111 protein-coding genes, 3 tRNA genes and 1 pseudogene (1 of these 115 running past the window's edge) are annotated in these 115,073 nt (G+C 59.9%); 63 read left to right on the top strand and 52 right to left on the bottom strand.

Annotated features, from left to right (window positions below; translation table 11 throughout):
• The 14 genes from Q0859_RS04010 to Q0859_RS03945 form a co-directional block, all read left to right on the top strand.
• On the top strand, positions 1–1,188 hold the 3' portion of the coding sequence (locus tag Q0859_RS04010) for a deoxyribodipyrimidine photo-lyase (RefSeq protein WP_299147790.1). 231 nt of this gene lie to the left of the window's left edge; the window shows 1,188 of its 1,419 coding nt (coding positions 232–1,419); its start codon lies beyond the left edge, outside the window; it ends in the stop codon at positions 1,186–1,188.
• A gap of 76 nt (positions 1,189–1,264) precedes the next feature.
• Positions 1,265–2,473 (top strand): cyclopropane-fatty-acyl-phospholipid synthase family protein, encoded by a 1,209-nt coding sequence (locus tag Q0859_RS04005; protein ID WP_299147788.1) that lies wholly within the window; start codon positions 1,265–1,267, stop codon positions 2,471–2,473.
• Between the two features lie 18 nt (positions 2,474–2,491).
• Complete coding sequence (locus tag Q0859_RS04000; RefSeq protein ID WP_299147786.1) at positions 2,492–2,932, top strand: TrgA family protein; 441 nt, start codon at positions 2,492–2,494, stop codon at positions 2,930–2,932.
• 4 nt (positions 2,933–2,936) lie between these two features.
• Positions 2,937–4,049, top strand: coding sequence for an NUDIX domain-containing protein (locus tag Q0859_RS03995; RefSeq protein WP_299147784.1), 1,113 nt, complete (start codon positions 2,937–2,939; stop codon positions 4,047–4,049).
• Positions 4,050–4,116: 67 nt separating this feature from the next.
• Positions 4,117–5,151 carry a cysteine synthase A gene (locus Q0859_RS03990; RefSeq protein ID WP_299147781.1) on the top strand — a complete coding sequence of 345 codons (1,035 nt, stop codon included), beginning with the start codon at positions 4,117–4,119 and terminating at the stop codon, positions 5,149–5,151.
• Positions 5,151–7,550, top strand: coding sequence for a DUF3772 domain-containing protein (locus Q0859_RS03985; RefSeq protein ID WP_299147778.1), 2,400 nt, complete (start codon positions 5,151–5,153; stop codon positions 7,548–7,550). The genes Q0859_RS03990 and Q0859_RS03985 overlap by 1 nt, the downstream gene beginning before the upstream one ends.
• Entirely contained in the window at positions 7,547–8,266 is a 720-nt protein-coding gene (locus tag Q0859_RS03980; RefSeq protein ID WP_299147775.1) for an alanyl-tRNA editing protein, read from the top strand. The genes Q0859_RS03985 and Q0859_RS03980 overlap by 4 nt, the downstream gene beginning before the upstream one ends.
• 71 nt (positions 8,267–8,337) lie before the next feature.
• Positions 8,338–8,427 (top strand) — tRNA-Ser (locus Q0859_RS03975).
• Between the two features lie 326 nt (positions 8,428–8,753).
• The gene (gene hisD / locus Q0859_RS03970) at positions 8,754–10,061 is read left to right on the top strand and encodes a histidinol dehydrogenase (RefSeq protein ID WP_299147772.1); all 1,308 of its coding nucleotides are present in this window, start codon (positions 8,754–8,756) and stop codon (positions 10,059–10,061) included.
• Between the two features lie 30 nt (positions 10,062–10,091).
• On the top strand, positions 10,092–11,072 hold the full coding sequence (locus Q0859_RS03965) for an alcohol dehydrogenase catalytic domain-containing protein (protein WP_299147769.1): 981 nt from the start codon (positions 10,092–10,094) through the stop codon (positions 11,070–11,072).
• Positions 11,073–11,118: 46 nt separating this feature from the next.
• The gene (gene comD, locus Q0859_RS03960; protein ID WP_299147766.1) at positions 11,119–11,625 is read left to right on the top strand and encodes a sulfopyruvate decarboxylase subunit alpha; all 507 of its coding nucleotides are present in this window, start codon (positions 11,119–11,121) and stop codon (positions 11,623–11,625) included.
• Positions 11,622–12,176 (top strand): sulfopyruvate decarboxylase subunit beta, encoded by a 555-nt coding sequence (comE, locus tag Q0859_RS03955; RefSeq protein WP_299147763.1) that lies wholly within the window; start codon positions 11,622–11,624, stop codon positions 12,174–12,176. The genes comD and comE overlap by 4 nt, the downstream gene beginning before the upstream one ends.
• 215 nt (positions 12,177–12,391) lie before the next feature.
• Positions 12,392–13,402, top strand: a complete 1,011-nt coding sequence (locus Q0859_RS03950; protein ID WP_299147761.1) for a chemotaxis protein CheB — start codon at positions 12,392–12,394, stop codon at positions 13,400–13,402.
• A 131-nt stretch (positions 13,403–13,533) separates the two neighbouring features.
• Positions 13,534–13,914 carry a chemotaxis protein CheD gene (locus Q0859_RS03945; protein ID WP_299147759.1) on the top strand — a complete coding sequence of 127 codons (381 nt, stop codon included), beginning with the start codon at positions 13,534–13,536 and terminating at the stop codon, positions 13,912–13,914.
• 51 nt (positions 13,915–13,965) lie between these two features.
• Here the strand turns inward: Q0859_RS03945 and Q0859_RS03940 are convergent, their stop codons facing one another.
• The 10 genes from Q0859_RS03940 to Q0859_RS03895 form a co-directional block, all read right to left on the bottom strand.
• Positions 13,966–14,271, bottom strand: coding sequence for a hypothetical protein (locus tag Q0859_RS03940; protein WP_299147756.1), 306 nt, complete (start codon positions 14,269–14,271; stop codon positions 13,966–13,968).
• A 35-nt stretch (positions 14,272–14,306) separates the two neighbouring features.
• Complete coding sequence (locus Q0859_RS03935; protein WP_299147754.1) at positions 14,307–14,693, bottom strand: response regulator; 387 nt, start codon at positions 14,691–14,693, stop codon at positions 14,307–14,309.
• A 22-nt stretch (positions 14,694–14,715) separates the two neighbouring features.
• Positions 14,716–15,567: a protein-glutamate O-methyltransferase gene (locus Q0859_RS03930; protein WP_299147752.1), complete on the bottom strand. Its 852-nt coding sequence runs from the start codon at positions 15,565–15,567 to the stop codon at positions 14,716–14,718.
• A complete protein-coding gene (locus tag Q0859_RS03925) occupies positions 15,567–16,025 on the bottom strand; it encodes a chemotaxis protein CheW (protein ID WP_299147750.1) in 459 nt (152 codons plus the stop codon). Before Q0859_RS03925 ends, Q0859_RS03930 begins: the two co-directional genes overlap by 1 nt.
• Position 16,026: 1 nt before the next feature.
• On the bottom strand, positions 16,027–18,120 hold the full coding sequence (locus Q0859_RS03920) for a chemotaxis protein CheA (protein ID WP_299148895.1): 2,094 nt from the start codon (positions 18,118–18,120) through the stop codon (positions 16,027–16,029).
• A 15-nt stretch (positions 18,121–18,135) separates the two neighbouring features.
• On the bottom strand, positions 18,136–18,501 hold the full coding sequence (locus Q0859_RS03915) for a response regulator (protein ID WP_299147748.1): 366 nt from the start codon (positions 18,499–18,501) through the stop codon (positions 18,136–18,138).
• Entirely contained in the window at positions 18,498–18,776 is a 279-nt protein-coding gene (locus Q0859_RS03910) for an STAS domain-containing protein (protein WP_299147746.1), read from the bottom strand. The genes Q0859_RS03915 and Q0859_RS03910 overlap by 4 nt, the downstream gene beginning before the upstream one ends.
• Positions 18,777–18,940: 164 nt before the next feature.
• Positions 18,941–20,020 (bottom strand): methyltetrahydrofolate cobalamin methyltransferase, encoded by a 1,080-nt coding sequence (locus Q0859_RS03905; protein WP_299147744.1) that lies wholly within the window; start codon positions 20,018–20,020, stop codon positions 18,941–18,943.
• Positions 20,021–20,035: 15 nt separating this feature from the next.
• Positions 20,036–20,962: a methylenetetrahydrofolate reductase gene (locus tag Q0859_RS03900; protein ID WP_299147742.1), complete on the bottom strand. Its 927-nt coding sequence runs from the start codon at positions 20,960–20,962 to the stop codon at positions 20,036–20,038.
• 29 nt (positions 20,963–20,991) lie between these two features.
• Complete coding sequence (locus Q0859_RS03895) at positions 20,992–21,288, bottom strand: virulence factor (protein ID WP_299147740.1); 297 nt, start codon at positions 21,286–21,288, stop codon at positions 20,992–20,994.
• A 273-nt stretch (positions 21,289–21,561) separates the two neighbouring features.
• On the opposite strand from Q0859_RS03895, the gene Q0859_RS03890 reads away from it, so the two are divergent.
• Together Q0859_RS03890 and Q0859_RS03885 are read left to right on the top strand one after the other, a co-directional pair.
• A complete protein-coding gene (locus Q0859_RS03890) occupies positions 21,562–22,686 on the top strand; it encodes a Ppx/GppA phosphatase family protein (protein WP_299147738.1) in 1,125 nt (374 codons plus the stop codon).
• Positions 22,687–22,746: 60 nt separating this feature from the next.
• Positions 22,747–23,478 carry an RlmE family RNA methyltransferase gene (locus Q0859_RS03885; protein WP_299147736.1) on the top strand — a complete coding sequence of 244 codons (732 nt, stop codon included), beginning with the start codon at positions 22,747–22,749 and terminating at the stop codon, positions 23,476–23,478.
• Between the two features lie 24 nt (positions 23,479–23,502).
• On the opposite strand, the gene Q0859_RS03880 is transcribed toward Q0859_RS03885, so the two are convergent.
• The 3 genes from Q0859_RS03880 to Q0859_RS03870 all read right to left on the bottom strand — a co-directional run bounded on the left by Q0859_RS03880 (position 23,503) and on the right by Q0859_RS03870 (position 24,973).
• Positions 23,503–23,706 (bottom strand): hypothetical protein, encoded by a 204-nt coding sequence (locus Q0859_RS03880; RefSeq protein WP_299147734.1) that lies wholly within the window; start codon positions 23,704–23,706, stop codon positions 23,503–23,505.
• Positions 23,707–23,736: 30 nt separating this feature from the next.
• On the bottom strand, positions 23,737–23,889 hold the full coding sequence (locus Q0859_RS03875) for a hypothetical protein (protein ID WP_299147732.1): 153 nt from the start codon (positions 23,887–23,889) through the stop codon (positions 23,737–23,739).
• A 79-nt stretch (positions 23,890–23,968) separates the two neighbouring features.
• The gene (locus Q0859_RS03870) at positions 23,969–24,973 is read right to left on the bottom strand and encodes a GlxA family transcriptional regulator (protein WP_299147730.1); all 1,005 of its coding nucleotides are present in this window, start codon (positions 24,971–24,973) and stop codon (positions 23,969–23,971) included.
• A 188-nt stretch (positions 24,974–25,161) separates the two neighbouring features.
• On the opposite strand from Q0859_RS03870, the gene Q0859_RS03865 reads away from it, so the two are divergent.
• Positions 25,162–26,535, top strand: coding sequence for a class II 3-deoxy-7-phosphoheptulonate synthase (locus tag Q0859_RS03865; protein WP_299147727.1), 1,374 nt, complete (start codon positions 25,162–25,164; stop codon positions 26,533–26,535).
• 75 nt (positions 26,536–26,610) lie between these two features.
• Here Q0859_RS03865 and Q0859_RS03860 read toward each other — a convergent pair whose 3' ends face one another.
• The gene (locus tag Q0859_RS03860) at positions 26,611–27,312 is read right to left on the bottom strand and encodes a PAS domain-containing protein (protein ID WP_299147726.1); all 702 of its coding nucleotides are present in this window, start codon (positions 27,310–27,312) and stop codon (positions 26,611–26,613) included.
• Positions 27,313–27,507: 195 nt separating this feature from the next.
• Here Q0859_RS03860 and Q0859_RS03855 point away from each other — a divergent pair, with 195 nt between their 5' ends.
• The 14 genes from Q0859_RS03855 (at position 27,508) to Q0859_RS03790 (ending at position 40,965) form a co-directional block, all read left to right on the top strand.
• Complete coding sequence (locus Q0859_RS03855; RefSeq protein ID WP_299147724.1) at positions 27,508–28,422, top strand: YicC/YloC family endoribonuclease; 915 nt, start codon at positions 27,508–27,510, stop codon at positions 28,420–28,422.
• A 4-nt stretch (positions 28,423–28,426) separates the two neighbouring features.
• Positions 28,427–29,074 carry a guanylate kinase gene (gene gmk, locus Q0859_RS03850; protein ID WP_299147721.1) on the top strand — a complete coding sequence of 216 codons (648 nt, stop codon included), beginning with the start codon at positions 28,427–28,429 and terminating at the stop codon, positions 29,072–29,074.
• On the top strand, positions 29,071–29,598 hold the full coding sequence (locus Q0859_RS03845; protein ID WP_299147720.1) for a gamma carbonic anhydrase family protein: 528 nt from the start codon (positions 29,071–29,073) through the stop codon (positions 29,596–29,598). Before gmk ends, Q0859_RS03845 begins: the two co-directional genes overlap by 4 nt.
• Positions 29,598–29,921 carry a hypothetical protein gene (locus Q0859_RS03840; protein ID WP_299147717.1) on the top strand — a complete coding sequence of 108 codons (324 nt, stop codon included), beginning with the start codon at positions 29,598–29,600 and terminating at the stop codon, positions 29,919–29,921. The genes Q0859_RS03845 and Q0859_RS03840 overlap by 1 nt, the downstream gene beginning before the upstream one ends.
• Positions 29,918–31,105, top strand: a complete 1,188-nt coding sequence (locus Q0859_RS03835; RefSeq protein ID WP_299147714.1) for an aminotransferase class I/II-fold pyridoxal phosphate-dependent enzyme — start codon at positions 29,918–29,920, stop codon at positions 31,103–31,105. The genes Q0859_RS03840 and Q0859_RS03835 overlap by 4 nt, the downstream gene beginning before the upstream one ends.
• Positions 31,106–31,119: 14 nt before the next feature.
• Positions 31,120–32,172 carry an ATP-binding protein gene (locus Q0859_RS03830; protein WP_299148893.1) on the top strand — a complete coding sequence of 351 codons (1,053 nt, stop codon included), beginning with the start codon at positions 31,120–31,122 and terminating at the stop codon, positions 32,170–32,172.
• A 139-nt stretch (positions 32,173–32,311) separates the two neighbouring features.
• Complete coding sequence (locus tag Q0859_RS03825) at positions 32,312–33,352, top strand: substrate-binding domain-containing protein (RefSeq protein WP_299147712.1); 1,041 nt, start codon at positions 32,312–32,314, stop codon at positions 33,350–33,352.
• Positions 33,353–33,451: 99 nt separating this feature from the next.
• A complete protein-coding gene (gene pstC, locus Q0859_RS03820; RefSeq protein ID WP_299147710.1) occupies positions 33,452–34,915 on the top strand; it encodes a phosphate ABC transporter permease subunit PstC in 1,464 nt (487 codons plus the stop codon).
• Positions 34,915–36,237, top strand: a complete 1,323-nt coding sequence (pstA, locus tag Q0859_RS03815; protein WP_299147708.1) for a phosphate ABC transporter permease PstA — start codon at positions 34,915–34,917, stop codon at positions 36,235–36,237. Before pstC ends, pstA begins: the two co-directional genes overlap by 1 nt.
• 11 nt (positions 36,238–36,248) lie before the next feature.
• A complete protein-coding gene (gene pstB, locus Q0859_RS03810) occupies positions 36,249–37,046 on the top strand; it encodes a phosphate ABC transporter ATP-binding protein PstB (RefSeq protein WP_299147706.1) in 798 nt (265 codons plus the stop codon).
• Between the two features lie 12 nt (positions 37,047–37,058).
• On the top strand, positions 37,059–37,760 hold the full coding sequence (phoU, locus tag Q0859_RS03805; RefSeq protein WP_299147704.1) for a phosphate signaling complex protein PhoU: 702 nt from the start codon (positions 37,059–37,061) through the stop codon (positions 37,758–37,760).
• Between the two features lie 12 nt (positions 37,761–37,772).
• A complete protein-coding gene (gene phoB, locus Q0859_RS03800) occupies positions 37,773–38,462 on the top strand; it encodes a phosphate regulon transcriptional regulator PhoB (protein ID WP_299147702.1) in 690 nt (229 codons plus the stop codon).
• Positions 38,463–38,632: 170 nt separating this feature from the next.
• On the top strand, positions 38,633–39,967 hold the full coding sequence (locus Q0859_RS03795) for a UDP-glucose/GDP-mannose dehydrogenase family protein (RefSeq protein WP_299147700.1): 1,335 nt from the start codon (positions 38,633–38,635) through the stop codon (positions 39,965–39,967).
• A complete protein-coding gene (locus Q0859_RS03790) occupies positions 39,964–40,965 on the top strand; it encodes a GDP-mannose 4,6-dehydratase (RefSeq protein WP_299147699.1) in 1,002 nt (333 codons plus the stop codon). The genes Q0859_RS03795 and Q0859_RS03790 overlap by 4 nt, the downstream gene beginning before the upstream one ends.
• 34 nt (positions 40,966–40,999) lie before the next feature.
• Here Q0859_RS03790 and Q0859_RS03785 read toward each other — a convergent pair whose 3' ends face one another.
• The 4 genes from Q0859_RS03785 to Q0859_RS03770 are packed head-to-tail and all read right to left on the bottom strand — an operon-like array spanning position 41,000 to position 44,420.
• Entirely contained in the window at positions 41,000–42,187 is a 1,188-nt protein-coding gene (locus tag Q0859_RS03785) for a DegT/DnrJ/EryC1/StrS aminotransferase family protein (RefSeq protein ID WP_299147697.1), read from the bottom strand.
• A gap of 21 nt (positions 42,188–42,208) precedes the next feature.
• Positions 42,209–42,916, bottom strand: coding sequence for a PIG-L deacetylase family protein (locus tag Q0859_RS03780; RefSeq protein ID WP_299147694.1), 708 nt, complete (start codon positions 42,914–42,916; stop codon positions 42,209–42,211).
• On the bottom strand, positions 42,913–43,824 hold the full coding sequence (locus tag Q0859_RS03775) for a formyltransferase family protein (protein ID WP_299147692.1): 912 nt from the start codon (positions 43,822–43,824) through the stop codon (positions 42,913–42,915). Before Q0859_RS03775 ends, Q0859_RS03780 begins: the two co-directional genes overlap by 4 nt.
• On the bottom strand, positions 43,821–44,420 hold the full coding sequence (locus tag Q0859_RS03770) for a sugar transferase (RefSeq protein WP_299147689.1): 600 nt from the start codon (positions 44,418–44,420) through the stop codon (positions 43,821–43,823). Before Q0859_RS03770 ends, Q0859_RS03775 begins: the two co-directional genes overlap by 4 nt.
• 886 nt (positions 44,421–45,306) lie before the next feature.
• On the opposite strand from Q0859_RS03770, the gene Q0859_RS03765 reads away from it, so the two are divergent.
• From Q0859_RS03765 to Q0859_RS03695, 15 genes are all read left to right on the top strand, one after another.
• On the top strand, positions 45,307–47,472 hold the full coding sequence (locus Q0859_RS03765) for a nucleoside-diphosphate sugar epimerase/dehydratase (protein ID WP_299147687.1): 2,166 nt from the start codon (positions 45,307–45,309) through the stop codon (positions 47,470–47,472).
• Between the two features lie 50 nt (positions 47,473–47,522).
• Entirely contained in the window at positions 47,523–48,758 is a 1,236-nt protein-coding gene (locus Q0859_RS03760; RefSeq protein ID WP_299147684.1) for a glycosyltransferase family 4 protein, read from the top strand.
• Entirely contained in the window at positions 48,755–49,210 is a 456-nt protein-coding gene (locus Q0859_RS03755; RefSeq protein ID WP_299147682.1) for a GtrA family protein, read from the top strand. Before Q0859_RS03760 ends, Q0859_RS03755 begins: the two co-directional genes overlap by 4 nt.
• Positions 49,203–50,840 (top strand): hypothetical protein, encoded by a 1,638-nt coding sequence (locus Q0859_RS03750; RefSeq protein ID WP_299147679.1) that lies wholly within the window; start codon positions 49,203–49,205, stop codon positions 50,838–50,840. The genes Q0859_RS03755 and Q0859_RS03750 overlap by 8 nt, the downstream gene beginning before the upstream one ends.
• A gap of 94 nt (positions 50,841–50,934) precedes the next feature.
• Positions 50,935–51,741 (top strand): glucose-1-phosphate cytidylyltransferase, encoded by an 807-nt coding sequence (gene rfbF / locus Q0859_RS03745; protein ID WP_299147676.1) that lies wholly within the window; start codon positions 50,935–50,937, stop codon positions 51,739–51,741.
• Positions 51,742–51,752: 11 nt separating this feature from the next.
• On the top strand, positions 51,753–52,976 hold the full coding sequence (gene rfbG, locus Q0859_RS03740; RefSeq protein WP_299147671.1) for a CDP-glucose 4,6-dehydratase: 1,224 nt from the start codon (positions 51,753–51,755) through the stop codon (positions 52,974–52,976).
• The gene (locus tag Q0859_RS03735) at positions 52,973–54,190 is read left to right on the top strand and encodes an aminotransferase class I/II-fold pyridoxal phosphate-dependent enzyme (RefSeq protein ID WP_299147668.1); all 1,218 of its coding nucleotides are present in this window, start codon (positions 52,973–52,975) and stop codon (positions 54,188–54,190) included. Before rfbG ends, Q0859_RS03735 begins: the two co-directional genes overlap by 4 nt.
• Positions 54,191–54,215: 25 nt before the next feature.
• A complete protein-coding gene (locus Q0859_RS03730) occupies positions 54,216–55,127 on the top strand; it encodes a class I SAM-dependent methyltransferase (RefSeq protein ID WP_299147666.1) in 912 nt (303 codons plus the stop codon).
• Positions 55,128–55,187: 60 nt separating this feature from the next.
• Entirely contained in the window at positions 55,188–56,444 is a 1,257-nt protein-coding gene (locus tag Q0859_RS03725; protein ID WP_299147664.1) for a class I SAM-dependent methyltransferase, read from the top strand.
• A gap of 12 nt (positions 56,445–56,456) precedes the next feature.
• On the top strand, positions 56,457–57,434 hold the full coding sequence (locus tag Q0859_RS03720) for an NAD(P)-dependent oxidoreductase (RefSeq protein ID WP_299147661.1): 978 nt from the start codon (positions 56,457–56,459) through the stop codon (positions 57,432–57,434).
• Positions 57,431–58,426, top strand: a complete 996-nt coding sequence (locus Q0859_RS03715) for a glycosyltransferase family 2 protein (RefSeq protein WP_299147658.1) — start codon at positions 57,431–57,433, stop codon at positions 58,424–58,426. The genes Q0859_RS03720 and Q0859_RS03715 overlap by 4 nt, the downstream gene beginning before the upstream one ends.
• 5 nt (positions 58,427–58,431) lie before the next feature.
• Entirely contained in the window at positions 58,432–59,571 is a 1,140-nt protein-coding gene (locus Q0859_RS03710; protein WP_299147654.1) for a glycosyltransferase, read from the top strand.
• Positions 59,572–59,580: 9 nt separating this feature from the next.
• On the top strand, positions 59,581–60,774 hold the full coding sequence (locus Q0859_RS03705) for a glycosyltransferase (RefSeq protein WP_299147652.1): 1,194 nt from the start codon (positions 59,581–59,583) through the stop codon (positions 60,772–60,774).
• Between the two features lies 1 nt (position 60,775).
• Positions 60,776–62,695 carry an AAA family ATPase gene (locus Q0859_RS03700; RefSeq protein WP_299147649.1) on the top strand — a complete coding sequence of 640 codons (1,920 nt, stop codon included), beginning with the start codon at positions 60,776–60,778 and terminating at the stop codon, positions 62,693–62,695.
• A complete protein-coding gene (locus Q0859_RS03695; protein WP_299147643.1) occupies positions 62,667–64,085 on the top strand; it encodes a hypothetical protein in 1,419 nt (472 codons plus the stop codon). Before Q0859_RS03700 ends, Q0859_RS03695 begins: the two co-directional genes overlap by 29 nt.
• A 6-nt stretch (positions 64,086–64,091) precedes the next feature.
• Here the strand turns inward: Q0859_RS03695 and Q0859_RS03690 are convergent, their stop codons facing one another.
• Genes Q0859_RS03690 through Q0859_RS03680 form a run of 3 tightly spaced genes read right to left on the bottom strand, consistent with a single transcriptional unit; the run spans position 64,092 to position 67,639 of the window.
• Positions 64,092–65,414 carry a nucleotide sugar dehydrogenase gene (locus Q0859_RS03690; RefSeq protein ID WP_299147641.1) on the bottom strand — a complete coding sequence of 441 codons (1,323 nt, stop codon included), beginning with the start codon at positions 65,412–65,414 and terminating at the stop codon, positions 64,092–64,094.
• A complete protein-coding gene (locus tag Q0859_RS03685; protein WP_299147639.1) occupies positions 65,415–66,662 on the bottom strand; it encodes a glycosyltransferase family 4 protein in 1,248 nt (415 codons plus the stop codon).
• Entirely contained in the window at positions 66,662–67,639 is a 978-nt protein-coding gene (locus tag Q0859_RS03680) for a polysaccharide deacetylase family protein (protein ID WP_299147636.1), read from the bottom strand. Before Q0859_RS03680 ends, Q0859_RS03685 begins: the two co-directional genes overlap by 1 nt.
• Positions 67,640–67,803: 164 nt before the next feature.
• Between Q0859_RS03680 and Q0859_RS03675 the strand changes: the two genes are divergently transcribed.
• The 9 genes and pseudogenes from Q0859_RS03675 to Q0859_RS03635 all read left to right on the top strand — a co-directional run.
• On the top strand, positions 67,804–69,252 hold the full coding sequence (locus Q0859_RS03675) for an FAD-dependent oxidoreductase (RefSeq protein WP_299147634.1): 1,449 nt from the start codon (positions 67,804–67,806) through the stop codon (positions 69,250–69,252).
• 4 nt (positions 69,253–69,256) lie between these two features.
• Complete coding sequence (locus Q0859_RS03670) at positions 69,257–70,255, top strand: ATP-grasp domain-containing protein (protein WP_299147632.1); 999 nt, start codon at positions 69,257–69,259, stop codon at positions 70,253–70,255.
• Positions 70,256–70,264: 9 nt separating this feature from the next.
• Entirely contained in the window at positions 70,265–70,924 is a 660-nt protein-coding gene (locus Q0859_RS03665; protein ID WP_299147630.1) for an HAD family hydrolase, read from the top strand.
• A gap of 282 nt (positions 70,925–71,206) precedes the next feature.
• Complete coding sequence (locus Q0859_RS03660; protein ID WP_299147628.1) at positions 71,207–72,535, top strand: oligosaccharide flippase family protein; 1,329 nt, start codon at positions 71,207–71,209, stop codon at positions 72,533–72,535.
• Positions 72,532–73,800: a hypothetical protein gene (locus tag Q0859_RS03655; protein ID WP_299147626.1), complete on the top strand. Its 1,269-nt coding sequence runs from the start codon at positions 72,532–72,534 to the stop codon at positions 73,798–73,800. The genes Q0859_RS03660 and Q0859_RS03655 overlap by 4 nt, the downstream gene beginning before the upstream one ends.
• Positions 73,801–73,939: 139 nt before the next feature.
• Positions 73,940–75,172, top strand: coding sequence for a polysaccharide biosynthesis/export family protein (locus tag Q0859_RS03650; protein ID WP_299147624.1), 1,233 nt, complete (start codon positions 73,940–73,942; stop codon positions 75,170–75,172).
• 17 nt (positions 75,173–75,189) lie between these two features.
• On the top strand, positions 75,190–76,377 hold the full coding sequence (locus tag Q0859_RS03645) for a glycosyltransferase family 4 protein (protein ID WP_299147622.1): 1,188 nt from the start codon (positions 75,190–75,192) through the stop codon (positions 76,375–76,377).
• Positions 76,378–76,386: 9 nt separating this feature from the next.
• Positions 76,387–77,223: a sulfotransferase gene (locus tag Q0859_RS03640; protein ID WP_299147620.1), complete on the top strand. Its 837-nt coding sequence runs from the start codon at positions 76,387–76,389 to the stop codon at positions 77,221–77,223.
• Positions 77,224–77,368: 145 nt separating this feature from the next.
• Positions 77,369–77,512, top strand: a pseudogene (locus Q0859_RS03635) (helix-turn-helix domain-containing protein); the annotation flags it as partial.
• 325 nt (positions 77,513–77,837) lie between these two features.
• On the opposite strand, the gene Q0859_RS03630 reads toward Q0859_RS03635, so the two are convergent.
• The 6 genes from Q0859_RS03630 to Q0859_RS03605 all read right to left on the bottom strand — a co-directional run bounded on the left by Q0859_RS03630 (position 77,838) and on the right by Q0859_RS03605 (position 83,355).
• Positions 77,838–78,248 (bottom strand): universal stress protein, encoded by a 411-nt coding sequence (locus Q0859_RS03630; RefSeq protein WP_299147618.1) that lies wholly within the window; start codon positions 78,246–78,248, stop codon positions 77,838–77,840.
• Positions 78,249–79,103, bottom strand: a complete 855-nt coding sequence (gene proC / locus Q0859_RS03625) for a pyrroline-5-carboxylate reductase (RefSeq protein ID WP_299147616.1) — start codon at positions 79,101–79,103, stop codon at positions 78,249–78,251.
• 74 nt (positions 79,104–79,177) lie between these two features.
• Entirely contained in the window at positions 79,178–80,506 is a 1,329-nt protein-coding gene (locus Q0859_RS03620; RefSeq protein WP_299147614.1) for a TRAP transporter large permease subunit, read from the bottom strand.
• A gap of 3 nt (positions 80,507–80,509) precedes the next feature.
• Positions 80,510–81,028 (bottom strand): TRAP transporter small permease, encoded by a 519-nt coding sequence (locus Q0859_RS03615; protein ID WP_299147613.1) that lies wholly within the window; start codon positions 81,026–81,028, stop codon positions 80,510–80,512.
• Positions 81,029–81,082: 54 nt separating this feature from the next.
• Complete coding sequence (locus Q0859_RS03610; RefSeq protein WP_299147611.1) at positions 81,083–82,063, bottom strand: TRAP transporter substrate-binding protein; 981 nt, start codon at positions 82,061–82,063, stop codon at positions 81,083–81,085.
• A gap of 44 nt (positions 82,064–82,107) precedes the next feature.
• Positions 82,108–83,355, bottom strand: a complete 1,248-nt coding sequence (locus tag Q0859_RS03605) for an FAD-binding oxidoreductase (RefSeq protein ID WP_299147608.1) — start codon at positions 83,353–83,355, stop codon at positions 82,108–82,110.
• 140 nt (positions 83,356–83,495) lie between these two features.
• Here Q0859_RS03605 and Q0859_RS03600 point away from each other — a divergent pair, with 140 nt between their 5' ends.
• Genes Q0859_RS03600 through Q0859_RS03590 form a run of 3 tightly spaced genes read left to right on the top strand, consistent with a single transcriptional unit; the run spans position 83,496 to position 85,247 of the window.
• The gene (locus tag Q0859_RS03600) at positions 83,496–84,158 is read left to right on the top strand and encodes a GntR family transcriptional regulator (protein WP_299147606.1); all 663 of its coding nucleotides are present in this window, start codon (positions 83,496–83,498) and stop codon (positions 84,156–84,158) included.
• Between the two features lie 27 nt (positions 84,159–84,185).
• A complete protein-coding gene (locus tag Q0859_RS03595; RefSeq protein WP_299147604.1) occupies positions 84,186–84,941 on the top strand; it encodes an aspartate/glutamate racemase family protein in 756 nt (251 codons plus the stop codon).
• A 48-nt stretch (positions 84,942–84,989) separates the two neighbouring features.
• Positions 84,990–85,247: a hypothetical protein gene (locus Q0859_RS03590; protein ID WP_299147602.1), complete on the top strand. Its 258-nt coding sequence runs from the start codon at positions 84,990–84,992 to the stop codon at positions 85,245–85,247.
• Positions 85,248–86,034: 787 nt separating this feature from the next.
• On the opposite strand, the gene Q0859_RS03585 is transcribed toward Q0859_RS03590, so the two are convergent.
• From Q0859_RS03585 to Q0859_RS03495, 19 genes are all read right to left on the bottom strand, one after another.
• On the bottom strand, positions 86,035–87,768 hold the full coding sequence (locus Q0859_RS03585) for a thiamine pyrophosphate-binding protein (RefSeq protein ID WP_299147600.1): 1,734 nt from the start codon (positions 87,766–87,768) through the stop codon (positions 86,035–86,037).
• Between the two features lie 507 nt (positions 87,769–88,275).
• Entirely contained in the window at positions 88,276–89,214 is a 939-nt protein-coding gene (locus tag Q0859_RS03580; protein WP_299147599.1) for a 3-keto-5-aminohexanoate cleavage protein, read from the bottom strand.
• 4 nt (positions 89,215–89,218) lie between these two features.
• Positions 89,219–90,139 carry an SMP-30/gluconolactonase/LRE family protein gene (locus tag Q0859_RS03575; RefSeq protein WP_299147597.1) on the bottom strand — a complete coding sequence of 307 codons (921 nt, stop codon included), beginning with the start codon at positions 90,137–90,139 and terminating at the stop codon, positions 89,219–89,221.
• A gap of 35 nt (positions 90,140–90,174) precedes the next feature.
• A complete protein-coding gene (locus Q0859_RS03570) occupies positions 90,175–91,245 on the bottom strand; it encodes an alcohol dehydrogenase catalytic domain-containing protein (RefSeq protein WP_299147595.1) in 1,071 nt (356 codons plus the stop codon).
• A gap of 11 nt (positions 91,246–91,256) precedes the next feature.
• A complete protein-coding gene (locus tag Q0859_RS03565) occupies positions 91,257–94,052 on the bottom strand; it encodes a molybdopterin-dependent oxidoreductase (RefSeq protein ID WP_299147593.1) in 2,796 nt (931 codons plus the stop codon).
• Positions 94,045–94,911 (bottom strand): xanthine dehydrogenase family protein subunit M, encoded by an 867-nt coding sequence (locus Q0859_RS03560; protein ID WP_299147591.1) that lies wholly within the window; start codon positions 94,909–94,911, stop codon positions 94,045–94,047. Before Q0859_RS03560 ends, Q0859_RS03565 begins: the two co-directional genes overlap by 8 nt.
• A gap of 19 nt (positions 94,912–94,930) precedes the next feature.
• Positions 94,931–95,611 (bottom strand): MBL fold metallo-hydrolase, encoded by a 681-nt coding sequence (locus Q0859_RS03555; RefSeq protein ID WP_299147589.1) that lies wholly within the window; start codon positions 95,609–95,611, stop codon positions 94,931–94,933.
• 87 nt (positions 95,612–95,698) lie between these two features.
• On the bottom strand, positions 95,699–96,958 hold the full coding sequence (locus Q0859_RS03550; RefSeq protein WP_299147588.1) for an ABC transporter substrate-binding protein: 1,260 nt from the start codon (positions 96,956–96,958) through the stop codon (positions 95,699–95,701).
• A 35-nt stretch (positions 96,959–96,993) separates the two neighbouring features.
• On the bottom strand, positions 96,994–97,686 hold the full coding sequence (locus Q0859_RS03545; RefSeq protein WP_299147586.1) for an ABC transporter ATP-binding protein: 693 nt from the start codon (positions 97,684–97,686) through the stop codon (positions 96,994–96,996).
• Positions 97,687–97,689: 3 nt separating this feature from the next.
• A complete protein-coding gene (locus Q0859_RS03540; protein ID WP_299147584.1) occupies positions 97,690–98,436 on the bottom strand; it encodes an ATP-binding cassette domain-containing protein in 747 nt (248 codons plus the stop codon).
• Positions 98,437–98,439: 3 nt separating this feature from the next.
• Positions 98,440–99,372: a branched-chain amino acid ABC transporter permease gene (locus tag Q0859_RS03535; RefSeq protein ID WP_299147582.1), complete on the bottom strand. Its 933-nt coding sequence runs from the start codon at positions 99,370–99,372 to the stop codon at positions 98,440–98,442.
• Positions 99,372–100,223 (bottom strand): branched-chain amino acid ABC transporter permease, encoded by an 852-nt coding sequence (locus tag Q0859_RS03530; protein ID WP_299147570.1) that lies wholly within the window; start codon positions 100,221–100,223, stop codon positions 99,372–99,374. Before Q0859_RS03530 ends, Q0859_RS03535 begins: the two co-directional genes overlap by 1 nt.
• Before the next feature lie 66 nt (positions 100,224–100,289).
• Positions 100,290–100,763, bottom strand: coding sequence for a nuclear transport factor 2 family protein (locus Q0859_RS03525; protein ID WP_299147568.1), 474 nt, complete (start codon positions 100,761–100,763; stop codon positions 100,290–100,292).
• Between the two features lie 92 nt (positions 100,764–100,855).
• Positions 100,856–101,671: a PEP/pyruvate-binding domain-containing protein gene (locus Q0859_RS03520; RefSeq protein WP_299147566.1), complete on the bottom strand. Its 816-nt coding sequence runs from the start codon at positions 101,669–101,671 to the stop codon at positions 100,856–100,858.
• On the bottom strand, positions 101,664–102,374 hold the full coding sequence (locus Q0859_RS03515) for a cyclase family protein (protein ID WP_299147564.1): 711 nt from the start codon (positions 102,372–102,374) through the stop codon (positions 101,664–101,666). Before Q0859_RS03515 ends, Q0859_RS03520 begins: the two co-directional genes overlap by 8 nt.
• A gap of 49 nt (positions 102,375–102,423) precedes the next feature.
• Positions 102,424–104,154, bottom strand: coding sequence for a PEP-utilizing enzyme (locus tag Q0859_RS03510; protein WP_299147562.1), 1,731 nt, complete (start codon positions 104,152–104,154; stop codon positions 102,424–102,426).
• A gap of 378 nt (positions 104,155–104,532) precedes the next feature.
• Positions 104,533–105,219, bottom strand: a complete 687-nt coding sequence (locus Q0859_RS03505; RefSeq protein ID WP_299147560.1) for a phosphoglycerate mutase family protein — start codon at positions 105,217–105,219, stop codon at positions 104,533–104,535.
• 45 nt (positions 105,220–105,264) lie between these two features.
• Positions 105,265–105,984 (bottom strand): GntR family transcriptional regulator, encoded by a 720-nt coding sequence (locus Q0859_RS03500; protein ID WP_299147559.1) that lies wholly within the window; start codon positions 105,982–105,984, stop codon positions 105,265–105,267.
• 375 nt (positions 105,985–106,359) lie between these two features.
• Entirely contained in the window at positions 106,360–106,764 is a 405-nt protein-coding gene (locus tag Q0859_RS03495; protein ID WP_299147557.1) for a SufE family protein, read from the bottom strand.
• 133 nt (positions 106,765–106,897) lie between these two features.
• On the opposite strand from Q0859_RS03495, the gene Q0859_RS03490 reads away from it, so the two are divergent.
• Positions 106,898–107,437, top strand: coding sequence for a hypothetical protein (locus Q0859_RS03490; protein ID WP_299147555.1), 540 nt, complete (start codon positions 106,898–106,900; stop codon positions 107,435–107,437).
• Between the two features lies 1 nt (position 107,438).
• Here Q0859_RS03490 and rnd read toward each other — a convergent pair whose 3' ends face one another.
• From rnd to purM, 3 genes are all read right to left on the bottom strand, one after another.
• Complete coding sequence (gene rnd / locus Q0859_RS03485) at positions 107,439–108,602, bottom strand: ribonuclease D (RefSeq protein ID WP_299147553.1); 1,164 nt, start codon at positions 108,600–108,602, stop codon at positions 107,439–107,441.
• Positions 108,603–108,670: 68 nt separating this feature from the next.
• The gene (purN, locus tag Q0859_RS03480; protein ID WP_299147550.1) at positions 108,671–109,261 is read right to left on the bottom strand and encodes a phosphoribosylglycinamide formyltransferase; all 591 of its coding nucleotides are present in this window, start codon (positions 109,259–109,261) and stop codon (positions 108,671–108,673) included.
• Positions 109,258–110,304, bottom strand: coding sequence for a phosphoribosylformylglycinamidine cyclo-ligase (gene purM, locus Q0859_RS03475; protein WP_299147548.1), 1,047 nt, complete (start codon positions 110,302–110,304; stop codon positions 109,258–109,260). The genes purN and purM overlap by 4 nt, the downstream gene beginning before the upstream one ends.
• A gap of 194 nt (positions 110,305–110,498) precedes the next feature.
• Here purM and Q0859_RS03470 point away from each other — a divergent pair, with 194 nt between their 5' ends.
• Positions 110,499–111,590, top strand: coding sequence for a porin (locus tag Q0859_RS03470; protein ID WP_299147545.1), 1,092 nt, complete (start codon positions 110,499–110,501; stop codon positions 111,588–111,590).
• Between the two features lie 45 nt (positions 111,591–111,635).
• Positions 111,636–111,712 (top strand) — tRNA-Ile (locus Q0859_RS03465).
• Between the two features lie 13 nt (positions 111,713–111,725).
• On the opposite strand, the gene Q0859_RS03460 is transcribed toward Q0859_RS03465, so the two are convergent.
• Together Q0859_RS03460 and Q0859_RS03455 are read right to left on the bottom strand one after the other, a co-directional pair.
• Positions 111,726–112,172: a DUF4442 domain-containing protein gene (locus tag Q0859_RS03460; protein ID WP_299147543.1), complete on the bottom strand. Its 447-nt coding sequence runs from the start codon at positions 112,170–112,172 to the stop codon at positions 111,726–111,728.
• Positions 112,173–112,253: 81 nt separating this feature from the next.
• The gene (locus tag Q0859_RS03455) at positions 112,254–113,573 is read right to left on the bottom strand and encodes an ATP-binding protein (protein WP_299147540.1); all 1,320 of its coding nucleotides are present in this window, start codon (positions 113,571–113,573) and stop codon (positions 112,254–112,256) included.
• A gap of 66 nt (positions 113,574–113,639) precedes the next feature.
• Between Q0859_RS03455 and Q0859_RS03450 the strand changes: the two genes are divergently transcribed.
• Both Q0859_RS03450 and Q0859_RS03445 read left to right on the top strand, forming a co-directional pair.
• Positions 113,640–114,560 carry an MBL fold metallo-hydrolase gene (locus Q0859_RS03450; protein WP_299147538.1) on the top strand — a complete coding sequence of 307 codons (921 nt, stop codon included), beginning with the start codon at positions 113,640–113,642 and terminating at the stop codon, positions 114,558–114,560.
• Between the two features lie 71 nt (positions 114,561–114,631).
• A tRNA-Asn gene (locus Q0859_RS03445) sits at positions 114,632–114,706 on the top strand.
• A 126-nt stretch (positions 114,707–114,832) separates the two neighbouring features.
• On the opposite strand, the gene Q0859_RS03440 is transcribed toward Q0859_RS03445, so the two are convergent.
• The coding region (locus tag Q0859_RS03440; RefSeq protein WP_299147535.1) for a hypothetical protein at positions 114,833–115,073 on the bottom strand (241 nt) is incomplete at its 5' end.

The following is a 115,073-nucleotide window of genomic DNA, read 5'->3' as shown; positions in this document are numbered from 1 at the left end:
GCACTTGCGGTGTTGCAGGCGCTGATCAAGGAGACCGGGGCAGGGGCCGTCTACTGGACGCGCCAATATGACCCCTTTGCGATCAGCCGCGATACGGATGTGAAATCGACCCTCAAGGATCAGGACATTGACGCACGCAGCTTTGGCGGCCACCTGATGTTTGAACCCTGGACAACCGAGACGAAAACGGGCGGCTTCTACAAAGTCTATACGCCCTTTTGGAATGCAGTGAAGGGGCGGGATGTGGATGCGCCCCTGTCGACACCGGGCAGTATCCCCGCCCCTGACACATGGCCCGACAGCGAAGCAATAGACGACTGGGCCCTCGGCACGGCCATGAACCGTGGTGCAAATGTGGTGCGCCCGTTTGTGCAACTGGGCGAACAGGCCGCACAGTCCCGCCTTGGGGTCTTTATCGCGTCCAAAGTTGCGGGCTACGTGGAGGGGCGCGATATTCCGGGGCAGGACCGGACCTCCAACCTGTCCGAAAATCTGGCCCTTGGGGAAATCAGCCCGCACCAGTGCTGGCATGCGGGGATGCGCGCTCGTGAGGAGGGCAAGGACGGTGCCGAAACCTTCCTCAAAGAGTTGGTGTGGCGCGAGTTTGCCTATCATCTGATGCACCACACCCCGCTCATCCTCGATCAGAACTGGAAAGAGGATTGGGACGCGTTCCCATGGAATAACGACGCATGCACGGCCGAGGTTTGGGCATGGAAAAAGGGGCGCACCGGCATCCGATTTGTCGATGCGGCCATGCGCGAGATGTATGTGACCGGGCGGATGCACAACCGGGGCCGTATGATCGTGGCAAGTTACCTGACCAAACACCTGATGACCCATTGGCGGATCGGGCAGGCATGGTTTGACGACTGCCTGATCGACTGGGATCCGGCCAGCAACGCGATGGGCTGGCAGTGGTCGGCGGGATCAGGGCCCGATGCGACACCGTATTTCCGGGTGTTCAACCCCGTCACGCAGCTGGATAAATTCGACAAAAACCGGGACTATGTCAGCCGTTGGATCGCCGAGGGGCGCAGCAACAAACACGATGATGCGCTCAAATTCTTTGACGCCATCCCGCGGCGTTGGGCGATGACACCCGATGACGCCTATCCCGATCCGATCGTACCGGCGGATCAGGGGCGCAAACGGGCGCTAAGTGCCTATGAGAACCGGAAATTCTGATGACAAACACGTGCGCATGGTTGCGCGCAGTCAAGTGTCAAGCTAGCGTGACACGATATGCGAACGGGGGAGTTGCATGATCCTGACAACCACCGATGGCCAAAGCGGTCTGCCGCGCTATTTCGCGCGCGTTTTTGCGATGTCGCAAGGGATGAACACCGGTCGAATCGACTTTGTGCTGCCCGATGGCCGTCAATTCCGTGCCGAAGGGGCAAGACCCGGCCCGGTGGCCGAAGTACACATCCACAACGATGACTTATTTGCTCGCCTGATCCGCGAAGGTGATCTTGGGTTTTGTGACGCCTATCTGGACGAGTGGTGGACGACCCCCGATTTGCAGGCTTTCATGGACCTTGTGCACGCGGATAACGAGAACATCTACGATGGCTTTCCGGGTATGGGTCTGGTGCGCCAGTTCGAGAAATTCCGGTTCTGGCTCCAGCGCAATCATCGTGATCAGGCGCGTAAGAACATCAGCTATCACTATGATCTGGGCAATGATTTCTACGGGCTGTGGCTGGACGACACCATGACCTATTCCAGCGCCCTGTTTGAAACGGGGCAGGAAAGCCACGAGGCCGCTCAGATCGCCAAATATGCCAGCATGGTTGATCAGATGGGCGCACAGCCCGGCGATCATATCCTTGAGATCGGCTGTGGCTGGGGCGGGTTTGCGGAATATGCCGCACGCGAGCGCGGGCTGAAGGTGACGGGGCTGACCATCAGCGAAGAGCAGTTCAAGTACGCCCAACAGCGCATTGAAAAGGCAGGCCTTTCTGATCTGGTTGATTTCAAGTTGCAGGACTATCGCGACGAAACCGGCACCTATGACGGGATCGCCTCTATCGAGATGTTCGAGGCGGTGGGCGAAAAATACTGGCCCGTCTATTTCGAGACGGTTAAGGCGCGATTGAAACCCGGCAAGAACGCCACGCTTCAGATCATTACGGTGCAGGATCGGCGCTGGAAAGTGTACAAGCGGGGCGTGGATTTCATCCAGAAATACATCTTTCCCGGTGGCATGCTGCCCAGTCCCACGGTGCTGCGCGAACAGATCGCGCGCGCAGGGCTTGGGGTCGAACGCTCGGTCGAGTTCGGCCAAAGCTACAACATTTCGCTACGCCGCTGGCACGAAACATTCAACGACAAGTGGGATCAGATCGCCGAAATGGGCTTTGATGATCGATTCCGCCGGATGTGGAATTTTTACCTGACCTCTTGCGCGGCGACCTTTGAAAGTGCCAACTGCGACGTGACACAGATCACAATCAAGCGGCCCGGATAAAGATGAAAGTTCACTGTCATGCCTAGCGCAGCCAAATTGGTGGCCGCTTTGGGATTGGCGATCCTGGCGTTCATCGTGTCGGGTATGATCCCCCCATTGTTTGAAGAGGACAAAAACTTTGGCATCTTCGTCTATGTCAACGTGGTCGTCGGCATACTTGTCGGTTGGATCGTGATCGGGCGGCGCGCGGGACGGGGCATGATCTCGGCCGTGAACGTGGGCCTGACGGGCCCCGTCGTGTTGGTGTTCTGGGCGCTGTTCATCCAGTCCTGCAACGAGATGGTCCGCATCGCGATGCGCAACCGCTATGATGGCGCGTTCGAGGCCTTGATTTCCATCTTTGAAATCGGGGCGGAGTGGGCCTTGCTGATGATGACCATCCCGATCTGGACCACGCTGTTGGTGGGGGGCGTGTTGACCGGGATCGCCGCCGAACATGCCTCGCGGCACTGGCGATAACCTGATGAAATCCATATTCTTTTACGGCACGTTGCGCCATGTGCCGCTGCTGGAATGCGTGATGGGTCGGGTGGCGGGCGACCTTGATATCAAGCCGGATGTGTTGCCCGGCCATCGGATCATGGCGGCGGTTGACGGGCCTTACCCGTTGCTGTCCGTTGATCCCGACAGCGACGCTACGGGCGTTCTTGTGCGCGGACTGACGGCGGACGATATTGCCCGGCTCGATTACTACGAGGCCGGGTTTGCCTATGATCTGCAACGCCTGACCCTTCAGTCCGGCGCGGCGGCGGATGTCTATGTGCCGCTGCACCATATGGCGTCGGACGGGCCGTGGGATATCGTGGGCTGGCAACAGGACTGGGCCGAGATGAGCGTCGCTGCCGCCGAGGAGGTCATGGGCAGTTTTGGCCATGTCAGCGCGCAAGAGATCGCCCGCCGCTTTCCCCGCATCCGCGCGCGCGCCTGGAGCCGGGTATTGGCGCAATCGGGTCACCACAGCCCCGACACCTTGCGCGGCAAGGTCGAGATCGTCGAGCGCACGCGCGCCTATTCCGACTTTTTCGCGCTGGACGAGATCAGGATGCGCCACGAGACCTTTGACGGGGTGATGTCGCCGGTTCTGACGCGCGCGGTGTTTGTTGCGTTTGATGCTGCCCTTGTGCTGCCCTATGATCCGGTACGCGACCGGGTGCTGCTGGTTGAGCAGGTCCGGCTTGGGCCTATCGGGCGCCATGATCCGGCCTGTTGGCAGCTTGAGCCGATCGCAGGCATGGTCGATCCTGGCGAACAGCCCCCACAGGCCGCGCGCCGTGAAGCGGCGGAGGAGGCGGGGCTGGTGCTCGACCACATGGAAACGGTTGGCGCGGGCTATGCCTCGCCTGGGTCCGCCACGGATTTCTTTCACACATTTGTCGGCATCTGCGATCTGCCGGATGATGTTGCGGGCATTGGCGGCGCAGAAGCGGAGGGCGAAAACATCCGCTCGCATCTGGTTTCATTCGATACGCTGATGGGCATGGCCGAGACGGGGCAGATCGGCAACGTGCCCCTGACCATGCTGATCTACTGGCTCGCGCATCACCGAAACCGACTGCGCGCGCGCCGCCGCCCCTGACCCCGTTTTGCTTGAGGTCGCCTGACGCCCTCGCTACACCTGAACCAACTGAAAAAGGAACGCTGTCATGCGCTATGCCCCGGATCTGGCTGCGGCCGTTGGAAACACTCCCCTGATCAAGCTGCGCCGCGCCAGCGAAGAGACGGGCTGCACCATTCTGGGCAAGGCCGAGTTTATGAACCCCGGCCAGTCGGTCAAGGACCGCGCCGCCTTGTCGATTATTCAGGACGCGGTGGCCTCAGGCGCGTTGCGTCCGGGTGGTACGATTGTCGAGGGCACCGCCGGGAACACAGGGATCGGTCTGGCGCTCGTCGGGGCCTCCATGGGTTTCAAGACGGTGATCGTGATCCCCGAAACCCAGAGCCAGGAAAAGAAGGACATGCTGCGCCTGGCAGGGGCGGAATTGATCCAGGTGCCCGCCGCACCTTATCGAAATATCAATAACTTCATCAAATACTCGGGCCGTTTGGCCGAAAAACTTGCTGAAACCGAACCAAACGGTGCAATCTGGGCCAACCAGTTCGACAACACCGCCAACCGCCGCGCCCATATCGAAACCACGGGCCCCGAGATTTGGGAACAGACGGGCGGCAAGGTTGACGGGTTCATCTGTGCCGTGGGATCGGGTGGAACCTTGGCAGGCGTGGCCGAAGTCCTGCAACCCAAGGGCGTCAAGATTGGCCTGGCGGACCCGGACGGGGCAGGGCTTTACAGCTATTTCACCACCGGAGAGATCGCGACCGAGGGCAGCTCGATCGCTGAAGGCATCGGACAGGTCCGCATCACCAAGAACATTGAAGGGCTGACACCTGACTTCAACTACAATGTGTCCGATGCCGAGGCACTGCCCATCGTGTTCGACCTTTTGCAGCACGAAGGCCTGTGTCTGGGGGCGTCCTCGGGGGTCAACGTGGCCGGAGCGATCCGGCTGGCGCGCGATCTGGGTCCGGGACATACCATCGTGACGATCCTGTGCGATTTCGGCACGCGCTATCAATCCAAGCTGTTCAACCCCGACTTCCTGCGAGAGAAGGGATTGCCTGTGCCCGAATGGCTGGATCAGGGAGCCTCGTCGATTCCCGGCGTGTTTGAGGACGTTTGATGTCGCGACATTTCATGGTGCGCCTGTGTGCGGCGTTGTTTTTTGGGCTGTGGGCCGTCCAGGCGCTGGCGCAATCGGACACCCCCGACTACGAGGCGTGGCGCGAAGTTGCCCCGCGCGCTGAAGCGGCTGTTGAAGCGGCGCAGGCGTCGGATGCGGCGTTGAGCGAACTGCGCTCGGAAGTGGCGATGTGGCGCCAACAGTTTCAAACCCAACTCAGCGCCAATGACAGCCGCCTGCAAACGCTGCGCGAACAAATCGTCTCACTTGGTCCCGCACCCGAGGAAGGGGCCGAGGAAGCCACCCAGATCGCGGCCCGCCGCGCCGAACTCAATGCGCAGCTTGAGCGGCTGAGCACCCCCCGCCGCACCGCCGAAGAAGCCTTTAGCCGGGCCAATGGGGTCATCGCCGAAATCGATGACATCCTGCGCCAACGCCAGACCGAAGAACTTTTGAACATGGGCCCCTGGCCGGTGAACCCCGTTCATTGGGATGATGCGATCCGCCACCTGGGCGAAAGCGTAGCCGCCATCGTCGGTGGGGTCACACAAGCGTGGAAAAACCCGTCGCGCCGATCGAATGCGCGGGACAACCTGCCGCTTGTGATCATCTTTCTGGTTGTTGGCCTTGTTTTGCTGGCGCGGTCACGCCATTGGTCCGAGCTGTTGGCGGTGCGCATCCAGCGGGGCGATCACCGCTCGGGCGCGGGGATTGCCGGGTTTGTCGTCTCCTTGGGGCAGATCATTCTGCCGATGCTGGGCTTGTTTGCAATCGTGCGCGCCATTGGGGCCACCCAGTTGTTTGGCCAACGTGGTCAATTGCTGCTCGACACACTCGAACCGATTGGGCTGACGCTGTTTTACGCGTTTTGGCTGGCCAGCCGCATTTTCCCACGCAGCGATGCGGTGCCCACGCCTTTGCAGCTGCCACCTGAACGGCGGGTCGAGGGGGGCGTCTATACCTGTATCCTGGGGGGCGTATTCGGTCTGTTCATCCTTTTGGATGTTTTTGCGGACTTTGACCGCTATGATCTTGCGGTTGCGGCGGTTCTGAAATTCCCGCTGATCCTTGTGGCCGGGCTGTTGCTGGCCCGGATGGGCTGGTTGCTGCGACGCCCGCTGAGAGAGCCAGCCGACGAGATTTCCAACGAACGGCAGTTTTCGGCGCGTTTCCTTGGAGTGCTGGGCCAGAGCGTCATTGCAATTGGTATCCTGGCCCCGATCCTGGCTGCGTTCGGATACGGGACAGCGGCCCAGTTCCTGACCTTTCCGACTATCCTGACCTTGGCGTTGATCGGAACCGTGGCCTTGTTGCAGGGCGTCGTGCGGGACGTTTATGCGGCGGTGCGACCGGGCGAGGGGGCGCGTGACAGCCTGATCCCCACCCTGGCCAGCTTTGTGCTGGTGCTGGTGTCCCTGCCGCTGCTTGCGCTGATCTGGGGCGCGCGGGTGACCGATCTGACCGAAGTGTGGACGCGGGTGCGCGGTGGCCTGACAATTGGGGACATGACGATCTCACCGGGCAGCTTTTTCACGCTGATCATCGTGTTTGTGCTGGGGTATCTGCTGACACGGGCGGTGCAGGGCGCGATGCGCACCTCGGTGCTGCCCAAGACCAAGATCGATCCCGGCGGGCAGACGGCTATCATTTCGGGTCTTGGCTATGTGGGTATCTTTCTGGCCGCCCTCATTTCGATCACGGCGGCGGGCATTGATTTGTCGAGCCTTGCGATTGTGGCTGGTGCCCTGTCCGTCGGCATCGGCTTTGGTCTGCAAACGGTGGTGTCGAATTTCGTGTCCGGGATCATCCTGCTGATCGAACGACCCATTGCCGAAGGGGACTGGATCGAGGTTGGTGGCCAGATGGGATATGTCCGCTCGATCTCTGTCCGTTCGACCCGGATCGAGACCTTTGATCGAACGGATGTCATCGTACCCAACGCCGATCTCATCTCGGGGACGGTCACGAACTATACCCGTGGCAATACCATCGGACGGGTGATCGTGCCCGTCGGTGTCGCCTATGGCACTGACACCCGTCGCGTCGAACGCATCCTCAAGGAAATCGCCGATGCCCATCCCATGGCGCTGGCCAACCCGGCCCCGCAGGCCTTGTTCATGGGCTTTGGGGCGGACAGTCTGGATTTTGAAATCCGGATGATCCTGCGCGATGTGAACTGGACGCTGGCCGTCAAGAACGAGGTCAACCACCAGATCGCCGCCCGCTTCATAGAAGAGGATATCGAAATCCCGTTCGCCCAACGCGATGTGTGGCTGCGCAACCCCGAAACACTGCAACCGCGGGATGCGCGCACCTCTCAACCCGCACCGCCCGTGACAGAGCCGGAAATCATTCAGCCCGCCGACGGCGATATGGACCCGGACGGAGACGCACGATGACCGACATGCTGTTCCGACAGGATGCCTATCAGCGCGAGGCCACTGCCACTGTTGTGGCCCACACGACCGAGGGTGGCATCGTTCTGGATCAAAGTATCTTTTACCCCACAGGTGGCGGCCAACCCGGTGACAGCGGTGCACTGCGGTGGGACGGGGCCGACATGGGTATCGCCACAACCATCAAGGGCGACGGCGAGGCCATCATATTGGTGCCGTCCGAACCACGCGCCTTGCCCCCGGTCGGGGCCGAGGTTGAACAGGTGCTGGACTGGGACCGCCGCTTTGGTCACATGCGGGTGCACAGCGCGCTGCACCTGTTATCCGTCGCTTTGCCTTTTGGGGTGACGGGCGGGTCCATCGGGGCCACCCGCGGGCGGCTCGATTTCGATATGGAACACGCCCCCGAGGACCGCGACGGCCTCGAAGAGATGTTGAACGGACACGTCACCGCCGATCTGCGGGTCAGCGAAGACTGGATCACGGGGGCCGACCTTGATGCGAACCCCGGCATGGTCAAAACCCTGTCCGTGCAACCCCCGCGCAATGCCGGGCGCATCCGTCTGGTGCGGATCGGGGACGGCGACGACATGATCGACCTGCAACCTTGCGGCGGCACCCATGTGGCCCGCACCGGCGAGATCGGCGCACTGCGCATCGGCAAGATCGAAAAGAAGGGCCGGATGAACCGCCGCATCTATCTGCATCTGGACAGCTGACGTCACGGTGCGGTTTTCTTTCATCTTGCGGCTTGCATTTTACCACGACAATTGGATAGAGACGCCTCAACGGACAGGTGGCCGAGTGGTCGAAGGCGCACGCCTGGAAAGTGTGTAGGCGGGAGACCGTCTCCAGGGTTCGAATCCCTGTCTGTCCGCCATCTTCTTTCTTGCGGTATGCCATCCGGAAACTTGAGCGCGGTGGCTTGCGTTCGAACCTTATCTGAACCACTTCGCCACGTCCTTACTTTGGATGTCACAGCGTTTGATCGGCACTGTCGCTGGTAAGAAGTTGTGTATTATTGAGACGAAATGAGCCAATAATGCATCCACATTTCAAAAATATGAAAATCACATCGACTGTTTTCAAAGCCGATCTTCCCGTGCTGCATGTCACTTGCGCGCGGGACACCTCCGCGCGTACCTAGGGTCACGCGTAGGGCCGATTTGGCCTATGCCCCCGTACACTTTAGGGATTTGATCATCTATGGCACGCCAATACCTCAAGAAAGCAACTCTTACCGCCCAATCCGGTGCGTCCGATGTAAGCGAAATTGTCACCGGCATTCTTTCGGATATCGAAAAGGGCGGTGATGCGGCGGCGCTGGACTATGCGGCAAAGTTTGATCGCTATGAGGGTGCCGTCGTGCTGAGCGCGGCCGAGATCGAAGCTGCGTGCGCGCAAGTGTCCGACAAGTTGAAGGCCGACATCCGGTTTGCCCATGAGAACGTGCGCACCTTTGCCCAAGCCCAGAAAAGCACCGTTGCCAATTTCGAGGTCGAGGTTGTGCCGGGTCTGATCGCAGGTCAAAAGGCGATCCCGGTGGATGCGGCAGGGTGTTATGTGCCCGGTGGACGCTACAGCCATATCGCGTCGGCCATTATGACGGTGACCACCGCCAAAGTGGCGGGCTGCAAGCACATCACGGCGTGCTCGCCCCCGCGCCCCGGCGTCGGCGTGGCCCCGGCCATAATCTATGCGGCCCATATCTGCGGTGCGGACAAGATCTTGGCGATGGGCGGCGTGCAGGGTGTTGCGGCGATGACCTTCGGGCTGTTCGGACTGCCAAAGGCGAACATCCTTGTCGGACCCGGCAACCAGTTCGTGGCCGAAGCCAAGCGTATCCTGTTTGGGCGTGTGGGCATCGATATGATCGCGGGCCCCACGGACAGCCTTGTTCTGGCGGACAAGACGGCGGATCCGCTGATCGTGGCAACGGATTTGGTGTCTCAGGCCGAACATGGATACAACTCGCCCGTCTGGTTGGTCACCGATGATCAGGCCCTGGCCGAAACCGTCATGGACATGGTGCCCGGCCTGATCGACGATCTGCCCGAATTGAACCGCGAGAATGCCTTTGCCGCCTGGCGCGACTATGCCGAGGTGATTGTGTGCGCCGACCGCGAAGAGATGGCGGCCTGTTCGGATGACTACGCCCCTGAACACCTCACCGTGCAGGCCGATGATCTGGACTGGTGGCTGGACCGGCTGACCTGCTATGGCTCGCTGTTTCTGGGCGAAGAGACGACCGTGTCCTATGGGGACAAGGCGTCTGGCACCAACCACGTGTTGCCCACCTCCGGGGCTGCGGGCTATACTGGCGGTCTGTCGGTGCATAAATACATGAAGATCGTCACATGGCAGCGCGCCACGCGCGAAGGGTCCAAACCTGTGGCGGAAGCCACCGCGCGCATCTCGCGCCTTGAAGGGATGGAAGGGCACGCCCGTGCGGCAGATGTGCGGCTGGCGAAATACTTTCCCGGCGAAAACTTTGATTTGTCCGCCGATGAGTAAGCGTGCTGAACCCGGTGGAGCGGTCAAGCGATGAAGGCGCTGGTTTATCAGGGCGTGGAAACGCTTGGCTATGTGGATGTTGCCGATGCGGTTGCTGCTCCGGGGCAAGAGCTTGTGCGGGTCATGGCGTCGGGCATCTGCGGCTCGGACATGCACGCCTATCTTGGCCATGATGCGCGCCGACCTGCGCCACTGATCCTCGGGCATGAGGCCGCAGGCGTGATCGAAGGTGGCGCGCGCAATGGCGAACGGGTCACGATCAATCCGCTGGTCAATTGCGGGACATGTCCGGCCTGTCGCTCGGGTCGCGAGAACCTGTGCCCTGAGCGTATGATCATCTCGATGCCGCCGCGCGAAGGTGCGTTTGCGCAATTCGTTGCGATGCGCCCGGACAATCTGGTGACGGTGCCGGACGGCATCGATCTGGACAAGGCGGCTTTGGCCGAACCGCTGGCTGTCAGCTGGCATGCGGCGCGATTGGGGCTTGAGACACTGCATCCCGGTGCCACCGGCCGCGCGCTGGTGCTTGGGGGTGGGGCGATTGGGCTGGCGGCATCGCTTGCGCTCAAGGCGCAGGGGCTTGTGGATGTCACAATCGCCGAACCCAACGCGGCGCGGCGTGACTTTCTGACAAATTGCTGCGGGGAAAATGCGGTGCCCGCGGGCGAGGGGGCCTATGGCCTTGTGATTGACGCGGTTGGTTATGCCGCGACGCGCTCCACAGCATCGGCGTTATGTGAACCGGGGGGGGTGATCCTGCATATCGGGCTTGGTGAGGACCTTGGCGGGCTGGATATCCGGCGCATGACCTTGCAGGAAATCACCTTTATCGGCACCTATACCTACACTGCACAGGATTTTCGCGACACGGCAGCGGCCATCTTTGACGGACGGCTCGGCGCGCTGGATTGGACAGAAAAGCGCGATCTGTCCCAAGGGGCCAAGGCCTTTGCCGACTTGCGCGCAGGCCGGGTTGCGGCCCCCAAAATCGTCCTGCATCCGTGGCCCTGACAACCGTGGTCATATCTTTTTCAATCAAACCGGAGACGCCCAAAAGATGAGTATAGACAAGAAGATCACGGACGATCTGGTCGCCAATGGCGTCTCGTTCGTGACCACCGTGCCGTGCAAGCAACTGGCCGGGGTCATTGACGAGATCGAGGCGCGCGACGAGATTTTCCACATCCCCTCCAACAAGGAAGACGAGGGCATGGGCCTGTGCGCAGGGGCCTGGATGGGCGGCAAGCGCCCCGCCATCATCATGCAGAACACTGCCATCGGGGTCACGATCAACACGCTGGCCACGCTGATCCAGTATTACCGGATGCCGCTGCCCATGCTGATCTCCTATCGCGGAGAACTGCGCGAACCTGTCGCCTGCCAGGTCGAGATGGCCGTGCACACCAAGGCGCTGCTGGCACAGATGAACATCCCCACCTATCACTTCCACAAACAGTCCGACGTGGACGAGCTGGATATGATCCTGAAATACACATTCATGTGCAACAAACCCGTGGCGATCCTGACGGACGCCAATTTCTGGGGAGGCTATGGCGACCAATGATCCGTTCTGAAATCCTGCGCGAGATCGCGCCCATCCTTCGCGACCATCTGGTCGTGTGTAACATCGGTCTGCCCAGCCAGGAGCTGCACATGATCGATGACCAGCCCACGAATTTCTACATGCTCGGGACGATGGGGTTGTCCTCTTCCATCGGTCTGGGGCTTGCCCTGGCCCAGGACAAGACCGTTATCTCTATCGATGGGGACGGGTCGGTGCTGACCAATCTGGGGACCTTACCGACCATCGCCAACAATGTGGCCGACAATTACATCCTGATGATCATCGACAACGGCTCTTATGGTTCAACCGGCGATCAACCGACCTATGCGGGCAAGAAGACCAAGCTTGAAGCGGTTGCGGCGGCCTGTGGCTGCGAGAACGTGGTGACCTGCAAGGACGTGGACACCGGGGCGACCTTGCAAGCTGCACTCCACAGTAAGAAGATGACCGTGATCGTGGTGAAATGCGACAGCGGCAACATCAAGCTGCCGGTCATCACGATGGATCCGGTGGTGATCAAGGATCGGTTTATGAAGGCCGTGCAAGCCTGACGATCAGGGTCAACCGCCGCCGTGTGGTTGACCCTTGCAATTAAGGCGACCTTCACACTTGCGGCTATAGAGTGCCTTGGGGAAACAGGGCTTTCGCAGGCAAAGTTGATGGTGTGGCCACGTAATCGTACAGGCAAATATAAGCAGTTGTGCATGGCATATGTCATGCGCTTGCGTTTGATCTGATGGCCCCGCCGGGATCAGATAAGACGCCTATGCGCGTCGTCGTTGTGGACGATTCAACTACGATGCAACGCTGGTTGCGCAGCGTCTTGTCCAAGGACCCGAGGTTGGAGGTTGTCGGCGTTGCAGGCTCTGCGAGCGAAGCGCGCGCGCTCATCAAGGCGACGAACCCGGATGTGCTGACCCTGGATATTGAAATGCCGGGAATGAACGGTATAGAATTTCTGGCCCACCTGATGCGGTTGCGGCCGATGCCGGTCGTCATGCTGGCCTCATCCGTAAGCCCCGACAGCGCATTGGTCAGACGCGCACTGGCAATAGGGGCCTTGGCCTGCGTGCCAAAACCGACTCTGCCGACACCGGAGTCTATGGCGGCCCTGTGCGACAGCGTCTTTGCCGCGGCTCATGGTCATTCTCAGCAGGCGCAGGGCGCAGATCAGAGCGTTTATCACGACAAGATCCTTTTGGTCGGCGCATCGACGGGCGGGGTTCCCGCGATTGAGAGGCTGCTTGCACGTCTGCCCGATGATATTCCCCCCATCGTGATCGCGCAGCACATGCCTCAAAGCTTTCTTGAGAGCTTTGTGCGACGCCTTGACCGGATTGGGCCGCACCGTGTTGATTTCACACGCAATCGCATGCGGTTGGCACCGGGCGATATCCGCATCGCCCCGTCTGCTGGCGTCCAGACCTGTGTCACCTGGTATAGCAACGCCTGGCACATTCAGGAAATTGCGCGCAGCGACGCGCACAGCTTTTGCCCATCGATTGATGTCCTGTTTGCATCCTCCACGGCGTGGGGGCGTCAGGTCGGGGCCCTTCTGTTGACCGGGTTGGGCAGTGACGGGGCCAAAGGCATGTTGGCGTTGCGTCGAAGCGGCGGACGCACGATGGGTCAATCCCGACACAGCTGTGTCATCTACGGCATGCCGGGAGCGGCGCTCGCGCTGAACGCATCGGAGGCCGAAGCCGATATTGACACCATCGGTGCAGAAATCCTGTCACGGATGCAGGGCGGGAGCTTGCGGCAGGTAACCATATGACGTCGCAACAACGCATCTATATCACGCAAGGTGAACATGCGGTCGGGAGCACCGATCACCTTGTCATTGTTACATTGCTGGGGTCATGCGTGTCCTGCTGCTTGTGGGATTCCAAGGTCGGTGTCGGGGGCATGAACCATATATTGCTGGCAAATGGCACCGATGGCAGCACAGCGCCTACCCTGTCTGGGATCAACGCAATGGAAATTTTGATCAACGATCTGATCAAGCTGGGCGCGCAGCGTGATCGGCTGAAAGCCAAGGTCTTTGGCGGTGCCCGGATGATATCGGGATTGTCCGATATCGGGGCGGAAAATGCCGAATTTGCCGTATCCTATCTGTCGCAGGAACGGATCCCGCTTGTGACGCAGTCCTTGGGTGGCACACAGGCGCGCAATTTGCGATTTTGGCCCGCGAGCGGTCGGGTGATGCAAAAGCTGACCAATACCCGTGTGAATGACGTTGAGGTGAAGCCGCCACATCCGCCGACCCATGGGCTGGAGCTGTTTTAGGCTCACCAACTGCGTTTGGCCCTAAAGGTGGGCGCGCGGCCGCATCAAACCTCAAAACAAATCGACCACACCCGAACTGGGCCGCAAGGTTGAGACAGGTGCGTCAATCAGCAAGCGTGTACTTTCCAGAACCAACGCGTTCAGCGCCGCCTCGCGCCCATGTCCCGTTGCGGCCAATGCGGTAGCGAGCCGCGACAAATCCCTGAGCGATTGACCAATCGCATCAAATTTTTGCAGATGCACTATGTCTGGTGTTTCGACCGAGGTGTTTTGCACAGCGACCACGAGCACATTCTCGATCTCAGTGACATTCGCCGCCAACACATTCAGATGTGCGGCCATGTTCAACAGGGTCATGCTGTCGCGTGAATGATCTGCTGACCTCACAGACATCAAAGCGGGCCCACAACCGTCTCGATACACTTGCGCAGATCGGCGGGTTGAAATGGCTTTTTCAAATAATTGTTCATGCCCAGTTTCTGACCATGATCAATGATCTGCTGTTCGGCCCGCCCGGTGATCAAAATGAATCCCACTCCCTTGGTCCGGGGCCCACTGCGCAGATGATGCAGCAACTTCAACCCGTCCATATTTGGCATGTTGTAGTCGGAAATGATCAAGTGCACCGGGTGGGCTGCGAAGGTGCGCAATGCATCCGCCCCATCCTCCGCGGTGGAGACGTGGCGGATTCCCATGCCATCAAGGCTTTGAGTGATAATGCCGCGGCTGGTGGACATGTCATCCACCACCATGATGCGAATTTGATCTCGAAGGGCCATGATTATTCTTCCAATCTGAAATTCATACGCGGGTTCCGGTTTTGGCATATGCGGTGGGGCCGATTGATTTGAACCCATATGCGGCAGCATCGGTAATGCGTTCGGAATGACCCAAAAAGAACTGACCATCCGGCTTCAGGGCACGCTCAAACCGGGGCCACAGGCGGCGCTGCGTTTCAAGGTCAAAGTAGATGACGACATTCCGGCAAAAAATCGCATCAAAAGCATGTTTCATCGGCCAGTCGGTCAACAGATTGAGTTCGTGAAATACGACGTGGGTCTTCACCTCATCCGGTATCCTGATCGGGGTCAAACCCGTCCCGCGCGGCTCCAGAAAACGCACTCGAGTCTCATCCGGGATTTCTGCGGATTGACGGGCATCATATTGTCCACGCCGGGCAAACCCGATGACGTTGGGATCGATATCCGTTGCCAGTATCTTGAAATCCGCATCGGCCAGGCGCGGTTCAACGCCTAGCAGATGCATGGCTATCGAATAGGGTTCCTGACCATTCGAACACCCGGCGGACCAAATGCGGATGCGTTGACCGGCTTCAAGATGATCCGTCAATTTCGGCACAAGTTGCTTTGACAAGAGGTCAAAGTGATGAGATTCCCGAAAGAAATGGGACACATTTGTGGTCAAGGCAGAGATCATGTAGCGTCGCTCATCCCAGCCCTGCCTTGATTTCACGAGGTCGCAATAGTGATCAAAGTTGCTGATATCCAACGCGCGAAGCCGATGGCGTAACCTTGACTGCACCAAAAGAATTTTTTCGGGCACGAGCTTTAGCCCGCTTTCGCGGTAGGTCAGAGCGGCAATCGCATCAAAGGTCGCCTCGCTCAGCCGCGCATATCCGAGATCAGTGCTCATCAGGCGGCCTCGCCCTGGGAAAGGACGACGATATTGTTCAGGTCGAGCACCCGGATCATGCGATCTTCGATAAGGGTCAGCGCCTTCACGACCGTTTGGGCACCATAGTTGGCGGCATCCGGGGGGGGCTGCAAGGCGTCCGGCGACAAGGCAATGATGTCAGACACCGCATCGACCAAAAGACCCGTCATTGTCTCTTTGAAACTGACGACGATGATTACATTGCGATCGCAATGCGGGCGGGTCGGCAGGCCCAATCGTTCCCCCAAATCCATCACCGGCAAAACCGCCCCGCGCAAGTTTATCACGCCGCGCATAAAGCTGGGCGCATGGGGCAGGGGAGTGGCCTTGGCCCAGCCCCGAATTTCGCGCACGCACATTATATCAAGGGCGTATTCGTGCTCTCCCAACTCGAACGTGAGGAGCTCCACGGACTGGGATGTTTGCGGCTCTTCCATCTTATGCCTCCATTCGCGTCTTTTGGGATCTGTTGTGCGGGGGATCGCCCGCCTGGGCAATAATGTCTGACGGGTCCAGGATCAGGGCTATCTGCCCATCGCCAAGGATGGTTGCGGCGGCAATGCCGGGTGCGCGGTAAAATGTGTCGTCCAGTCCCTTGATCACGACCTGGCGTTGATCTTGGATCTCGTCCACGACAAGCGCGCCCTGGGAGCCATCATCATGGGTAATCAGCAACGCAACGCCGTCGATATAGCTGTCTTTGCGCGCGCGGTAGCCAAGGAGGTAGCCAAGGTCGAACAAGGGCACCAGCCCACCCCGGACCCGCACCACATCCAGCCCCGGCTGGACTGCGTCAAGGGTGCTTGCTGACAGCGTCACAGTCTCCGCAACCACGTTCAGCGGCAGGACCAGCGTTTCGCCTGCGACTTCTATGACCATGCCATCCAGTACGGCCAGTGTGAGAGGCAGCGAAATCGAAAATGTCGTGCCAAGATCGGGGGTCGAGGTGATCGAAATACGCCCCCCAAGGGATTGGATCGCTGTGCGCACCACGTCCATCCCGACACCGCGCCCCGATAAGTCAGACACCGTGTCAGCCGTCGAGAATCCGGGTAAAAACAGGAGGTTGTCGATCTCACTTTCTGACAAGACCGCATCCGGGGGTATCAACCCCTTGTCCATCGCGACTTGCAGGACACGGGGCCGATTTATGCCGCCACCATCGTCGCTGACCTCGATGATCACGCGACCCGAGCGATGCGCGGCGCTGAGTGTCACATGCCCCTGGGCGGCTTTGCCATTTGCCAGGCGTTCATGTGTCGGCTCCAGCCCGTGATCAACGGCATTTCGGATCATATGGGTCAGCGGATCGGCAAGCCGTTCGATCACTGTTTTGTCGACCTCGGTGGTTTCGCCGTCCGTGATCAGTCGCACATCCTTGTTCACGGCTGTGGACGCCTCGCGCACGATGCGGGACATCCGTTGAAACAGCGGTTTGACGGGCTGAGCCCGGATCATCATCACGCTGTCCTGAATATCGCGCGTGAGACGCTGAAATTCCTCCAGTCCGTTCATTGCATTCGAGTGCGGAGACAATCCGGCGCTTTGCAGGCTTTGGGCCAGCATCGCCTGATTGATCACCAGCTCGCCGACCAGATTGACTAGGCGTTCGATACGATCCAGATCTACGCGCACCACTGACTTTGTGGCTGCAGGTGCGGTGCGCTGTGGGGGCTGTTCGATTTTGGGCCTGTCAGCTTCAGGCTCAGGGAGGCGGCTAACATCCTCGTCCGCAAGGGGCGGCGGAGGGGGGGCGTCTGCGGTGTCTGAACCTGCGACCCGTTCAATGCGCAGCTTGCAAAGCCCTTCGACGAATTCAAAGACGGAGGCGACTTCGGCCTCGTCCACATCGCTTGTCAGCAGAATCGTCCATGACAGGTATGACGTTTCCGGCACAATGTCGGACAGTGCGGGCACCCGCGCCGTATCACATCGGATATCGCATGCGCCCAAAGCCGCCACAGACCGCAGGATCGGAAAGACATCATTGCCCGTGTCAAACATCTCGGCATCGGGGGTAAAGCAGATCTTGAACTGCGGTGCCCGCGGCGGGTCGTTCAAAGGTGGCAGGTCGACATCAAGATCGAGGGTCAGGCCCGTGGGCTGAAACTCGATCTCGGGCTCGACCTCGTCCGGGGTCACATCCGCCCCGATATGCGCGTTCAGTTCTGCCAATATGGCCTCACCTGCGCCGGACGGGACCTTGATTTCGTCCCGGCTTGCACGCACAAGGTCTGACAGGTGGTCTGCTGCGCGGAAGAAATGCTTCAACAGCCCGGCCTCAACACCAAGATCACCGCTGCGCACCCTGTCGAGGACCGTTTCGTAGCGGTGCGAAAAGCGCACCAACGCCTCAAGGCCAAACGCGCCAGCCCCGCCTTTGATCGAGTGAACTGCGCGAAAGACCACATGGATCGTTTCGGCATCATCTGTGCCGTCTTCCATGGCTTGCAGACCATCCTGCATCGCCTCAAGCAATTCATCGCATTCGACAAAGAAAGAGGCCCTGATTTCTGCCATGGGATCGGGCATGGTCATCTGATGATCCTATCCGGCAACCATTTGTAGCGCTTTGACCAGTTTCGACGGATCAAATGGTTTTACAATCCAGCCCGTTGCACCCGCTGCGCGGGCGCGCATTTTCAGTTCAGGGGCCGCTTCGGTCGTCAGAACCAGAATGGGGGTTGTTCGATGCCCGATTTGGTCGCGCACCGCGTCAATAAATCCGAACCCATCCATCCGGGGCATATTGATATCTGTGATGATCACGTCGGGTGTGATGCCGGCCAACACTTCGGTCCCGTGCACGCCATCATCTGCGGTATGAACCCGAAATCCGGCAGGTTCGAGCGCCAGTCGGATCATGTCGCGCATTGTGCGGCTGTCATCCACAGCCAGAACTTCAAGATTCATGTCGCACCCTCCATCAAATTCTCCGGGGTCAGCCCCATGTCGGCCAGTTGGTCCAGAGCGCGCGCCGACACATGGACGAGGTCGAGACCCCCACCAGCATCGCGCGCCGTCTTACCCGCGCTGAGCAGCAATTGCGCGCCCAGTGCCCCCATATGGGTCACATTTGACGCATCCACGCGAACCACACCGCCCGCAGCAACAGCGCGCAGATGCGCATGCACATCCCCCACACCTGTCACATCCAGCCGGGCAGGCAGCACCACCACGTCAGACATAGGGCACACGCACCCACACAAAATACGGTTTCAACAGACCGACCTTTCGCCAAAAACCAAGTCGTCATCGGTGTAGCGGACGCTGTGTTAAGGTGGCGTAAAGCGCACAAAAAAACCCGCGCTCGATCCAAGCGCGGGTTTCAATAATTTTAACTAACGATGACCTAGCCGCGTCGACGACCGCCACTGCGACCCGCCCGGCCGCGTCCTTCCTGACCGGCCTTGGGGGGCATCCGGTTGAACTTGATCCACTCGCCGCCACCCTCGTCATTGTTGGTCAGGAAATTGGCGGCGCGGATCGCTTCCATTTCCTTGCCTGCACGGGGTTTGGTGGAGCCAAGACCGAACATCTGCACCAGTGCCTCATCGTCCATGCCCTCGGGCAGGATAATCCCCGCGGCCTCGATCTCTGCGCGCTTTTCTGCGATCTTGGTGGGGCCAACGGGCAGGGCAACAGGGTTCATAATGGCAGAGGTCATGCCCGCGCCCATCGCCATCGGAAGAAAGGCGTTGTTGATGCCATGGCGGTTGGGCAGGCCAAAGGAGATGTTGGAGGCACCACAGGTCGTATTGACCCCCAATTCTTCACGCAGACGGCGCACAAGGGTGAACACCTGCAAACCCGCCGTGCCCATGGCTCCAATCGGCATCACAAGCGGATCAACGACGATATCATGGGCCGGAATGCCGAAATCGGCAGCGCGTTCCACGATCTTCTTGGCGACGGCAAAGCGCACGTCGGGGTCCTCGGAAATGCCGGTGTCGTCGTTGGAAATTGCGACAACGGGGACGTTGTATTTCTTGACGAGGGGCAGGACCAGATCAAGGCGCTCTTCTTCACCGGTGACGGAGTTGAGCAGGGGGCGCCCCTCGGCGGCAGCCAGACCATTTTCAAGCGCACCGGGGACCGAGCTGTCGATGCAAAGCGGGCAATCGGTGACGGCCTGCACGCGTTCCACCAGCTCTTTCATCAAGGTGGGTTCGACAAAGTTGTTGTCGGCATAGCGCGGGTCTTCGGCCATTTTGTTTGAGAACACGGCCCCTGAGTTGATGTCGAGGATCGTGGCCCCTGCGGCCACCTGCGCAATCGCATCGGCCTCAACGCGAGAGAAATCGCCGCGCTCCAGCTCTTCGTTCAGGACCTTGCGCCCGGTGGGGTTGATCCGCTCTCCAATCACGGCAAAAGGCTGGTCAAAGCCGATCACGGCCGTCTTGGATTTGGATTCGACGATGGTGCGTACCATGAATGGGCAGTCCTTTTAGGCGTTGGCCGGGACCGCGGCGCGGCCCCCGTTTTCGATGGCCCAATGGGCGTTGGTCTTGATGCCGCCAAGGGGGAAGAAATGGACCTGGGCGATGTTGAAACCGGGGTTGGCCGCCTTGTGCGCCGCCAGATCCGAGATCACCTCGGCGGGGGAGAACGGCAACAACAGCTTGGTCACATCCTTGGCCCGCTTTTGCAGCACTTTGAGGGACGGACCGACACCGCAGGCGATGGCGAACTTGATCATGGTCTGCAACTTGGCGGGACCTGCGATGCCGATATGGATGGGCAGGTCGATGCCCGCAGCCTTGAGGCTGTCGGCCCAGGCGATAATCGGCGCCGCCTCAAACGCGAACTGCGTGGCAATCGCCATCTTGGCGTCGGTGCGATTGGCAAAATCCTGTTTCCAGCGCAGCGCCTCGTCAACCATGGCGGTGCCGCCGGTGGGGTCGATATCCTTGTTGCCTTCGGGGTGGCCTGCAACATGCAGGTGCTTGAACCCGGCAGCATCAAAGGCCCCGGTTTCCATCAACTGCATGGAGCTGTGAAAATCACCGTGAGGCTGATCGACGCCACCCGCCAGCAAAAGGGCCTGATCCACATTCGCCTCACCCTGATAGCGAGCAATCCAGTCTTTCAGGGTGGCGGTGTCCTTGATGATGCGGGCCGGGAAGTGGGGCATCACCGGGAAGCCTTCGGCATTGAGGCGCTTGGCAGTGGCCACCATATCCTCGATCGGGGTGCCTTCGATATGGGCGATGTAGACGCGGGTGCCCACAGGCAGAAGCGCGCGGAAATCAGCAACCTTTTCGGCCGTGCGCGGCATCACCTCGATGGAATAGCCGTCCAGAAATGCCTCGACCTCGGGGGACAGGGTGCCGGGCAGGGGGCCGTCGTCTTTCTTGAAGTTCAACAATGCCATGGCGGCACCTTTCGCAGTGAGCGGGTGGGTCAGGCCCAGCCTTCGTTGTCGATCAGCGCCTTGATGCGCGCGGTGTCATATTCGGTGTCCAGACGGGTGGCTTCGGCGTCAGCGACGGCATCAGGCTCGCCCTCCATCGGATAGGGGTCCGCCTTGCGCCACTCAGCCAGATAGGCATCCGCATCCTTGGCGTTCACCTTCATTGCGGCGCGGTCAATGGCCTGTTCAAACCGTTCGGGCAGTTGCCGCTTTGAGCCACGGCGGCCCTTGCCCACAATCACTTGGGCCGGGATGTCGCGCCAGTAGACGATGGTGACGTCAGGCATCTGATTCCTCCTCGGTCGGTTGGTCCTCCATACAAGCCAGATCCCGCTCGTCGCGGGCTGTTTTCGACAAATGCGAAGACGGTTGCGACGCGGGAGTGGGCAGGGGGACCGACCGGGCATGGGTAACGCCGATTGCGCTGCCTGATCAACGTCAAAGGGTTCATAAAGAATATCAGCCCGGCGGGCAGTCTATGTCACAATAGATGAAGCCACTTGCGCGGATTGCGCGTAGCCCATATCGTCAAGACAACTCGATATGAAAGGCGCATCAAGATGGCGCCAAAGCGTCCCCATGGTGCGGGCGCGCAACAAAAGCGGGACAGGCCGCATCTGTCCCAGCCCGTGCCGCGTGCCCCAGGATCGCCCGAGCTTTATGCCGCGCTGGATCTGGGCACGAACAGTTGTCGTATGCTGATCGCCGAGCCGCGAGGCGCGGGGTTTCACGTTGTCGACAGTTTCTCGAAATCGGTGCAGTTGGGGCTGGGGCTTGAACGCTCGGGGCTGTTGTCGCGGGGATCCATGACGCGCACGGTGCAGGCGCTGCGGATCTGTCAGCAAAAGCTGAAACGCCACAACGTCCAGCGCATGCGGCTGGTGGCGACCGAGGCCTGTCGGCGCGCCGCCAATGCCAGGGACTTCATCAACCGGGTGCACCGCGAAACCGGCCTGCGCCTTGATATCATCGAAACCGAGGAAGAGGCGCGGCTGGCCGTGATCTCCTGTGCGCCGCTGGTCAGCCCCAAGACAGAGAACCTGCTGGTGGTTGATATCGGGGGCGGATCGACCGAACTGGTCTGGATTGACCTGTCCCGTGTGCCCGGACCGGACCGCCCCCAAGCGATCATGCGCCTGCATTCCGGCTTCGTGCAGGCGGTGACGAATATTCCCGAGGCGCGCGTGGTCGACTGGATCAGCGTGCCCCTTGGGGTTGCAACCTTGCGCGAACAGTTCAACGATGTTGAGGACGATGCCGCCCGGTTCGCGCTGATGAGCTGGTATTTCGAAGAAAACCTCGCCGATTTCGCCCCCTATCATGACACCGAACTGACCGAGCGATTTCAGATCGTGGGCACGTCCGGAACGGTGACAACCGTCGCGGCCTCGCATCTGGGCCTCAAACGCTATGACCGCACCAAGGTCGATGGGCTGCGTATGACGTCCGAGCAGATTGATGCGGTGATCCGCTCCTACCTGAGCATGGGGCCGGGCGGGCGGCGGGCCGACCCACGCATCGGCTCGGATCGGCATGCGCTAATCATGTCGGGGGCCGCGATCTTGCAGGCGCTCATGCGTTGCTGGCCGACCGACCGGCTTTCGGTGGCGGACCGGGGCCTGCGCGAGGGGCTGCTTTATGCGCAGATGAGCGCGGACGGCGTGCTTGAGGAACAATCGGTCTGACTTGAAGCGGTGCGCGCCCCGGTGTAGGGCGGGTGCCTGATATGCGAAAGGCGGCACATCGTGGGCAAGACCCCGACAGGCAAGAACACATCCGGGCGTGGCCAGCGCGAGTTGAAGGTCAAGGTCAAGAGTGCGCGCGGGCGCAAACTGTCCTCTACCCGCTGGCTGCAACGCCAGTTGAACGACCCCTATGTGAAACGGGCCCAGGCCGAAGGCTATCGCGGCCGTGCCGCTTACAAGATCCTCGAACTGGACGACAAGTTTCGGTTCCTCGTGCCCGGTGCGCGGGTTGTCGACCTTGGGGCTGCTCCGGGGGGGTGGTGTCAGGTGGCTGTCAAACGGGTCAATGCGCTGAGCGAACGCTCGGGCAAGGCCGTTGGCACGATTCTGGGCGTGGATTTGCAGGAAATGGAACCGATTGCGGGGTGCGAGTTGCACCAGCTTGACTTCATGGAAGATGACGCGGACCTCAAGGTCAAGGAATGGCTTGGCGGCAAGGCCGATGTGGTGATGTCGGACATGGCGGCCGCGTCCTCGGGGCACAAACAGACCGACCACTTGCGGATCATTTCGCTGTGCGAGGCGGCGGCCTATTTCGCGTTTGACGTGCTCGAAGATGGCGGCACATTTGTCGCCAAGGTGTTGGCGGGCGGGGCCGAGGGCAGCTTGCAAAAGCTGCTGAAACAGCGGTTTGCCAAGGTGGCGAACGTCAAACCACCTGCATCGCGGTCCGACAGTTCAGAGAAATTTGTGGTTGCGACGGGGTTTCGCGGTGCCGAGGCAGGCACCTGAGTGCATCAGTGACGCAATGGCGCGCTATTGCAGGGTGTGGGCGACGCGCGGACTTGCCTGATGATCCGTTGCGGGGCCAACCTGCCGTGTCGTATTTCGGGCCGCACTGTCATCATGCAACAGGGCAAAGATACGGGCGCGGCCAGCGGGATGCGTGCGGTATGTGGTCATGGCGACATCAAACGGCATGATGCTGAATGTCAGGCTAAGCGCGGCCTCGACAGACATACTATTCAAGCGCCAATTTTAGCGAAACTGTCACGGCTCCAAAGAGCGGAGCGCCTGAATCTTGAGGGTCTTCCAGTCTTCTGCTGCGTTTTGGCGCTGATCGGAAGACGTCGCAGCCTGATGGCCCAATGCGGTTTGACGCATCAACTCGAACAGGCGCATATGGCGGGGCGGGTTGGACATGTTATGGGTCATGGGCACAATCTGTAGCGTGCGTTTCAGACCAATATTGGGTCAGGGCATGGCGATCTTGGGGCAGTCCTCAGATCGACAGGCGCGCGGCATGGGTGCCACGCTCGCGGTAGGGCGTTGTGTTGTAATGCGCGCGGTAGCATTTGGAAAAATGCGACGGGCTGGCAAAACCGCAGGCCAGTGCCACATTGATCACGCTCATATCCGTCTGCATCAGCAGGTTGCGCGCCTTTTGCAGGCGCAACTCCATGTAATACCGCTTGGGTGAGCGGTTCAGATAGCGTCGGAACAGGCGTTCAAGCTGGCGGGTGGACATGCCCACATCCTTGGCCAGAATCGAAGGGCTGATCGGCTCTTCGATGTTTTGTTCCATGATCTGAATGACCTGGCTGAGTTTGGGATGGCGCACACCGATGCGGGTGGGCACTGACAGACGCTGCGTGTCCTGATCGGTGCGGATCGAGGAATAGATCAGCTGATCGGCCACCGCATTGGCCAGATGTTCGTCGTGGTCATCCGCAATCAACTTGAGCATCAGATCGATGGACGAGGTGCCTCCGGCGGTGGTCATCCGCTTTTCGTCCACCACAAAGACCGATTTGGTCAACTCGACCTCTTGGAACTCTTCGGCAAAGCTGTCCTGGTTTTCCCAATGAATGGTGGCGCGTTTGCCGTCCAGCAAACCGGCCTTGGCCAACGTGTAGGCAGCAGTGCACAGACCCGCGACAGGCACGCCTTTGCGCGCTTCACGACGCAACCAGCCAAGCACGCGCTTGGTGGTGGCCTCTTGGACGTGGATGCCCGAGCATATCATGATCACATCATCGCGTCCGATCTCGTCCAGATCACCATCCAGCGTGAACCCGGTCCCGGAAGAGGAATAGGCGACATCCCCCCCCTCACCAATGGTGCGCCAGGTGTAAAGCTCGCGCTCGGCCATACGGTTGGCGATGCGCAGGCTTTCAAGGGCTGCGGCGAAACTCAGCAATGTGAAATTCTCAAGCAGGACAAAGACAAAATGCTTTGGCTTATCGATCTCTTGGGGGATCTGTGTGGCCGGGCGCGGGTTCGACATCGCGGCAATGTTCCTGATGTTAACGGGCCACCTGTCACGATGACCTTCTGTTTTCAGCCTGACGCGGAGCATGACCACGCGCCAAACCCTACGTCAAGAGGGCGTATTTGTGATATGGTCACGGGTCCACGCCTTTTGTATAGAGAGGCCGCGATGATGAGATCGCTAACATTTTGCGGAGAGAGACGATGAGCAATTGGACAAAATCTGACTGGCGCGCCAAGCCCCGGATCCAGATGCCCGATTATACCGATGCTGCGGCCCTGAACGCGGTCGAGGCGCAGCTCTCCAAGTATCCACCGCTGGTTTTTGCGGGTGAAGCGCGGCGGCTGAAAAAGCATCTCGCGGATGCCTCGCGAGGTGATGCGTTCTTGTTGCAGGGCGGTGATTGCGCCGAGGCGTTTGACCAGTTCAGCGCCGACAGTATCCGGGACACATTCAAGGTGATGCTGCAAATGGCGATGGTGCTGACCTATGGTGCCAAGGTGCCCGTGATCAAGCTGGGCCGCATGGCCGGTCAGTTCGCCAAACCCCGCTCGGCCCCGACCGAAACGATCAACGGTGTGGAATTGCCCAGCTATCGCGGCGACATCATCAACGAACTCGCCTTCACGCCCGAGGCCCGTATCCCGGACCCGGCCAAGATGTTACAGGCCTACACCCAAGCGGCCGCCACGCTGAACCTGCTGCGCGCCTTTTCGACAGGTGGTTTTGCAGACATGAACATGGTCCATTCCTGGACCCTCGGCTTTGCCGATGGTGCTGAGACCAACCGTTACAGCGAAATCGCCGCGCGCATTCAGGACACTATCGATTTCATGGCCGCAGCGGGCATTGATGCGGACACGACGCACGAATTTTCAACCGTCGAGTTCTATACCAGCCACGAATCCCTTCTGCTCGAATACGAAGAGGCGCTGACCCGTATCGATTCGACCACGGGCAAGTGGCTTGCAGGCTCGGGTCACATGATCTGGATCGGCGACCGGACCCGTCAGCCTGACGGTGCCCATGTGGAGTTTGCCAGCGGCGTGCAGAACCCGATCGGCCTGAAGTGTGGGCCGACCATGACGTCGGATGACCTCAAGGCGCTGATGGCCAAACTGAACCCTGAAAACGAGGCGGGCCGTTTGACCCTGATTGCACGTTTCGGGGCAGGGTCCGTGGGAGAACATCTGCCCCGCCTCATCAACACCGTCCGCGAAGAAGGCGCAAACGTGGTCTGGGTGTGCGACGCGATGCACGGCAACACGATCAAGTCGTCCACCGGCTACAAGACACGGCCCTTCGACAGCGTTCTGCGCGAAGTGCGCGAGTTCTTCGGGGTGCATGCAGCCGAGGGCACCATCCCCGGTGGCGTGCATTTCGAGATGACGGGTCAGGACGTAACCGAATGCACTGGTGGCGTACGCGCAGTGACGGATGAGGACCTGAGCGACCGTTACCACACGGCCTGCGATCCCCGTCTGAACGCATCGCAATCGCTGGAACTGGCATTCCTTGTGGCCGAGGAGTTGTCCAACCTGCGCAGCACACGTGGCAAGGCCCGCGCGGCCAGCTAAGTTGGCGTGTAGACATGACACAAGGGCCGCCCGACGGGTTTGTCGGGCGGCCCTTTTTCGTTCGATATCTGGCGCTTAGTCGTCGCTCTTCACAACGCGCAAATAGGGCACATCCGGGCGCGGTGTATGCGATTTGAAGGTTGCTGCCGATTCTGCCAACCCATCCACATATCCGGCCCGTTGCTGTACGGTCTGCGGGGCGGACTTGGGCGGGGCGGGCACCGTCGATGGGGCCGAAATGGGTCGGATTTTCGCACCCACCACATTAAAACGGCGCGGCGTGTGACCAACCTCTCCCTGCGCAATCATGCAGCCCAATACGCGGCTGACATCGCCAAGGTCACTTTTGAGGGGCAACAGCAGCATGCGCGCATCCAGATGGGGCTTGGTTGCGCTGGTTTCAGCGTTCATGCGCAACTCGCACACGGCGGGCCGCTGGCACACATCTTCGAGTACATCATTGATCTGACGGCGGCAGGGGGGCGTGATCAACGAGGTCAACGGCATGCCGCGCACCTCCATGCCCATCAAGTCGCTCAGGTGGCTGCCTGCGATGCGGATACGGGCCATGCCTGGCGCGATCCGTTCCAGAATGAACGTATATTCCAGCGCCGTTTCGATGCCACGCGGATCGATCTCGGATCGCCTTGGCATGAGGCGGGCACCGCGCAAACCTTCCCAATAGGCCTCGACCTGGGAAAGAGCGGAATATCCAACTTCTGCGCGAAACTCTGTCATAGCCACGATAGTGTGCGGGTTCAGGTCTGATTTGTCCATCGCTTGCGTCTCTCACTCGTTATTCAACCCGATCAGGGCCGTCTGGATCGTCAACTTGGTGACAGATGTATCAATTTTGCAGCGGATTTCGCCCAATATCCTAACAATTGGTTAACCTTCGGGGGCCATGGCAGGGCGGGCAGCCGTGCAGGCTTTGGCTTGCTTGGGTGCGGCGTTGGGCCTAAACGCATGGGCATGAGCGACAAAACCACTCCGACCCCGTTGCGTTCGATGACCGGCTTTGCGGCTGGCACGGGTGCGATGGATCCGTTCCGCTGGTCCTGGGACATCCGATGTGTGAACGGCAAGGGGCTGGATGTGCGCCTGCGCGTGCCTGACTGGATCGACGGGCTTGAGGCCGCGGCCCGCCCGATGGTTGCCGCCCAAGCGCACCGGGGCAATGTGACCCTGTCGTTGCGAGTGACCCGTGACGATGCGGTGGCCGTCGTGGCGTTGAACACTGCCCAGATGAAGGCGATGGTGCAGGCCCTGCTTGAGATCGAGGCCGAGGCGATGGAACAGGGCCTGTCCCTGGCCCCGTCGCGGGCCAGTGACATCGCAGCCATGCGCGGCGTCATCGAACAAAAAGCCGCTCAGGATGATCCCGCCCCCTTGCGCGCCGCGCTGCTTGCTGATCTGCCCGCGCTACTTGAGGCGTTTGACACCATGCGCACCGCCGAAGGGGCAGCCCTGACCGAGGTGCTTATCGCCCAACTGGCCCAGATCGCGACCCTGACAGACGAAGCCGCCGCACTGGCCGAGGCGCGCAAGCCCGAGGTCGCGGACACGCTCAACCGCAACCTCGCGCGTGTGTTGACGAACGCAGATGCCGCAGACCCGGACCGGGTCGCGCAGGAACTCGCTCTGCTGGCCGTCAAGGCCGATGTGACCGAAGAGATCGACCGCCTGCACGCCCATGTGCATGCCGCGCACGAGTTGATCGGGCAGGGCGGGGCCGTGGGCCGCAAGCTCGACTTCCTGATGCAGGAGTTCAACCGCGAGGCCAACACATTGTGTTCCAAGGCGCAAAATGCCGAGTTGACCCGCGTCGGCCTCGCCCTCAAGGCGCTGATCGACCAGATGCGCGAACAAGTTCAGAACGTGGAATAACAAAATGAGCGCCTCACATCGTCGTGGCCTTTTGATCATCCTGTCTTCGCCTTCAGGCGCTGGCAAAAGCACTCTGGCGGGCCGCTTGCGCCAATGGGACAATGATCTGGCTTTTTCCGTGTCGGCAACCACCCGCGCGCCACGCCCGGGCGAGGTGGACGGCGAACACTACCGCTTTATCCCGGAGGCCACGTTCAAGGCCCAGGTCGCGGATGGCGAAATGCTGGAACATGCGCATGTGTTTGGCAATTTCTACGGCTCGCCCAAGGGGCCGGTGTCGCAAGCCATCGAAAGCGGCTGCGACGTGCTGTTTGACATCGACTGGCAGGGGGCCCAGCAAATCCGCAATTCGGATCTGGGCCAGCACACCCTATCGATCTTTATCCTGCCGCCCTCCATCACCGAACTACACCGCCGTCTGGTCAACCGCGCCCAGGACAGCCCCGAGGTGATCGACAAGCGGATGCGCAAAAGCTGGGACGAGATTAGCCGATGGGACAGCTATGATTATGTGCTTGTAAATGATGATCTTGATGAGACAGAGGCCCAGCTCAAGACCATCATCAGCGCCACTCGCCTGCGCCGTGAACAGCAACCGCAACTCAACGAACACGTGCGCGCCTTGCAAACTCAATTCGAGGAGTTGACATGACCCTTTATGCCTTGGGTGATCACCGCCCTCAGATTGCAGCTGACACCTGGGTCGCCCCTGATGCCAACCTGATCGGTCAGGTCGTGCTGGAAGAGGCCGCAAGCGTCTGGTTCGGCTGCACAATCCGCGCCGATCACGAGGAAATCCGCATTGGGGCGGGCAGCAACGTGCAGGAAAACTGCGTGATGCACATTGATCTCGGCTTTCCCCTGACCATCGGTGCGGGCTGCACCATCGGGCACAAGGTCATGCTGCACGGCTGCACCATCGGCGACAATTCCCTGATCGGGATGGGGGCCACGGTGCTGAACGGCGCCAGGATCGGCAATAACTGCCTGATCGGGGCGGGCGCGCTGATCACTGAAGGCAAGAAGATCCCCGATGGGTCGCTTGTGATGGGCGTGCCGGGTAAAGTGGTGCGTCAACTGGACGAGCAGACCATTCAATCCTTGCGCGCCTCGGCCCTGCATTATCAGGACAACATGCGTCGCTTTCGCGATGAGATGACCGAGGTGGACAGCTGATGCCCCATTGCGAGCTGCATTATTCCAATGACTTGGACATCGACGTTGATGTGATCTTGGCCGAGGTTGAGGCGATCATTCTGGCCCATGACGCCGGATCGGGCCAGACCAAGGGGCGCGCCTATCCCGCTCCGTATTTCCGCCACACCAACTTCAAGGCCAGCCTGTCGCTGCTGCCCAAACCCCACCGGGATGCGCAGTTCGTGGCCGCCCTGCAACGCGATGTGGTTGCGGCCATCGCCAAACACCTGCCGCGCCCGTGCTGGATGAGCATCGATATCGGGTTTTCCGGCACCGGCTATCACACGGAGTTTCTGGAATGACCAAGAACGACCGCGGCTCGCTGGTACGCCCCGCGCCCTTGCCCGAAAGCGCATCGCGCCCGGTTGTGACACCACTGTCACCGTCCGTCGTCTATGCCTCGGACACGCCCGATATGCTGGATGCGCAATACGAGGGCGATCTGCACGGCTACACCTACAGCCGGGAAGGGCACCCCAACGCGGATGTGGTTGCCCAAGCCATCGACCGGATGGAGGGTGCCCCGCATATGGGCGTTCTGTGTTCATCGGGCATGGGCGCTGTATCTGCGGTGCTGCTCGGGTTGACAAAGGCCGGGGATCACGTGATCGGGGGCAACCAGCTTTATGGGCGTTCGCTGCGGATAATGTCCGAAGACTTGCCGCGCCTCGGCATCGAGACCTCAATGGTGGACCCCGGTGATGTGGACGCGGTGCGCGCCGCGATCCGCCCCGAGACCCGGATTATTCTGGTCGAGGTCGTGTCGAACCCCACCTTGCGCGTCGCCGATATTCTGGGCCTGTCGGCGCTGGCGCGCGAAACCGGTGTGCTGTTGGTGGTGGACAACACCTTCACCACCCCGCGCGCCTTCAAGGCGTTCGATCATGGAGCCGATATCGTGATCCACTCCATCACCAAGCTGCTGGCGGGGCATTCGGATGTGATGCTGGGCTATGTGGCGGCGCGCGATCAGGCGATCAATGATCGCTTGCGCGTGTTCACAGTGACGGCGGGCATGACGCCCAGCCCGTTTGACTGCTGGCTGGCCGAGCGGGGAATGCTGAGTTTCGAGCTGCGCTATGACCGGGCGCAATCGACGGCGATGCGGCTGGCGGACCATTTGGGCACATTGCCCGGCGTCAAGCGCGTGATTTATCCCGCGCGCCACGATCACCCAGATCATGCACGGGCCGAGGCACTGCTCAAGGGCCAGTATTGCAACATGGTCAGTTTTGAAATCGACGGGGATCGCGCCGCGGCGAATGGGCTGGCGCGCGGGGCCGAGGGTCTCAGTTTTGCGCCAACCCTGGGCGATGTGGGCACGACGCTCTCGCACCCTGCATCCTCGTCCCACCGCGCGCTTACGCCCGAAAGACGCGCCGAACTGGGCATGTCCGAAGGGTTCTTCCGCGTCTCGGTCGGCCTTGAAGACCCGGACGCACTGTGCGCCGTGTTTACCGCCGCCGTGCAGGCCGCGACGGCCTGACGGGGGCCGGGGCGATGGGTGATGATATGTTGGAGGCGCTGTTGAATGCCTTCCCGTTGCCCGCCCTTGCCATCGATGCCTCCGAACGCATTGTCGCCGCCAATGCCGAGGCGCTGACCCTGATCGGACAACAGGCGCGGGGGCGCAATTACGTCACCATGCTGCGCCAGCCTGCAATGCTGGATGCGATCGAGGCGACCTTGCAGGACGGGCGGGCACGCACCACGCGTTACTTGGGCAATGACGGCGCGCAGGACACCACGTTCCGGGTCAGCGTGCGGGCCGTACCAGAGGTGCGCGCGCGCGGGGCAGGGGTCGCGTTGCTGAGTTTCGAGGACATCACCCATGTGGAACAGACCAGCCAGATGCGGCGGGATTTCGTGGCCAATGCGAGCCATGAATTGCGCACACCGCTGACGGCGCTGATGGGCTTTATCGAAACCTTGCGGGGGCCTGCGCGCAATGACTCTGCCGCCGCCGAACGGTTTCTCGACATCATGCAGGACGAGGCGGCGCGGATGAACCGGCTGGTGGGCGACCTCATGTCGCTGAATCGGGTAGAGGGGGACGAACGGGTGCGGCCCACCGAAACGGTGGTGGTAAACGACGTGCTCGACTCGACCTTGCGTACGTTGCACACCTTGGCGGACGAAGCGAAGGTGGCGCTTGAATCCGATTTTGGCGACACCGATGTGCAGATGAACGGTGATGCGGATCAACTTAAGCAGGTGTTCACCAACCTCATTGAAAACGCGATCAAATATGGCGGGGCGGGCGGGCGCGTGACAGTGCGCATGATGCAAAGCACGCGCGAACCGGCCCTGCGGGCACCGGGCGTGCGGGTGCAGATTATCGACTACGGCCCTGGCATCGACCCACAGCATTTGCCGCGCCTGACCGAACGGTTCTACCGGGTGGACGATCATCGCAGCCGCGCGCTTGGGGGCACGGGGCTGGGCCTTGCCATCGTCAAACATATCATCAACCGCCATCGCGGACGGCTGCGGGTCGAAAGCGATCTGGGGCAGGGCGCGACCTTTACCGTGATCCTGCCCGTGCTCGAATAAGATGGAGCTGACGTCTGGGTAATTCGGGCACTGTCATAAAACTGTTACGTCGCTGTCACAAAAGCATTGCGCGGGCTGCCTAGACGGACGCCAAGGTCCTCATGGGGGGGATCATCGAAATGCCAGACAGGAGACATTTATGTCCTTTGTAAAACTCACGACCTCGACACTTGCCATCACCGCCTTTGCGGCCACCGCCGGGGTCGCACGCGATCAGGTGCAGATTGCAGGGTCGTCCACCGTGCTGCCCTATGCGTCTATCGTCGCCGAAGCCTTTGGCGAAAACTTTGACTTTCCGACGCCGGTTGTGGAATCGGGGGGGTCGTCCTCGGGCCTCAAACGGTTCTGCGAAGGTGTGGGCGAAAACACCATCGACATCGCGAATGCCTCCCGCGCGATCCGCGAAAAGGAAACTGCGGCCTGCGCCGAGGCGGGTGTGAGTGACATCATCGAAGTGCGCATTGGCTATGACGGGATCGTCTTTGCCAGCCAGATCAACGGGCCGGCCTACACCGCCTTCCAACCTGCCGACATCTTCAACGCGCTTGGGTCGCAAGTGCTGGTCGATGGCGCAATCGTGGACAACCCGCACCAGCAATGGGCCGACTTCAACGCCGACCTGCCTGCCGCTGACATCGTCGCCTTCATTCCCGGCACGAAGCACGGCACACGCGAAGTGTTCGAAGACAAAGTGCTACTTGAGGGCTGCGAAGCCACCGGTGCCATGGCTGCCATGATCGAGGCCGGCCTGTCCGAAGATGACGCCGAAGACGCCTGCATCGACGTCCGCCAGGACGGCAAGTCAGTCGACATCGACGGTGACTATACCGAAACGCTTGCCCGCATCGACGCCAACCCAGATGGCATCGGCATCTTTGGCCTGTCCTTCTACGAGAACAATACCGACAAGCTGAAAGTGGCGACCATGGGCGGCGTGTCCCCCTCGACCGAGACGATCTCGACCGGGGAATACCCCGTCTCGCGCCCTTTGTTCTTCTACGTGAAAAAAGCGCATATCGGCGTAATCCCCGGCCTCAAGGAGTTCGCCTCGTTCTTTGTTGCGGATGAGGTGGCTGGCCCCGATGGCCCATTGGCGGCTTACGGTCTGGTGTCCGATCCTGAACTGTCGGCGACCCAAGACGATGTGGCCAACGAAGCGGTGATGAACGGAGGCAGCTAAACGCCTCTTTACAAGACGGGGGATGGCGGCATACGCCCTCCCCGAACACGCCCCATCTGCCGGGGTTTCCTGCCACTTTCCGTCTGGATCGGAGCCGACATGCCTTTCACATGGCTCGTTCTTATCATCCTTGCCATTGCGGGCTTGGGTTACGTGTTGGGGCGCCAGCGGGCGTTGGCCAGTGCCGGTGGTGACAGCCGCGGCTTGCATTCCCTGCCCAGTTATTACGGGGCCCATGTGGCAATGTGGGCGATTGTGCCTGCCGCCGCCCTTTTGGTCGTATGGTTGCTGGCCCAGCCCTATCTTGTGAACTCCCGCGTGCTGGCGACATTGCCGGACATGGCTGCGTCGGATGCCGGGTCGCTCAGTTTGGTGATGAGCGATATTCGCCGCGTCGCAGACGGGCTTGATCTGGCGGTACGCAACGGGGAGATGACCGCGCCCGAAGCCGCAGCCATCACGACCGACGTGCGCGAGCGGTTGGGCGAGATGGGGATCGCACTTGGGTCCCAGGTCAGCCCTCAGGTCCTTGAAGGGGCACAAGAATACCGTAGCCTCAATGCGACGGGCAATATGGCCATGAGCCTCCTTGCCCTGCTGATCGCGGCTGCGGGTGCGGCCTATGCGTTTCGCCAGTCCCACGCGCAGTTCCGGGCGCGCAATGTGGTGGAACGGGGCATTCTGGCGCTGCTGATGTTTGCCGCCTCTGTCGCGATCCTGACGACCGTGGGGATCGTGTTTGCGCTGCTGTTCAACACCATCGAGTTCTTCAAACTCTATCCTGCCGCCGACTTTTTCCTTGGCACCAACTGGGCCCCCAGCTTTTCCGGGCGTGGTGGTGCATCCGACCTTGGGGTGCTGCCGCTGCTGTGGGGGACGTTCTATATTTCGATCATCGCCTTGCTGGTGGCGGTGCCGGTCGGGCTGTTCTCGGCCATCTATCTGTCCGAATACGCCACACCGCGTGTGCGCAGCATCGCCAAGCCGCTGATCGAAATCCTCGCCGGTATCCCGACAATCGTCTATGGGCTGTTTGCCCTGCTGACGGTCGGGCCGATCCTTGTGTCGATGTTCGGCCAGAATACGGTGGGCTGGATGGCAGGCGGGACGGCGGTGATGACGGCGGGGTTGGTGATGGGGATCATGCTGATCCCGTTTGTGTCCTCGCTGTCAGACGATATCATCAACGCGGTGCCGCAATCATTGCGGGATGGCTCATATGGGCTGGGTGCCACGCAGTCGGAAACCATCCGCCAGGTGATCCTGCCCGCCGCCTTGCCGGGCATCGTGGGGGCGATCCTGCTTGCCGCCAGCCGCGCCATTGGCGAGACAATGATCGTGGTGTTGGGGGCAGGGGCCGCCGCGCGCCTGTCGATGAACCCCTTTGATGCGATGACAACCATCACGGCCAAGATCGTGAGCCAGCTGACCGGGGATGCTGACTTTGCCTCACCCGAGGCGCTGGTGGCCTTCGCGCTTGGCATGACGCTGTTCGTGCTGACGCTCGGCCTCAACGTCTTCGCCCTTTATATCGTGCGCAAATATCGGGAGCAGTACGACTGATGACTGACGCAAGCCTGGACAGCGGCGCGCCCCGGAAGGGCCTGACCGTCACTGACGCCCGCACCCGCAAACGCAATGCTGCCGAGCGCCGCTTCCGCGCCTATGGGATCGTCGCGATCAGCATTGGCCTTTTGTTCCTGCTGTTTCTGTTCGGATCCATCCTGCGTTCGGGCCTTCCTGCCTTCACGCAGACCGTGGTGGACGTTGAATTCACCCTCAGCCAGGCGGCCATTGACGAGGCCGAGAGCAAGATGCTCAAGACCAAGGCGTACGAGAATTTCTTTATTGCCGCCCTTGAGGGGCAGTTGAATGCACGGGGGCTCGCGGTCGATTTCGATGCCAAGGCAATCGAGCGGCTGGTGGGTAAACCCGGCGGGACGATCCGCGAGTTTTTCAAGGAAAACCCGGACCGGATCGGCACGCCTGTCAGCTTCGAACTTGCTGCATCCTCGCGCGTAGATGGGTACCTGAACGGGCGGATCACACGCGGCACGCTGGTCGACAGCCGGTTCCTGATGGCCGCGGATCTTGATCTGGTGGACGCACTGGAAGAGGCGGGGATCATCAAGGGTGCGTTCAACTGGAATTTCATCACCGGGACGGATTCAGGCGTGGACAATCCGGGCGGTGCAGGCCTTGGGGCCTCGGTCATCGGGTCGTTCTTTATGATGCTGGTGGTGCTGTTCCTGTCGTTGCCCATCGGGGTCGCTGCCTCCATCTATCTTGAGGAATTCGCCCCCAAGAACCGCTGGACCGACCTGATCGAGGTCAACATCTCGAACCTCGCTGCCGTACCCTCGATCGTGTTCGGTATTCTGGGTCTGGCCGTGTTCATCCAGTTCGCCGGGCTGCCGCAATCCGCGCCCCTCGTTGGGGGCCTCGTGCTGACGCTGATGACGCTGCCCACGATCATCATCTCGACGCGCGCCTCGTTGAATGCGGTGCCCCAATCGATCCGGGATGCCGCACTGGGGGTCGGGGCCAGCAAGATGCAGTCGGTGTTCCACCATGTGCTGCCGCTTGCGATGCCGGGCATCCTGACGGGCACGATCATCGGACTGGCGCAGGCACTTGGGGAAACCGCCCCGCTGCTCCTGATCGGCATGGTCGGCTTTGTGGCGCGGGAGTATCCCGAAGGGTTCCTGGCCGGGTTTACGGACGCCAACTCGGCCATGCCTGCCCAGATCTACACCTGGGCCAGCCGCGCCGATCCGGGGTTTTACGAAAAGGCCTGGGGTGGCATCATCATCCTGCTGGCCTTCCTGATTACGATGAACACCATCGCCGTGATCCTGCGGCGTCGCTTTGAACGTCGCTGGTAGGGGTCAAGCCGATGAGAGATATGAGAATTGTGGAGAGAGACGTGGACACAAACGACGTCAAGATCGCGGCCAGAAACGTGCAGGTCCACTATGGCGACAACCACGCCATCAAGGACGTGGACGTGGATATCGAAGACAAGACCGTGACTGCGTTCATCGGCCCATCAGGCTGTGGCAAGTCCACTTTCTTGCGTTGTATCAACAGGATGAACGACACAATTGAAGTGTGCCGCGTGCAAGGCGATATCCTGATTGACGGCGAGGACATCTACGACCCCAAAGTGGACCCCGTCCAGCTGCGGGCCAAAGTGGGCATGGTGTTTCAAAAACCCAACCCGTTCCCCAAATCGATCTATGACAATGTGGCCTACGGGCCGCGTATTCACGGATTGGCGAAGAACAAAGGCGATCTCGATGATATCGTTGAGAAATCCTTGCGCCGTGCCGCCATCTGGGACGAGGTCAAAGACCGCCTGAGTGCCCCCGGCACGGGTCTGTCGGGCGGACAGCAACAGCGTCTGTGCATCGCACGCGCCGTAGCCACCGAACCCGAAGTGCTGCTGATGGACGAACCCTGTTCGGCGCTCGATCCCATCGCCACGGCGCAAGTCGAGGAATTGATTGATGAGCTGCGCACCAACTATTCCGTGGTGATCGTCACCCACTCCATGCAGCAGGCCGCGCGCGTCAGCCAAAAGACCGCGTTCTTCCATCTCGGCAACCTCGTGGAATACGGTGAAACCGGGCAGATATTTACCAACCCGGTCGATCCGCGCACCGAAAGCTACATCACTGGCCGCATCGGCTAAGGAGAGCACGCTATGAACGATCTACATATTGCATCCGCCTTTGACCGCGATCTTGAGGCGATTCAGGCCCAGATTATGAAAATGGGCGGGCTGGTTGAAAACGCCATCCTTGAGGCCGCCATCAGCCTTGAAAGCCGCGATGAGGAACGGGCTGAAACCGTGCGCAAGGCCGACAAGGCCATCGACGCGCTTGAGGAGGCAATCAACGAAGAGGCCGCCCGCGTCATCGCCCTGCGCGCACCCACGGCGATCGACCTACGCCTTGTGCTGTCGGTGATGAAGGTGAGCGCCAACCTCGAACGTATTGGCGACTATGCGAAAAACATGGCCAAGCGCACGGGGGTTCTGTCGCAGATGGCACCCGTGAACGACAGTGCCGCCGCGCTGCGCCGCATGGCCAAAGAGGTCAACCGGATGCTCAAGGACGCGCTGGACGCTTACGTGGCGCGCGACGCGGAACTGGCGCAGGATGTGATCGACCGCGACGCCGAAGTCGACCAGATGTACAACGCCCTGTTCCGTGAATTCCTCACATTTATGATGGAGGACCCGCGCAACATCACGGCCTGCATGCACCTGCATTTCATCGCCAAGAACGTGGAGCGGATGGGCGACCACGTGACCTCGATTGCCGAACAGGTGGTCTATCTGGTCACCGGCACGACTCCCGACGATCCGCGCCAGAAGGCCGATAAAACCTCGCTTTCCCTCTAGGAGAACACGCACATGTCTGCCGGTCAGCCCCGCGTTCTGGTTGTCGAAGACGAGCCCGCACAGCGTGAAGTGCTGGCCTACAACCTTGAGGCCGAAGGCTTTGCCGTCAGCCGTGCCCAAAACGGCGAAGAGGCGCTGTTGCTCGTGGATGAGGACGTGCCCGACATCATCGTGCTGGACTGGATGATGCCGAACCTGTCGGGCATCGAAGTGTGCCGCCGCCTCAAGATCAGGCCGGAGACACGCAGCATTCCGGTCATCATGCTCTCGGCCCGCTCCGAAGAGGTGGACAAGGTGCGCGGGCTTGAAACGGGTGCGGATGACTATGTGGTCAAACCCTATTCCGTGATCGAACTGATGGCGCGCGTGCGCAGCCAATTGCGCCGCGTGCGCCCCTCGACCGTGGGGCAGCGGCTGGAATATGACGACATCGTGCTGGACTCCGAAAGCCACAAAGTCACGCGCGGCCCCCAAGAGTTGAAGCTGGGGCCAACCGAATTCCGCCTGTTGAGCACCTTCATGGAAAAACCCGGCCGGGTCTGGAGCCGCGAGCAATTGCTCGATCGGGTCTGGGGGCGTGACATCTATGTCGATACGCGCACGGTGGACGTCCATATCGGGCGGCTGCGCAAGGCGTTGACCCATCACGGGGGCGGCGATCCGGTGCGTACCGTGCGCGGTGCGGGCTACGCCTTGGGCTAAGGCCCTGCGCGCGTTTCAGCCTCAAACCGCATTTTTTGAAATAAGTGCGGCGCGAAACACTGGCGAAACCGCTGATACCACTGTATAAACATGTGCATTAGCACTAATGTTTTTTTACAACTGAATATCATTTTACGATAAAGACGGCGACTGGCCAGAAGGGCATTCCCATGAAAATTGCGGTAATCGGCACGGGCTATGTTGGCCTTGTGTCGGGTGTCTGTTTCTCCGATTTTGGACACACGGTGACTTGTGTCGACAAAGATGCGACCAAAATCGACATGTTGCTGCGCGGCGAGGTTCCGATCTATGAACCCGGTCTTGAGGCACTGATGGTACGCAATGTCGAGGCCGGGCGGCTGAGTTTCACCACCGACCTTGCCAGCGCGATTGACGGGGCCGGGGCTGTGTTTATCGCTGTGGGCACGCCCACGCGGCGCGGCGATGGGCATGCGGATTTGACCTATGTGATGGCCGCCGCCGAGGAGATCGCAAGGCTCGCCCGGACCTATGTGGTGATCGTGACCAAATCGACCGTGCCCGTGGGCACCAACCGGCAGGTCGAGGAGGTCGTGCGCGCCGCCAATCCGTCCCTCGATTTTGACGTGGCCAGCAACCCTGAATTTCTGCGCGAAGGGGCAGCCATAGATGACTTTATGAAGCCGGACCGCGTTGTGGTCGGGGTGCAGACCGACCGCGCCGCCGATGTCATGGCCGAGATCTATCGCCCCCTCTATTTGCGCGACTTCCCCATCGTCACCACGGATCTGGAAAGTGCGGAGATGATCAAATATGCCGCCAACGCGTTTCTGGCGACCAAGATCACCTTCATCAACGAGATCGCGATGCTGTGCGAACGCACGGGTGCCGACATCAAGCAGGTCTCGCAAGGGATGGGGCTGGATGGGCGGATCGGCAACAAGTTCCTGCATGCCGGGCCGGGCTATGGTGGGTCCTGCTTTCCCAAGGACACCCGCGCGCTGGCCCGCATCGGTCAGGAACACGCCGTGCCGATGCAGATCACCGAGACGGTCATCAAGGTCAACGAGGAGATCAAGCGTCGGATGATCGACAAGATCTTTGCGCTGTGCGGGGATCGGCTGGCGGGCAAGACCGTGGCGGTTCTGGGGGTCACCTTCAAACCCAACACCGACGACATGCGCGACGCACCGTCGCTGACCATCGTGCCTGCACTGATCGGGGCAGGGGCCAAGGTCCGCGTCACCGACCCGCAGGGACGTCACGAGGGCGAAGGCTTGTTGCCCGGTGTTGATTGGGTCGAGGATGCCTATGAAGCGTGCGAGAACGCCGATCTCGTCGTCACGCTCACCGAATGGAACGAATTTCGCGCTCTGGACCTCAAACGCCTCGCGCGCAGCATGGCCACGCCGCATATGGCCGATTTGCGCAATATCTACGCCGCACAAGATGCTGAAAAGGCGGGCTTTGCAGCCTATGACAGTATCGGGCGTGTCGCCTGGCAGAAAGAGGAGACCGCGCAATGACCAAGGTTCTGGTAACAGGCTCGGCGGGGTTCATCGGCTATCATCTGTGCAAGCGGTTGCTGGAGGACGGCTGCGAGGTCGTCGGTTTTGATGCGCTGACTGATTACTATGATGTGACGCTCAAAGAGCGGCGCCAGCAGATGCTGCAGCAATCACCACAGTTTCGCGTGGTGAATGAACGGCTGGAAACCGATGGCGCGCTGCACGATCTGGTGATTGCCGAGAAACCGGACGTGATTGTCCACCTCGCCGCGCAGGCAGGCGTGCGTTATTCCATCGACAACCCGCGATCCTATGTGGATGCCAATATCATCGGCACCTACAACCTGCTTGAGGCGGTGCGCGCCACGCCCTGCGCGCATCTGCTGATGGCGTCAACGTCGTCGATTTACGGGGCCAATGCCGACATGCCTTATGCCGAGACGCACAAGGCCGACACGCAGATGTCGTTCTATGCGGCCACGAAAAAGGCGAATGAGGCGATGGCCCATTCCTATGCGCATCTTTATCACATGCCGGTCACGATGTTCCGGTTCTTTACCGTGTATGGGCCATGGGGGCGCCCGGACATGGCGCTGTTCAAGTTCACCCGCGCGATCCTGCAAGGGGACCCCATCGACGTCTACAATCACGGCAATATGGAGCGGGACTTTACCTATGTCACCGACCTTGTGAACGCGATCCGGCTGTTGATGGATGTCCCGCCAGAACGTGACGCACCCGTGGGCCAAAGCGACAGTCTGTCCCCGGTGGCCCCTTATCGTATCGTGAACATCGGCAATGGGGCACCTGTGCGATTGCTCGACTTTATCGAAGCGATCGAGACCTCTTTGGGCCGCAAGGCCACGCGAAACATGATGGATATGCAACCCGGCGACGTGCCCGCCACATGGGCGGATGAGACGCTGTTATCCGAGCTGACCGGGTACACGCCGCAAACGTCGGTGCCCGATGGCGTGGCCGCTTTCGTTGACTGGTACAGAGATTATTATTCTTAAACAGATGCCTGCGCCGCAATTTTAAAGTGATACATCAAGCAGGTGACGCCACAGGGCTGCGCCGCTCGGCCATCCGCCCGATCCGCGCGACGGTCCGAGCAAGATCGGCGATCTCGTCCTGTGACCAGCTTGGGTCGATCAGAAAGGCAAGGCTGGTTTCGCCAAGCGATTTTGCAACAGGCAGGGGCGCGGACGGGCCTATGCCACGGGCGCGAAACATCTCTTCGCGGTAGATTTCAGAGCAACTGCCCGAAAAGGCGGGAAACCCGGCCTCTGCGATCTCGGCCAGGATACGGTCCCGTGACCACCCTGCCGCCAAGGCCGACGGTTCAACGAAGGCATAATAGCGGTACCACGCATGAGTGATGCCCGCGGGCGGGGACACGACGCGAAACGCGCTGCATCCCGACAGCGTTTCGCTCAGAATGTCGGCGTGAGCGGTGCGGATCGCGCGCCACTCGTTCAACCGCGCAAGCTGGACGCGCCCGATGGCCGCCGACATGCCCGTCATGCGCAGGTTGGTGCCGGGCTCACCCCGGTGCAGCCAACGAAAGCCGGCGGGATGATCATCGGCGTGGACCACCGCATAGCTTTTGCCATGATCCTTGAAGCTCCACGCACGGTCCCACAGCTGCGGGTCCTCGGTCAGCAGCATGCCACCTTCGCCGCCCGTCGTCATAATCTTGTCCTGACAGAAGGAAAACGAGGCGAAGGTGCCAAAGGTACCCACATGGCGCGCGCCAATCATTGCACCATGCGCTTGCGCACAATCCTCAATCACCCACAGCCCGTGGGCCGCGGCCAACGCCATGATCTCTGCCATGTCACAGGGCCAGCCCGCAAGGTGAACGGGGATGATCCCGCGCGTGCGCGGCGTGATCAGCGGGGCGATGGTTTCGGGGGTAATGTTCTGCGTGTCAGGGTCTATATCGGCAAAGACGGGCACGCCGCCCGCAAGCATCACGCACGCCGCCGAGGCGACAAAGCTGCGCGGGGTCACGATCACCTCGTCCCCCGGCTCAAGGTCAAGCGCGCGCAGGGCCGCATCCAGCGTTACCGATCCGTTGGCCATCGCAATCGCAAAGGACGCACCCGTATAGGCGCAATAGGCATCCTCGAACGCGGTCACGTCAAACCCCGTCCAGGCGTTGACCTTGCCGGATTTCAGCACCGCCGTGACGGCAGCGATCTGTTCATCATCATATATGGGCCAGCGGGACATGGGCATTCTCCGGTTCTGGGATCAAAGGACGGCACGGACGAGGACAAAGCCCTCGGCGGCGGTGCGGTGCACGGTGGCACCGCGCAGGGTGGCAAGCGCGTGCAGGCTCTGGATCGAGCGTTCGTGCGGGGCGGCACGCACCTGACTGACAAAGCAGGCAAATGCGGCCAGTTTGTCCTCGAGCGTGTCGGTGATGTCCACAAACACGTTGGGCAGAAATGCGGGCGTCAGATAGGGCGCATTCCAGTTCGTTTCGGACAGGGTTTCATAAGCCAGGATGGTGGTGGGAAAGCGCGCCTGATGCGGGCGGCTGGCCACCAGCGTCGACAGGAACGTCAGTTGGTGATCCATGTGGATATCGCCGGGGTGGGGGGCAAAGACGGTGTGCGGGTCAAGGGTGCGGATCAAATCGCCCAACCCCTCATTCAGTGCGCCATGGGGGTGTTCGGCCAGTTCGGCGGCCGGAAAGTCCAGCAAATGGGTCTGCGCGATGTTGAGATGGGCGTGGGCGGCACCAGCCTCGGCCCGTACTGTCGCAATTTGCGCCGCGTCAAAGCGGGGCGGCTGGCCGCTGGTCACGACCGCAACATGCACATTGTGCCCGGCGCGCGCGAGCCGTGCCATGGTGCCGCCCACGCCCAAAACCTCGTCATCGGGATGCGGTGCGACCACCAGAACCGGGCGGCCATCGGGATCGGGTTGGCCAAACAGGCCGGGCAGGGCGCTCATGGCTGGCTCCTTCCAAGGTGGGTGTGTCGGGCGGGCGCGGCACCAGACCAGGCCGTCACATCAAGGCACGCGCCATCGCCGCAATAGATCGTGAAGTGGTCGGATGTGACCGCCTGCACCTGACCGGGCAGACCGATGTAATATCCATCCCGCGGGCATATCTGCGCAGCGGTGATCACCAGCGTCTCTCCAGCGGCGTTGGTCGTGAAGGCACCGGGATAGGGGGGACCTGCCGCACGGATCAGTCGGTGAATGTCGCGCGCTGGTCTGGCCCAGTCGATCAGCCCGTCACTGGGCCGGCGCCGGGCACAGACAGAGGCCTGCGTCTCATCCTGCGCCATTGCGGGACGCTGACCTGCCTTGAGGTCAGACAAAAGGGCGGGCAGCATGTCTTGCAAGGCGTCAATCACCTTATCATAGAGACTGCGGGCGGTTTCGGCCTCGGGGTCGATGGCAAAGCGGCGCTGCGCGGCGATGTCGCCCGTGTCCACCCCATCATCAAGCCAGAACAGGCTGGCCCCCGCCTGCGCACCGCCCATCAAGATGGTCCATGGAATGACACCGCGCCCGCGCAACTGCGGCAGGGCCGAAGGGTGAAACCCTATGGCACCATGCCTGGCCAGCGCCCGGAACGCAGGTCCGCAAATCTGGGACCAGCCAATGACCATGATAATGTCGGGGTCGATTGCCGCAATAGCGGCATGGGTGTCGGGGGCGTCGCTTTTCTCGGTCCGGTGAACGGGGATGTCATATTGTGCGGCGATTGGCCCAAGATCGGCAAAGTCCGAATGACGCCGTGCCAGGTCTGTGGGCAGTGTCACCACCAGATTGGGCGCATGGCCGGCCTTGCAAATCGCGGCAAGCGCGGCACGCGAGCCTTCTACCGCTCCGACGAACACCGTTCTCATGGCGTTGCAGACCCGGCAAGCGACTTTGACACCAGCGCAATTCGGTCGACACGGCGCTGTTCACCATAAAGGGCAACGCCAATCGTCTCGGCCAGGATGCGCAGATCAAGCCACGTGCTGCGGTTGTCGATATACCAGACGTCCAGTTGCAGCTTTTCGGTGTCCGACAACATGGTGTTGCCGCTGACCTGCGCCCATCCGGTCAGACCGGGACGAACGGTAGCGCGGCGCAGGCCATCCTGACCAAACTCGGCGATGGTTTCGCGCAACAAGGGGCGGGGGCCGACCAGCGCCATCTCACCGCGTAGGATCGTCAGCAGCTGCGGCAGCTCATCCAGCCGCAATCGGCGCACAAGGGTCGAGATCGGGGTCTGGCGCTGCGCATCGGGCAGCAAGGTCCCGTCGGGTGCACGCGCATCTGACATGGTGCGCAATTTGACGACTTTGAACGGCACATCATGCAAGCCGCTGCGGGTCTGTCGAAAGACACTTGGTGCCCCAAGCGACAGACGCAGGATCACACAGGCAATCAGGAAAAACGGCAATGCCAGCATCCCAGCCAGCCCCGTGATCAAAACTTCAACCGCACGGTTCATGTTCAATACTCGATCGGGTGCGGGCAAAATCTGCCCCTGCGGCACCACTCTGTTAGGGTCAACACCGCTGCGAGGCGGTTTCTTTAATCAATATATCCGGCTGTATATATGATGTCCGCTTTGTTGGCCATTGCAAATGACGGCACATGAGAACCATATTGCACGAGAATGGACCAGACGCCGCGGGCGCATTGAATATAATGGGCGAATGGAAGTGTTCTGATTCAACTGTTCCGGCAATTGAAGGAAAGTATTTTTCCAAAATCGCGATATTCCCAAAAATGTAAAAGACTCCGTCAGCGAATCGCAATGGGCGCGGAAATTTGCTCACGCAGGGTCGCCCACTCTCGATAAGGGAAATCATCCCGGAAAATTGCAACCATGAAGAGAATACCGCTTAAGTTGTTCCGTCATGCAGCAAACACCCGCAAAAACGGCCGTAATTTTAAATAGTTGAAAACATTAAATATTATAAAATATATCCACATGGATTGCAGAAAACTGTTAACAAATTGCTTACTTTTCGGCGCGTTTGAAGTATACATGAGGCAGGCATTTTATCGCCTAACACGCCTGACCGACGCGAAATTTTCTTCGCACAGGCGACGACGGGACGAGCGGAAAATACACCTGCGGGGACACGCGGGAGAAAAAAATTCATAAAACCAAATAATAATGTAGGGCGCTAAGCCTGACGATTTTGAATAAGATAACGCGCTCCTAGTCACATTATGCGCGACATAAAAAAGGCCACACACGGCTGAGCATTTTCTGATTTGAGACTGGCAAACCCCTATTTGCCGGTACCTGGAAACGTGTGTCATTTCTATTGCAACCAGTTGCCCGATTAGGAGGTGCTGGTATTTGTTTAACGAGGTGTTTGGAAATGAGCAATTTAGACGGCATGACGATAGGCGACCAATTGGTCTGGACGCCAGCAAGACGGGCCGGACGCGCAATTTCGGCGCGGATCGGGGGGCGATTTGCATCGACGGGTCGGCTGTTGGCGGCATTGCGCGCCAACCGCCGACTTGCGATCGCCGATACCGTTGCCACGGCGCTGGCCGCACTGGCTGCCCTGCTGCTGACGGCCAATCTGATCGGCGCGCATGTTCTCAGTCAAAGCCTTGCCGCGTTCGTGTCATCGGCTGTTCTGGCCGCCCTGATCATGTATCCGCTTAGCGCCTTTTATAAACGCCACGCCCGCGCCACATCCTTGCGGGACGCGGTTGTCGTGGTGCGCGGTGCGATGTTGGCGCTTGGTCTGCAATGGTTGTGCATGTCGCTGCTGCCGGGCACGGCCTCTGTGCCCCTGGCTTCTTTCGCCATTCAATTCCTTGTCGCAGTGCCCGCGCTGGTCGGCTTGCGCCTGTGTGCTCGCCACCGCGAACTGCTGCGCAAGGTCAATCACGCTGACCGCGCACCCGCTGAGATGGCGGTTGCGGACACGCGCATTCCCGTGCTCGTGGTCGGGACGGGGACAAACTGTGATCTGTTTGTGCGCGCCTCACGCACGCCTGACGCCCGCTATCGCCCCATCGGCATCATTGATGATGCACGCGACACCGGCGGTCTCGTGTTCCATGATATCGACATCCTCGGCTCGCTTTTGTCGCCGGACCGGCTGTGCGCGACCCTTGAGATGATGGAGGCCTTGCCCCAACGCCTGTTCCTGACCGAGCCGGTCACGCAGCTTGATTCCGCCGGGATCAGCAAGTTGATCGCCTGGGCCAATGCGCACAGCGTGCCTGTGTCGCGCCTGCCCAATCTGGGCGAAGCACCCTCGGGCTCTGAACTTGGCGGGGTTGAGCCGCGCGCCGTCGATCCCACAGACATTCTTAACCGTCCGCAAAAGGCGGTAGAGCGGTCGCTGCTGCGCGCCTTGTTCAACGGTCGCCGTGTCCTGATCACCGGGGCGGGCGGATCCATTGGCAGCGAGCTGTCGCGTCAGATCGCCTCCTTTGGTCCAAGCCAGCTGGTATTGCTCGAACAGTGCGAACTGAACGCCTACACCATCGATCAGGACCTGAAACAGTATTTCCCGGACGTCCAGCACCATGTGCATGTCGCAGATATTCGCGATGCCAAGCGGGTGAACGCGATCTTTGCCAAGCACCGCCCCGAACTGGTGTTCAATGCCGCCGCCCTGAAACACGTGCCCATGGTCGAGGCCAACCCTTGCGAGGGTGTGCTGACCAACGTGATCGGCACCCGCAACATCGCTGATGCAGCCCGCGACGTCGGGGCCATTGCGATGGTGCAGGTTTCGACCGACAAGGCCGTGAATACCACCAATGTGATGGGCGCGACCAAACGCGTGGCCGAATTCTATGTTCAGGCGCAGGACCGCATCACATCTGAAACCGGCGAAAGTACCCGCTTTTTTTCGGTCCGGTTTGGTAATGTTCTGGGATCGTCCGGCTCGCTGATCCCGTTGTTCCAGAAACAGATCGCCCAAGGCGGACCACTCACGATCACCGACGACCGCATGACCCGCTATTTTATGACCATTCGCGAGGCGGTCGAACTGACCCTGGTGGCAGCCGCCAAGGGATTGGCGCAAAAGACCGGGCTGGGCCAGATCTTTGTTCTGGACATGGGTGAGCCGGTCAAGATTGTGGACATTGCCCACCGGATGATCCGTCTGGCCGGGTTGCGCCCTGACGATGATATCAAGATCGAAGTGATCGGCATTCGTCCCGGCGAAAAGCTGTTCGAAGAGCTGTTTGACCAGACCGAAACGCCCCGTGATTGCGGGATCCCCGGTGTGCAGGCGGCGGTGCCCGAGGGGATTGCCATCTCCCGGCTGCGCGCCGCGATCCATCACCTTGAAGGTGCGGCGCGGGGTGGATCAGCGCGTGACGTAAAACGCCGCCTGAAAAATCTTGTCCCCGGCTATGGGGTCAACGGGCTGCGGCCGATCGAAATCACCGACGACACGCTGCGCGCGCCCGCGCCGCGCAGGCATGACCCCATTGCTTTACCGCCCGTGACTGTGGCCCTTCCGACGGGCGGTTACCCAAATCGATTTCATTACGAAACAAATACTTAGACATGTCAAACCTTGCCAAACATACAGCGTCGCACTTGCGGCGAACGGGAGTGGTTTCTCCTGACGATGCCGTGGAGGTGACCCCGGTGACCTCCCAGCACGTGGTTGTGATCGCAAGTCTGGCCTGGTCACTGGTGAATTTCCGGCTGGATCTGATGCGCCGGATGATGGCGCAGGGCCACCGAGTGACAGCACTTGCGCCCGACTTTGATCCCGACACCCGTGCCCAGTTGCAAAGCGAAGGGATCACTTGTCATGCCGTGCCCATGCAGCGCACCGGGCTGAACCCGTTGGCCGATCTGCGCACGCTGCGCACCATCTCGCAGCTGTTGTCGGCCCTGCACCCGGATGTGGTGGTCGGCTACACGATGAAACCGATCCTCTATGGATGCTGGGCAGGCCATATGGCTGGCGTGCCACGCCGCTATGCACTGTTCACAGGCCTTGGCTATGCGTTTTCCAAGGCGCGCCCGCGCGGGCGGCGCCGTGTGGTGCGCGCCATTGTCGTCGCCTTGCACCGGATGGCGTTGCGCCATGTGACAGCCGCGTTTTGCTATAACCGGCAGGAACGCCGCGACATTCGCAGCCTGCGTCTGATCCCGGACAACGTGCCTTTGGTGGATGTGCCCGGATCGGGTGTGGACACCCGTCGCTTTGCGCCCGGCACCGTGACACCGGCCCAATTCCGCTTCCTCTTTGTGGGGCGGCTTTTGAAAAGCAAGGGGTTGGAGGTGCTGGCAGAGGCCGCACGGCTGTTGCGCGCGCGGGGCCATGACTTTGACCTTGGCGTGCTCGGCCCGCTTGATACGAACCCCGACGCGATTCCGTTGGCGCAGATCGAACAGTGGCAGGCAGAGGGGCTGTTGACCTATCTGGGCGAGACCCGCGATGTGCGCCCGCATCTGGCCTCTGCCGGGGTGTTCGTTCTGCCCACCATGCTGCGCGAAGGGGTGCCACGCACCATTCTTGAGGCAATGGCAAGCGGTTTGCCCGTCATCACCACCGACGCGCCGGGTTGCGGCGAAACCATTGAGGACGGCATATCGGGCCGGGTTGTGCCTTGCGATGATGCGCCGGCCCTGGCGACCGCCATGGCCCAGTTTATCGCAGACCCTACATTGGCCCGGACAATGGGGCAGGCAGCACATGACCGCGTGATCGAGCGTTATGATGTGCACAAGGTCAACGCCCTGTTGCTGACCAATATGGGGCTTGAGGCCCCGTGCGTGGCTCATGCCACCACCCCCGCAACCCCGCTGAGCGCAAGCGTGGAGTCCGTGGCATGAAACAGATGCGCTATCCCATTGATCTGCCCTTTGATCCGGGCACCGACGCCGCCAGAGCCGCGCCCCAGTTCCGGGCACGCGTGCTGCGGTTTCTGGGTGCGGGTGTGCTCAACACCGGGTTCGGTTACGGCGTCTATGCCGCCACGATCTGGATGGGGGCGGCCCCACAGATCGCGCTGATTGCGCAATTCGGGCTGGGGGTTCTGTGGAACTACACAACCCATGCACGCCTTGTCTTTGGGGTGCAGGGTACCGCACGACTGCCCCGGTATATCCTGATCTATGTCGCACTTTATGCGTTGAACGCCGCGCTGTTGACGGTGCTGCTGGCCGGGGGGCTGAACCCTTATCTGGCGCAGGCACTCGCGCTGCCCTTGATCGTCGTCGCATCCTATATCGGCGTCTCCGCCGCCCTTGGCGTGCCACTGCGCGGAGGTCTGTCCGATGACTGATGTGGCACATACACCGTCGCTGCCCGGTGCTGTACGCACCACACAGACACAGCACGCACCCAAATCGCGCCTGATACTGATCGTCGCGGTGATCGGTGGGCTGATCTTGCTGATCGCCCTGTTTGGCCGCATCATGGACTTCGGTATTCGCCGGGACGAGATGCTGTTCGTTGCACCCGCGCATCTGTTGGGCCGCTTCGATCTCTATACCGATTTCTTCTACAACCACCTGCCATATTCCGCCTGGCTGTTTCGCGGCAGCTATCTGGCCTTTGGCGATCTGGGGCTGTTGATGTCGGCACGTCTTGCGGTCTTTGCAGGCTGGCTGCTGTTGCTGGGGGCTGCCATGTGGGGCGTCTACGTCGTGTCACGCGCGCCGATGCTTGCGATCTTTACCGGGGTTGCGCTCATCACCAACGAAACGTTGTTGGGGCAGGCTGGCATGGCGGCGTCGAACAACCTGTTGCCGCTCAGCTTTGGGGTGCTTGCGTTGGGCCTGTTCCTGAACGAAGCGCTTCGGGGCCCCGTGCGTGCCGCGCCTCTGTTTTGCGCGGGCCTGTGTCTGTCGATTGCCACGGGGATGAAGATCAGCGCCGTTGTGATCATTCCGCCCTTGGTGATCGGAGCCTTTCTGCTGCCGCGCACCCTCGGCTTTGTGCAGCGGCTGCGCCGTGTTGTGCTGCCCGCCCTGATCGGGGGGCTTTTGGGTGCTGCGCCATTGTTCCTGCAATTGCTGAGCGCGCCCGAGGTGTTCATGGCCCACGTGACCGGATTTCATACCGGCCCCCACATCGCCTATTGGGAGGCCTTTCGCCACACCGAGCCCGAGCTTGCCATGAGCCTGCGTGACAAGGTGGTGATGGCCTATGCCGGTTGGCTGTCGGGGGGCGCGCTGTTGCTGACCCTTGGCGTCGTGGCCTCGGGCTGGCTTGTGCTGACAGGGGCGCGAGAACGGGCCAAAGGGATTGAGTGGGGTGCGCTGCTGCTGACCCTCGCTGTTCTGGGCACCACCATGGTGATGAGCTTAGTGCCCACACCTGCCTTTCCGCAATATTATGCGGCTCCGGTTGTGTTCCTGCCCTTTGTGGGCGCGGTCTTGGTGCGCGCGCTTGATCCGCAGACCATGCGTGCGCTTGTGCCTGCATTGGCGGCTGGCATGATCCTGATGGTGTTTCTGGCGCTGCCCCGGCTTGGCCCCGGACTGCTGGCCCTGCGCGCCCCGGCCCAGACCGAGGTGGCGCAGTTCGACGCGGGCGGGCGCGAGATCGCATCGGTGCTGAGTGAGGCGGGGCTGACTGGCCCCATCGCGACGCTGATGCCCCTTTATCCGCTGGAAGAAGGGCTGGAGGTCTATCCCGAAATCGCCACCGGGCAATTCGCCTACCGGGTGGCGGATTTCATCACACCTGATCTGGCCGGGCATTTCGTGATGTCCGGGCCGGATGGCATGGCCGCGCTGTTTGAAGCTACACCCCCTGCGGCCCTTTTGCTGGGCTATGAGCCGGACCTTGAAGGGCCCATGCGCGCCTATGCGCAGGCCCATGGCTATCAGCCCGCTGCCGCGCAAAGCCTGTCCAACCGCTATGGCGACGGCGTTTTGTTTATTGCCCGGGGGGAGGTCGCGAAATGACAGCTGCGCCCATTTTTCCCCACAGCGCCCATGCCGATTTTTACGGTGTGACCACGCCCGTTTTTTCAAAAGACATAAAGAAGGAACCATTCAAATGAAGACGATACTTCTGGCCGGAGGCCTTGGATCCAGACTTGCCGAAGAAACGGTGTCCATTCCCAAACCCATGGTCGAGGTCGGCGGACGCCCGATCATCGCGCGGGTCATGGATATCTACAGCAACTTCGGCCACCGCGATTTCGTGATTGCGGCAGGCTACAAGGCGCTGCTGCTCAAACAGTTCTTTGCCAACTACCACCTGATTTCGAACAACATCACCGTGGCGCTGGACAGTGGCGAGATGACATTGGTGCCCTCGGCACCCGGCGGGTGGAACGTGTCGGTGGTCGACACCGGGGCCAACACCATGACCAGCGGGCGCATCCGCCGCCTCAAGGACTGGCTGAACGGCGAGACGTTCATGTGCACCTATTCCGATGGGCTGGGCAATATCGACATCGACGCGCTGCTCGACTTTCACCGCTCGCATGGCAAGCTGGCGACGGTCACGGCCGTGCAGCCGCCCGCGCGCTTTGGCAACATCGATCTGCAAGGGGACCGGGTCAACGCCTTCACCGAAAAGGTGCATGGGCGCGACACCTGGATCAACGGCGGCTACTTCGTCTTTGAACCCGGCGTCCTTGACTACATGGTCGATGACAACGAACCGCTGGAACAGACCCCGCTCAGCCAGATGGCCAAGGACGGGCAGTTGATGGCCTACCGCCACAACGGATTCTGGCATCCCATGGACACGGTGCGCGACCGCAACACGCTGAACGCGCTGTGCGAAGACGACACGCCGCCCTGGATGGACTTTGACGCCTATCAGCCGGAGCGTATCCCGGCCGTGGCGATTTAAGGGTCAGAACGATGTCGGCTCAGATCGGATCAGATTTCGACGGCGTGTTCGCAGGGCGACGGGTGCTTTTGACGGGGCACACGGGTTTCAAGGGCGGGTGGATGTCGCTGTGGCTTGCCCGGCTCGGGGCCGAGGTCACCGGCATTGCATTGCCGCCCGAAACCGGGCCCAGCTTCTTTGAAGCCTGCGGGGTTGCGCGGTCGGTGGACAGCCGGATGGCGGACATTACCGACCGTGTACGGCTCAGCAAGGTGATGGGTACGGTGGATGCGGAAATCCTGATCCACATGGCCGCCCAACCGCTTGTGCGCCGCTCCTATTCCTATCCGGTCGAGACATTTGCGACCAATGTGATGGGCACAGCGCACGTGCTGGAACTGGCGCAGCGGATGCCGTCGCTCAAGGCGATCATCGTGGTCACCAGCGACAAATGCTACGAGAACAACGAATGGGAATGGGGCTACCGCGAGGCCGACCCCCTGGGCGGGGCGGACCCTTACAGCGCTTCCAAAGGGTGTACCGAAATCCTGGCCCACGCCTATCGCCGCTCGTTCTTCAACAAAGAGGGTGGGGCCCGGCTGGCCACGGTGCGGGCGGGCAATGTCTTTGGCGGTGGCGATTGGGGGCTGGAACGCCTTGTGCCCGATATCGTGCGCGCCGCAGCCAACAAACGCCCGGTCAAGATCCGCAATCCGGGCAGCGTGCGCCCCTGGCAGCACGTGCTTGAGCCGGTGTCGGGATACATGGCGCTCGCGGCACGTCTGTTTCAGCACGGAGCCCCTTTTGAGGGGGCGTGGAACTTTGGCCCCGATGTGTCCTCGACCGTGCCGGTGCGCCAGTTGACGCAGGAAATCTGCGAGGCATGGGGCGCGGGCGGCCCCGAGATCCTGTACGGCGATGCGCAGGACGCGGCCCCCGGCCACCAAATGCACGAGGCAGGTCTGTTGCGCCTCGACAGCACCAAGGCCCACACACGGCTGGGCTGGCGACCCCAGCTCAGCCTCAGCGAAGCGGTTGGTATGACCATTGAGTGGTATCGCCACCATGCCGAAGGCCACGGGATGGTCGCCCTTACGGACGCGCAACTCAGTACATTTTGCGGCCGCATGGACGGGCAGGGCACCCATGCCACCCCGGTTCCCATCATCGCGGCCCAAGCCAGCCGCCGCCGCGAACCCCTTATGACAGGCACGCTCAGTGTCCAACCAGGTAAAACGTCAGGAGTCCAGAAATGAGAGTGAATTACGGTCAGACCGTCCACGGTCAGGAAGAGATTGATGCGGTGGTCGAAGTCTTGCAGACCTCGACCCAGATGGGGCCACGCGTGCACAAGATGCAGGCGCGGGTCGCCGCACTGTTCGACAAAAAGCACGGGATCATGGTGAATTCCGGATCGTCCGCCAACTACCTTGCGGTCGAAATCCTTGACCTGCCCAAAGGCAGCGAGGTGATCACCCCGGCGCTGACCTTTGCCACCACTGTTGCACCGCTGATCCGGCACGGGCTGATCCCGGCCTTTGTCGATGCCCAAGAGGGCACCTACAACATCGATGTGGCCAAGATCGAAGCGATGATCACCGACAAGACAAGTGCGCTGATGATCCCCTCGCTGATCGGGAACCTGCCGGATTGGAAAGCCATCCGCGCCTTGGCTGACAAGCACGGGCTGCGCGTGATCGAAGACAGTGCCGACACGTTGGGTGCCACCATGCAAGGGCGCAGCACGGGCCGCTATTCCGATGTCTCGACCACCAGCTTTTACGGCAGCCATGTGATCAACGGCGCGGGCAATGGCGGCATGCTGTGCGTCAACGACCCCGACCTCGCGCGCAAGGCGGTTCTGCTCCGGTCATGGGGGCGCAGCTCGTCCTTGTTCGTGGAAAGTGAGACCATCGAAAATCGCTTTAACGTCGAACTGGACGGTATTGAATATGATGCAAAATTCGTCTTTGAAGCACTTGGGTATAACCTCGAACCCTCCGAGATCAGTGCCGCCTTCGGCCTTGTGCAGCTCGATAAGCTGGACCTGAATATCTCCGAGCGGGAAAAGAACTTTGCCAGCCACCTCGCGTTCTTCCAGCAATACGAAGACTGGTTCGTTCTGCCGCGCCAGTTGCCGGACTCGCGCACGGGCTGGTTGTCATTCCCGCTGACGCTGCGCGATGACGTGCCGTTTACCCGGCGCGAAATGCAGATGTTCCTGGAAAGGGCCGACATTCAGACGCGGCCCGTCTTTACCGGAAACATTCTGCGCCAACCGGCGATGAAAGACCTTGAGTATCGCACAGCTGCGGGCGGCTATCCGGTGTCGGATGCCGTTATGCGGGGCGGTATCCTGCTGGCCTGTCACCACGGGCTGACGGACGCCCATGTCGCCTATGTGCACGAACAGTTCGAGGCATTCGCCGCGCAATATCAAAGCCGCAGCGCGACCCACACGGCCGCCTAAGCCTGCGCCCTTTCAGGAGAATGAAATGCCCCTCGCAGATCGCAAAATCGTAGACAGCCTTGTTGACTGGCCAGACACTGCACCCGACCCCGCGGGGGCCACGACCACGTCTGCCACCCAGTCCGACGGGTTGCCGATCTATGTCGATTTCGCCAATTCCGTGATCGACATCGATGACCTGAAAGGGGCGGATGCAGGCCAGATCGAACGCCGCCACTATTCCGGCCTTATCGGTCGGCTCAAGCGGCTGGTCTCTCCGATCAAGGAGTCGACGCTGGAGAACACGCAAGCGTTTATGCGTGCGCTCAAGGCGACCAACCCCGAACCTGTGGTGCTGGTGATTGGCGGCGGGACGGTCGGGCAGGGGATGGATGCGCTCTATGAGGATCCGGCGATCAAGCTGGTGGCGCTTGATATCTACCCGTCGCCTGAAATCCACTTTGTGGCCGATGCCCATAACATTCCGATCCAGAACGGTGCCTTTGACGGGGTTGTGGTGCAGGCCGTGCTGGAACATGTGCTGCGTCCCGAAGTGGTGGTCGCCGAGATCTGGCGGGTACTGAAGCCAGGCGGGCTGGTCTATGCCGAGACCCCGTTCATGCAGCAAGTGCATGAAGGGCCTTATGATTTCACGCGGTTCACCGAAAGCGGACACCGCTATCTGTTTCGCCAATTCGACCGCGTCACCTCGGGGTCAAGCGGGGGGCCGGGCACGCAGATGATCTGGTCCATCGACTATTTATTCCGGGGGCTGTTCCGCTCGCGCAAGGTGGGCAGCATTGCAAAACTGGCCTTTTTCTGGCTGCGCTATCTCGATCATCTGATCCCCGAAGAATACGCGGTGGACGGTGCAAGCGGCGTCTTTTTCCTAGGCAAGAAAGCCGCCCACACCATCACCGCCAAGGACATCATTGCCCAATATCGCGGCGCACAATAAGCGGCGCGCCCCTCGAATTTTTTGAATTTTTGAATTGAAGACTTTGAAAAGGACACGGATATGAACACTCAAGTTGCACTGAACAGCACATTGAAAACCTGCCGCTGCTGCCGGTCGGAAAACTTGCTGACCTTTCTGCCGATGGGCAATCATCCCCCCGCAAACATGTTCGTGCGGCCCGAAGAGTTGAACGATCCCCAACCGGCCTTTCCGCTCAACACCCAGGGGTGTCTGGATTGCGGCCTGATTCAGGTGGCCGATCAAATCCCCGAAGGGTTCTTTACCCACTACCTTTATGTGCCGTCGGGTGCGACCACGATGCACACGCACTTTAAATCCTTCGCTCAAGTCCTTGAAGGAATTGCGAAAGGTGGGTTGATCATCGACATCGGATGCAATGACGGGCTGATGCTTGGCTTTGCCAATGCCAACGGGTCCCGCACCCTCGGCATCGACCCCGCAGCCAATCTGGCCGAGATCGCGGCCAAGCAGGGCGTCGAGGTGCACGTCGCCTATCTGACCCCCGAAACCGCGCAGGATGTGGTCGACGCGCATGGCCGCGCGCAGGCCATCGCGACCTCCAACACCTTCAACCACATCGGCGATCTGCACGGTTTCATGGCCTCTGTCGACATTCTGCTTGCCGAGGATGGGACCTTTGTCATCGAGGTGCCGTGGGGCAAGGCCATCATGGAAACCAACGAGTTCGACAACGTCTATCACGAACACATGTCCGAGCTGAGCCTGCTGTCCATTGTCAAACTGGGACAGGCGACGGGCTTTGACGTCGTGGATGTGACGAAATTGCCGGTGCATGGCGGGTCCATGCGGGTGTTTATGCGCAAGGCGTCGCAAGGCGTGACACCCACCCCGATCGTTGCCGAGATGATTGAGAACGAGCGTGCCGCCGGTCTGCTGGATCGCGACGGATATCTCGACTTTGCCGCGCGGGTCCAAGAGATGAAGGTCGAGCTGCTGGCCCTGTTGTCTGACATTAAGGCCAAAGGTCAGACAATTGCCGGATATGGTGCACCCGCCAAGGGCAACACCTTGCTCAACTACTTTGGGATCGGGCCGGAAACCCTTGATTTCCTTGTGGATCGCAATCCGCTGAAACAAGGACTCTATGCGCCGGGGTCAAAAATCCCGATCCTCGCGCCCACGGCGGTGGCCGAGCGTAAGCCGGATTACATGCTTGTTCTGGCCTGGAATTTCTTTGACGAGATCCGCACGCAGCTGTCCGATTATGAAGCCACGGGCGGCAAGTTCATCGTGCCCCTGCCGATGCCGCGCATCGTTGGTGCCGACTCGGACTAGGCGGGCAGGGCGATGGCATCCATTCTGATCACAGGGGGTACGGGCTTTGTCGGGGCGCACTTGGTGCGCGCCTGCCTTGCGCGTGGCGACCGGGTGACGGTGTTGGCGCGCGCAGGCTCATCGCTTGCGCGTCTGGATGGCATGCGCCCCCGGATCGCGCTGCTGCGTGCCGACTTTGCTGATGTGGGCAGCGTGCGGCAGGCCCTGCGGGTGGCCAAGGCGGATGTGATTTTCCATCTGGGCGCCACCACCCGTTATGTGGCGCAGGATGATCTGGGGGATACGGCCCAAAGCCTTGAGGACAATCTGAGCCCGCTTGTGACGCTGGTGGCGGCAGCCTGCGATGTGCCGCCCGCGGTGCTGGTGCGCAGCGGCACCATCGCGGAATATGGTGATGTGGCCATACCCTATGACGAGCGTCTGCGCGAAGCGCCGCGCGGGGCCTATGCCGCCTCGATGTGTGCAGCCACCCACTATTTGCAATCGGTGCGCGCGCGGCTGCCCTATGCGGCAATAACCGTACGGCTGGCCCTCACTTATGGGCCGATGCAAAACCCTGATTTCCTGATCCCGCAATTGATCAGGGCCTGCCAAGGGGGCAAACGCCTGACCCTGCACCGCCCGCTGGATCGGCGCGATATGATCCATATCGATGACGTGGTGGCTGGCCTTTTGGCCGTGGCGGATGCCGGACACGCCGCCCCCGACCTTGTCAACCTCAGCACCGGGCAGGCCCCCACGATGGCGCAACTGGGCCGTGATGTGCTGCGGGCCTGCGGCGCGCGCCCTGCGCTGCTGACACAGAAAACCCAAACCACACCGGCAACCGAATTGATCGCCAGCGCAGCACTGGCCCAACAGACCCTGGGCTGGAGCGCGCGCATTCCCCTTGAGGAGGGGCTGAAAAGGACACTCGAATGGACACCATCACACGCCACCCCGCCACGCCGCACCCCCGCAGCGCAATTGACCCAGACAGGTGCGGCATGAGCACCCTTGTGTCGATCCTGATCCCCGCCCTCAACGAAGAGGCGAACGTGCGCACGGCCTATGATCGTGTGCGTACTGTCTTTGACGGGCTGGACGGGTACGAGATGGAGGTGATCTTTACCGACAATCATTCGGATGATCGCACCTTTGATATCCTGTCCGAGATGTCGGCGGCGGATGAACGGGTCCGGGTGATCCGCTTTTCGCGCAATGTCGGTTATCAGAAATCTGTGCTGACAGCCTATCGCGCGGCACGGGGGGCGTGCGCCATCCAGCTTGATTGCGACATGCAGGACCCGCCCGAGTTGATCCCGCAAATGCTTGATCAATGGCGTCAAGGTTATCACGTGGTTTATGGCGTGCGCAAAAGCCTGCCCGATGGGCCAGTCGTGGCTGCCGCCCGGCGCGCGTTCTACGCCCTCATCGATCTGATCAGCAATGATGATCTGCCGCGCAACGCGGGTGAATTTCGCCTCACGGACCGGCGCATTCTTGACGAGCTGCGCCAGATCGATGACCAGTCGCCATATGTGCGCGGCCTGATCAGCGGAATGGGATTTTCCCAGATCGGCTTTGATTACGACCGTCAGGCGCGCACCGCTGGCGAGTCAAAGTTCCCCTTCAAGGCCATGTTATCGCTGGCAATTGACGGGTTGATCAACCACTCGCTATTGCCGCTGCGGCTGGCTTCGATGATCAGCCTGTTTGTGGGCCTGTCCACCTTCCTGCTGATGATTGGCTATATCGTGGGCAAGTTTGTGTTCGGGGCCGACTGGCCTGCGGGCTTTGCCACCACCACCATCCTGTTGCTGCTGTCGATGACCCTGAACGCAATGTTTCTGGGGATCATGGGTGAATATATCGGGCGCATCTTCTTGCAGTCCAAGGGCCTTGGCCGCCCGTTGATCGAATCCGAGTTGAACGGCGGCCACACGCCACCCGATCACACGCGCTGGTCCCCGGACCGCGCCCGGATCGAGGCGGCGGAGTAGGGCGGATGAAACTCCTCATCATACAGGCGGGCTTTGGCGCGGGCGGTGCCGAAAAGATCGTGGCGATGATCGCCGCGCATCGCGCCCGACTGGGCGATGAGGTGCATGTGGCGGCCATGACCTGCCCACCCGAAGGGTCCTATTTCGAATACCCCGAGGGGGTGAGCCTGCACGTGTTGGACCCGCCGCAGCCGCGCCGCGCCCGGCTGAGCATGCTGCGCCGCACACGCGCCATCCGCGCCCTGATCCGCACCCATGAACCGGATGTGGTGGTGTCCTTTTTGACCAAGATCAACGTCCAGACCCTGATCGCCGCACTTGGCACCTACATCCCCGTCATCGTGTCCGAGCGCAACAATGTGCAGGCCCAGGCCGCACACCCGTTCTGGCGGCATGCGCAGTCGGCGCTCATGCCTCAGGCCGCGCGGATCGTGATGCAGACCAAACGGGCCTGCCGAGATGTGCCGACACGCGCCCGCGACAACGCCCACGTGATTCCCAATCCCTGCGCGCCCCGCGCGGGACAGTCCGACCCGCCAGTCGTAAATCCCCCACGGCTGGCGGCTGTCGGGCGGCTGTCGCATCAAAAAGGCTTTGATCTGTTGTTGCGCGCCATGGCGCTGCTGCATGGGCAACACCCGGACTTGCGCCTGACGATCTACGGTGAGGGCGAACAGCGCGCCGCCCTTGAGGCGCAGCGCACTGCCCTTGGTCTGGAGCACGTCGTAGACCTGCCTGGCAACAGCACGACACCGGGTGCATGGATCGCAGACACTGACATTCTGGTGCTGTCGAGCCGCTACGAAGGCTTTCCCAATGTCGTGGCCGAGGGCCTGGTCAATGCCCGCCCCGTGGTCGCCTTTGATTGCGATTTCGGCCCCCAGGAGTTGATCGAAGACGGGGTGAATGGCCGCCTTGTGCCGCAGGGCGATGTGATGGCTCTGGCGGAGGCTCTTGGTGCCCTGGCCGCCGCACCAAGGATGCGCGCCGCCATGGCTCAGAACGCAACTGCCCTGCGCGTGCGGCTCGATCCGGCCATCATCATGGCGCAATGGGATGATGTGATTGCCGACGCCGCTGCCACCGCCCGCCACGCAAGGGGCCACACGTCCGTGGTCCGCTCTTACCCCCAATCCGAACGCTAGGAGAACGCGATGAAAATCACCCACGTCGTGACCAGCACCAATATTGGCGGGGCTCAAATCATGCTTCAACGCTATCTGGCGGCCCTTGGCCCCGAAGCGGCGCAGCACGAGGTCGTGTCGCTGATGGATGATGGCAGCATCGCCGGACCGATCCGCGAGACCGGGTGCAGGGTAACCTCCCTCGGGATGATATCGCCGCTGTCCACACTCACTGCGGTGCGCAGGTTGCGTGCCCATCTGCGCCGCTCGGCCCCGGATGTGGTGCATGGCTGGATGTATCATGGCTGTCTTGCGGCATGGGCCGGGGTCGCAGGCCGCCGCCGCGCGGCGCGACCGGGTCTGGTCTGGGGCATCCACCATTCCTTGCAGGACGTGGCCAATGAAAACCGCACCACGCGTGCCATGCTGCGGATGATGGCGCGCGTCGCGCCGGGAGTGAATCTGATCACCTATTGTTCGAACGCCTCGCGCGTTCAGCACGAGGCGATCGGCCTGGCCCGTGCGCGCGCGGTGCTGATCCCCAATGCTGTGGACACGGATGTCTTTCGTCCCGATCCCGATGGGCGGGCGCGCCTGTGCGATATGATCGGGGTGCGCGATGATCGGATCCTGATCGGCAATGCCGCCCGCAACCACCCCATGAAGGATCATGTGAGCATGGTCCGGGCCATCGGCATTCTGCGCAGTCAGGGCCACGACGTGCACGGCGTGATGATCGGCGCAGGCCACACAGGCAGCGCGGCCGAGGCCGAAATGCACAAGCTGGGCCTGAGCGACCGGATCAGCATGGTACCCGCCCGTAACGACATTCACGCATTGATGCCGGGGCTTGACCTGTTCCTGCTATCGTCGGCCTGGGGCGAAGCGTTTCCGTTGGCCGTCTGCGAGGCGATGGCCTGCGAGGTGCCTGCCGTGGCCACGGATGTGGGCGATTGCGCCTATCTGATCGGGGACACAGGGCATATCGTGCCGCCCGGTAATCCCGCCGCCCAAGCCGCCAAGATCGCCCAGATGATCAAAGGTGGTTCTGCGCATTGCATGCAGATGGGCAAGGCGGCGCGGGCCCGCGTCTCGGCCCTGTTCTCAACCCCGCACTACATCGAGGCGCATCGCGCCGCATATCGTCAGGCCATCGACGGTTCCACTGTAACCACATCCGCAACGCGCCCCATCGATCTGGCCCGCGCAGGAAAGGAGGGATGAGATGACCGATACCAGCATGTCAGACACCCAACCCAAGACGAACCCACGCATGACTTCGCCAAACACCATCCTCAGCTCGCTTGCAGGGCGCTCGGACGAACGGGTGGGGCTTGACGGCATATGGCGGATCATCCGCCGCCGCATGGCGCTGATCGTCTGTGTGACTGCCGCAATCGTCACGGCCACCTATGTGATCGTCTCCACGATGGAGCCGGAATACAAGACCCGCTCGACCGTGGTGTTGACGACGCTGGACACCCGTGTGCGGTCCTCCGATGTGCAGCTTGAGACGTTCGAGTTGTCGCGTGCCACCATCGAGACCGAGCTGAATATCCTGCGCTCGCGCGAGTTTGCCTATCAGGTGCTCGACACGCTTCAACCCCATGACAATCCCGCCTTCATGGACACTGACACCGCAGATGTCCTTGAGGGAGAAGCCAGCCTGCGCGAGCGCATGATTGACAAGATGCTGAGTTCCTATTCCGTGTTCCGCGAGGGCGAAAGCCTTGCGGTACAGATCGTTGCGACCGCGTCCGATGCGGCGCTGGCGGCGGATATCGCGAATGCGGTGGCCGAAACCTATATTGCACAGAACGTCCAGAAACGCAGACAGGCGATCAGCAGTTCGATCACCTTCCTGCGCGAACGGGTGCAGATGCTGGGCGAAGAGTTGTCGGCAGCTGAACTGGCTCTCGCTTCGTTCATTCGCGAGAACGAGCTTGATGATATGGACCTGCCCATACAATTGCGCGGGGATGTTGATCGTCTGACGGCGATTGTCGCGGCCCGTGGTGACAGTGCGGACGAAGACGGTGCCGGGGCCCGTGCCGCCGCCCAACTTGAACAGACCCAAGCCGCCTTGCATGCCCGCACCCGCGCCGAGCTGTCATTGCTCAGCCAGGAACGCGCGATGGAGTTGTTGCGCGTGCGCTATCAAAGCTCGATCGAGCGGCTGAACGATCTGGAAACACAGATCGATTTCATCGTGCAGGGGGATCGGCAGGTGTCCTTTGCCCGTATCCCGTCGCAAGCCGCCTCTCCGAACGCGCCTGTGGCTTTGGCGGCCAGCGTTTTGGCGGGGTTGGTGTTGTCTTTTGTCGCAGCCCTCGCATTGGAAAGCGTGAACACGCGGCTGTGGAATGAAGATCAGACCAGTGCGGTCAGTGGGTTGCCCAACTTTGGCTACACCCCCAGGATCTTCAAACATGAATATGTCGGCAACCTCTACAAACCGAGCATGTTCATGTTGTCCCATCCCTATTCCGCCTTCACCGAGGCGTTGCGCGGGTTCCTCACGATCTGGTTCAACATGATCGAGAAAAGCCGCATTGTGATGGTGACCTCGGGTCTGCCCAACGAAGGCAAATCCACCGTTGCCGTCGCCCTTGCGACCGCTGCGGCCCAGGACGGGATGCGCGTTCTTCTTCTCGACCTCGATTTCCATCGGCAGGGGGCAGCCGCCTTGCTGGAAGTGTCCCGCTCGAAGTCCTCGCTTGAGGATGTGCTGGACGGGGCCAAACTCCCGGACGTTGTGGTGCTGGATGAGGCCGAAAATGTCAGCCTTGAGTTCCTGAGCATCAAGATGCGCAACAAAACCCCACCCAATGTGTTCAAGGCGCAACTGAGCGAGCTGCGAACCCATCTGAACGAGGCTTACGATCTGGTGCTGGTTGACACCCCGCCGGTGCTGATCCTGGACGAGGCATGTCGGTTGAACAGTCTGGTAGACAACTCGATCCTCGTCGTGCGGTGGGGCAAAACCACTCAGGACGTGCTGCGCGATGCCTGCGAGCGGTTGCAGCGCAACAGCGTCCCCGTGGCGGGCACGATCATCAACGATGTCGATCTCAGCAAACACCGCACCTACGGGTATGGGGGCTATGCGCATTATTATGGCGATGATGCGTATCAGCGGGGCTAGACACGGCCTGACCGGGGGACTGGCCCTGTCGCTGGCCCTGTGTGCCCCGGTCGGGGCGGCAGGCAAGGGGGCGTTTCCCGGCGCGGATGGCTATGGCGTGCAGGCGGTGGGGTGGAAGGGCGGGACCATCGTGGCCGTCACGACCCTCGCCGATGCCGGCCCCGGCAGCTTGCGCGCCTGTGCGCAGGACCTCGGATCGCGCCCCCGTATCTGCATCTTTGAGGTCGCGGGCACCATCGATCTGCGAGGCCCGATCATGGTCGGGTCCAACGTCTATGTCGCGGGCCAGACCGCACCGGGCGACGGGGTGCAGTTGCGTATCATCGGTGGCGGCCACGGACCCCTGATCGTCAAGAACGCCCATGACGTTGTCATTCGCCACCTCAAGCTGCGTCCCGGCCCAAGCCGCGCCCCATCGCCCACGGTGGACGCAATCACTGTTGAAAATGCGCGCCATGTGATGCTCGACAACCTGTCGATGTCCTTTGCCACGGACGAGACGTTCAACATCCATGTCTCCAACAGCACCGCCTCGGACATTACCTTGTCTGACAGTATCCTCAGCCTCAGCCTTGATCGCACCAACCATCCCAAGGGCCGCCATTCCAAGGGTGCGCTGATCTGTTCAGACGAGGGGGCCTATAACGCCTGCGGGCGCATCAGTCTGCTGCGCAACCTCTTTGCCCATCACCGCGACCGGATGCCGGACATCAAGGCCACACCCATAGGCCCGATCGAGGTCATCAACAACGTCTTTTACAATCCCATCAGCCAGTTCGGCGAAGTCTATGACCTGCTTGGCGATGCCGAGGTGGCCTATGTCGGCAATGTCGCGCTGACGGGTCCAAGCACGGTGCGCAAGACGCCCGAGGCGGTGCAGGTGTTCGAATGGGAGGATGAAAATACCGTCCGCCTGATGGCGGCGGACAATGTGACGGGCACGCCGACGGGCTGTCGGCTGCGCCGTTTTGAGGTGCTGGATGCCGCCGCGCGCGGTCAGCAGGTGTCGGACGGCTTGCCCATGTTGTCGGTGTCCCCAATGCCCGCCACCAAGGTCGTCGATCACGTGTTGGCCCATGCCGGAGATCGCATTGCAGGCACCCGCGATCTTGATCCGCTCGATGCGCGGGTTGCCGCAGATGTCATCGCCTGCACCGGGCAAGTGATTGACGACGTGACGCAAGTCGGAGGATGGCCGGATCTTGCGACGATCCGCGACCCGGCACAGGTGCGCGACACGGATGGCGATGGGCTGCCTGATACGTGGGAGACGGGGCGGGATGACCTCGACCCGGGCGCTGCAAATGATCCATGGGCGCATGATGCGTGGACGGGCCTGAGTTTCGTGGAAAGCTGGCTGGCCGAATTGGCGGACGATCCGCTGGACTGACGCCCCCTAGAGGGACCACACAGTAATGTCCGGGCGGATATCATCGCGGGCCAGCGCGCTTTTGAGGTCCAGCAGCATGCCCCCCTCGCGAATCCGGGCCATCAGGTCCGCACCTTCGGCCAGGAACGCCTCATGCGGCACCGCAAGGATCAACATATCGAGGTCGGAGACATCCGACGGCGGGGCCATCGCCAGCCCATAATGGCTGTGCAGATCATCGGGTGATCCGACCGGGTCAAACAGGATTGGCTGCACCGAATATTCCGACAGGATGCGCACAATCTCGGGCACGCGTGAGTTGCGCAGATCGGGTACGTTTTCCTTGAAGGTCAGGCCCAATACCCCCACACGCGCATGGCCCGGCGACAGGCCAGCCTTGGTCAGCATGCGAATGGCGCGTTCGGCGACGAACTTGCTCATCGCGTCATTGGTGCGCCGCCCGGCAAGGATCATTTCGGGGTGCAAGCCCACCTCGACCGCCTTGGCCGCAAGGTAATAGGGATCGATCCCGATGCAATGCCCGCCCACCAGACCGGGCGAAAAAGGCAGGAAATTCCACTTGGTGCCTGCGGCCTCCAGCACATCGCGGGTCGGAATATCGAGCCGCTCGAAGATGATCGACAGCTCGTTCATAAGCGCGATGTTGATGTCGCGTTGCGTGTTCTCGATCACCTTGGCGGCCTCGGCAATACGGATCGAGCCCGCCTTGTGCACCCCCGCCGTCACAACCGAGCCATATAGGGCCGCAACACGTTCCGTTATCTCGGGGGTCTGCCCGGCCACGACCTTGGTGATCGTCTCGAAGGTGTTGACGCTGTCGCCGGGGTTGATCCGCTCAGGCGAGTAGGCAAGAAAGAAGTCCTGCCCGCAGATCAGCCCCGACGCCGCCTCGATGGCCGGGCCCATGATGTCTTCGGTCACGCCCGGATAGACGGTGCTTTCAAGGACGACGACGGCCCCGCGGGTCACGTGCGGCCCGATGACCTCACAAGCCGACAGGATCGCGCCAAGGTCGGGGCGGTTGAAGCCGTCAAGCGGCGTGGGCACCGTGATGATGAAGGTGGTGCATCCGGCCAGATCGCGGTCCGCGGCACTGAATTGGGTGCGGGTGGCGTGCAGGTCCGCACTGGTTGTTTCGTTGTTGGAGTCCCGACCTGCCGCAAGGGTCTGCACCCGCGTGGCCGAGCGATCATAGCCCACCAGATGCTGCACCGTTTGGGACAGCGCAAGGGCCACGGGCAGACCGACATAGCCCAGCCCAATCACAGCGACGCGTTCAGGGATCAGGGCATGGTGATCGGCGGGGGCAGGGGTCGGTGACGTATCCAATTACAAATCCATTTCCGCGTGCCGCACTGTGGGGGTCAGGCCAAGCTTGGCCATGAGGATGGTATTGACCCTAGCCACATCAAAGCGTGCCGCTGCCCGCGCACGCCCCGCAGCCCCCATGCGCACCGCCAGATCGGGGTCCTGCACAAACCGGGCCATCGCATCGGCCAGCCGATCTGCATTGCGCACCGGAACGATATATCCCGTGACGCCCTCGTCTACCGGCTCGGCACAGCCCGGCGCATCCGATGTGATCACTGCACGCCCCGTCGACATCGCCTCAAGCACGGTGCGCGACACGCCCTCACGATAGGAGGGCAGTACAAACACGCTGCAGACCGTCAGATGCGGGCGCACATCGGGGGTTTCGCCCAGATATTCGATAACGCCTTCGGCCTCCCATGCCTCGACCTCCTGTGCGGTGATCGAGGACGGGTTGGCGTCGACCGGCCCCACAAGCTGGCAGCGCACCTCGGGGTGGCGCGCCTTGAGCTGGCGGGCGGCCTGAATGTATTCGCAAATCCCCTTGTCGCGCAAAAGACGGGCAACCATCAGAAAGACGGGCGGCCCTTTGGGCACAGGTTGGTGGGCAAAGCGATCCAGATTCACCCCCGAGCCGGGCACAATGCTGACGGTGCTGTCAGGGGCGACAAGGCGGTGTCTGCGAAACTCCGCCGCATCCGCATCGTTATAGACCACGACCTCGTCCACCTGTTTCAACGCATGGCGATAAAGCTGGACAGAGCCCTTGCGCAGCAGCCGTTTGCGCAGGCCGCAGTGCTCATCCACGAACACATAGCCAAGGCCCGTACACATGGGCAGCACCCGATCAACGCCTGCCCAACGGGCCGCGAGGCCGCCATAGATGATCGGCTTCATCGTGTAGGGAAAGACAATGTCGGGGCCAAAATCGCGAAAAAGCCGGACCAACGCACGAAACGTCCTGACATCCCGCAGCGGGTTCTGGCCTGTACGGTCCATCGGCACGATCTTGAAGGCCACGCCGATCTCGGCCAGCTTTGCCTCGGTCACGGGATCCGGGTTCGGCGCGCAGGCCAGAACATCCGCGGATGCCGCCATCGCCTTGAGCAGATCATAGCGGAACCCCACAAGCGACGAGGTCAGGCTGGCCAGCACCACGATGCGCGGCTTGCGCGCGAGGCCCGTGTCCGTGCGGGATCCGGTCACGGTCAGGTCCTCGACCGCATCAGGACCAAAGGCCTGTCGATATGTGACCGCGCGCTGCATCACGCCGCCCCGGGCATCTGGGTGGCGGTGTTTCGGGCTGCATCCGCGGCTTGCGCCATGGTGCGCGACGGCCAGCCAAAGCGGTCATGTAGGCTGCGCCAGAACGTGATGATCTCTGCCAGCAACGCCAGATTCTCATCCGTGCAGGTGCCGAAATTATGCGGATGAAACCACAAGTGGAACATGCGGTTCTGCCGCGCGGCTTGCGCCATCTCGCGTTTGATCAGGCCGATGTGCATGCGGGCCGGGGCCATCGCGCCGCCACTGAAAGGGCGCAGAAACCGGCTTGCGGGAATATTTATGACGTCCCCCTCATGCGCCACATCGACCACCGCAGGCCCGCAAAGCGGTACATAGCTGTTGGCCAGCCGCATCCCGCGCCGCCATGTGGATTGCTGCGCCCGCCCCGCAGGGCGATCCATGCGAAACGGGCCGGGGCCGCGATAGACGTCAATGCCGCGTGCGGCACAAACGGCCAGCGCGTCCCTGGTCACCTGATTGCGCGGAAACACGATACTGCGCGGGCGCACATTGACCGGCTCAAAGGCCGCAATGGCCGCGTCGATGTCGGCTGCAAAGGCCGGCACGTCCAACTGGTCTTCGAGGCAATAGAAGTGGGAAAACGTGTGTGTCGCCAATTCCTGATGGGGCCGGTCCGCGATCTCGCGCACGAGAGACAAGCCAAAGTGATAGGGATCTGATGCCTCGTCCGGGCCGACCGCGTCCACGAACGCGTAGCTGTCATCGCGTGCATTGGAAAACTGTGGGCGGCGATAGGGCAGGGCAGCGCGCAACGCAGCGCGGTTTTCAAACATCAAAAGCCCCACACAGGCCCATGTCGCGCTGATCCCTTGCGCCTCAAACAAGTCAAGCATGGCCGGAACAGCCTGACGCGCGCCAAGGATGTTTTGGCCATAGGAGGCGATGGAATGGGTGCCATAGACCCCCCACATCAGTTCCAGATCCAGGGAAAGCACAAAGCCACCGCTGGAGAGTTGACTGTTATCTTGCGCAGATACCATTGATTTTAATGCAAATTTAAGTGACAAAGAGAAATTAGAAATTTTACTTTGAAAATCTTAGCAAATCGCAGTCTTCCTGTAACTGATTTTTGTAACGAAAAATTTATTTGGTGTGAGTCATGGGCTCTCGAAACGTATCTTTGGATACACCGCAAACCATCGTGATCGGGGCAGGGCCGTCGGGCCTGAGCGCTGCGTTGACCTTGCAACAAGGCGGGCATGCGCCCGTGTTGCTTGAACAGGGCCAGCATGTGGGCGGCATGATGCGCTCGCCACGCTGGCAGGGTTTCACACTGGATCTGGGGCGCAAGGAACTTTACGCCCGTTTTCCCGAAATCGACCAGTTGTGGCGCGCTGCCTTGGGGGACGATTATGCGCCCTATCCGCACCGGGTCGGCAGTCTTTACGACGGGCGCATTGTCGAAATGTCGGGGGCCTATCGTGGCCGCACGCGCGGGATGCCCGTGGGGTGGCTGGCGCGGGGCGGTTTTGATCTGTCGCGCGGCTGGATGGCAAGCGCGCGGCGCGCGCCCAAAACCTACGAGGAGTTCTGGCATTTCCGCGTCGGCCAGACCTTTGCCCGCATTCTGGCGCAGGGGTACTGGGAGAAGTTTCGCGGCACAGCATGGGCCGATATTGCCCCGCCCGACACCAACCCGGTCGATCAGACCATGGGCGCGGGCCTGCTGGCAACGGCCAAAAATGCGCTGGCCATGGCGGCGCGCGGGGGCGTGTCGCGGCAGGTGGCATGGCACCATCCGGGGGGTGGCACCGGGCAGCTGTTCGAGAGGCTTGCGGCGCAATACACTGCCCTTGGTGGCAGGATCGTGTTCGGGGCCACCGTCACCGCATTGGAACAGGACCCCTGCGGCGGCGTCACCGTCACCTATGATATCGAGGGCAAGACCACCGCTCAGAAGGCGCGCCATGTGGTGTCGAGCATGCCGATCGAGCGACTTTGGGGCGCCCTGCCAGCCGCCCGGACCGACGCGCTGGACCTGCCTGCGCCGGGGCCCGAAGCGCAGCGGGCCGTGCTGCTTGTCTATCTGTTTCTAGACGTGCCCCATCAGTTTCCCCATGCCTGGCTTGAGGTGAATGACCCGACGCTTTTGTGTGGGCGCATCACCAATTTCGGGGCCTTTGGCGGGCGCATGGTGCCTGAGGGGAAGGCGGCCTATTGCGTCGAATTCTTCTGCGACGGGCAGGCCCGTATCCTGAACTGCACGCCAGAGCAGCAGATCGAGATCGCGACGTCCGAATTGGAACGCGCGGGCCTGCTCGCCCGTGCCAACCTGATCGGGGCCCATGTCCTGCATTTTCCGCGCACCAATGCGGCGGCCAGTTGGCGCGAACAGCAGACGGCCTATCGCACGGCCCTGTTTGCCGAAGTGTCCAAGCTAAGCTCAATCTATCACGTGAACCGGCCCGGTGCCGATTGGGCCAGCCTGTCGGGCTTGCAGGCCGCCAACGCGATCCTGATGAATGACCGGGCCGCATTCGATGCAGCGGCGGATCCGACACGCCGTCAGAACGACAATATTGCCGCCAGCGCCCGCAGCGCAGTCTGACCTGATGATCCAAGAAAAGGCAAACGCCATGACGACACCCAAGCCCCTTTCAGTTCTCATCTGCTCTGCCGGGCGGCGCGTGGGCCTGCTCAACAGTTTTCGCACCAGCCTGCGTGATCTTGGGCTGGAGGGCCGGGTGATCGCCTGCGATCTGGACCCGGGGATGAGCGCGGCCTGCGCGGCGGCCGATGCTGCCTTTGCCGTGCCGCGCGCCACCGATCCCGGCTATGCCGCGGCGATCCTTGATATTGCGCGCGCCGAAGGGGTGGGGCTGATCGTACCCACTATTGATCCTGAATTGCTGCCATTGGCGCAGGCCGCACAGGAGTTTGCTGCGGCTGGCATCCGTGTGCATGTGTCTGCCCCGCCCGTGATCGACGTCGTGCGGGACAAGTCCGAAACCGCCCGCGTGCTGGACATGGCCGGCGTGCCCGTCCCGCGCACGTTGACCGAAGCGCAACTGCGCGCCACCCCGGACGGGCTGCGCTGGCCCGTCTTTGCCAAACCCTCGGGCGGCAGTGCAAGCCGTGGACTGGCGGTGTTTGATCACATCGACATGCTGCCCGACACCTTTGACGAACCAATGATCTTTCAGGACCGTCTGACCGGGCCGGAATACACCATCAACATGTTCGTTGACGCCAAGGGCGCGCTGCAATGCGTGGTCCCTCACAAGCGCCTGGCGATCAGGGCAGGGGAGGTTGAAAAGGGACGCACCGAACGTCGCGAGGACCTGCACGAGATCGCCGCAGGCATCCTGCGCACCTTGCCCGATCTGCGCGGCGTCGCCTGTTTTCAGGTTATCGAGGATCCCGAGATCGGCATCGCCGTCTTCGAGATCAACGCACGCTTTGGCGGTGGCTATCCGCTGGCCGACTATGCCGGCGCACCCTTTGCACGGTGGCTGCTGGAAGAGGTCGCCGATCTGCCCCGCAGCGCGGACAATGCGTGGCGCGATGGTGCAGAGATGCTGCGCTATGACGATGCGGTCTATCGGGGATAGGGGCCGCACATGATCGTCTTTGACCTCGATGACACCCTCTATCTGGAGCGTGACTTTGCCTTCAGCGGCTATACGCATCTTGACCAGTTGGTACAGAGCGAGACAGGCGTCGCGGGATTCGGGGCTCGCTGTCGTGCCTTGTTCGAGGCGGGCGAGCGGCGCACCATCTTTGATCTGGCCCGTCGCGCACTTGGGCTGGACGCGGCGGACATTGCCATCCAGACCCTGATCGACGCCTATCGCAACCACCCCCCCGACATTACGTTGTGCCCTGATGCAGCCGATTTTCTAGAGCAAAACCCCCAGCCCTTTGGTCTGATCACGGATGGGCCCGCGCATATGCAACGCAACAAAATCGCAGCCCTTGGGCTACCTCGCTGGATCGAACATCTGCGTCCCACAGGGGCGTGGGGCGAGGGATATGGCAAACCCCATCCGCGCGCCTTTATCGAGATGGAACAGATCGCGGGCACCGCAGATCACATGGTCTATATCGCGGACAATCCGGCCAAGGATTTTGTCACGCCCAAGACACGGGGATGGACCACCGTGCAGGTCACGCGGGTCGGCGGGGTCCATGATCCTGCGCCCAAAGACGAGGCGCATGCGGCCGACATCGTGGTCCCAAGCCTGCACGACTTCTCGCTATGGGTGAATGCGCGGCAATAGGTTTGCGATAACGCCCTTTTGGTGTATCGTCAGGACATATTTCATGTCTTCCTCGGGCTTTATCCCGGGCACCTTATTTTTGACGACCAGTATTTAGCGCCACTTGCGCCCTGTTTTTGGGGACCGTTTTTTGCTCATATTTGATCAGCAACATGCCCGTGTGTTCGCGAACCCTTCGTTTGGGCACACGACCGCGAAATGCTGCCACAGCTGCGTGCGCCCCTGGGGGAATGTCCAATGCTGGGGGTAGGGCGGCATCCGGGCTGGCTTGCCCAAAACGTGATGTACAAGCGCATCATCCGCAATGCGGGGTGGTTGTTTTCGACCCAGGTTCTGGGCGGGCTGGTCGGCGTGGTCACCCTGGCCATGATGGCGCGCACCGTGGGCCCTGCGGGTCTGGGGGTGATCGCGATTGTGCAGGCCTATACCCGGATCGTGGATCGGCTGATCCGGCTTGAACCGTGGCAAACCATCATCAAATACGGGATGGAGGCGCTGGAGGCGGGCGACACCGAACGGTTCAAACGGCTGCTCAAAGCCTCGATTGTGATCGACATGGCAGGCGCGCTGGTGGCCGGGAGCGTCGCGGTCGGTCTGGCATCGATTGCCACGCCGTTGCTGAACCTGTCCGAAGAGCACACCCGCTATGTCCAATTGCTGAGCCTTGGGTTGTTTTTCACGCTACAGCCCACGGGCATTGCGATCTTGCGTGTGTTGGATCGATTTGACCTGTTGGCCAAGATTGACTTTGGCACAGTGATGGTGCGCTTTGCGCTCACCGCGCTGGCGTTCTGGTTTGGTCTGGGCATCTGGGCGTTTATCGTCATCCTGCTGGTCGAACGGACGCTGAATGGCAGCGTCGGTTTTGCCTTTGGGCTGCGCGAACTGCGCCGTCGCGGATACACACAGATCCTGACGCCGCCCTTGTATGGGGTGCTGGGCGAAAACCCCGGTTTTCTGCGCCTGCTCTGGAACTCGAACATCAACGTGATCCTGCGTCAATCCACGCAGCGCTTTGATATCATCATCCTGTCAGCCTTTGCCGATACCTCTGCGGTTGGGGCGTATTTTCTGGCGCGGCGGTTGTCGGAGGCCACGTTGCGGCTGACGCGCCCGCTCAGCCAGGTGGTCTATCCCGAACTTGTGCGCATCTGGTCCTCGGGCACGGCACAGGCGTTCCGAAAACTCGTGCTGACCGCGACGCTGGTTCTGGGTGGGCTGAGCACGGTGTTCTATGTGCCGGCGGCTTTCTACATGGGCGATCTGCTGGCCTTGTTCTTTGGCGAAGGGTTTCGCGATGCGGCCCTGCTGGTCAGCGTGCAACTGCTGGCCGTCGCGATTTACCTCAGCGGGACGATGGCCAACCCCGCGATGCTGACCATTGGCAGGGACCGCGAACTGGTGCGGATCACACTGATCTCGACGGTAATGTTCTTTGTGCTGATCGTGCCGCTGATCTTATGGCTGGGGCCGGTGGGGCTGTCCCTGAACCACCTGTTGTTCAATGTGTTGTGGCTTGGCGGGTGCGGTGTGGTTATCCGCGACACGGTGCGCGCGCGCAAAAGGACTGAAAAACGCACAGCTGCAATCCAAGCGGAGGTGCGCCCATGAGGCATCCGACATTCCATGGGATGAGCCTGTCGCAGGTTGAGACATGGCTGGTGCTCGCCGTTGTCTTCCTTGCGCCCATGAACTTTCTGAGGCTGCCCAACGTCTACGTCACGGCCAGCGATATCATGGCGCTTTTTGCACTGGCGGCCATGACGTTTCGACAGCGCATGCCGCTGAAATTCTTTGGAGAGGCCACGTCATTCTGGATCGCGAGCCTGATCCTGCTGCAAACCGGGTTGCTGATTGGATCGCTTGTGAACGGTGATCCGCGCGACGGGTTGATCGGCTTTGCGCAATACGGGTTTTCGATGTTTCTGCTGCCTGTTTTGATCTGTAATCGCCCCCTTGAAGAAACATTGGGGTTGATAAAGGCGTTTGTGCTGTCGCTGGTCGTGATCATGGCCCACGGCGCTTATGTGGTGCATTACACGCCGGATGACTTGCGGTTCATGTCCTATAGCGGCCGGCTGACCTCGCTGATCGAACGGGAGAATGCCGCGGGTACATTGGCCGCCCTCGCCATCGTCTATGCGTTTTTCCTCGCCTATGTGGGGCGGCTGCGGGTTGTAACCTTTGGAACATGCATTGTCGTACTGGTCTATGGGCTGATGCTGACGGCGTCCAATACCGGGTTTTTTCTGGCCGGTATCGGGGTGATTGCATTGGCCGTGTTCACCGGGTCCCTGCGGCTCATGGGCTGGGTTCTGGGTGTCGGGTTTGTGGCGCTGATCGTGACCCTTTTGTTTGGCGAGGCGATCTTGCCCGAAATTTTCGTGCGCCGGGTGATGGCGACGCTGACCACCGGCGATATCACCGCAGCGGGGACATTCACCGGGCGCATGGCGCTGATTTCGGAAGCTATGGGGATTGCGCGCGACACCCTGTTTGTGGGGCTGGGAATCGATCAGTACCGGGTGGTCAGCCTGCACGGCGCGCCGGTCCACAACACCTATCTGCTGTTGCTGACCGAGGGGTCACTAATGGCGCTGTTGGGCTTGATGGGGTTGTTTGTGACGGGTATTTTCCTCAGCTGGCGGGCGCTGCAATACCCGCAAACCCGGCTGCTTGGCGGCGCGAGCGTGACGGTGCTGCTGATGTTTGCGCTGGCCATGAATGGATTTGCGCATGTCTATGCACGGTTCTGGGCGGTACCGTTCATTTTGGCCCTCGCGCTCAGCGCGGCGGCCGTATCCGCACGCGCAGATCCTCAAACGCAGCCCGAAACAGACCACGCCCCACCAAAAGGAGCCCCAAAGAACGCCTGATCCCAATTTGCAGACATGCGCCAGCATGTTTGTATTTTGAACGCGACCGCTTTTATGCTAAATTAGTGGATATATTTCAGCACTTTGTGCGCCCTAATTTTTATAATTTCAAATTTGAAGGTTTTTGATCGTGTCACATATGGCCACACCTCACCTCTCTTTTCCGCAGCTTTGCAGAGCGCTGATTGGTGCCGCAGCACTTGTTGTGCTGGCACAGCCCAGCCTTGCCGAAACCCACGCGCTGGCACCCGGCGACACCATTTTCATCCGCGCTGGCAATTGGAGCTTTACTGATCAAACCTATCAGGAATGGGCGGGCGTCAGTGGTGAGTACAAGGTCGGGGCAGGGGGCGCGATATCGGTCGCGTTGGCCGGGCAGATCGAGGCGACCGGCAAGACGCCCCAAGCGCTGTCGGACGAGATCAGCCAGATGTTGCAGCGTCGCATTGGCTTGCCCGATGCCCCAACTGTCGCCATCGAGGTCTCGCAATACCGCCCCGTTTTCGTGACGGGTGCCGTGGATCGCCCCGGCGCACATCCTTTCAGCGCCGGGCTCACCGTTGGACAGGCGCTTGCGCTGGCAGGCGGTGCGCCACGCACCTACGAGCCGGGCCAAACCTCGACAACGCCCGATATTGAATTGCGTGGCCGTCTCGAACAGGTCCGGGTAAACCTTGACGCGCTTGTGGCCCAGGAAGCCCGGCTGGTGGCCGAAATCGCCAGCTACGAAGGGCAGGGGACCGATCAGAGTGTCACCTTGTCGCCCATCGAAACCCAGTTGAAGGACGCCAACCAAACGGCTGTTTTATCTCAACAAGAGGCATTGCGTGAACTTCAGCGCCTGCTCGATGAACGGATCGTTCGGCTGGATCAGGAGATGCAGCTGATCACCGGACAGATCGATACAACAAACGAAGAACTTGAGCGCATCTCGACGCTTCAGGAACGTGGTCTTGTCATCAACACCCGGGTTGCTGCACTGCAAACCAGCATCGCGAATATGGAGGCACGGCGCCTGCAAGTCGAGGTCGCGCGGCTCACCGCCGAGCAGCAACGCAACACCGCCTTGCGCGAAGAAGCGGGAATTTTGGATCAGGCGCGGTTGCGCCGCCTGACAGAGCTGAAACAGACCCGCGATGCCCTCGCCGAGGCGCGCATCCGGTTCCTGACCACCCAAGCCATTCACCGCGATTATATGGCAACCGATGGTGGGGCGACGTCGTATATGGCCGCGAAGGAACCACCGATTTACCGGATCACACGGACGACGGGCGATAGTACGGAAACCATGACGGTGAACCGCAACACGCCCGTCAAACCCGGCGACCTGCTCGAAGCCATCCAACCGCTTGCCGCCTTTCTGACCGAGTAAGCGCGGGCACTCACACGATGGTACGTACGTCCAAGCGCATCCGCGTCCTGTTTCCATTTGTCGGCGGGGACGAGATCGGTGGCAGCCATATCTCGGCGATGATGCTGATCCGCAATCTTGACCCGGATCGGTTTGATCCGCGCATCCTGATCCATCGCCCCACAGGTCCGTTCGCCGAAATGCTGCGCGACAGCGGCGATGTGTTCGAGGCCGTGCCAGACATTCCGATCCTCGGATCCGAGCGCACGCTCGCGGTAAGCAATTCGACGGGTGTGGTGGGATATATGCGCCGATCCCTGTGCCCATTGCGCGCGGTGTTGAAGCGGACAGACGCCGATATCGTGCACACAAATGATGGACGAATGCATGCCAATTGGGTGCTGCCCACGCGCCTGTCAGGACGCGCCTTACTGTGGCACCACCGTCAGGATCCGGACGGGGTAGGGATCAACAAGATCGCCCCCTTGCTGGCCAACCGCATCGTGACCGTGTCTGAATATGCCAAACCAAACAATCCCTTACGCAGCATTCAGGGCCGCTGCGATATCATTCACAGCCCGTTTGATTTTGCGACAGACCCGCCTGATCCGGACACGGCACGGGCGGGCCTCTGCGCAGAGCTTGGGATCGAACCGGGCGCACTCATCCTTGGGTATTTCGGGACCATCATCGTGCGTAAACGGCCCGACCATTTTGTCCGCTCAGTGGCTGCGATTCAGGCGCAGATGCCAGAGACCCCGGTCTACGGTTTGATCTTTGGCGAGATGGAGCGCCCGGATTCCCGCTTGGACGAAACTGTGCCCGCACTGGCGGCGCAGTTGGGGGTCGGGTCGCGTGTCCGGCTCATGGGATTTCGCAGTCCCATCCAGCCCTATATGGCTGGAATTGACGCAATGCTGGTGCCTGCGTTGAACGAGCCGTTCGGACGCACGCTGATCGAATCCATGTATCTTGGCACGCCCGTCATCGCAACAGATCACGGAGGTAACCCCGAGGCCATAACCCACGGCAAGACTGGATTTCTGGTCGATAAGGACGATCCGAGCGCCTTTGTCGAACCGGTCCTGACGCTCAAAAAGGACCCGGACCTCAGGTCACGGATCATCGCCGCCGCAAAGGCGGATGTGTTGGAGAACTACGGTACGGACAAACACGTTTCAAAAATCAGCGCCATCTACGAACAGTTGGTGACACGACAGCCCTAGGAAACACATATGTCTGATTTCAAACTGAATTTCCTGATCATCGGTGGAGCGAAATGCGCCACCACATGGCTACAAAACTCGCTTCAGCGCAGCCCCGACATCACCATGCCAGACCCCGAATTGCACTATTTTTCGCGTAATTATCACAAGGGTGCGGCGTGGTATGCGGATCAATTCCCGCGTCCCCTTGGGACCATCCTTGGTGAGAAGTCGAACTCCTATCTGACAGATCCGGCTGCCGCAGCGCGCATCAAGGCCCATACACCTGATGTGAAGTTGATCATGCAAATCCGCAATCCCGTCGAGCGCGCGTATTCGGACTATTGCATGCTCTATCGTCGCGGTGAGGTTGACGCGGATATTGCAGCACATCTTGACCCTGCGCGCGCGTCCTCGGAACGGTTCATCAGCGACGGGCGCTACGCACACCATGTTGCGCGCTTTCTGGATCTGTTTCCGGCGGAACAGTTCTTGTTTCTGAGGTTTGACGACATCCAACAGCATCCAGTGCGTCAACTGAAATGTCTGGCCGACCATATCGGTCATCAGGGTGTCCTTGCCGCGCCCTTAAGGTCAAAGGTGAAGGACAAGTCGCAAGCTGTTGTTCCCAAACGGTTACGATCATTCTTGACACCTTTGCGGCCACTGATCGATCCGGTGCGCAACACACGGCCCGTGACAGCAATCCGAAGCCTCGTAGTGCGCCCGACGGTGCATCCAAAGCTGAGTTCGGATTTGCGCAGAGCACTGGAAAGCTATTACGCACCCGAGGTCGAAACCCTGGCCCGGGTCACCGGGCTGGATTTGGAGCGTTGGATGACGCAGCCATCTCAGCGTATGATATAGGGACGTCGGCATTCGCATCGGTTTTAAGGAGTTTTGGTTTTATATATATTTAACATAATATTGATTATGTGCCTTTTGCTCCCATTGCGGGTGGATTCACAAACGAAGTGCGAATTCTGTATTAAAACAGAGCTTTGCATGGAGTATGAAGAAGGGAACCCACTACTCTCACCTGAGACTGGAAGAACGGCGCAAGTTAGCAAAGTGGCTTGAGGCCAAAATGCCGATTGCTGAGATTGCGGATCGCTTAGGCCGAGATGCCTCGACAATCTACCGCGATATCAAACGGGGCTTTTTTACGGATGATAAGCTGCCGCATCTGAACGGGCTACTACGGGATGAAAGCCCAGTTGCTCGCCGCAGATCGGTGTGCCCGGCAGCGCAACCGCGACATCCGGCGATGCACGGATCAGGGCATCAAAACCGTCTGCCATCGCTTCAACAACACACCCCGAAATCCCTCGGATCGAGGACACCCGCCGAAGTGTGCTGCGAAAAGATGATGGAAGAGATGACCCGATCCCCCTACCCTGACACGAACGAGAGTCGCGGCTCAGGCATCGCTTACATTACCAATGCACCGATAAAGATCATATTTGCCCGGGCGCCAGCCTTTACCTCAAGACGAAGACTGAACATTGCGCATGCCTGACGACACGGGATGCGGTCGAGCCCAAAAGGTAATCAGACAAATCCGGCCTGTGCGATGAGATAATGATGCAATCGACACTGTGCGTGCGTGCAAATTCCACGATGGTCACACCGGCCCGTCCGCTGACCAACTCTATCTTGCATCTTGGATCCTCACCGACAAATTCCCGAAGTATGTTCGAGATCTCGGCGTCCCGATCCTTGATGGCACCTTTGTCGAGATAGTGACGCGCCGGTCCGGGGATCGGTTCATGCGAGTTCAGGACCGTTATCGTTCCACCCTCAGATAACATCTCGCGCGCTTCGTTCAGCGCCTTCCCGGCCATATCCAGCTGATTTACAGAGACTGGTACCAGAATGGAGTTACGTTTCATTTAGATTTTCTCCTGCACGCCAGTTGTTGAGGTATTCGCAAGCTCACGGCTTCTGTCCGTGGCGGCTTTGATGCCATCGCGAAACAAAGTGGTGAGTCCGTCACGCGGTCTTAGCAATGTTTTTAATGCGGCTTCGGTTGTGCCGCCTGGTGACGTCACAGCCTCACGAAGGGATGGCGGTGCGGATTTTGATACCGCCATCAGCTGCCCTGCCCCTCTGATGGTCTCGATGACCAACTTTCGGGCCAATTCATTGGGCAATCCTTGGGCAATCGCCCCGGCTTCCATCGCTTCGGCCACTGCAAAGACATAGGCCGGTCCGGATCCTGATACCCCCGTGACCGCGTGCATCTGTTCTTCACTTTTCAACACGGAGACCTCGCCAACCGCCGCCATCAATTGCTTCGCAACACTTAGAGGCGCCCCGGTCGCTCTTTGATTTGCAACAACACAGGTCATGCCATACCCAATCTCGGCCGGAGTGTTCGGCATCGCACGTACGATCGCTGCGGATGTGCCAAGCATCTTTTCTATCCCCGCAATCGAGATACCGGCAGCCACGGAGACCACCAGCGTCTTTTCAAGAGAGATATCACCAAGCGACTTGACGGCAGAAAGAAGATACTGGGGCTTCGTCGCAAAGACGACAACGTCGTAAACGCGTTTCTCGGATGGATTGATACGAAGCCCAAGCGGAACCATCTCCTTGATCCACCCTGGTGGGTTTGGATCAAGCACATCGACATGGCTGGCCCGAAGCCCCTGATCGAACCAACCATGCAGCAAAGCCGATCCCATCTTGCCACACCCGACGAGCAACAAGTTCAGTTCATCAAGTTTATTTGCTGCACTCATAGCTTACACTTTCGGCGTTGATTTGATCGTGGCCCCGGCCAACAAGGTTGTGTTTGGCCGGGGCGTTTCATTCGTTACCCGCCGCCACGCGCACGCATGTTTTCCGGCATCCAGGTGGCCAGTTCCGGGAACACGATCAGCACGACCACCATCAGCACCATGATCAGGAACATGGGAACAGCAGTGCGCGCGATGTAACCCATCTCGTGCTTCGTCATGCCCTGGAGGACAAAGAGATTGAATCCCACTGGCGGCGTGATCTGCGCCATCTCGACGACGACCACAATGAAGATACCAAACCAGACGAGATCAAACCCAAGTTCCGCAAACGCTGGTGTCGTGATCATCGGCAAAATGACCGCCATCGTCAGAACCACAGATGAAATGCCGTCCAAAAACATCCCGATCAGAACGTAAAACACCATCAATGCCAGGATCAGCACTGTCGGTGACAGGTTCAATGAACCAATCCATTCAGCAATCGTTCGTGGCAGGCCGGTAAAGCCCATCGAAAGGCTGAGAAACGCAGCCCCCATCAGGATAAGTGCGATCATGGCAGACGTGCGCGTTGCGCCCATCAGGCTTTCAAAGAAGGTTTCGAATGTTAACGACCGTTGAAATGCCGCCAAAACAAGCGCGCCGATCACACCAAAGGCGGCCGCCTCGGTTGCCGTCGCGATGCCGGAATACATCGAACCGATCACGGTCAGGACCAACAGGATCACCGGGGCCAGAAACCGAGAATTCCAAACCTTCTCCCTGAACGTCATCGTGGGTTCGGGTTCGGGACGCTGGTCGCGTTTCAAAAAGTACCAGAACACGATATAAAGCGAGAACATCGATGCGAGCACGATACCCGGCAAGATACCCGCCATGAACAGTTGTGTGATGCTTTCGTTGACCGTCACGCCATAAACGATAAGCGTGAGCGAAGGCGGTATCATCAGCCCCAGTGTGGCCGAACCCGCCAATGTCCCGATTGTCATAAACTCAGGATAGCCGCGTTTGCGCAATTCCGGGATCGACATCTTGCCTACAGTCGTCAGCGTCGCTGCCGAAGAGCCCGAAACAGCGGCAAAAATCGTACAGCCGACAACATTGGTGTGCAAAAGACCGCCCGGCAGGCGTGCCATCCATGGTGCAAGACCTTTGAACATGTCTTCTGATAATCGAGTTCGATAAAGAATCTCGCCCATCCAGATAAACAAAGGAAGTGCCGTCAGCGTCCAGCTGGATGCGCTCTCCCAGGCTTTGTCGGTAAGGTTTGCGCCCACAAACCCTTTGTCAAAGAGCATGATCCCGATCGCACCGACGCCCATCAGCGAGAGTCCGATCCAGATCCCTGATCCCAACAGAAAGAATAAGACGATCAGGAAAATCGCGGTGAGTGTAAAATGATCCATGACCTATTCAGTCCTCTCTTCCGGTGGCAAGTCTTCAATCCCCGAATAGCTCGTAAAGAGCAGCCGGATGACGTGATCCCAGAGCGCGATGGCAAGAATGCCTGCGCCGATTGTCATCGAAAGTTCTGGAATCCAGAGCGGCATCTCGTCCTGGCCCTGGCTCAAAAAGTTAAACTTGTGTGATTGGTGGTTACGCTCGAAAGCAGCGTAAAAGAAAAACGTGATCAATATGGCACTGAATCCATAACACCAGATCTCAGCAATTTTTCGCCCTCGGCCAAGTCCGGAAAGGATCAATGTCACACGGATATGAGCGCCATGATTAAGCGCGTAGGCAAGCGCGAAAAAGATCGATGCTGCCATACAGTACCCAGCATAGTTGGCGGCCCCCGGGAAGGACATTCCCAACCATCTTGATACCATCTGAATACAGATCAGGATCAGGATGGCGATCATAGAAATACCCCCCAGAACCCCACCTAAGAAATATAGACCATCAAGCGATTTTCTGATCACGGCCATGAGAGCCCTCCCCTAATGTTGGTTGGGGCCCGATCTCTCGGGCCCCAAAGTCAGTTATTGTGCTGCGCGATAGGCATCGATGATGGCCGATCCGGTCTCCCCGGCTGAAGCCAGCCATTCCTCCGTCATCGTGGCACCAAAGGCTTTCAACTCGTCACGCAACGCATCGCTCGGCGGTGCAACGGTCATCCCGTTGTCGACAAATTGCTGAAGATACCACCCTGCCAGTTGCTCGGAACGCGCCGTCGCAGCAGCCGATGTCAGCTCGCCTGCTGCCTGAAGGCAGTTTTGCTCCTGTTCGCTCAAGGCGTCATAGGCGGGCTTGTTCGCGAAGACCGCATTGCGTGGCAACCAGGCTTGGGTGTCGTAAAAATGGGTCAGCAGTTCCCAGATCTTCGTGTCATAGCCGGTCGACCCCGACGAGATGAAGGATGCTGCAACACCTGTGGCAAGCGCCTGCGCGAGGTCCGCGGCCTCGATCTGCACCGGGTTCATGCCAGCGAGCTCGGCAAGACGCGATGTCGCCGCGTTGTAGGCGCGGAACTTGATACCCTTCATATCCGCGACGGAATTGATCTCCTGCTTGAAGTAGAGACCCTGTGCCGGCCAGGGTGCCGAATAGATCAGCACCAGCCCGTCTTTCTCCAGCGCCGAACCGATCGCATCCTTTGAGGCATCCCAAAGGCGATTGCTGTCCTCATAGGACGTTGCGAGAAACGGGATGGAGTCGACGCCATAGACAGGGTTTTCTGCCTGGTGAGCCGACAAGAACCGTTCACCGATAGGTGCCTGTCCGATTTGAACGGCACGTTTGATTTCGTTCCCCTTGAACAGCGAACCACCGGAATGGATCGTGATGTTGAGAGACCCGCCGGTACATGTGCGGACCGCATCGGCAAACCGATGTCCGTACTGCGTGTGAAAGTTGCTTTCGGGATAGGCCATCGGCATGTCCCAGTCCGTCGCCAGCGCGGTACCGGCCCCGGCGGTCATAATCGCCACCGACGCTGCCAGTGTTCTGAATTTTGAAGTCATAGTTCTCTCCTGTTGAAGTTATAATTTTGCTTTTCGCATGGGGATCAGCCTCCGAACCGGTTAGGGTCATAGGGGGCGAGATCCATATTGACCCCTCCATGAGAGATCAAATCTGCAATAATCCTGCCGGTCTTCGGACCACCAGTCAAACCGATATGATGATGTCCGAACGCCGCGAAAACGCCGCTTGCCCCGATTTCACCGATCAAGGGAAGACTGTCAGAAGGTGCCGGTCGATGACCAAGCCATGTATCGCGCTTCTTTAATTTCAGGTTGGGAAAGGTCGCTCTGACCGTGCGTTCCAGCAGCGCAATCGGTTTGTCGGATGCGGGTGCCTTGAGGCCGCCGAATTCAACAACGCCGGCGCAGCGCAAACCGCCCGACATGGGTGTCGCCACGAACTTTCCGGTTGTCACCATGATAGGCGCGCGCAAGGCGTCGTCCTCAGGCTCAAATTCGATGTGATAACCGCGTTCGGTTTCAAGAGGCACATTGATACCAAGCTTCGCCGCCAATGGTTTTGACCACACCCCGGTTGCGATCACGACACCGTCACATGGGATCGTTTCGCCGTCAATGACGACAGCCTCGACTCTGTCGTCCTTCAACAGGATGTCTCGGACCTCGCTTTGGACCAGACGTGCGCCAAGCGCCTCCGCCTCCTGGGCCAGCGCCTTCACATATGAACCCGGCGCATCGATCACACCATGCTGGCGCATCACGGCCAGAAGTTTCATCTCGGTGCTGAGCAACGGCTCAAATTCCTGAACGGCAGGGCCTTCGATAATGTCCGGTTCGAACCCTGCATCACGACGCAAACCCCATGTGAACGCATCCGCCTCGAAGGCCGCCCGATCCCTATAGGCGAAAGAATAATCCGATCTTGTCAGCCAACGTGACGCATCGGTGCCGTTGGTCAGACTTTCGTGCTGCTCGACACTGTCGGAGGTCAGCGGCGCAAGCCCCTGCGCGATGCGACGTGTCTCCGGGGCGTTCGCATGGCTGAGATACTTCAGCAGCCACGGTGCCAGCTTCGGCAAATATGACCAACGCAAAAACAGTGGGAATTCGGGATCAAGCAGCATCTTTGGCGCTTTTGCGATCATCCCGGGTGCCGTGACCGGTGCAACAGAGCAACTCGCCAGAACCCCCGCATTCCCATAGGACGTGCCCTCGCCCGGCTCTGACCTGTCCAGCAAGGTCACTTTCTTCCCGGCCCTCAAGAGCCAGATCGCAGCCGAAACCCCAACGATTCCTGCACCAACGACGATGATGTGTTCTTTTGCGGGCATCTGGACCTTTGTCGAAATCTACGCTGCATTCTGCTTGGTTTCAGCACCTGTATACAGATAAGTATCTAATTCTGTCCACAAAATAATTGACAATCCGGAAGTGGCAGATAAAAGATCATCACAGGAGAGCATCATCAAAAATGAGCACAAGTGTTGATCAGGTCTACGAGCAGGTGCGGCACATGGCGGCCAACTTCGAGTTCAAGCCGGCTGAACGCATCAACGAGAGTGAACTATCACGAAAACTTGGAGCAAGCCGGACACCATTGCGCGAAGCAATGAACCGTCTGGTTGCCGAAGGCCTGCTCAAATTTGAAGGTGGACGGGGCTTTTTCTGTCAACACCTGAACCCTGAAATCGTGGTAAACCTTTATGAGCTGCGGGGTGCACTGGAAATTTGCGCGGTTCAGGCCGCTGTAGAACGAGCCACAGACAGTGAGCTTGAAGAGTTGCGTCGCTTTCTGATCGAGACCGGGGTAAACTACACAGATGGGACACCCGCCCGTGAGATTGTCTCCCTTGACGAAGAATTCCATCTGATGATTGCAAGGCTCGCAAAAAACCCCGAGCTGCTCAATATGATCGAGTTGACCTATGAACGCATCCGCTATGTCCGATGGATTGCGATGCGTGAGAAGATCGATATCACCCATGCGGCTCACATGCATATCTTCGAAGCCATTGCCGCGCGGGATGGCCATAGCGCGGCTGACAGAATGCGCGCCCACATCAAGACCAGTGTCGACGAGGCGACCGAGACCGTCGAAAAAGCCTATTCACAGATTTATGTTCCGCGACATTGATCCGGACTGATTGGAGAGAGAGTTAGGATGTCAGTTGAGTATGGCGGAAAGTCCGTCTACGGAGCCGCACTTGGAATCCTGATGCTGGAAGCGAGATTCCCCCGTATCCATGGTGATATCGGTAACGCGACGACGTGGCCATTCCCCGTGCAATACCGTGTCGTGCGCGGCGCAAGCCCGGACAGGATTGTTCGTCATGATCCGATGGAGCTGGTGGATAAATTTATCGAGGCGGCTCAGGATCTTGTGGCCGCGGGATGCGATGGCATCACCACGAATTGCGGCTTCCTCGCCCTGACGCAAGACCGAATATCAAATGCCGTTCCCGTTCCGGTCGCAACCTCGTCCCTGATGCAGGTGCCAATGGTGCAAGCTCTTCTACCGGCAGGCAAGAAGGTCGCGATCCTTACGATTTCCAAGGCGACGTTGACGCCAGCGCATTTGCTTGCAGCAGGAATCTCCGATCCGGATCGTGTTCCGATATTTGGAACGGACGGTGGGCGCGCATTCACACGCTGTATTCTTGACGACCATGAGTCGATAGATTTCGCGGATTGTCGGCAGGATATGCTTGATGCAGCACGAGAGATCGTCACAACCGATAGAGATGTTGGTGCCATCGTGTTGGAATGCACCAATATGACCCCCTATGCCTATGACGTTCGAAAAGCGACAGGCCTGCCGGTCTTCTCGATCTACTCCTTCCTGAAATGGTTCCACGAGAGCCTGGTCCCGGATCGGTTCAATCTTGAATTGGATGATCCCAGAGCGGGCCTTCTCTGATCGATCGACCTACGCGCCGCTCACATATCCCGACCGTCCCGATTTCTGATGGTCGGTCAATTGACATTGGAACGTCCGGCACCGCCGATTGACGCCGCGCATCTGCCTGCAATCAACGTCGCTCCCCAATTTATCTATGCCGTGGCCGCAGTACACAATTCATCATTGAGTTTATTGGTTGTCCGCTTCGCGTTTCGTTGCACCGTACTTGTAACGCACGACCAACTTTGGGTGAACCTGGGCGATAAATCGCCTGTTCGTAACAATCTCACTTACGATATTGATCAACAGGGCATAAAGAAATAAAGATAGTGCACTAGGTGTATCGAGCGATGAATGATCATCACTCAGCAACTAAGCCACGAAATTGAAAGGAACTTCTTTATGAAGAAGCAGAGACGATCAAATGCCGCCGCGCTGACACTTCTGACAATTGGGTGTTTCGCCCTTTCGTCCGTCGCTATCAACGCATCCACATATTCAAGCGATGGAGCCGAGATTATTGAAGCGAGTAACGCAACCTTCGACGACAGCAGCGAAATTGTTCAAAGACGCCTCGAACCTGGCCCAGGCCCGGGGTCAATCAGACAGTACTTAGAATGGCTACGTTGGTTCATGTGAACTGAGTTACAATGTAAAATGGTAACCTGCTCTCAGGCGATTGCTGAACTTCGACGAAGGGAAAGGTGGAAGTTCAGCACTCACCTTGAATACTCCAGCACGAGATTGTGCTTCCCCGTTCAAGACATATCCTTGTCGTCATAATCAGGGAGGCAGACTGCTTCAAAGACGGAGGTCTGCCTATTCGCGAGGGTCAAAAGCTCTTGCGGCACCGGACCCTCTCGGCCAAGTCATTGAGACACATATTAACCATCAAAACTGGATATACTTCCAAGACATTCAGCATGATCGCCCGATAAAGAGGCATGATCGCTGAAATTGGTCAGAACGTCCCGGACCGTAAGAGTTACGAGCGAGGGTCCCCTCGCCCGCAAAGCTTGTGGCACTCCGACCGCGCACGCCTCCCTTGATCCCGAGAAGAAACTCGTTTGGGGCCAGCGCCCCGCGCGCCGTGGTTCTGTCTCCTCCGAAGTTATTCGAAGTAAGGCAGGTTTTTGGCTTTCGCCGCGCGCACCCATGAAGGGACAAAAGGAACAATCTTATCCTGGGACGGCACCATCATTTCGATGAAACTCGCGCCCTGATGGTTGATGGCCTGGGACAGGACGGTTTCAATGTCATCCTCAGATGTAATGCGCGCCGTGCTGAAACCGAATGCCTCGGCAACCTTGACATAGTCAACCGCCCCGAAATCTGTTGACCAGGGTTCGTCCACATCGTCGAGCAATATCGCCTCGCCCCTGATCCACCCGAACGTATCATTCCGCGTCAAGATGATTGTCACGTTCTTCCCGCTCCGCCGAATAGTCTCCATATCACCGATGACAAACCCGAAGGAGCCGTCACCCGTAAAGGAGATGACCGGGCCGTCGGACGCATAGGATGCGCCGAGGCCTGCGGGTACCGAATACCCCAATGCGCCCATGGAGTAATTGGTGATGTAGCGCCGCCCCGGCTCTTTGATGGTGAGGAGTGCAGACGGGTAGATGGCACTCACCCCCGGCTCGGACGTGACAATCGCATCGGGGGGCAAAATCTTGTCCAGCGCCTGCGTGAGTTTCACAGGAGAGATCGTGCCATCTGGCATTGGGATGTTCGATTTAAACACCTTGTCCAAGGCCGACTTCTTGATCGGGTTGAGGTCCACCTTATCACGCGTCAGATCGGGGTGTTCCGCTTTGATGATCTCGACCATGTATTCCAGCGTTGCACGCGCGTCCCCGACCATGCCGACCTTGAGAGGATAATTATTGCCGATATGGGCCTCGGCAATGTCCAGATGAAGGAATGTCGTTACCGCCGGATCCCCATAGAGCTTCCAATGGTCTGTTGCCGCGCTGTCCGTGTTGGACCCAACGAAAAAGACCGTGTCTGCCGCATGGACATAACTGTTGGAATATTCCATTCCACCGCGCCCCCCGATCACCCGCAATGCCAGCGGGTGGTTCTCGGGAATGGTGCCTTTACCGGGCGTCGTCGTGCCCACCGGGATCTGCAAAAGCTCTGCCAACTCGACCAGGATTTGCGAGGCCCCGGATATCAATCCACCCTGACCGCACACGATCACGGGTTTTTTGGCTTTCAAAAGCGCGTCGATGGCCTGCCTGATCTTTCCGTGATCCGCGACCGGCCGGTGTGCAGGGTATCTTTGATAGTCACTTTCTGCATAGAGGTCCGCGATCTCTGCCTCTTCGAGGAACACATTGATCGGGACCCGGATATGGACCGGGGCGGGACGTCCAGACGTTGCAACACGGAAGGCGCGCCGCATCAGGAAAGGGATCTCCTTTGCGTTCGTCAGGACAAAGGACTCCTTGCAGATACTTGCATAGAGCGCGGTCTGGTCGACGCCGGTGAGGCCATGTTTTTTGTCCTGATTGATCGGAATATCCGAACTGAAATAGATGACCGGAACAGAGCTCAGATAGGCTTCGGTGATCCCCGGCGTACAATGCGTGACCCCGGGGCTCGGGGCTTCCAACACACAAGGCCGCCCGGTTATCTTGGCATAGGACTCCGCAGCATAAGAGGCCGTGCGCTCATCGCGCGTCAGCACATATTCGATATCGGAATGCTCCTGCCATTCCTTGTACCAACCGATCGTGGTCTCGCCCGGAAGCCCAAAGACGTGTTTTACGCCATGAAGCTCAAGCATTTTCAAAATGATCTGCGCGCCGTTCATGGTCGCCGTGGTTGAATCGCTCACGCTCTTTCCTCTGCTGCGGACAAACATTGTTGGAATATTCTGTATACAGAATAATATACAAGCACGCCGACAGGTCAATGCGCAAATTCGGATGAGACCGGAGGCTCAGAAAGATGCCGCACCTTTGCCGTTCAGCCCCGAACTGCCCAACAGGTCCCGATATCTGGCAGCCTGAATTTACTGCTCTTTGGAACCGCAGGGACTCGTTGACAAAATGGATTCAAATCCGGCGGCAGGCATGATTGATGCTGGTTATCGCGAAGAAGCTTCTTGGCAAATGGTAAATTGGGATGATCAAAGCGATTGTCGAAAAGGACTCCTGGGTGTGCTGACCGCTCCCGCACCTGTTCACCCTGCCCGCCTTTGGGGATCATATGATCGTCAGGCCCCTCGTTTTCCAAGCCTACGACGTCATCGGCCGCTTCTGCGAAAAGATTGAGCTGTCACTCGCACCTCAACCGGGTTCATCCTGATGGCCGCATCGGGCAAAACGCGGCGCTTGATCGATCAAAAAGCCACCTGATCGCCGCCCTTGAGAGCGAGCATCTCGCGGGCTTCGTCCGGTGTCGCAACGCTGAGGCCAAGCCCCTCGATTATTTGCGCCACCTTCCTCACCTGCACCGCGTTCGAGGTCGCAAGCTTGCCCTTCCCGGCCCAAATGCTGTCCTCCAGCCCCACGCGGACATTGCCACCCAACGCGGCCGCCTGCGCAGCGATACGCAGCTGGTTCGCCCCTGCGCCCAGAACCGACCAGCGATAATCATCGCCAAAGAGCCGATCAGCCGTGCGCTTCATGTGCATCACATCCTCGGGGTGCCCCCCAATTCCGCCCAACAGGCCAAACACGGACTGCACAAAGAACGGGGCTTTGACCAGTCCCCGATCCGCAAAATGGGCGAGGTTGTAAAGATGCGAGATATCGTAGCATTCGAACTCGAACCGCGTGCCGTTGCCATAGCAGGTCTCAAGCACATACTCGATGTCCTGGAACGAATTGCGAAAGACCAGATCGCGAGACCCTTCAAGATGGGCTTTTTCCCAACCGAACTTGAAGTCCTTGAAGCGTTTGAGCATCGGATAAAGCCCGAAGTTCATTGACCCCATATTCAAGGACGCGACCTCGGGCTGGTATGTCGCGGCCGGGGCTGCACGTTCGGCCACGCTCATGTAGGGGCTGCCACCGGTCGTGATGTTGATGACCGCGTTCGTGCCCTGCTTGATGCGCGGCAGGAAAGAGGCGAAACCCTCCGGGCTTTGATCAGGTTGGCCGGTTTCGGGGTTGCGCGCATGCAGATGCAGGATCGCGGCCCCGGCTTCGGCAGCCGCCAGCGCCTCCTGGGTTATCTCGTCAGGGGTAATCGGCAGGTAGGGCGTCATCGAAGGCGTGTGTATTGCCCCGGTCACGGCACAGGTGATGATGACTTTGCCAGATTGTTGTGCGGTCATTGCATCACCCCGCAAACCGCGGCTCGGGCAGACCCCGGATGCCAAGGCCCGTGACCTTGAAGAGGCTCCCCGCCTGAAACTGTGGCTTTGCCTGCTTGGCGAACATGTCATGGACCGCGGGATGCTTTACCCGCGCCATCGACGTCACGTACAGCTCATCCAGATTGTCGCCGCCAAACATAACGCTGGTGATGTTCTTGACCGGCATCCCGATGCGCCGCTCAACCGACCCGTCAGGGGCGTAACGTACAAGATCACCCGAGATCAGCTGCGCGTTCCACATAAAGCCCTCCTCGTCCACGGTCGATCCATCGGCAACCCCTTCGTCGTCCTTTGTCGTGGCATGTACGCGCTTGTTTGAAAGGGTCCCCGTCTCGATATCATAGTCATAGGCCCAGAACTCCTCGATAAAGGTGTCGGCGATATAGAATGTCTTGTCATCCGGGCTCCAGCAGGGGCCATTCGTGCACATCAGGCCTTCTTCGACTTGTGTCAACGAAAGGTCAGGGTCCAGCCGCCAAAGGCCGCAGTTCCTCAACTCTTCCAGATCATCCATACCGCCCGCAAAGAACCGGCCACGACGATCTACCTTGCCGTCGTTGAGACGGGTCCGTTCGATGTCTGCGTCCACCTCCTGGATCAGCTCAAGTTCAAGTTTGTCACCATGGAAATGCATGAAATAGAACCCGTCGCACATTGCAGCCACAGCCCCGCCTTTTTCTCGGAGCGCCATCGCGCCGATATCCTTTGGAAGGTCCCAACTTTCGACTTTGCCTGTCCTGGGGTCCATGCGCCATACCGCCTTCTTGCCAAATCGCGGTCCGGTGCAGTCAAGCCAGTAGAGTCGCCCTTCATCAACATCCCAAACCGGCCCTTCACCAAGGTGATTGTTGCAATCCAATACGCATTCGATGGTGACGGACATGTTCAAAGTCTCCTGTCTTTGGCGGCACGCCGCACTCAATTGGGTTTGATCGCAATCTTCATCGACCCATCCCTTCGGCCCTCGTACATGTCGAGTGCAGTGGCGAAATCCGACAGCGGGAAGGTGTGGGTCAGAAGCGGTTTAAGATTGACGCGGCCCTCATACATCATCGCGATGGCGGGTTCAGCCGTGTTCGGATTGGCCCGGTTGCCAATCAGTTCCACCTCGTCCAGCACCATGCGTTTTATCGGCAAGCCGGGGTCTTCATGCGGGATACCGATCATCGACACGACCCCCCCCTTGGACGCGGCCAGACAGGCGTCGTTGATCGCCTTGGCCGTCCCTGCGCATTCCAGAACGCGCGGGACACCCAACCCATCGGTCATATCCCTGACGGCTTCGACCACATCGTTTTCGCGATAATCAATTCCGACCGCACCCAGCCCAACCGCCAGTTTCAGCCGTTCGCCACTTCCCGCGATGATCACCCGGCCTGCCCCCATCGCCTGAGCACAAAGCTGGGCCATCAGCCCCTGTGGCCCCGTACCCATGATCAACACATCGTCACCCGGTTCAAATCTGGAGCGGTTGACCGTGTAGAGCGCGATGCTGAGCGGGTCGACGCAAGCGGAATATTCCAGGTCCATGTCGTCGGGAATCCGATAAAGGCTCTTTACCGATGCGCGCATATACTGCGCATAGGCTCCCGGCGTGATGTGGCCATGTTGACGGTGGCCCTTTTCCAGATCACCGTAGTTCAAGCAGATATTATAGCGACCTTTCATGCAGTTGCGGCAATAGCCACAGCCAACATGCGAGATGGCACAGACCCGGTCGCCGTTTTTCCAACCCAGAGCCGCCGCCTTCGGCCCGGCATCGACAACGGTGCCGGACCATTCGTGCCCGGGCGTGAAAGGAAAGGCGGGCGGCCAAAACCCGGGAAAGTCACCTTGGATAATATGAGGATCGGTGCCACAAATGAAGGTCGTATCGACCTTGCACAGCACCTCATCACCCTCGATTTCGGGCACCGGCACTTCCTGGATTTCGAATTCACGTGGCGCAGTGAGAACCAGTGCCTCCATCACATCGCTTCGCATCAGCATCTCGTTGCTCCCTAACCTAGAGTTTGTTCCTGAATCGCGCGCCAGATGCGTTCCGGCGTCATGGGCAGGTCGGTGATCACGACACCGATGGCATCCGCGACCGCCGCGCCCAAAGCTGGCGCCGTGCACAGGATCGCGCCCTCGCTCACGCCCTTGGATCCTTTTGGGCCGGGCCCGTCCTCATTCTCGATCATGCCGGTGGACAGACGGACAGGCATGTCCTTGCTTGTTACGATCCGGTAGTCGATGGCCCCAAGGTTGCGGATCCGGCCCGCGTCATCCATCAGGATTTGTTCGTAAAGCGAGTGGCCAAGCCCCATGATCGCCGCGCCCTCGTCCTGCATTTCCACATGCAGAGGGTTGAGCGCCTTACCGACGTCACCGACCGTCACATGCTTGTGGATCATCACTTCACCGGTGTCCCGGTCCACTTCGACCTCAAAGGCCGTGCAGTTGAACTCAAAGAACGCGGGCGAACCACCCAAGGGGTGTTCTGCGACATTCGGTTTGCGCATACGGCCATTGCCGATCAGTTCACCATTCCATGAACCGAGGCTTTTCTGCACAAAATCAAAGATAGGCTCACGTCGGTCAGGTAACACGATGACACCGCCCTCGATGCGGATCTCGGTCTCGGGGATCCCTAGCGTGTCGCAGGCCAACTCGATGACTTGCGCGTGGATGTCCTCGCACGCCCGGGTGATCGCTGTTCCCATGAAAACGGTGGATCGGCTGGCCGAGGTCTGAAGGTCAAAGGGCACGACATCCGTGTCCCCCATGATAAGTGACACCCGATCATAGGGTGCGCCTAGCGCATCCGCTGCAATCTGCGCAAAAATCGTCCGGGCCCCCTGCCCCATGTCCGACGTGCCCGCAAAGACCAGGATGCTGCCATCGGCAAGCAATCGCACCATCGCATTCGACAGCCCCGTCGTGGCGCCCGCCTTGATCCCGACCGCAATGCCACGTCCGCGCCCGGCAGGCTTAGTCGTGTCCCAGCCCAGCATATCGGCGGCCCTTTGGACGGCCTGCAACCAGTGACCGTCTGCTGGCACCTCACCTCGTACAATCTCTTGGCCTTTGTCAGCCACATTGCGCAGCCGGATTTCCAGACCATCAATCCCCAGTTGCCGCGCGGCCTCGTTGATCTGACCTTCTACCGCCCAGTTCACCTGCGGCGTCCCGAAACCACGGTAAGCACAGCTGGGCGTTGTATGCGACAAGACGGGCCGCGCCCTGATCCGCGCATTCGGCACCCGATAAGGCCCGCAGGCCAGGTAGTTGCCCTTGGTTGTTACGCGCTCAGCGATGTCGACATATGCTCCGATCAGATAGTCCGACTGGATGTCGTGAAACAAAAGATCACCATCCTTCGAAAAGCCGGATCGCACATGGATCCTTGCACCGGCGCGCCGGACCGCCTGAAACGTCTCTTCCAGTGTCAACACCAAGCGGACCGGGCGACCGATCCTGCGCGAGACCACCGCAACGAGCGGTTCGAACTTGGGCATCTGCTTGCCGCCAAAACCGCCGCCGGGGTCCGGTGCAATCACCTGCACCGCACCAAGCGGCAGATCAAACAGCCCCGCCATGATCTTTTGCAGCAGGAACGGATGCTGCACCGGGCTCCAGATCTTCATCCTGTCTTCTTGCGCATCCACGATGAAACCATGCGGCTCGATTGCGAAATGGGTCACCATCGGGAAGGTGTAGGTCTTCTCCACCACCAGATCGGCGGCGGCTCCATCCACATCCCCCCAACCGAAATTCAGCTCTTTCAACACGTTGGAGCCCGCCAGCGGATCGTCGGGGCGCAGTTCGACGGGCTGCACCAGTGGCGCACCCTGGGCAAGGGCTGCATCAATCGACGTCACCGCAGGCAATGCGACGTGTTCGACCTCGACCAGCCCCGCCGCATATGCCGCTATGTCCTTGCTTTCGGCAACCACGGCAGCGACGGGCTCACCGTGATAGCGTGTCTCACCCACCGCAATGATGGGTCGATCCTGATAGGCCGGGCCAAAGCGAGCCACAGGCTGCGGCAGGTCTGCCGCTGTCACCACATCGATCACACCGGGCACCGCGTGCGCCTTGGAGGTGTCGATCCTTTTGATCTGCGCACGCCCGACATCCAGCGTCACGAGCTTCAGATGCGCCATTCCGGCAATGTCGAGATCGGCCAGAAACTCCTGAGATCCGTTGACCCGCTCGACACCGCCGAGGCGACTGATATCGGCCCCGACCGTCGCTCCCGTGATCGGCGCGGTGGTGTGGCATTGCACTTTTTGTCCCGCAGCATCGCGCATCGCATCAAACATGCGGTTGTAGCCACCACAGCGGCAAAGATTGCCGGACAGGGCCTCGCGCACCTGCACCTCGCCCGCCTCAGGCATCGCACGGTGCAGCGCCTCGGCGGACATGACCATACCCGGAATGCAAAAGCCGCACTGCACGCCGCCGCATTTGAGGAAACTGTGCTGCACGGTTGAAAGCTGCGCGCCCTTCGACACGCCCTCAATGGTTTCGATGGACTTTCCCTGCCCTTCGACAGCCAGAAGAAGGCAGGCATTCACCGGCTCTCCGTCCACCAGCACCGTACATGCCCCGCATTCGCCGACCGCACAGCATTCTTTGGCGCCCTTCAGCTTCAGGTCGTCGCGCAGAAAATCAAGGAGTGAAATATGTGCCGCCACCTCGCGGGTGACCGGCTGGCCATTCACCATCAGATCCATGGTCTTGAGGGACCCCAAAGTGGTGGCCCCGCTGTTGGCGCCAGGCCCGCCGAGGGATTTGAGCGTGTCAGGCATCCATACCTCCCGCACGCCGGGCATGGGCCGTTTTGCAAGCACGATCCGCCATAATACAGAGCATGGCCGAGCGATAATCGGCACTGGCCCGCACATCCGAGATGGGACGGGCCTTGGCAGCCATCACCTGAATTGCCTTGGCTCGGTCTTCGTGATTTGCCTTTGGGTCACCCATCACACCGCTTTCGTCTGTCAGCACCAGAGGCCGGGGTGAAACGGCACCAAGGCCGAACAGCACGGCCCCTTTGTCATCGATATTGCAGCACAGGTTCGCGGTTGCCAGATCAACGCCCCGGCGGCGCGTAATCCGGTCAAAGGCGCACCCATGGCGGCCTTGTGGTTTGGGGATCAGCACTGCCGTGACGATTTCGCCACGCTGCAGATCGATTTGACGGTTCCCTTCGATGAAAGCCGTGATCAGTGTTCGGCGCGTCCCCTCGGGGCCACAGATTTCCACCTCTGCGCCAAGGGCGGCCAGCACCGGAACGGTGTCCGCAGCAGGCGAGGCGTTGCAAACATTGCCTGCAAGTGTTGCGCGATTGCGAATCTGGATCGATCCCACGACCCGTGCCGCCTCTTGCAGCGCAGGCAATAACGCCCGTTCAGACAGATAGCGGCACAGTGTCGTCATTGTCGTGCCTGCGGACACCCGCAACCAGCCTGCATCGTCCTCAATATCGGGCTTCAACTCGGCAATGCCCTTGAGATCGATCACCACATCCGTGGCCAGATGACCATGTCGCAGCGCCACGGTCAGGTCGGTGCCACCGGCCAACAACCGGGCAGCGGGCCCAAGTTCTTCCCAAACGGTATAGGCCTCGGACAGACTGCCGGGCATGATAAAATCAAATGGTTTCATGGTCCCTACCCCGTCCTGCTCATCGATAGTAATCCATGACAAGCACCCGGGTTTCGGTCGGAATGTCGGCTGTGGTGATGCTGGCATCATAGCCAAAGGCGTAGTCGACCTGCTCATCATTGAAATGAGCAAGAAAGTCCTCGATCCAGGCCCCGCGACGACCTTTATATGTGAGCGTTCGGTAGTGCATGGGGATCACAAGCCTGGGCTTCCTGAGATGGATCATCTCCATCAGGTCCGGAAGCTTGATCGTGAGCGCAGCCCCCGTCAGCGCCAACAGAACATCGACGTCTTCGAAAAAATCCAATTGCTCTGACGTCAGCCGGTTTCCCACATCTCCCATATGAGCGATCTTGAGTCCGTCAAGTTCGAAACGGTACATGGCATTCTGGCCGGGTACATCATGGAACGGGTGATGTTCCCATTCCATGGCACCCATGGCGGTGAACTCGATGCCCTCCACCGTCTTGCTGCCGCCTTCGGCAACGACATCCAGTGCATTCAGAACGGCGTGCTCGCCCGGCACCAGGTCCTCGCGGCAATGGCCATCATCATCTGTACTGGACACCACCACGAGGTCCGCTGAGTCCGGGATCGGGGCATAACCCACCAGTTCAGGCGTATAGGGGTCAGTGATGATCGACACCCCGTTTTCGGGGCGCAGCCCAAAGGACGCATGCCCATACCACCTGATATCCATCGAAAGTTCCTTTCAATTGGCACGCATCATCAGCACGGCCGGTTTCGCGTCGTCCCCGGGCCGGTGGCGCCGACCCGGGGCCGCCACCTACATGGCTTCAAGTTCCAGGACGGCGTCCCCATCCACGCTGCCGATTTGGCTCAGCGTGCCATCGTCCTGCCAAGCGAAGATGCCAAACAGACCCGAGACGATGCCGGTGTCGGTGTATTCCATCGAACCCGTCACACCGTCATAGTTGATGTCCTCGCCCGCGCGGATCGCAGCCAATCCATCTTCGTAGGAATAGACCTTTTTGCCTTCGCCGCCGGTGACTGCATACATGGCATCTGTCCAGCTTGCCGTGTTCAGCTCACCAGCCTTTTCGATAGCCAGCGCCGAGGCAACCAGAAGGTCATAATACTGGATTGCGTAAGAGTTGGATGGATCCCCGATGTCATCGATCCACTGCGATGCATTCGCAAACTCCATATATGGCTCAAATGACGGGTTGTCGCTGTGCGAGTTTGCGGCAAGCACCACGGCTTCATGTTGTGCGAGGGCACTTTGGGTGGCAGTGTCGTAGAACTCGGTCTCCTGCCATTCGCCCGATCCAACGATGTACCACGAATTGCCGCTCTCTGCCGCGTTCTTGACAAAGCTGCCACCGGCCTGCGGGGATGAGAACATCACCACCGCTTCGGGGTTGAGCCGCGCAATCCGCGAAACGACAGAGCGGTAGTTGCTTTCACCAGCCTGGATGTCAAAGTCGCCAAGGACCTCAAAACCAATCGCCTCGGCGGTGCGGACAGCGGCCTCTTTCTGGAGCTGTGAGCCCGAGACTTCGGTGGCGATAATCACGACGTTTTTCTTGCCGGCATCTCTGACGTGCAGAAGGGCTGCCGTACCATTGGCCGTATCAAGCGGGGAACCGCGGAAAATCGGTTCGTCTGCGACCCCGCCGATTGTGCCTTCTATCGCGCCACCATGAACTGACGGCATGATTGGCAGTCCCTGTTCGGCCACCTTTTCCAACATGAATTCGCGATATGACAGATAACTATGCGCCGGGTTCAGCAGGACCTGCACCCCGTCACTGTCGACAAGCTTGCGCGCCGCGCGGGCCTCTCCGACGGTCCCGATGTCCTGGTGGATCGCGCGCATCGGCATGCCAAGCGGCGGGTCCGCGTTGATCTTGGACAGCACCATTTCGGCGACGCCATCAAAGAACGGCCCGAAAGCACCGAATTCACCAGTGTGATAGGTCAGATGACCGACCACGATTTCGCCCTCGGCATGTGCGGGGGCTGTAACCCCAAGCGCGGCGGCAAGGGCGATTGCGCCTTTCAACGACATATTTCTGCGTTTCATTGATATCTCCTCCGTTGGTCGACTTTATTTGCACTTCAGATGTGATAAGCGGCGGTGATGTCGCTCATTTGCAGTTCGGATCGCGGGCGAAGCAGGTGCATTTCGCCAAGCGACAGCACCATGACCCGATCCGCGATTTCGAGTGTCTTGACCGCGTTCTGTTCCGCTAGAACGATGGTCAGACCCCTTTCCTTGCGGGTTTCGGCGATGCTCGAAAACAGTGCATCCACGAAAAGCGGCGAAAGCCCTGCTGAGGGTTCGTCCAGCAACAGCACCTTGGGATCCTGCATCAGCGCACGACCCACGGCGAGCATCTGCCCCTCCCCGCCCGACAGCGAGCCTGCGGCCTGTCCACGCCGTTCCTTCAGGCGCGGAAAGAGCGCAAAGACCTCTTCGATCTTCTCTGCTTTCGTGCGGTGTCCGGTCCGCCCGCCGATGGACAGGTTTTCCTGCACCGACAGATCGGGAAAGACATTTTCCTCTTGCGGCACATAGGCAACGCCCGCATCCGGCATCGCATAGGCTGGCGATCTTGAAACGTCAGCCCCATTCAACGACAGGCTGCCAGCCTGTAATGGCAAAAGCCTCGCCAGGGTTTTCAACAGCGTCGTCTTGCCTGCACCATTCGCGCCCAACACGGCAAAAATCTCGTCGCTGACCGAGAATGTCAGGTCCTTGAGAACAGACATTTCGCCATAGCCGCTGCGCAGTGATTGAACATCAAACATGTCCTACACCCCCATGTACTTTTCAGCGACGACACGATTGGACTTCACCTCTTCGGGTGCGCCCTCGAACAGGATGCTGCCTTCGGACAGGAAATGAACGTAGTCGCAGTATTCCCAGATCAGCGGCAGGTCATGTTCGACAACAACCACGCGCATCTTTCCGTCGGCCACTTTCTGGCGGACAATGTCCATAACAGTGCGGGTGATATCATCAGGCAGCCCCGCAGTGGGTTCGTCCATCAGCAAAAGCCTGGGTTCGGCAATCAGACAACGCAGGATGTCGACCAACTTCTTTTCGCCACCTGAACGGGCGTAGCCATTCCGGTCCGTAAAGGGAAAAGCCTCGATCAGCCGCGAGACACGTTCTTCCACGTCTTCGGGGTCCCGTTCGCCCGCGAAGATGCTCATAAAACCTTCGGACCTGGGCGATGTGACCGCAAGCCGGAGCGAGTCGCGGATCGTGAGGCTGTCAAACCCCTGAATACGCTGATTGGTCTTGATCAACCCGATGCGCGCCACCTCATGCGATTTCAACGGGTTCAGTTCCCGGGATCCCGATCCCACATCAAGCCGGATCCGGCCACTTGTCGGTGCAATCCGCCGGGTCAACAGACCCATCAGGGTGCTTTTGCCCGCGCCATTGGGCCCGATCAGACCTTCCAGACCCTTCGCGCCAAATGCCACCTTGTCGATATTGACCACCTCGTGCTGGTGATAGGCCTTGGTCAGGTTTTCGGCTTCCAGTTTCATCGCTCAGCCCTCCTTGACCGCTGTGTCATTGGCGGGGGCGGCATCGGCACGCGCACGATGGCGGGGACGGTCCTCGCCCAGCATACCCGCTGGACGGAACATGATGATCATCACCAAAAGGACGCCATAGCAGAACAGTTTGAAGTTCGGCAGCATGATGGCCTGTTCGGCAGGCACCGGGGCGTAGGTCTCTATGAGGATGTCAAACAGCCCGAAGGTGGCGAAGACCCCGATCATCGCACCCAGATTATGGCTCTTGCCGCCAAGAACCAGCGCAATCCAGACCGCGAAGGTCAACGATGGCGCAAGATGGTAGGGAACCAGAAACTGATGCAGTGGTGCCGTCAGCCCCCCAAGAAGGCCCATCAATGCGCAAGTGACCACGAACACCGTCCGTTTGGTGCCTGCTGTATCCTTGCCCAGACTGGCCGCGAGTTCCTCGTTGTCGCGGATCGCAATCATCATACGGCCCATGCGGCTGTCGCGCAGCTTGGCCGAAACCCATATCAGCGCCACAACCACCGCCAGCAGCACGCCAAAATAGACAACGTTGCGCGATGCAAGATCGCCGAACGGAAACCCGATGGTTCCAAGGCCCTGGACCCCATTTGTCAGCTGCTTTTCGGTAACCACCAGCGTGGCCACCATCGCAGCAAAAGCCAGTGTCGCGGCGAGTATGGCCTGCCCACTGCGTTGCAGCACCATCGACGCCAGCACATAAGACACCACCGCCACGATAAGCGACGCAACAATGATCGCAGGCACGAGCGGGACATCATAGCTGACATAGAGAACCCCCGTTCCATAAAGGCCCAGCCCCCAGAAACCCACGACACCGAAATTCGGGATACCAAGAAGGCCAAATTGCACGTGCAGGAGTTGTGCCAACCCGATGTAGACAAGCATCAGCGAGAAGGAGAAGATCAGGTAGTCCATTATGCTGTCCTCGCGCCGCGGAAGGTCAGAACCCCGATAAACGCCATGAGCAGGGCCACTTCGGAATAAAGCGGTTTGGTGACCAATGTGATGAAAGCGGTCAGAACACCGGCCACAACGGCGGCGATCACAGCCCCGCGGACGCTGCCGATACCGGCCACGATGGTCACCAGCATGGTGATCAGAATGACGTTCCAACCCATATAGGGTGTCACCTGTGCGAAGACGCCGGAAAAGACACCCGACAACCCGCCCGCGCATCCGGCAATGAACCAGATGGCCACGGACGTGCGGTGCGGGTTGATCCCGCTTGCCATTGCCAGATCATGGTTGTTGGCAAGCCCGCGCATCTGCTCGCCAAGGCCCGTGTTGTAGATCATCCAATAGAGGACGCCCGCACCAACAAAGACCAGCACCAAAGCGACCAGTTGCAGGTTCGAGGCCCCCAGCCCCATGAACTGCATGTAGGTGATATTGGGCTCATTCAGGAACAGGTTCTCGGGTCCGACCACGAGGATCAGCCCGTAGCGCAGCATGAACGACACCCCGACAGACAGGATGATCATCTCTGTCGGTCCGACGCCACGGTTCAGGGCGGGGCGGAAAATCGCGAGGTAAACTGCCACACTCAGGCAGCCCGACAACAGCATCGATGGCACGATAGACAGATAGAAATGCGCCCCAAGCACTACATTGAACAAGACCGCGAAGTATGCACCGAAGGTGATGCTTTCTGCATAGGCGATGTTCATAAAGCCATTGAGATAGAAGATCAGCGTAAAGCCCATCGCCGCCAGAATGAGGGGCGAGGCTTCCAAGAGGCCGATAAAGATGGCGTCGATCAAGAGCATCCCAGGCAGTTCCTTTTCATCGATCCGCGGTGCCGCATGCCCGTCCGGGGCATGCAACCTTTTCCGCTACTCAGCAAATTTCATATCGGCAGGATCGAATGTGGTGACCTGCGCGTACATCAGCCCGTCACGTGTGACGTAGGCGTCGCCCCCCTTGTAGGGTTCGGCCAACCAGTCCGCTTCGACCCGCCAGGACACGTTCACGGTGTCACCGACGGTCTTCACCTTTTCGGCGATAAAGGTCGCACCCAGAAAGCCGCCCTCTTCGCGCGGCGTGCAGAACCCGGCAAAGACATCACCAATCGCAGCGCGGCCCTCGACCCAGACACCGTTGGGAAGGATGAACAGAACTTCTTCGGGGTATTGCGCCATCAGCCTGTCCCAATCGCAGGCATTCAGCGCATCGATATGTTCGAAGGTCACGCGCTCGGCGTTGGGCTGCATCACGAGTGCTGGCAATGTGGGGCCATGTGTCTCTGCCAATGCCGATAGTGGAACAAGCGCCAGAATTGCCGCTGCAAACAGTTTTTGAACGTCCATAGATCAGTCTCCTCCGTTATGTACCCATCGCCCCGCACGGTTTCGATCCATTCGGGAACCGCGTAGTCCTTCTGGCCCTTAAGCCTATGCGCTCACGCCGTGATCGGCCGGGATTGCAACAAAAAGACATCGTTCTGGAAGATCGCCCATTCGACGTCCTGCGGCTTGCCGTAGTGAGTCTCCAACTGCACGGCGAGTTCCGATATCCGGGTCAGCTCCGCTTGTGTCAGAACACCGCCATGTGGGATTTGTGATTTCTTTTCGCGGCCTTTTCGGTCAACAATATACTGGTCCGGCGTCACTTCACCCGAGACAACCTGCTCTCCGAGGCCATGCACCGCTTCGATCATCATCCTGTCCTTGCGGCGGGTGACGGGATGGTTCGAAAAGACCACCCCGGCCTTGTCGGCATCGACCATGTTCTGGATGACGACAGCCATGCGCAGGTCATCAAGCGAGCCCTTCTCGCCGCGATAGAACAGCGCACGCTCGGAAAAGAACGAGGCCCAGCAATCGATGACGCGCCTGCGTACATCCTCTGCGCCAGACACTTCCAGATAGGTTTCCTGCTGCCCGGCATAGCTCGCCGCTTCGCTGTCCTCGGCGCTGGCCGATGACCGGACCGCAACCATGCCACCGCCAAGTTCCGCGTAGGCATCCAGCACCGCCCGAGGCACGATGGCTGTTTCTTCCACCAGTTTGATAGCGGCGTAGTGGTCCCTGGCACGGGCAAATGCGCGCAGCTTTTCAGCATCGACACATGTCGCAAGAACATCTGCGGGCACGGCGAAACCACCGGGCACCGGCAAACCCTGTTGCGTCATTGACGCAAGGCTCGCCCCCTTGCCGCCTGCATTTGCAACCTCACAGCAGGCCGGTTCGGAAAACCAGATCACGTGTTCACTCATCGATCATTCCCACGGCACGTACCGGGGCCCCTGTTGTGCCGACCCATTTCACTGGAAAGACCGAAAGCTTGAACCCATGCGGCGGCAGATCGCCAAGGTTCACAAGGTTCTCGATATGCCAGTAAGGGTCCGTTTGCATGACCTTGTGGGCAAGCCAGAATTTCCTCGTCTCGAACATGGCCCAGATCGGCGGGTCGTAGGTTGGTGCGTCGATGCCTGTCACCCGGCAGTCCTGATCGATCAGCCACTTGGTGGCTTCTGCCGACATGCCCACATGATCCGTGAGATAGCGATCTTCGTCGTTATAGTCTGACGCGCCCGTCCGGATCAGCACGATATCGCGCGGCTTGATCTTATAGCCGATCCTGGACAGCGCCCTTTCCATATCCGGCACGGTGATCGCCGTGCCGTAGTCGAGGTGACGGAAATCGAGCACAACCCCGTCCCCAAAGCAGTATTCAAGCGGTATGCCCTCCGGCCCGGGTGAATTTTCGTGCCCCATATGCTTGATGGCATCAATATGGGTGCCCGCATGATCACTCAGGGTCACCGCGTAATGGGCCGTCAGATGGTCTTCGCCATATTCGTTGGCACCGATCCCTGCGGCAAATTCCGACCAGGATTCCTTCATCTCCATCCGCAATTTCTCAATGCGCGGAAACAACTTCATCTCGGCATGAACCGGCATCGATAGATCTATCATGCGAGGTGCCATGAGAGGTATCCTTGCTTGGGCGAAAGACTGCTGCGGATCAGTTCAGGATTTCAACAACACCGGTCGTGCCGTTCACACGCAGCGTGTCGCCGGTCTTGATATCTTTGGTCGCAACCGAGGTTCCGACAACGGCTGGCAAACCAAATTCGCGCGACACCACGGCCGAATGCGAGGTCGTCCCGCCAGCATCCGTCACAAGGCCAGAAATCTGAGTAAACAGAACGACCCAGGCCGGGTTGGTCATACGGCAGACAAGGATTTCGCCCTCTTGCACCGTGTGGAACTGGTCGAGCGAGGTAATCACGCGGGCCTTCGCCTCGATCACGCCCGGACTGGCCGCCAGCCCGGTGATTTCACCTGCCTTGGTTGGTGGCTCACGATAGAACCGCTCGGGAAAGCCCCACAGACCGGCATAAGGGAAGTCAAGCGCCTCTTGCGTGACAGTGCCAAGCCAGTCGGGTGGCCGTTTTTGAGTTGCTTCCTCATGTTCGTCGCGCCGATCCGAGACGATCTCGCGCGCGTCATAGGCGTCTTTGTCCCCTACCAGCGCCCGCAATTCGTTATAGCGCAGGAAATTGATGTCTTCCTTGTCGTCCAGTATATCCATCTCGACCATCTTGTTGCCGATGGCGATCAGCACGGTACGCAGACGTGCGTTTGTGCCCTGATCGATGTAGAAATGGTGATCCGGCGTCAGCGGGTTCATCTTCAATGACTGGTCAAGTGCGGCTTGCAGCTTGTCTGCCGCTTCGCCCTGAACGCCTTGCATGCATTCGGCGATGGCGGCCTTCAGGTCATCTTCGACTTCCTTGATCGTCTTGGGATAGTCGTAGTCCGACACGACATAGCCGCGCACCGCCTCGATCGCCGGCCCCGGATTTTCCATCCAAAGCGGGAACATCGTCTCATGGCTCCACAAGGCCTTATGACCGAATTCTTCCAGATAGGGCTCCAGCATGTCCGTGACAAAGGCTTTTCCGTCAGCGGAGCCTTGCAGCGTTTCCATCACGTCCGCCGCGGTGAACCCTTTGAAGGCACCCATCAGCGTCCCGTTCGCCTTCACGGCCTCTTTCATCTTCCAAAGGGCCTCGACCGAGTCCCAGTTGCGATCCTTGACCGAACTCTGCAGACGTCCCTTCAAGGCAGGGTCGGCATCGGGCTTGAATTCGTCAATCGCGCCGTTCAGCGCCATCGTGGCAGAGAACTGGGCAAAGTTCAGCATCCAGTGAATTTTCCAGTGTCGGTCATGGATATCGATGGTGTCTTCGAGCAGAACCGCCAGTGACGTCAGACTTGCGCCCGCTTTGTCAAACCCATCAATGTAGGCGAAATTCGTCTTCATCTCGGGCAGAATGCGGTCATTCCACCAGTCCAGGAAATTTTCGGCGTAGTGAGGCAGCACGTTGCCCAGATAAGCCCCGATCTTGCCTGCATATTCTTCGTCTCTTGGAACCCGTGGGACATACCGGTTTTGATATTCCGTCGCCTCGACATGAATGCCGGGCGTGGCTGGCAGCGCCGCCGTATAAAGGTAGCCATTCACGTTTTTGGCGATCCAGTCACTTGCAAAAGGCGTTCCGAACCGTCGGAACATATGGTCGCAGGTCAGCCACCATCCACCAATGTCAAAGAACATCGGCGACAGTGGATTGGGGCAATGCAGATCATCAAGGATCCAGAAAAGGTCACCCTCACCTGTATCCCATGCCACAGGGAAATCGTCCGAACCCAGATTTTGGCCCAGCACCTTTGTTTCATCCAAACCCATGATGTCCTCCCAGAGAGCTCGCAGCGTTCCACTCGTGAATTTCGAAAGCATAAGCAGCGATCATATTTTAAGTCAAGCGATTATCGATAATTCATTATCCATACATCTGACACTCAGATCATCCACACGAACACGCTCTAACAAATTGACTTACATGCATTAAATTGGACACCACTATGGAGCGGGCGCGTTCAATTTTCTGCACCTGCATTGGTAGTTTTTCGATTTCCAAGAGATTTCGGCATGTTCCGGCCACACCCTTTTGGGGTGTCACAGAGTGTCAAACACAACAGAATGCGGCAATGAGCAAAGCGATCGCATTCTGATTGCCAAACCAATGGTTTTAGCAATGCAAAACAGTTGCCGCTTCTGTTGCACCTACTCAGGAAGAAGCGGCAAGGTTCCCACGTGATCACGGAACCGATAGGCCATACCGTCCCGAGACACCTCAAGCACGATCTCTTCGACCCAGTTCGGCTCTCCGGTGTCAACACGGCCCAGACCTTCCAGCAGGATCGCACGCATCACCGGCGAATGGGTGACGCAGGCAACCACAAGGTCGGACTGGTCAGGCGCCGCCAGAAAGCTTTGCGCGAACTGCAACACCCGCTTGGCAACCGCCGCTGCGTTCTCGCCGGGTGGGTTTTTGCTGAATAGCCAGTATTCGATGCGATCTGGCGCGGTCAGAAAGCCATCATAAAACGTCTGGCCCCGCACAGCCTTTGGCGTCATCTCGAAATAGGCGCATTGCGATGCAAAGAATTCCGCCTTGGACCCCAGTTCCACACGCGAACCAGCCAGATAGACATCAGGATTACGCAGGCCCCAGGCGGGTTTTACCTCGGGTGCGCCAGGGTCGATCGCAGCCCGCAGCGCCTCGGCCGTCTGACGCGACCGATGGGTCTTGGTCGCCAAAAACAGAAATTTGCTGTTTGCAGAGGCCAGTTTTCGCAGCCGTGGCACCGCCGCTTCAATGTCGGGGCTTGAATCCTCGGTCAGCGGCATATCGCCCTCGTGCGACGGCACTTTCGCATGTCGCAGGAACGCAAGTGTCACTTTACGCATCACAAAATACCACCATGCTCGGAAATCCCGGAACCCTGCCCGCGCCTAACCGGTGCGCGCCGTTGGCGCAGCGGGGTAATCCACTGAAGCGGTCTGACGGTCCGGATCGGTCGTGCCCTGCTTGCTGTCGAAAATGTTCTTCATCACCTCGCCAAAGGCCTCGACGTGATTGCGCATCTCCGCCCCGCACCGCTCCGGGTTGCCTTCACGCAACGCCTCGATGATGGGGTCGTGCCAGTCCGCAAGGTCAAGGTCGGGGACCCGCGCCATGAGATTGCTCAGGGTCACATAGGTCCGCGCCTCAATCATCAGCGAGCCCCATGTCTCGATCAGAATCTGGTTGCCGGTGGCTTCCATGATGGTGCGATGGAATTGCACATCCCAATGAGCCATCTTGCGCGCATCTTTCATCTTGAACGCCTTGGTCATCCGCTCGACAGCACGTTCCAGCTCGCCCAGATGGGGCTTTGCATTTTCCGCGGCAAGCCGCCCTGCCAGTTCTTCAAGGCTTGCGCGCACCGGATAGATTTCGAGTATCTCGCGCTCCTCAACCCGCCGGACCCGCGCACCTTTATGCGGGACAACCTCTACGAACCGCATCGCGACCATGTCGCGCAGGGCCTCTCTGACCGGTGACTGGCTGATACCCATACGCTTGGCAATTTGCGATTCAACAAGCCGATCTCCTGGTTTATATCGACCGGACAAGATATCATCGAGGAGCTCCTCCTTGACCTGTTCGCTTAAGACGACTCTTTGAATCACGGCGCGTTCCCCTGGCTAAAGGAGCAATCCGGAAGCTTCATCGTGACACACAAACGGCGAACACAATCACGCCCGAAAAGCAGATATTGGTCTTGAACGTAAAAGTCCCCCACCAGATTGTCAACGATTATCGATTAACGCTTAGGCACCTGTTATTGCGGCTTTTCGAAACCCTTTGACCGCGCCGGGATCTTCACAGCAACCCGTGGCATGGCCCGGACACGTCTTGCAAAGGCCCTCGGAAAACACGCCATCACGCAGACCTCGGCACTCGACTGAAAGACGCAGGGATACAGGTGATATTCACGTCCGGCAACGGATGCGCATTTCTGGGCAGGCCGCGCGGGAGAGGTCTCTTTCACCCATCCAAGGCCCCTACTCTGCCGCGACCAGCCTGATCCGCTCGATCATCGCACGCAATCCGTTTGAGCGTTGTGCCGACAAATGATCGTTCAAACCCAGCCGCACCATTTCGGCGCGCGCATCCACGGCCAGCACCTCTGCCGGGGTCAACCCGTTGTAGAGATTCCGCAGGACAGCGATCAGCCCGTTCACGATCATCGCGTCACTTTCACCGTCAAAATGAAACCTGCCATCCTCGATCACCGGATGCAGCCACACCTGGCTCGCGCACCCATCGACCTTGGTGGCAGGCACCTTCAGCGCATCAGGCAACGGGTCCATCGCCTTGCCCTGTTCAATGACATGGCGATACCGGTCCTCCCAGTCCTCCAGAAACTCAAAGTCCTCTACGATCTCTTCGAATGCGGCAGTTGCCATCGGGGCCTCACGGTTTTGCTGTCCCACCGGACCTAGGGGCGCGCGGCCCAAACGTCCAGCCCGGCAATGTATGCTTTTCAAGCGGAGCGAGTTCGGCTACCACATTCCCATAAAAACAGGACACGAGCAGACCATGCGCCTCAGAACCGTTTCGCTTTTCGTTGCATTGATCGCACTGACCGCCTGCGGGGCAGTGCGCGACAGCCGGGTCAACCCCTTTAACTGGTTTGGCCAAAGCCGGTCGCAACCCGTCCAACGCTCCGAAGAACCCAAAGAGGTGAACCCGCTGATACCCGTTGATCGCGGCCCCGGCCTGTTCGCCAGCCTGCGCCGTGGAAACGAGGAGTATTTCGGCACACCCATCGATCAGGTCAGCGAGTTGGTCATCGAACGTGTGCCCGGCGGGGCCATCGTGCGGGCTACAGCGATTGCGGATGTAGACAATGTCTATGACGTGCGTCTGATCCCGGCGAATGATGATCTGGAACCTGACGAGGACGGCGTTCTGGTCTATCAGGTCGAGGGGGTCCACCCCGAAGACCGCCGACGCACCACAACGCAGCGCCAGCGGACATTTGTGGTCGCTGACCGGATCACCGATCGCAAATTGGCTGATATCCGGTCCATCCGGGTCGAAGGCGGACGCAACGCACAAAGCAGCGCACGCCGCTAAGTCATTCGTCCAGATAGATAATCTTGACGTCAGCCCCTTGGGCTGTCAGGGCTACGCGTCCGTCGCACAAGCGCAACGCATCCTCGCCAAACACTTCCGACCGCCAGCCCCCGAGGGCCGCAACATCGCGCATCCCTGCGGCCAGCGCATCCAGATCCGCGGCAGAGGCAATCAATTTGGCCGCCACGCCTGCGCTTTCCGTCTTGGCCTTGAGCAGGACGCGCAGCAAGTCCGCCAGCGCCGGATTGACCTGTAGTTTTTCGCGGGACCGGTCCGGTTTGGGCATCGCCTCGGGGTCCATGTTCATCCCGCGCCTGACGGCCTCCAATATCCCATCCGCGATGTCGCCCTTGCGCGCCTCGCGCAGCAACAGGCGCGAGCGGCCCAGATCTTCGTAGGATTTCGGCTTATTACTGGCCAGTTCCACCAGCGCGTCGTCTTTGAACACCCGGTTGCGCGGCACGTTGCGCGATTGTGCGTGGGCCTCACGGAAGGCGGCAAGCTCTTGCACGATGGCGAGGAATTTGGGCGAAGACGTGCGCGTCTTGACCCGCTTCCACGCGTTCTCGGGTTTGACGATGTAGGTGTCGTGCGACAACAGCACCTGCAACTCTTCCTCGACCCACCGTGCCCGACCGCTTTCGGCCAGCTTGGCGGCGAGAAATTCATAGATCTGGCGCAGGTGGGTGACGTCTGCGATGGCGTATGTCTTTTGCGCATCGGTCAGCGGGCGGCGTGACCAGTCCGTGAAACGAGACGTCTTATCAAGAGGTTGCTTGGCAATCTTGCGCACAAGGGTCTCATAGCCCACCTGTTCGCCAAAGCCGCAGACCATCGCCGCCACCTGCGTGTCAAACAGCGGCGTCGGGAACACTTCGGCATCGACATAGAAAATTTCAAGGTCCTGACGGGCAGCGTGAAACACCTTGATCACGGATGTGTCGCGAAACAGCTCATAGAGCGGCTCAAGCGACAGCCCCCCGGCCAACGGGTCCACCAGCACCGCGTTGGACGCGTCTGTGCCCGGCATTGCCAATTGGATCAGACAGAGTTTGGAGTAATAGGTCCGTTCGCGCAGAAATTCGGTATCGACCGTGACATAATCGTGGGTGGCGGCCTCGCGGCAATAGGCGGCCAGTGCGTCAGTCGTGGTGATGGTTTTCATATGTAGCTTCTTGCTTTTGGGGCCTGCGCCATTGGGTGTTCGGGTCTACACCAATCCCCGCACAGTGACTAGAGCGTGAAAGGCGTCATGTTTCCATCCACAAAACGACGCAGTGCCGCGGGGTAAAGCGCATGTTCCTGCACAAGCACCCGTGCGGCCAGTGTTTCGGGCGTATCCCCCTCGATCACAGGAACCTTGGCTTGCCCCAGGACCGGCCCGTCATCCAAGGCGGGTGTGACCAGATGCACGGTACAACCATGCTCCGTGTCGCCGGCCGCAAGTGCGCGCGCATGCGTGTGCAACCCCTTGTATTTGGGCAATAACGAGGGGTGGATGTTCAGCATCCGCCCCTGCCATGGGGCGACAAAACCAGCCGTGAGCACCCGCATGAACCCCGCCAGACAGATGATATCAAGCCCGTGGGGCGCAAGGGCGGCGTCAAGGGCGCGCTCAAAGGCGGTGCGGTCTGGGCCAAAGGGGCGGTGATCGACCACTTCGGTCGCAATCCCCTGCCCGCGCGCCCACGCGATGCCGCTGGAGCCTGCGTTATTGGACAGCACCAGCGCCGGACACCCTCCATGATCGCGCGTCATGTCCTGCACAAGCGCGCGCATGTTCGACCCCCCGCCCGAGATGAAAATCCCGACCCGTTTGGTCACAAAAGCGCACCGGAATAGGTGACACCCTGACCCTGGACCACATCACCGATCCGGACCACATCCTGTCCTTCGGCCTCAAGCGCTGCGGTGACGGCCTCGACCGCGTCCGCGGCCACGACAACAACCATGCCGATGCCTGCGTTGAAGGTCTTGAGCATTTCGGCCTCGGCCATACCCCCCACTTGCGCCAGCCAGCCAAAGACGGGCGGCAAATTCCAAGCGTTCAGGTTGACCGTTACACCAAGCCCGTCCGGCAGCACGCGGGGCAGGTTTTCGGTCAGCCCGCCGCCGGTGATATGGGCGAAACCATGCACGCCGCCCGCCTTGATCGCCGCCAAGGCCGCTTTGACGTAAAGGCGCGTGGGGGTCAGCAGCGCTTCGCCCAATGTGCCGTCGCCCCAAGGGCACGTATCGTCCCAGGCCAGCCCCGAGGCCTCGACCACCCGGCGCACCAGCGAATAGCCGTTGGAATGCACCCCATCCGAGGCAAGGCCCAGCAACACATCCCCCGCAGCGACGCCTGCGGGCAAGGCCGTGCCCCGCTCCATCGCACCGACGGAAAAGCCCGCCAGATCAAAATCACCCGCCGGATACATGCCCGGCATCTCGGCCGTTTCGCCCCCGATCAATGCACAACCCGACGCCGCACAGCCCCGCGCAATCCCTTCAATGATGCGGGCGGCCTGATCAAGCTTCAGCTTGCCGGTCGCAAAGTAGTCGAGGAAAAACAAAGGTTCCGCACCCTGACAGACCAGATCATTGACGCACATGGCCACCAGATCGACACCCACGCCGTCCACATTGCCGGTGTCAATCGCAATGCGCAGCTTGGTGCCCACACCATCCGTGGCCGCCACCAGAACCGGATCGATAAAGCCCGCCGCCTTGAGGTCAAACAAGCCGCCAAAGCCGCCAAGACCCGAGGCCACACCGGCCCGCGTCGTTGCCGCTGCCGCCGGTTTGATCCGGTCGACCAGCGCGTTGCCCGCGTCAATATCGACGCCCGCATCGGCATAGGTCATTCCAGTCTTGTGCTCGCTCATGTGCATACTCCCAAGGTCATGCGCCCCATATCGCGAACTCGGGCGCGGTTGCAAAAGGAAATACACGTGTGCGGGCGTATTACGAGAATATCACAAAACAGGCATCTGTTGCGCAGCCGGCCGACATTTGACTTTACAGAGGCGCGCCTTTCGGGCGTTCTTGAAACATGCTCTCTTTTTGAAAGGAATGTGCCATGCGCAACATCCTGTTGACCTGTCTCATCGGCCTCGCAACATCCACGCTCGGACCGACGCTGGCGTATGCTCAGGTCGTCAATATCGAAGATGGCGGGTTCAAGTTTACCTTTGGCGGCCAGATCAACCGCGGTGTGCTGTTCACCGATGACGGTGTCGAATCCAACGAATTCTGGGTCGATAACGATAACTCCTCGACCCGGCTGCGCTCCAGCATCTCCTATGATTTCGGGAACTATGTCATCGGGGGCAATGTCGAATATGAATTCGAATTCTCGTCTTCGAACGTGATCAGTCAACTCAATTCCGACGTCGGTTCATCCGTATCGAATGAACGCAAATTCGAAGTGTTCACACAGACCCCCTACGGCACCTTCACATACGGTCAGGGCGATGCAGCCTCCAACGGGATTGCAGAGATCGACACGTCCGGCACCTTCATCGGCAACCATTCGGCTGTGGGTCTGATTGCAGGCGGACAGATCCTGCGCACGGCCACCGACGACTTCAGCTCAAACGACATCGGCGATTTCTTTTCGAACTTCGACGGGATCACCCGGATCGAGAGGTTCCGCTATGACACGCCCACATTCGGTGGCGGCTTTGTGGCTTCGGCCTCGATCGGCGAAGACGACCAGAACGATATCGTGTTGCGCTACACCGGCAAGATGGGCGATTTTCGCATTCGCGGCGGGATCACCTTTGCCGAACTTGACGACACTGATCGGATCGCAGGCTCGGTCTCGGCCTTTCACGAGCCCACCGGCCTAAATGTCACCTTTGCCTCGGCGCAGGATGATCTGGACGTAGAGGGGCGCGATGATCCGGGCTATTACTACCTCAAGCTTGGCTATCAGCAAAAAGAGCTGCTGCCCTGGGGCAGTACATCCTTTGCGTTCGATTACTACGATGGCAGCGATCAGAACGTGAACGGAAGCGATTCTGAATCCTTCAGCCTTTTCGTGGTCCAGAAAGTCGACAAGTGGAACACCGAGTTTTACGCGGGCTACCGCACCTATGAGGTGTCCACCCCGGCAGAGGATTTTCAGGACACCGATGTGGTGTTCATCGGGTCCCGCTTTACCTTTTAAGGGGCGCTTGACACGTATCGCCCCGGTGGTATTCCAACCCTTGGCGGGCCTGTAGCTCAATTGGTTAGAGCAGAGCGCTCATAACGCTTTGGTTGCGGGTTCAAGTCCTGCCGGGCCTACCAACATATCCGCCCTCTACGCTTTGCGCACATGCCAGCCCACGGTCATGGTCACAACGGTGTCGCCTTCGGCGTTGCGAATATCGACATTGATGTCAAAGGCGACCTTGCCCACCTCATCGAACTCTTTGAGCAGGTCCGTGGCGGGGCGGTCTGTACTTGCATGCGCCTCAAGCCGCCCTTTGGCGATTTTTACATATGAAATGGCCGCCCCCGAAGCGACGGGGCGCGCCTGAAAGATCATCGGCCCGAAGGCCCCTGCTAGGGCAGCGCCTGATGCGGCCTCACCCAGAGTGAACATCGCACCTGCATGTTGGGACTGAATGTGGTTCGATGTCTCTTCGCGCTGATCCAGAGCGGTGATCCCGGTGCCATCGCCCACCTCGACCACTTCGACGCCGACATGGTTGGCAAAGGGCACAACCTGGCTCAGTTGCGCGCGGATCATCTCATAGGGGGTCATGGGGCGGGTTCCTTGCTTGGTCAGGACATCACTAAGATGGGCAATTGCGCCAGGCGCAAGCGTGCCGCTGCGGCACAAGGCTCAGCGCCCGATGACGATATCGGCACGCAAGCCGCCCAACTTCTCACTCCGGCCCAATCGCAGCACGCCGCCATGGGCGCGGGCGATATCAGTGGCAATGGCAAGGCCCAACCCCACGCCTGACCCTTTGTCCTGATTGCGCGCACTGTCGAGCCGGGTAAAGGGGCGCTGCGCATCCGCATAGTCGCCCTCGGGAATACCGGGGCCATCATCCTCGATCCTGAAGCGCAGGAACGTGTCAGTCAGACGCACCGATATCTCGGCCCGCGTCCCGTACCGCACCGCATTGCTGACCAGATTGTCGAGTGCGCGGCGAATGGCCATGACCCGCAATGGCATCTCGCCTGCACCCTCGCTTTCGACCAGCGTGACAGGTTGCCCCCCGCGTTGCGCATCCTCGACCAAGGTGCGCACCAGCGCGATCGGGTCCGTGTCCTGGGGATCATCTTCACTGTCGCCTTTGGCAAAGGACAAGAATGCGTCAATCATGCGCTGCATATCGTCCACATCCCGCTCCATGGGGATGCGTTCGTCATCCTCAAGCATCGACAGAGACAGTTTCATCCGGGTCAGAGGGGTGCGCAGATCGTGGCTGACCCCCGACAACATCAGCGTGCGTGTTTCAATCTGCCGCTCAATCCGGTTGCGCATGTCAACAAAGGCGGTACCCGCCGCGCGCAACTCGGTGGCCCCTGACGGGGAATAGGGCATCACCCTGCCCCGCCCGAACGCGTCCGCGGCACGCGCCAGTCGCTTGATCGGACGCAACTGATTGCGCAGAAAGATAAAGGCGACAATGGTCACAAGCACGCTGAAGAACAACATGTTGACGAACAGTTGGTGCGGGGCCGCGGCAGAGACGCGACGACGATCGAAACTCACCTCGACCGCCCCCATGGCCGTGTCCAGAACAAGACGCACCCGTCGGTCATTGGACAGATCCACCACTGCGACCTCGGGCACCGCATCCTCAAGCCGATCCGTGATCACGATACCGGAAAAGTCATACCACGCCCGCTTGTGCGGCTCATCCAGTGCAGCATCGGTAACAGGTGTGACGGTCATGGCAAGCGGGGTGGCCACAGGGGCGCTCGCCGTGGTGATCTCCGAGCGGCGCGGCGCACTTTCGATATTGGTCAGCACCAGACGTACCTCGCGCGCGGCCGCTTGCGACATTTGGTGTGAGACTTCCTCGAAATGCCGCTTTACAAACACGACCGAGACCACAAGCTGCACGACCACAACCGGCAGCAACAGGATAAGGGCGGCTCGGGCATAAATCCCGCGCGGCATGTAACGCTTGAGCCATTTGAACGACATGGGCGCGAACCTAGCGCCCCTGCCGGCGGGGTGAAAGACGCAAAGGTGAAAAGGGACGCCGCGAACATGCAAGTTGACGCCTTTGATCCCGTTCCGGGCAAGGTCGAGGACCTGGAGTCTGGCCTGCGCCGTATCGTGGCCCCCAACCCCTCGCCCATGACCTATCGCGGCACCAATACCTATCTGGTCGGCTCGCGTGATCTGGCAGTGGTTGATCCCGGCCCCGACGACCCGGCACATCTGGATGCGATCCTTGCGGCCTGCGGGCCGGATGCACGCATCACCCATATTGTCATCACGCACACCCATCTTGATCATGCCCCTCTCGCACGTGCCCTGTCCGCAGCGACCGGGGCACCGACCTTCGGGTTCGGACCAGCTACCGCAGGCCGCAGCGCGGTCATGGAGCACCTTGCCCAAACCGATCTGGTGGGCGGCGGCGAAGGCATCGACACCACCTTTGTGCCGGATCACGTTGTTGGCGACGGGGCACAGATCCGCGGCAGTGATTGGACGCTCGACGTCATCCACACCCCCGGCCATCTCGGCAATCATATCTGCCTGGGGATCGGGGATGCTTGCCTGACGGCCGATCACGTCATGGGTTGGGCCAGTTCACTGGTTTCGCCTCCGGACGGGGATCTGACGGACTTCATGGCCTCTTGTGACCACCTCAACAGCTGGCGCGATTGGCGGGTATTCTACCCCGGCCACGGCGCGCCGATCATGGACCCGCACGGGCGTCTTGACTGGTTGATCGCACACCGCCGCGCGCGCGAGGCGGCCATTCTTGAGGTCTTGCAAGCCGGCCCCGCCACTGCCGCTCAGATCGCGCGGGCGGTCTATACGGATACGCCGCCAACATTACTGGGGGCGGCCACACGAAACGTGCTGGCGCATCTTATTGACCTTGCAGGAAAATCCCGGGTCGCAACGCAAGGCGCACTGCATGCAGATGCCATTTTCGAGGCGACGGGGCCGCGATAAACTTTTTTCCCGATCAGAGGCGCAAACCCTCTGGACGAGGTGAATCAGCATTGCTATACGCCTCAAACCGTTCCGGCGTAGCTCAGCGGTAGAGCAGTTGACTGTTAATCAATTGGTCGTAGGTTCGATCCCTACCGCCGGAGCCATTTTTCCACGTAGCAACAAAGTATTACTCACTGTGGTGCGCCGTGGGAAATCGTATTTTGGATCTACGGAAGCACTGTGGAAGCAACGTAACCAAGAAATACACACACTGCGGCCTTCCACTTCTGTCACACGTATATCGCACTTGCCGCAGCAATCAGACAACCCGGGTTCCTTGGTTTCGAATACAAGAAATGAGCAAGGCCGCATAGCAGCCGCCCGACATCTTCTGTCCGGGCTTGAAGACGGGCAGGATTTTCAAAGAAATTGTTTGCAACACAAAGGTTAGGTGCGCGCCGTTTCAAACCACCAATGACAGTCGGTTTTCCGCCATTCTGATCCGGGCCTGGACACCCCAATCGAAAGGTA

The sequence above is a fragment of the uncultured Tateyamaria sp. genome (assembly GCF_947497045.1).
In the GTDB taxonomy this organism is placed as follows: Bacteria; Pseudomonadota; Alphaproteobacteria; order Rhodobacterales; family Rhodobacteraceae; genus Tateyamaria.
Note: the sequence above shows the minus strand (reverse complement) of the source record. Positions and strands in the feature narration are given on the sequence as shown.

Excerpts from the sequence above, each read along its gene's own strand:
- Q0859_RS04005 (WP_299147788.1), top strand. The coding sequence starts at position 1,265 with ATGATCCTGACAACCACCGATGGCCAAAGCGGTCTGCCGCGCTATTTC.
- Q0859_RS04000 (WP_299147786.1), top strand. The coding sequence starts at position 2,492 with ATGCCTAGCGCAGCCAAATTGGTGGCCGCTTTGGGATTGGCGATCCTG.
- Q0859_RS03995 (WP_299147784.1), top strand. The coding sequence starts at position 2,937 with ATGAAATCCATATTCTTTTACGGCACGTTGCGCCATGTGCCGCTGCTG.
- Q0859_RS03990 (WP_299147781.1), top strand. The coding sequence starts at position 4,117 with ATGCGCTATGCCCCGGATCTGGCTGCGGCCGTTGGAAACACTCCCCTG.
- Q0859_RS03985 (WP_299147778.1), top strand. The coding sequence starts at position 5,151 with ATGTCGCGACATTTCATGGTGCGCCTGTGTGCGGCGTTGTTTTTTGGG.
- Q0859_RS03980 (WP_299147775.1), top strand. The coding sequence starts at position 7,547 with ATGACCGACATGCTGTTCCGACAGGATGCCTATCAGCGCGAGGCCACT.
- hisD (WP_299147772.1), top strand. The coding sequence starts at position 8,754 with ATGGCACGCCAATACCTCAAGAAAGCAACTCTTACCGCCCAATCCGGT.
- Q0859_RS03965 (WP_299147769.1), top strand. The coding sequence starts at position 10,092 with ATGAAGGCGCTGGTTTATCAGGGCGTGGAAACGCTTGGCTATGTGGAT.
- comD (WP_299147766.1), top strand. The coding sequence starts at position 11,119 with ATGAGTATAGACAAGAAGATCACGGACGATCTGGTCGCCAATGGCGTC.
- comE (WP_299147763.1), top strand. The coding sequence starts at position 11,622 with ATGATCCGTTCTGAAATCCTGCGCGAGATCGCGCCCATCCTTCGCGAC.
- Q0859_RS03950 (WP_299147761.1), top strand. The coding sequence starts at position 12,392 with ATGCGCGTCGTCGTTGTGGACGATTCAACTACGATGCAACGCTGGTTG.
- Q0859_RS03945 (WP_299147759.1), top strand. The coding sequence starts at position 13,534 with ATGAACCATATATTGCTGGCAAATGGCACCGATGGCAGCACAGCGCCT.
- Q0859_RS03940 (WP_299147756.1), bottom strand. The coding sequence starts at position 14,271 with ATGACCCTGTTGAACATGGCCGCACATCTGAATGTGTTGGCGGCGAAT.
- Q0859_RS03935 (WP_299147754.1), bottom strand. The coding sequence starts at position 14,693 with ATGGCCCTTCGAGATCAAATTCGCATCATGGTGGTGGATGACATGTCC.
- Q0859_RS03930 (WP_299147752.1), bottom strand. The coding sequence starts at position 15,567 with ATGAGCACTGATCTCGGATATGCGCGGCTGAGCGAGGCGACCTTTGAT.
- Q0859_RS03925 (WP_299147750.1), bottom strand. The coding sequence starts at position 16,025 with ATGGAAGAGCCGCAAACATCCCAGTCCGTGGAGCTCCTCACGTTCGAG.
- Q0859_RS03920 (WP_299148895.1), bottom strand. The coding sequence starts at position 18,120 with ATGCCCGATCCCATGGCAGAAATCAGGGCCTCTTTCTTTGTCGAATGC.
- Q0859_RS03915 (WP_299147748.1), bottom strand. The coding sequence starts at position 18,501 with ATGAATCTTGAAGTTCTGGCTGTGGATGACAGCCGCACAATGCGCGAC.
- Q0859_RS03910 (WP_299147746.1), bottom strand. The coding sequence starts at position 18,776 with ATGTCTGACGTGGTGGTGCTGCCTGCCCGGCTGGATGTGACAGGTGTG.
- Q0859_RS03905 (WP_299147744.1), bottom strand. The coding sequence starts at position 20,020 with ATGGTACGCACCATCGTCGAATCCAAATCCAAGACGGCCGTGATCGGC.
- Q0859_RS03900 (WP_299147742.1), bottom strand. The coding sequence starts at position 20,962 with ATGGCATTGTTGAACTTCAAGAAAGACGACGGCCCCCTGCCCGGCACC.
- Q0859_RS03895 (WP_299147740.1), bottom strand. The coding sequence starts at position 21,288 with ATGCCTGACGTCACCATCGTCTACTGGCGCGACATCCCGGCCCAAGTG.
- Q0859_RS03890 (WP_299147738.1), top strand. The coding sequence starts at position 21,562 with ATGGCGCCAAAGCGTCCCCATGGTGCGGGCGCGCAACAAAAGCGGGAC.
- Q0859_RS03880 (WP_299147734.1), bottom strand. The coding sequence starts at position 23,706 with ATGTCTGTCGAGGCCGCGCTTAGCCTGACATTCAGCATCATGCCGTTT.
- Q0859_RS03875 (WP_299147732.1), bottom strand. The coding sequence starts at position 23,889 with ATGTCCAACCCGCCCCGCCATATGCGCCTGTTCGAGTTGATGCGTCAA.
- Q0859_RS03870 (WP_299147730.1), bottom strand. The coding sequence starts at position 24,973 with ATGTCGAACCCGCGCCCGGCCACACAGATCCCCCAAGAGATCGATAAG.
- Q0859_RS03865 (WP_299147727.1), top strand. The coding sequence starts at position 25,162 with ATGAGCAATTGGACAAAATCTGACTGGCGCGCCAAGCCCCGGATCCAG.
- Q0859_RS03860 (WP_299147726.1), bottom strand. The coding sequence starts at position 27,312 with ATGGACAAATCAGACCTGAACCCGCACACTATCGTGGCTATGACAGAG.
- Q0859_RS03855 (WP_299147724.1), top strand. The coding sequence starts at position 27,508 with ATGAGCGACAAAACCACTCCGACCCCGTTGCGTTCGATGACCGGCTTT.
- gmk (WP_299147721.1), top strand. The coding sequence starts at position 28,427 with ATGAGCGCCTCACATCGTCGTGGCCTTTTGATCATCCTGTCTTCGCCT.
- Q0859_RS03845 (WP_299147720.1), top strand. The coding sequence starts at position 29,071 with ATGACCCTTTATGCCTTGGGTGATCACCGCCCTCAGATTGCAGCTGAC.
- Q0859_RS03840 (WP_299147717.1), top strand. The coding sequence starts at position 29,598 with ATGCCCCATTGCGAGCTGCATTATTCCAATGACTTGGACATCGACGTT.
- Q0859_RS03835 (WP_299147714.1), top strand. The coding sequence starts at position 29,918 with ATGACCAAGAACGACCGCGGCTCGCTGGTACGCCCCGCGCCCTTGCCC.
- Q0859_RS03830 (WP_299148893.1), top strand. The coding sequence starts at position 31,120 with ATGGGTGATGATATGTTGGAGGCGCTGTTGAATGCCTTCCCGTTGCCC.
- Q0859_RS03825 (WP_299147712.1), top strand. The coding sequence starts at position 32,312 with ATGTCCTTTGTAAAACTCACGACCTCGACACTTGCCATCACCGCCTTT.
- pstC (WP_299147710.1), top strand. The coding sequence starts at position 33,452 with ATGCCTTTCACATGGCTCGTTCTTATCATCCTTGCCATTGCGGGCTTG.
- pstA (WP_299147708.1), top strand. The coding sequence starts at position 34,915 with ATGACTGACGCAAGCCTGGACAGCGGCGCGCCCCGGAAGGGCCTGACC.
- pstB (WP_299147706.1), top strand. The coding sequence starts at position 36,249 with ATGAGAGATATGAGAATTGTGGAGAGAGACGTGGACACAAACGACGTC.
- phoU (WP_299147704.1), top strand. The coding sequence starts at position 37,059 with ATGAACGATCTACATATTGCATCCGCCTTTGACCGCGATCTTGAGGCG.
- phoB (WP_299147702.1), top strand. The coding sequence starts at position 37,773 with ATGTCTGCCGGTCAGCCCCGCGTTCTGGTTGTCGAAGACGAGCCCGCA.
- Q0859_RS03795 (WP_299147700.1), top strand. The coding sequence starts at position 38,633 with ATGAAAATTGCGGTAATCGGCACGGGCTATGTTGGCCTTGTGTCGGGT.
- Q0859_RS03790 (WP_299147699.1), top strand. The coding sequence starts at position 39,964 with ATGACCAAGGTTCTGGTAACAGGCTCGGCGGGGTTCATCGGCTATCAT.
- Q0859_RS03785 (WP_299147697.1), bottom strand. The coding sequence starts at position 42,187 with ATGTCCCGCTGGCCCATATATGATGATGAACAGATCGCTGCCGTCACG.
- Q0859_RS03780 (WP_299147694.1), bottom strand. The coding sequence starts at position 42,916 with ATGAGCGCCCTGCCCGGCCTGTTTGGCCAACCCGATCCCGATGGCCGC.
- Q0859_RS03775 (WP_299147692.1), bottom strand. The coding sequence starts at position 43,824 with ATGAGAACGGTGTTCGTCGGAGCGGTAGAAGGCTCGCGTGCCGCGCTT.
- Q0859_RS03770 (WP_299147689.1), bottom strand. The coding sequence starts at position 44,420 with ATGAACCGTGCGGTTGAAGTTTTGATCACGGGGCTGGCTGGGATGCTG.
- Q0859_RS03765 (WP_299147687.1), top strand. The coding sequence starts at position 45,307 with ATGAGCAATTTAGACGGCATGACGATAGGCGACCAATTGGTCTGGACG.
- Q0859_RS03755 (WP_299147682.1), top strand. The coding sequence starts at position 48,755 with ATGAAACAGATGCGCTATCCCATTGATCTGCCCTTTGATCCGGGCACC.
- Q0859_RS03750 (WP_299147679.1), top strand. The coding sequence starts at position 49,203 with ATGACTGATGTGGCACATACACCGTCGCTGCCCGGTGCTGTACGCACC.
- rfbF (WP_299147676.1), top strand. The coding sequence starts at position 50,935 with ATGAAGACGATACTTCTGGCCGGAGGCCTTGGATCCAGACTTGCCGAA.
- rfbG (WP_299147671.1), top strand. The coding sequence starts at position 51,753 with ATGTCGGCTCAGATCGGATCAGATTTCGACGGCGTGTTCGCAGGGCGA.
- Q0859_RS03735 (WP_299147668.1), top strand. The coding sequence starts at position 52,973 with ATGAGAGTGAATTACGGTCAGACCGTCCACGGTCAGGAAGAGATTGAT.
- Q0859_RS03730 (WP_299147666.1), top strand. The coding sequence starts at position 54,216 with ATGCCCCTCGCAGATCGCAAAATCGTAGACAGCCTTGTTGACTGGCCA.
- Q0859_RS03725 (WP_299147664.1), top strand. The coding sequence starts at position 55,188 with ATGAACACTCAAGTTGCACTGAACAGCACATTGAAAACCTGCCGCTGC.
- Q0859_RS03720 (WP_299147661.1), top strand. The coding sequence starts at position 56,457 with ATGGCATCCATTCTGATCACAGGGGGTACGGGCTTTGTCGGGGCGCAC.
- Q0859_RS03715 (WP_299147658.1), top strand. The coding sequence starts at position 57,431 with ATGAGCACCCTTGTGTCGATCCTGATCCCCGCCCTCAACGAAGAGGCG.
- Q0859_RS03710 (WP_299147654.1), top strand. The coding sequence starts at position 58,432 with ATGAAACTCCTCATCATACAGGCGGGCTTTGGCGCGGGCGGTGCCGAA.
- Q0859_RS03705 (WP_299147652.1), top strand. The coding sequence starts at position 59,581 with ATGAAAATCACCCACGTCGTGACCAGCACCAATATTGGCGGGGCTCAA.
- Q0859_RS03700 (WP_299147649.1), top strand. The coding sequence starts at position 60,776 with ATGACCGATACCAGCATGTCAGACACCCAACCCAAGACGAACCCACGC.
- Q0859_RS03695 (WP_299147643.1), top strand. The coding sequence starts at position 62,667 with ATGGCGATGATGCGTATCAGCGGGGCTAGACACGGCCTGACCGGGGGA.
- Q0859_RS03685 (WP_299147639.1), bottom strand. The coding sequence starts at position 66,662 with ATGCAGCGCGCGGTCACATATCGACAGGCCTTTGGTCCTGATGCGGTC.
- Q0859_RS03675 (WP_299147634.1), top strand. The coding sequence starts at position 67,804 with ATGGGCTCTCGAAACGTATCTTTGGATACACCGCAAACCATCGTGATC.
- Q0859_RS03670 (WP_299147632.1), top strand. The coding sequence starts at position 69,257 with ATGATCCAAGAAAAGGCAAACGCCATGACGACACCCAAGCCCCTTTCA.
- Q0859_RS03665 (WP_299147630.1), top strand. The coding sequence starts at position 70,265 with ATGATCGTCTTTGACCTCGATGACACCCTCTATCTGGAGCGTGACTTT.
- Q0859_RS03660 (WP_299147628.1), top strand. The coding sequence starts at position 71,207 with ATGTACAAGCGCATCATCCGCAATGCGGGGTGGTTGTTTTCGACCCAG.
- Q0859_RS03655 (WP_299147626.1), top strand. The coding sequence starts at position 72,532 with ATGAGGCATCCGACATTCCATGGGATGAGCCTGTCGCAGGTTGAGACA.
- Q0859_RS03650 (WP_299147624.1), top strand. The coding sequence starts at position 73,940 with ATGGCCACACCTCACCTCTCTTTTCCGCAGCTTTGCAGAGCGCTGATT.
- Q0859_RS03645 (WP_299147622.1), top strand. The coding sequence starts at position 75,190 with ATGGTACGTACGTCCAAGCGCATCCGCGTCCTGTTTCCATTTGTCGGC.
- Q0859_RS03640 (WP_299147620.1), top strand. The coding sequence starts at position 76,387 with ATGTCTGATTTCAAACTGAATTTCCTGATCATCGGTGGAGCGAAATGC.
- Q0859_RS03630 (WP_299147618.1), bottom strand. The coding sequence starts at position 78,248 with ATGAAACGTAACTCCATTCTGGTACCAGTCTCTGTAAATCAGCTGGAT.
- proC (WP_299147616.1), bottom strand. The coding sequence starts at position 79,103 with ATGAGTGCAGCAAATAAACTTGATGAACTGAACTTGTTGCTCGTCGGG.
- Q0859_RS03620 (WP_299147614.1), bottom strand. The coding sequence starts at position 80,506 with ATGGATCATTTTACACTCACCGCGATTTTCCTGATCGTCTTATTCTTT.
- Q0859_RS03615 (WP_299147613.1), bottom strand. The coding sequence starts at position 81,028 with ATGGCCGTGATCAGAAAATCGCTTGATGGTCTATATTTCTTAGGTGGG.
- Q0859_RS03610 (WP_299147611.1), bottom strand. The coding sequence starts at position 82,063 with ATGACTTCAAAATTCAGAACACTGGCAGCGTCGGTGGCGATTATGACC.
- Q0859_RS03605 (WP_299147608.1), bottom strand. The coding sequence starts at position 83,355 with ATGCCCGCAAAAGAACACATCATCGTCGTTGGTGCAGGAATCGTTGGG.
- Q0859_RS03600 (WP_299147606.1), top strand. The coding sequence starts at position 83,496 with ATGAGCACAAGTGTTGATCAGGTCTACGAGCAGGTGCGGCACATGGCG.
- Q0859_RS03595 (WP_299147604.1), top strand. The coding sequence starts at position 84,186 with ATGTCAGTTGAGTATGGCGGAAAGTCCGTCTACGGAGCCGCACTTGGA.
- Q0859_RS03590 (WP_299147602.1), top strand. The coding sequence starts at position 84,990 with ATGGTCGGTCAATTGACATTGGAACGTCCGGCACCGCCGATTGACGCC.
- Q0859_RS03580 (WP_299147599.1), bottom strand. The coding sequence starts at position 89,214 with ATGACCGCACAACAATCTGGCAAAGTCATCATCACCTGTGCCGTGACC.
- Q0859_RS03575 (WP_299147597.1), bottom strand. The coding sequence starts at position 90,139 with ATGTCCGTCACCATCGAATGCGTATTGGATTGCAACAATCACCTTGGT.
- Q0859_RS03570 (WP_299147595.1), bottom strand. The coding sequence starts at position 91,245 with ATGCTGATGCGAAGCGATGTGATGGAGGCACTGGTTCTCACTGCGCCA.
- Q0859_RS03565 (WP_299147593.1), bottom strand. The coding sequence starts at position 94,052 with ATGCCTGACACGCTCAAATCCCTCGGCGGGCCTGGCGCCAACAGCGGG.
- Q0859_RS03560 (WP_299147591.1), bottom strand. The coding sequence starts at position 94,911 with ATGAAACCATTTGATTTTATCATGCCCGGCAGTCTGTCCGAGGCCTAT.
- Q0859_RS03555 (WP_299147589.1), bottom strand. The coding sequence starts at position 95,611 with ATGGATATCAGGTGGTATGGGCATGCGTCCTTTGGGCTGCGCCCCGAA.
- Q0859_RS03550 (WP_299147588.1), bottom strand. The coding sequence starts at position 96,958 with ATGAAACGCAGAAATATGTCGTTGAAAGGCGCAATCGCCCTTGCCGCC.
- Q0859_RS03545 (WP_299147586.1), bottom strand. The coding sequence starts at position 97,686 with ATGTTTGATGTTCAATCACTGCGCAGCGGCTATGGCGAAATGTCTGTT.
- Q0859_RS03540 (WP_299147584.1), bottom strand. The coding sequence starts at position 98,436 with ATGAAACTGGAAGCCGAAAACCTGACCAAGGCCTATCACCAGCACGAG.
- Q0859_RS03535 (WP_299147582.1), bottom strand. The coding sequence starts at position 99,372 with ATGGACTACCTGATCTTCTCCTTCTCGCTGATGCTTGTCTACATCGGG.
- Q0859_RS03530 (WP_299147570.1), bottom strand. The coding sequence starts at position 100,223 with ATGCTCTTGATCGACGCCATCTTTATCGGCCTCTTGGAAGCCTCGCCC.
- Q0859_RS03525 (WP_299147568.1), bottom strand. The coding sequence starts at position 100,763 with ATGGACGTTCAAAAACTGTTTGCAGCGGCAATTCTGGCGCTTGTTCCA.
- Q0859_RS03520 (WP_299147566.1), bottom strand. The coding sequence starts at position 101,671 with ATGAGTGAACACGTGATCTGGTTTTCCGAACCGGCCTGCTGTGAGGTT.
- Q0859_RS03515 (WP_299147564.1), bottom strand. The coding sequence starts at position 102,374 with ATGATAGATCTATCGATGCCGGTTCATGCCGAGATGAAGTTGTTTCCG.
- Q0859_RS03510 (WP_299147562.1), bottom strand. The coding sequence starts at position 104,154 with ATGGGTTTGGATGAAACAAAGGTGCTGGGCCAAAATCTGGGTTCGGAC.
- Q0859_RS03505 (WP_299147560.1), bottom strand. The coding sequence starts at position 105,219 with ATGCGTAAAGTGACACTTGCGTTCCTGCGACATGCGAAAGTGCCGTCG.
- Q0859_RS03495 (WP_299147557.1), bottom strand. The coding sequence starts at position 106,764 with ATGGCAACTGCCGCATTCGAAGAGATCGTAGAGGACTTTGAGTTTCTG.
- Q0859_RS03490 (WP_299147555.1), top strand. The coding sequence starts at position 106,898 with ATGCGCCTCAGAACCGTTTCGCTTTTCGTTGCATTGATCGCACTGACC.
- rnd (WP_299147553.1), bottom strand. The coding sequence starts at position 108,602 with ATGAAAACCATCACCACGACTGACGCACTGGCCGCCTATTGCCGCGAG.
- purM (WP_299147548.1), bottom strand. The coding sequence starts at position 110,304 with ATGAGCGAGCACAAGACTGGAATGACCTATGCCGATGCGGGCGTCGAT.
- Q0859_RS03470 (WP_299147545.1), top strand. The coding sequence starts at position 110,499 with ATGCGCAACATCCTGTTGACCTGTCTCATCGGCCTCGCAACATCCACG.
- Q0859_RS03460 (WP_299147543.1), bottom strand. The coding sequence starts at position 112,172 with ATGACCCCCTATGAGATGATCCGCGCGCAACTGAGCCAGGTTGTGCCC.
- Q0859_RS03455 (WP_299147540.1), bottom strand. The coding sequence starts at position 113,573 with ATGTCGTTCAAATGGCTCAAGCGTTACATGCCGCGCGGGATTTATGCC.
- Q0859_RS03450 (WP_299147538.1), top strand. The coding sequence starts at position 113,640 with ATGCAAGTTGACGCCTTTGATCCCGTTCCGGGCAAGGTCGAGGACCTG.